Here is a 115343-nt window from a genome sequence, read left to right on the forward strand (position 1 = left end):
AACAGTTAATACGTTAAAAGAGCAATCTGAGAAACATAAACAGTTTATTGAGCGTGAGTATGGAACGATGAAGGGAAAATCGAAAGCAACTTCTATTGAAGAAATAAAACAGGCGATTTCTGTATGGCAACAAGGGCGTGAGAAAATTGTTGCTGAGAAGGAAGCCCTGCAAAATGTATATACTGAAATAGAAGCTCCTTACAATCAAATACAAGAAGAATTAAAGGTAAATAAAGATGAGTCGATGCAGCAAGTGTCCATATATGTAAATGAAGGCTTCCGCAGTATCAAAGAGAAGCGTGACTATATTGAGAAAGAAATTAGCTTGAAAGCTATTGATGAGCAAATTCAGGCTCTTCAGCAACAATTAAACGTTGCAATTGAAGCGGAAGGACAAAAGAAAGCAGAAGAACAGAAGAAAGTAGAAGAACAGAAGAAAGCAGAAGAACAGAAGAAAGCAGAAGAACAGAAGAAAGTAGAAGAACAGAAGAAAGCAGAAGAACAGAAGAAAGTAGAAGAACAGAAGAAAGTAGAAGAACAGAAGAAAGTAGAAGAACAGAAGAAAGTAGAAGAACAGAAGAAAGTAGAAGAGCAAAAGAAAGCGGAAGAACAGAAAAAGCTAGAAGAGCAGAAGAAAGCGGAAGAACAGAAAAAGCTAGAAGAGCAAAAGAAAGCGGAGTAACTGCTTTAGTGAAACAGCCGGAAAACAAGAATGTGGTATAAGAGAGAGTGAACGAATAAGCAAGACTAGTAATATTTATACGAGTGTGAGGGAACGTTAGCCCTCACCTCTTTGTTTTTCTTTTTTCTTATAGTATTAAATGATTTGAGTGTGAAAAAAGTTATAAATTATCATTGTTTTTTTCTGAAAAGTCTAAATGATATTGAGAAATAAAAATAACTGAAAATATTAATAAATATGTGTTGTGTTTATATAGGGTTGTTCGTTATAATGAACATAAGGTTTTTAAAAAAGAACACATATTAGCTAAGCTAATATAGTTTTCTTTACATCTCTTATTGAAAAATAAGTGATAAAAATATAAAAAAAAGCTAGGGGGAATTGATTGTGAGTCTGAAAAAGAAATTAGGTATGGGAGTTGCATCAGCAGCATTGGGGTTAGCTTTAATTGGTGGAGGAACATTTGCATTCTTTAGCGATAAAGAAGTATCAAACAATACATTTGCAGCTGGGACGTTAGACCTTACATTAAACCCTAAGACGCTTGTAGATATTAAAGATTTAAAACCAGGGGATTCTGTTAAGAAAGAGTTCTTATTACAAAACAGCGGTTCGTTAACTATTAAAGACGTTAAATTAGCAACAAAGTATACTGTTAAAGATGCAAAAGGTGATAATGCTGGTGAAGACTTTGGTAAGCACGTTAAAGTAAAATTCCTTTGGAACTGGGATAAACAAAGTGAGCCTGTATACGAAACAACTTTAGCAGACTTACAAAAAGTTGATCCAGATCTTTTAGCTAAAGATATCTTTGCTCCTGAGTGGGGAGAAAAGGGTGGATTAGCAGCTGGTACAGAGGATTATCTATGGGTACAATTTGAATTTGTAGATGATGGAAAAGACCAAAATATCTTCCAAGGTGATACATTGAATTTAGAATGGACATTCAATGCTAACCAAGAAGCTGGGGAAGAAAAATAATAAAAAAAGCGGGTATTCCCGCTTTTTTTTATAAAGAAAAAGAAGTGCTGGTTGTAAGCACTTCTTTCTATTATTATTTTTGATTTTGCTTCCACTTTGTAAATTCAAGAAATTCACGAAATTGTTCTTTGGAGACACCAGAGTTCATTGCATCTTTAACGAGTTGTGTCCATTCGGAGTCTAGGTTAGTTTCCTTTGTTGTTTCATCATGAAGTAAAGTATCAACTGGAATTTGTAGAACTGCTGCGATCTTTTCAAGAAACTGAATGGAAGGGTTTTTTTGTAAATTTCGTTCTATAGAACTAATGTAAGATTTAGCAACGCCAGCTTTTTCGGCAAGTTCAGTTAATGAAATCCCTTTTTGTAAACGAAGGCGTTTTATACGTTCTCCAATCATATTTGCGCACCTTTCTATCAATATGTAGTTGTCTTATGATGTCATTATTATAACATAAACTTCGTTAAAAAGAACAAACCTATTGAGCCTGACTGGATGGCTTCATACGTTGGAAAAATTGCTCGATGTCTTGCATGGCGATACCGGCATCTAGAGCTTCAAGTATTAAATCAATCCATTCTTGATCCAGTGCGTCTGTCTTATCTTTGTACAAATGTAATTCCTCCCTAATTATCGGTCATAATTGCTGCTACAGAATACATGATAATGAAATCCGATTTTGTGTTTTATATAGTGAATTATCAAATATTGTGTAGATGAAACAAAGATAAAATCCCCATTAAACTCCCTCTATGGAAATTATAAATTGTTCGATAAAAACTTTCAATATTTTCAGAAAACATTGTTGAATTGTGATATATTCGTATGCTAACTATGAAATTTTTACAAATATATTAAAAACATTACATAATATGACTAAATATTGAAAAAATATTGAATTTTTAATAAAATTCAATTTGTAATACATATTATTTATTAGGGGAGGAAATAAGGGATGAACAAGAAACCGTTCAAAGTTTTGTCATCAATCGCATTGACAGCTGTATTAGGCCTTTCATTCGGAGCTGGCACTCAAACTGCATATGCTGAAACGCCTGTGAATAAAACAGCTACGAGCCCAGTTGATGATCATTTAATTCCGGAAGAACGTTTAGCAGATGCATTAAAAAAACGTGGGGTAATTGATTCGAAGGCTTCAGAGACAGAAACAAAGAAAGCAGTCGAAAAGTATGTAGAGAACAAAAAGGGTGAAAATCCTGGGAAAGAAGCAGCGAATGGGGACCAACTTACGAAAGATGCATCCGACTTTTTAAAGAAAGTGAAAGATGCGAAAGCAGACACGAAAGAAAAATTAAATCAACCAGCAACAGGCACACCTGCAGCAACAGGCCCAGTTAAAGGCGGTCTAAATGGTAAAGTACCAACTTCTCCAGCGAAACAAAAAGACTATAACGGTGAAGTTCGTAAAGACAAAGTACTCGTTTTACTTGTAGAGTACGCTGACTTTAAACATAATAATATCGACAAAGAGCCTGGATATATGTATTCTAACGATTTTAATAAAGAACACTATGAAAAAATGTTATTCGGCAACGAGCCATTCACATTAGATGATGGAAGTAAAATTGAAACGTTTAAACAATATTACGAAGAGCAATCTGGTGGTAGTTATACTGTAGACGGAACAGTTACAAAATGGTTAACAGTTCCTGGTAAAGCTGCTGATTACGGTGCAGATGCTGCTAGCGGCGGCCATGATAATAAAGGACCAAAAGGGCCACGTGATTTAGTAAAAGATGCATTAAAAGCAGCTGTAGATAGTGGTATTGATTTATCAGAGTTCGACCAATTTGATCAATACGATGTAAATGGTGATGGGAATAAAAATCAACCAGACGGTTTAATCGATCACTTAATGATTATTCATGCGGGTGTTGGACAAGAAGCAGGCGGTGGTAAATTAGGCGATGATGCAATTTGGTCGCACCGTTGGACAGTTGGACCAAAGCCATTCCCAATTGAAGGTACACAAGCGAAAGTACCATATTGGGGTGGAAAGATGGCAGCATTCGACTACACAATTGAACCAGAAGATGGAGCAGTTGGTGTATTCGCACATGAATATGGTCACGATTTAGGTCTTCCAGATGAGTACGATACACAATATAGTGGTCAAGGTGAGCCGATTGAAGCTTGGTCTATTATGAGTGGCGGAAGCTGGGCTGGTAAAATCGCTGGAACGACGCCAACGAGTTTCTCACCACAAAATAAAGAGTTTTTCCAAAAAACAATCGGTGGTAACTGGGCAAATATCGTAGAAGTAGATTACGAGAAATTAAATAAAGGTATCGGTCTAGCGACATATTTGGATCAAAGTGTTACGAAATCAGCAAGACCAGGTATGATCCGTGTTAACTTACCAGATAAAGATGTTAAAACAATTGAGCCAGCATTTGGAAAACAGTATTACTACAGCACAAAAGGTGACGATCTTCATACGAAGATGGAAACACCGTTGTTCGATTTAACGAATGCAACGAATGCAAAATTTGATTTCAAGTCATTATATGAGATTGAAGCAGGTTATGATTTCCTTGAAGTACACGCTGTAACAGAAGATGGTAAACAAACGTTAATTGAAAGACTTGGTGAGAAAGCAAATAGTGGAAATGCAGATTCGACAAATGGAAAATGGATTGACAAATCATATGATTTAAGTCAATTCAAAGGCAAGAAAGTAAAATTAACATTTGATTACATTACTGATGGTGGTTTAGCATTAAATGGATTCGCTCTTGATAATGCTTCATTAACAGTAGATGGTAAAGTAGTATTCTCTGATGACGCAGAAGGTACACCACAATTAAAATTAGATGGTTTCGTTGTATCTAACGGAACAGAGAAGAAAAAACATAACTACTATGTTGAGTGGAGAAACTATGCTGGGGCAGATAACGCGTTGAAATTTGCTCGCGGTCCAGTATTTAACACTGGTATGGTTGTATGGTATGCAGATTCAGCTTATACAGATAACTGGGTTGGTGTACATCCAGGACACGGTTTCCTTGGTGTAGTTGATTCTCATCCAGAAGCAATTGTTGGTACTTTAAATGGTAAACCAACAGTTAAGAGTAGTACACGATTCCAAATCGCTGATGCAGCGTTTTCATTTGACAAAACGCCAGCTTGGAAAGTCGTATCTCCAACGCGTGGAACATTTACGTATGATGGCTTAGCAGGCGTACCGAAGTTTGATGATTCTAAAACGTATATTAATCAACAGATTCCAGATGCAGGACGTATTTTACCGAAGCTTGGTTTGAAATTTGAAGTAGTAGGACAAGCTGATGATAATTCTGCAGGTGCTGTTCGTTTATATCGTTAATACTGTAAAACTACCGAGAGATTTTCTTTCGGTAGTTTTTTTGTGAGCAATGAATTTTATATAGCTGAAAAAGTCATATATAATGTAACCTTAAGAATAGAAATTTGTTATATATGAAGTTTATATAAATAATGAAAGAATTGGATAAAAATAGTGGGAGAAGGTGAGTGAATGAGTATTTCCTCTATTGTAAGTAGGCAAAAGGAATATTTTTTAAAAGGGCATACGAGAAGCATCGAAATGAGAAAGAATAATTTGAAGAAGCTTTATGAAGGCATTCAGCGTTTTGAAGAAGAAATATTTCAGGCATTGAAATTAGATTTAAATAAGTCAGTTCACGAGTCGTTTACAACGGAAGTTGGATATGTATTAAAAGAAATTTCCTTTCAATTGAAACATATGTCATCGTGGAGTAAACCGAAACGAGTTCGAACAGCACTTACTCATTTTGGATCAAAAGGAAAAGTAGTGCCAGAACCGTATGGTGTGACGCTTATTATTGCACCGTGGAACTATCCTTTTCAATTAGCAATTGCACCACTTGTAGGAGCACTGGCAGCTGGAAATACAATCGTTTTAAAGCCGTCAGAGTTAACGCCAAGCGTTTCAAAAGTGCTTAAGAGAATGTTAGATGAATTATTCCCAGAAGAGCTTGTAGCGGTAGTAGAAGGTGGCGTTGAAGAGAGTACATCTTTGCTGAAGGAACCGTTTGATTATATTTTCTTTACTGGTAGTGTTGGCGTTGGAAAAGTTGTAATGGAAGCAGCAGCGAAACAGTTGACGCCGCTCACTTTAGAACTTGGCGGGAAAAGTCCTTGTATTGTACATAAAGATGCAAAGATAGAGATGACAGCAAGAAGAATTGTTTGGGGTAAGTTTTTAAATGCAGGGCAGACGTGTGTAGCGCCTGATTATATGTACGTGCATTCTTCCGTGAAAGAAAAGCTAATTGAGGCACTGCGACATGAAATTACAGAGCAGTATAGTAAAGAACCTTTACAAAATGAAAATTACGTGCGTATTGTAAGTGAGCGTCATTTTGAACGATTATGTGGATTCTTACAAGATGGTCAAGTCGTAATTGGTGGAAACTATGAGAAAGATACTTTACATATTGAACCGACAGTACTAGCGGATATTACATGGCAAGATGCTGTTATGGAAGATGAAATTTTTGGTCCGATTTTACCAATCATAGAGTACGACAATATAGAAAATGTAATTGGCACAATCCAGCAACATCCGAAGCCGTTAGCGTTATATGTATTTTCTGAAGATAAAGAAGTACAAAAGAAAGTGACGAGTAATATTTCATATGGTGGAGGCTGTATTAATGATGTTGTCTATCACCTTGCTACGCCATATTTACCTTTTGGGGGTGTTGGAAGTAGTGGATTAGGGGGTTATCATGGGAAAGAAAGTTTTCGGACTTTTTCACATTATAAAAGCATTTTAGCCCAATCTACAGCATTCGACATGAAAATTCGTTACTCTTCTACAAAAAGTGCTTTAAAATTCATACGAAAGTTGTTAAAATGATGATGGTGTTTATCAGTAGGCGTAGCCGTATGATAATAGCCCCTTCGCAATGGAAGGGGTTTTTCTGTTCGACGTTATGTATCAGGCGAAAATGAATCAAACATACTACATAAAGAATAGAAACGAACGCTTGCTAAATAACCATTTTTGTTTGGATCGAAACAAAAAATAGTCTATAGAACATAAATATTTATTCATGAATATAAAAATTTAAAATTTAAGGTAGATAGGACGGGAAAATGAAAAAGATTATTAAAGTTGAAGCAGTTGAAAAACATTTTGGAAATCAAGTGATTATCCCACCTCTTTCTTTAGATATTAAAGAGGGAGAGTTTTTAACAATTTTAGGGCCGAGTGGCTGCGGGAAAACGACGTTACTTCGTATGATCGCAGGATTTGAAACTCCAACTAAAGGGAATCTTTTATTAGATGATGAAAGAATTAACGATTTGCCGCCATATAAGCGTCATATGAACCTAGTGTTCCAACATTACGCACTATTCCCACATATGACAGTAGAGAAGAATATTTGTTTTGGTATGAAAATGCAGAAAGTATCAGCAGCAGAGCAGAAAGAGCGTGCTGAAGAGGCAATGCGTTTAACGCAGTTACTTGAGTTCCGTAATCGTAAACCTGCGAAGCTTTCTGGTGGACAACAGCAGCGTGTTGCAATTGCAAGAGCGATTGTAAATAATCCGCGTGTATTACTATTAGATGAGCCACTTGGAGCGCTTGACTTTAAGTTACGAAAAGACTTGCAACGTGAATTGAAAAACTTACAACGTAATTTAGGAATTACGTTCATATACGTAACGCACGATCAAGAAGAAGCAATGAGCATGAGCGATCGTATTGTAGTTATGAATAAAGGACATATCGAACAAATCGGAACACCGAAAGAAATTTACAATAAGCCGAAAACATTGTTCGTTGCGACATTCATCGGTGAAAATAATATTGTGAAAAACGGGGAAGGCTATGTAGCAATTCGCCCTGAAAATGTAAAAGTACGTTCGGTTGAAGAGTCAATTTTAAAAGAATACCATCTTGGACATATTGAAGATATCGAGTTTGTCGGAAATATGGAGAAGCTTTATGTACGTGATGAGAAAACATCAGAATTACTAATGGCATATCAAACTGCTGAAGAGGCAGCACAGTGGAGCATTGGAGATAATGTATATGTAGGCTGGGAGCAAGAGGACGAGGTGACCTTAAATTGAAAAAAGGGAAATTACTCGCACTACCTACAGTCGCGTGGCTGTTAATTTTCTTCCTAATCCCGCTCGTATTCGTATTAGGATTCGCCTTCATGCAGCGCGGAGCTTACGGGACAGTAGAAATGCAATTTACGCTGGAGAATATATCCCGTGTGTTTGATCCATTATACTTAGGAACGTTATGGGAAACTGTTAAAATTGCAGTTATTACAACAGTAATATGTTTATTAATTGGTTATCCGTTTGCGTATACAATTACAATTGTTGACCGCAAATACCGCTCTATTCTTTTATTATTGGCAACGATCCCGTTTTGGATTAACTTTCTTGTTCGTTCATACGCATGGATTGTTATTTTACGTTCACAAGGTCTTGTGAATACGTTGTTATTAAAGCTTGGCATTATTAGTGAACCGTTAAATTTATTATATAATACTCCTTCTGTAATACTCGGAATGGTCTATTCTTTATTACCATTTATGATTTTACCAGTGTATGCAGCAATTGAGCAGTTGGATAAGCGTAAGCTAGAAGCGGCTTATGATTTAGGAGCAACACCAATAAAGGCATTTTGGAATATAACAGTGCCGATGACGATGTCAGGAATTGCGACTGGTTCTATTTTAGTATTCGTTTCTTCTATCGGAATGTTTGTTGTATCAGACGTGATGGGCGGATCGAAAGTAGCATTAATTGGAAACGTTATTCAAAATCAATTCTTAGGTGCACGTGACTGGCCGTTTGGATCTGCGTTATCGATTATCGTTGTTCTATTCTCTGTTCTGTTAATTTACTTATATTATCGTGCAACGAAAGTATATAAATATAATGAGAACGGAGGGGAATAGGCAAAGATGAAGAAGTTTTTAGTTTCTTATTCTTGGTTAATTTTGTTATTCTTGTATTTTCCAATGATGGTTTTAATGGTCTATTCTTTCAACGACTCTCGCATTAATGCGGAGTGGGAAGGTTTTACATTCCATTGGTATACAGATTTATTTCAAAAACAAGATGTTATTGATGCATTTGTAAATAGTATTACGATTGCAGTTATAACAACGATTGTGACAACGGTACTTGGTGTATTCTTTGCAATCGCTTTACATCGTTATAAATATCGTTTTGAAGGGGCTATTAATGGCCTTGTATATTTACCAATTTTAATTCCTGATATTTTAATGGGATTATCTTTACTAATTCTTTTCAGCCAGTTAGGAATGGAACTTGGACAAACAACGATTATTATTGCACATATTACATTTAGTATTTCGTTTGTTGTTGTTATTTTAGCTGCGCGTCTTTCAAGTATGGGACGTGACTTAGAAGAAGCTGCAAATGATTTAGGAGCAACGCCTTGGCAAACGTTTCGTTATGTAACGTTCCCAGCAATTGCACCGGGAGTTATTTCGGCAGCATTATTAACATTCACATTATCAATTGATGATTTTGTAATTAGTTTCTTCGTATCAGGACCAGGATCAACAACATTGCCACTATACATTTACAGTATGGTTAAGCGCGGAGTATCACCAGAAATCAATGCTCTTTCTACAATTTTAATTGTTGCTATCGTAGGATTAATGGTTCTATCTGAAATCTTCCGGAATAAAGGTGCAGATGGTGAAGAAAACTCTGGAGGACACCTTCCTTTATAATACGAACGATATAGAAAGTACAAGGGGGTAATAAACCGATGAAATTAATGAAAAGAATAGCTGGCGCAGCAATTAGTTTTAGCCTTGTTGCTGGTGTGCTTGCTGGTTGTGGTGAAAAGAAAGAAGAATTAAATATTTATAGCTGGGCTGACAATTTTGATGAGCAAGTGCTAAAAGATTTTGAAAAGAAATATAATGTGAAAATTAACTATGACAAGTACGCAAGTAATGAAGAAATGCTTGCGAAATTACAAGCTGGTGGCGCAAAGTATGACTTAATCCAGCCGTCTGATTACATGGTTAAAACAATGGCGAAAATGGACTTATTAGCGCCGTTAGATAAAAAGAATATCCCGAATATCGAAAATATGGTTTCTAATTTCAAAACACCTGCGTTTGATCCAGAGAATAAATATTCTTTAGTGTACACTTGGGGTGTAACAGGGATTGCATACAATAAAAAGTATGTGAAAGAAGCACCTACAAGCTGGGCGGACTTATGGAATGAGAAATATAAAGGACATGTAACGTTACTGAACGATTCTCGTGAAGTATTAGGAGTGGGTCTTAAGAAGCACGGGTTCTCAAACAGTACGAAAGACGATGCACAATTAAAGACAGCAGCAGATGATTTAAAGAAGCTGCTTCCAAACTTATTAGCATTTGATACAGATAACATTAAACAAAAATTCATTACAGAAGATGCTTGGATCGGAACAGTTTGGTCTGGAGATGCAGCATTTATCGCAAAAGATAATAAAGATGTAGAATATGTTGTACCGAAAGAAGGCGGCACAATTTGGGCTGATACGTTAGCAATTCCAAAAGGTGCAAAACATAAAGAGCTTGCTGAGAAATTTATGAACTACTTACTAGATGAAAAAGTAAGTGTGAAAAACTACGAGTCAATTGGTTACAGTAATCCAAATGAAAAAGCTCATCCTCTTCATAGTAAAGAATACCGTGATAATCACATGATTTTCTTAACGAAAGAAGAGTTAGATCGTACAGAATGGCTTGTTGATGTAGACGATAAGTTAAAAGACTATGATCGTTACTGGACAGAGCTAAAAACAAAAGGTAAATAAGTAAGGAAATGCGGTTTCTAAAGTAGAAATCGCATTTTTTCATAGTAGGAGGAAATCGTTTGAAGAAGAAGTTACATCAGTATGAGGTAATGTGTATCGGTTTGTTATTTGCTGTATTTGGTATTGTTGCTTGGCGCGTACATGCAGGTGGCGTTACAGTGATGGATACATATGTCCGTGGATTAGTAAGAGGGCTACAAACGGAAAGTTCTCTTATATTTTTCTCGTACTTTACAAAATTGGGATCAGCAATTGGGATAGTCACTACGCTCGTTATAAGTTTGCTTGTTTTTTGGAAGAAGCGTTATTATGCTGCGATGATTGTATATCCAATGGGGATTTTAATAACACATCTTGTGAATAAAGGGATAAAAGAGATTGTAAAGAGAGAACGTCCGTCATTAAATGAAGCGCTAGATGCACTTGGATATAGTTTTCCTAGTGGACATGCAATGCTATCGATTATGACATTTGGATTTCTTACTTATATCATTGCTGCTAATTTGAAAAGCGTAGCTGGGAAATGTGTCACAACGATTTTGATGGGTATAGTAATTTTATCGATTGGATTAAGTAGAGTCATTTTAAATGTACATTACCCAACTGATATTTTAGCTGGTTACTGCGTAGGTGGTATTTTGTTAATTATCGCGATTTACTACCATCGTTTACTTACTGAGAGATTAGGGCTTAATAAAGAGAGATAGAAAAACGTCTGGAAAAACTATTATTATAGTTTTTCCAGACGTTTTTTGTTTATATCAAGATGTGATACAGTATAAGTGACAATTGAATTATTTAAAGTAGGTGAAAATGTGTGAAGACAAACGTACATAAAGTTGATAAGTGGGGGAAGTTAGGAGCCTTTTTGTATCAGTTTCGTTATACAGTAATTGTAGCGTTACTGTTGCTCGCAATCGCACTTGGGATTTTTGCTCCAAGGCTACCGGGAGTATTAGGTGGTGACGGTTTCCAAACGGAAGGCGACTATCAAAAAACAAAAGAAATTTTAGATCAAGATTTTAAGAAGTCTCAAGATACGCTTCTGCTCGTTTTTGAGAAAAATAAAGATGCTTCGCATGAGGAATTTAAAAAGCGAATAGATGAAATTGTAAAGAATGTTCAAGAGAAAGAGAGCTATGAATCTTTCCATCACCCAATCCAAAATAAAGAAATGCTACAAGATGACATCGGTTATGCGACAATTTTATTTTCCGGGAAAACAAATAAAGAAAGAATGGAAAAGACATTACAATTTGCTGATGAGATTGAGAAAGAAAGTAATGTAGCATTAAAAGTAACACCTACAGGATTTCCGAAAATTAATCAAGAGATTAATGAAAGAACGCAAAATGATTTAAAAGTAGCAGAAATGATTGGATTACCAATCGCGTTTCTTGTATTACTATTTTCGTTTGGTAGTCTTTTGGCATCAATTTTACCGATTTTGAATGGGGCGCTTAGTGTTATTAGTACGATGGGGATATTGTATTTCATCGGTGTTGATAAAGAACTATCTATTTTCGTGTTAAACGTTGCACCGATGATTGGACTTGCATTATCTATTGATTTTGCGCTATTATTTGTGAACCGTTTTCGAGAGGAAGTTGCTAAACGAACGGTAAAAGAAGCGATAGCAATTACATATCAAACGGCAGGACGTGCGATTGTATTTTCAGGATTATGCGTATTTGTTGGGTTATCCGGTTTGTTTTTCTTTAAGATAGATTATATTCAATCTGTCGCGATTAGCGGAATGATTGTTGTCATTATGAGCATTTTATTCTCACTCACACTTCTTCCAGCACTATTATCGTTAATAGGTAAAAGAATATTAAAAAAGAATCAAGTAGCACATACGCCGGCAAAAGCATGGCGTAAATTTGCACAATTTGTGATGAAACATCCAATTGCAATGATTATTGTTGTTACAACATTTATTGTTATTTGCTTATTACCGTTACGTACAGCTAATTTGCAGTTCCCTGGTGTTGAAGCTTTACCTGAAAAGAGTGATACAAGGATTGCATATGAAAAGTATGAAGAAGCATTTAATGAAACTGTCAAAACACACGCTGATGTTACGTTAGTTGTAGAGACGAAAAAAGATATGAAAGAAAAAGAAAGTCTACAAAAGATAGAAGAAGTCGTTCGAAAGTTAAAAGATGATAAGAAAGTACATGAAGTAAGAAGTTTATACGACGGGTTAACTGGAATGAAAGCAGATCAAGTTGTTGGAATATTGCAGTCGCCAGAATCAGCGAAACTAACTCCTGTATTTGAAGCATACACGCAAGGGAATAAGACGACGATAGAAATCTTTTTGAAAACAAAACCACGTACAGAGACTGCAAAACAGTGGGTACGTGACTTTAAAAAGAACTATAAAGAAACGGATGTTACGTATTATCTAGGCGGAATGACGACGTTTCAACAAGAATTAGAAGATGAAATTAAAGATAAAGTTGTAATTGGTATGTCTGTTATATTTGGATCGACCTTTGTTATATTATTATTTGCATTCCGATCTATACTCATTCCAATTAAGGCAATTGTTATGAATATACTTAGTTTAAGTGCAACCATTGGAATTGTTGTTTGGTTATTTGAAGGTGGTCATTTCGGTTTAGAAGCAAGTCCGGTTCTGTTTGTCTTACCAATCTTCATTTTTGGCCTCGTATTTGGGCTTAGTATGGATTATGAAGTATTTCTTATTTCACGTATTCATGAGCTCTATGAAGAAACAGGAGATAACGATCAAGCAACGTTAGAAGGGCTCGTTTCAACAAGTAGAATCATTACATCAGCTGCTTTAATAATGATTGTTGTAACTGGTGCATTCGCATTTACTGATATTTTACCAGTAAAGCAGATGGGTCTTGGCGTTGCATTAGCAATATTTCTTGATGCAACAATTATTCGTCTTATGCTCGTACCAAGCTTAATGAAGTTATTTGGAGACTGGAACTGGTGGTTACCATTTCGAAAAAAACGAGAAAAAGCATCGTAAAAAATGCTCATCAATATGATGAGCATTTTTTATGAATAGCAAAGCCTACATTTTGCAAATAGTATGTGATAAGAACATTACATAATAAGTAGGTGAAGGCAATGTTTCGTTATTTTAAGTTTAAGTTAAATGATACAGTACAGTTTGCCGAGAACGATGGGCATATGTATCGCATTGTCGGTTATCGGTTAGAAAAAGGATTTTATCCAAAAGATGAATGGACTCATATCATTTATGAACTACTTAGAGAATTTGACGGGTATACGATGGATGCAGAAGAGGAAGAACTTGTAAAGGTCGTTCAAGTAGAGGATGAGTATTACAAAATACAAGAAGTATCAGGTTATCGCTATCCAGTAAAAATGAAACAAAAACAACAAGTGATGAAAATAGAAAAGATGGACGATTTATTAGATGCTTACAATGATTATAAAAGGTTGGCGGATTTCTTTAAAGATTTATCGTATGAACAAAAAGCTGAAGAAGTATTATTAGAAATGAAAAGACTTAGAGCTTGAGGGGCAGTCTATTATAAGACTGTCCTCTATTTTTGACAGTGCATCAAATTGTGTTTTCCGTTACAATGAGAGAATCAATAGAAATAAGGTGATAAACAGTATGGAAACAAAGAAAAAGGGCGAATGGTGTGAAATTATCGTTCCAGCTAAATGGAATGGTATAAGTATTGAATCGGTATTAAAAGTAGAATGGGAAATACCGAAAAAGCTATTACATCAGCTTCGTATGGAAAAAGGTGTTACGGTTAACGGGGAACAAAGAAGATGGAATGAGCTTTTAAAAGAGAACGATAAGTTACAAGTCCATATGTTTGCGGAGGAAGAGTACGGTGTAGATCCAGAATATGGTGAATTACATGTAGTATACGAAGATGATCACGTACTTATCGTAAATAAACCAGAGCAAATGGACACACACCCTGCTGAAAAAGGTGGAACCGGGACGCTTGCAAATCTTGTTGCTTTTCATTTTCAAATGCAAGGTTTAGAGACGAAGGTGCGTCATATTCATCGTTTAGATAAAGATACGACAGGTGGTGTCGTGTTTGCTAAGCATAGAATTGCTGGTGCAATTATGGATCGTCTATTAATGGAAAGAAAAATTAAAAGAACGTACGCAGCGCTCGTTGAAGGGAAAGTAAAGAAGAAACAAGGAAAGATTGATGCTGCTATCGGAAGGGATCGCCATCATGCTACAAGGCGTCGTATTTCTCCAAAAGGTGACCAAGCTATCACATATTATAAAGTAGAAAAGTATTTTAAGAAGCAAAACACGACTTTCGTAACGTTACAATTAGAAACGGGTAGAACACATCAAATTCGTGTTCATATGAGTCATAATGGTAATCCACTAGTTGGGGATGTATTATATGGTGGACAAACAAAATATATGTCCAGTCAAGCATTGCATGCGATGAAGATAAATTTCTTGCATCCAATTACGAAAGAAGCAATTGAAGTTGATGTGCCGTTTCCTACAAAGTTAAATAAAAAAATAAAAGAATTTCAAAAAGAAAATGCGTAAAGTATAAGTTTTAACTTGAAAAAAGTAGATTTTTGCAGGGATTTCTCTAAAAGAAGCGAAGCCGTTAAGAGAAAAGAGAGGTGAGAATCACTTGATCAAATATAAGTATGTACTTGGAATATTTTTCGCTTGTCTTTTACTTACTCTATTTCTCTATCCCTATTTACCAAATCGTATGGCAGTACATTGGAATGTAAATGGTGAGCCAAACGAGTTTATGAGTAAACAAGTTGTTGTAGCATTTATTCCCTGTTTTATTATTTTTTCATATGGATTTTTGTATATTATTTCACATAATATATTTAAGTTTAATGAAAGAGGGCATGGTATTATAGGCGGCTTTATAAAGAAAATTACGTTATTTATGTTGTTTATTCATATGCTTATCCTCTTTATTAATTTTAGGAAGGTGATATCCTTTCAAACAGGATTAACGATTGGGATTAGTATGTTTCTTTTTATGCTGAGTAAAGAATTTAAGAACATAAAAGGCAAAGAAAAAGAAAAAGAAAAAGACCCAATTAAATTACAAAAAATTCGTTTAGTGAGTAGACGGATTTTTCAAGTGATGGCATGGGGCATATTGTTTTCATTGTTTTTGAACTTAGAGTGGGGATTTTATGTATTGCTTAGTATAATAAGCTGTGGATCTATGTTGTTTATGTTATATATTTTCTATTCATACATAATAGAAAGCTATGAAACTTAAAAAAGAGTCTTCTCATTATGAGAAGACTCTTTTAATCTATTTACTTCGTAATAAATTGTTGTGTCCAGTAGTTGCCGCTTTCTACATAACCAACACCGATGTGAGTGAAGCCGTTATTTAAAATGTTTGCACGGTGTCCAGCGCTGTTCATCCAAGCTTGTACTACTTCTTCAGGTGTACGTTGGCCTTGAGCGATGTTTTCACCTGCAGATGTATAAGAAATACCAAATTTCTTCATCATATCAAACGGAGATCCGTATGTAGGGCTGTTATGATCAAAGTAGTTGTTTTTTTGCATATCTTCAGACTTAATACGTGCTACTTTGCTTAATTCAGTATCGATTTTTAGTGCTGGTAAGCCTTGTTTTGCACGCTCAGCGTTTGTTAATTCAACAACACGTTGTTCGAACTCACTTAAAGATTTTGCTTCTTCAGCAGGCTTTTGCTCAGCAGGTTTTTGTTCAGCAGGTTTTTGAGTATTGTTGTTTTCAGCAGGCTTTTGAGCTTCTGGTTTTTGAACTTCTTCAGCAGGCTTTTGCTCGGCTGGTTTTTGTTCAACTGGCTTTTGAGTTTCTGGCTTAGCTGTTGGTTGCTCAGTTACAACATTTTCAGTAGGTTGTTGACCAGGAATGAAGCAGTTTGGTTGGAAGTTTCCTTGTTGCCATTGTGCTAATGATTCAACTCCCATAGATTGTAAGAATGCTTGTAATTCTTGTTGGCTCATTTGTTTCATCATCACTTTTGAATGCTGAATATTTTGAACCTTTACGTTAGATGGTTGTACTGTTGCAGCTTGTGCATCTAGAGAAGATACTCCTAAAGTAAGAGCTGTTGCAGCAGCTACAGATAATAAAACACGTTTTTTCATGATGTGTGTCCCCCTATATAAAGTTTTAATTTGTTTTCACACGATTTGTTTTTGACAGCCTGTCTGACTGACAAATTCATCGTAGCATACAATTTGCGAGAAAAAAGATGGAAAAAAATTCATAGACTTTAAAATTACCTAATTTATCCTAAGAGAAGAAGGGAGCAAAAATAAGAGAAATATAGAGTATAAAAGGAATTTATAGTGTTTTTATACTTGGTTTTAAGAGGGGGTTTTTGGATAAAGTTACCTAAATAGAAAATGAAGAATCCTATTGTATCAATGGTTTGAACGATTTTTTGAGGAATATAATGGATTGATTTTTACAAAACTGTAATGTTTCTGTTGTTCTTTTTTATAATAAAGTAACATATTTTTAATGTTGTAGCAGACAAAAAAGCGGCTATCTCTTTACATAGACGAAGGAGATAGCCGTTTTCCTATTATTACGTATGTTACGAGTTAGTTTCAATTGCTTCTAATAATAAATCCACAATGTGAATTCCTCTCATTTTATGAGAAAGCCCTTCTCGCTCAATGCCCAATTTCATTTGTAATAAACAACCTGGATTTGCAGTAACAATGGTTGCTGCTTCTGTTTCATGCACACGGTCCATTTTGTAATCTAGAAATTCCATTGATAACTCTGAATGAACAATATTGTAAATACCAGCAGAGCCACAGCAACGATCGGCATCTTTCATTTCTCGATATGTTGCACCTTGGATAGCCTCTAGTAACATACGAGGTTCAGAAGATGTGCGCATAACATTGCGTAAATGACAAGAGTCTTGATACGTAATAACTTGCGGCGTGAGTCGTAAGTCAGTTCGCTTATGGAAGTCTAGTTCTACTAGTATAGCAGTAATATCTTTAATCTTAGAAACAAACTGCTTAGCACGTTCAGCCCAATCCGGATCATCCTTTAAAAGATAATCATAGTCTACAAGATAAGCCCCGCAACCACCTGCATTGGTAATAATATAGTCGATGTTTAAATCTTCGAATGCTTTTATATTTCGCTTTGCTAATTCTTTTGCTCCACTCTTTTCACCAGCATGTCCATGTAATGCACCGCAGCAACTTTGTGTTTTTGGAATAACGATATCACAACCAGCTAGTTGAAGAAGTTTCATCGTTGCGTTATTTGTTTCTAAAAACATCGTATCCATTAAGCAGCCTGTGAAGAATGCAACTTGTTTTTTCTTTGTACTTTCTGCAGGTAAAAATGAAGGACGATCTTTCATCGCTTTCATTTTAGGGACTTTTGGTAAAACGAGATCCATCGTTGCAAGTGTTTCAGGGAATAACTTCATAATCCCTGTTTTATGTGTTAGCGTTTGTAAACCAGAACGTTGATAAAATCCGATTAGTCCAGTTAATGTTCTCATTCGATTTTGATGGGGGAATAATCCTTCAAAAACGACTTTTCGAACAGCTTTCACTGGCACCGAGAATTTTTTATTTTGATTAATAATATCACGAGCTTCTTCTAATAAATGGCCATAATTTACACCAGATGGACAAACAGGCTCACAAGCACGGCAACCAAGACAAACGTTTAATGTATTCTCAACATCTTCATCTGGTTCGATTAAACCATCAACGACAGCTTTCATTAATGCGATACGTCCGCGCGGTGAATGTGACTCTTTATATCCGGATTGAATGTAGGTAGGACAAGTAGGTAAACAAAAACCGCATCGCATACAGTTTAGTAATTCATCTTCACTTAATCGTTCTTTAAATTCTTTTTGAATATTTTCTTTATTCAATGTCGTCATCGCTCAACCACCACTCTTTTTCGAGTGTCTTTCGCAAACATTTTTCCAGGATTCATAATGTTATTTGGATCGAAAGCTTGCTTTATTCCTTGCATAGCTGCAATACCTTCCTTACCTAATTTCATTTCTAAATATGGAGCTTTCATCGCACCAACACCATGTTCACCAGTAATTGTGCCACCAAGTTCAATTGCTTTCGCAAATATTTCAGCAAAAGCTTGTTCAGCTCGGTGCATTTCTTCTGCATTACGAGCGTCTGTCATACAAGTTGGATGTAAGTTACCATCACCAGCGTGTCCAAACGTACAAATAGGAATATTATATTTTTTTGCAATGGTATTAATAGCTTCAACCATTGGAGCTATTTGTGAACGTGGTACAGTTGCATCTTCTAATATTGTAGTAGGTTTTAATCGTGCGAGCGCTGATAAGGCACTACGACGAGCGGTACGAAGCGCATCTGCTTCCGTCTCATCTTTTGCAACGCGAACATCAACTGCATTCATAGAGTGACAAACGTTAGCCATTTTTTCAATATCTCGATTGACTACTTCGGGTGGACCGTCTTGTTCGATTAATAAAATTGCTTTTACATCTGTAGGTAAACCGATTTGTGCAAACTCTTCTACTACTTCAATTGTCGGTTGGTCTAAAAACTCCAGTGTTGCTGGAATGATTTTATTTGCAATAATAGAAGAAACAGCACGTGCAGCTTCATTAATATCTTCATATAATGCAAGCATTGTTTTCTTTGTTTCAGGCATAGGAACAAGTTTTAATATGGCTTCTGTTACCACGCCAAGTGTTCCTTCAGAACCGATAAATAAACGAGTTAAATCGTAACCAGCTACATCTTTTGCTAATTTACCACCAGTGCGAATAATATCACCATTTGGTAAGACAAGTTCAAGCCCCATTACATAATCACGTGTTACGCCATATTTCAAACCGCGTAATCCACCTGAGTTTTCATTAATATTACCGCCGATTGTAGAAATTTTCATCGAGCTTGGATCTGGTGGATAAAATAAACCTTTTTCTTCTACCGCTTTAATAATATCAAGTGTAATGACACCAGCTTGTACAGTAATTGTTAAGTTTTCTTCATCAATTTCTAAAATATTGTTCATATGGCGGAAAATAAGGACGATACCGCCTTCAAGTGGACATGTTCCTGCGCAAAGATTTGTTCCAGACCCGCGCACATACACAGGAATTTTGTAAGTGTTACATACTTTTAACACTTCAGCTACTTCATTTGTATTACGAGGAGCAATGACTGCATCAGGCATTGCTTGGAAGTTTGGAGTGGCATCATAACTATAAGTTAAACGCCCCATATTGGATGTATCTACATTATCTTCGCCAACAATAGATACGAATGAATGAATAATTTGTTTTTCTAACATTGGAAATCCCCCTCAAACTGTTAACGTGTTTAGTTATAATAAACAACGTGGTAACAGTGCTTTCATTATAATGATAAAAAAGTCGAGGGATTCTTTCTATGTATAATCATCTAAAGATTAATCTGTTTTATCGTTCTTTTTTGTATAATTATCTAATAGGAGGAGGGCGAAGTATAAAACGTTTAAGTCTCTGAATTGTTTTGGATCAAGTCCTGTATGTTCTTCAATCTTTTTTAGCCTATAATGTAAGGTGTTAATGTGTATATGTAATTGTTTAGCTGTCTGTTTATAAGATTGGTTATAATCGATAAATAAGCGTAAAGTGTGCATAAGCTCAGGAGATGATAGTAAGCTTTCGATGGTACGCTCTAGAAATTGTTCACGCGTTTCGACAGAAATATCTTGTAAACACATTTCTAAACGTAAATCTTCATTAAATACAATTTTTTTCGTTTCCAATGATACAGAAAGAGCACGTAATGCTTGTTCGTAACATATGTTCATATTGTTTGGGGTAACTGTTTGCCCAATCCCGATATATAAAGGAATAGAAAATAAAGCTTCGCAGTCTTGTTTTAACCGTTTTAAAAACTGATAAGTTTGTTCTTTGGAGCTCATCGCTGTAAATAAAATAAAACGATCATTTCCCCAGCGAACAAATAGATGCTCTTTTGTTAAAATATTTCGTACATGTTGCCATATTTTACGCTGGAGCATTGTGTCATTTTTGCCAATAGAAAACAAAACAAGTTGTTTTTTCTTATATAAATCAATGCCAAGTGTTTTGGCACGATCAAGAAAACTCGGGGACCACTCTGTATTTTGAAGCCAATCAAAGACAAAAGCTTCATAAGAACGGTGCTCAAGTTCTAATTGCTCTAAAAAGTAGTTTTCATGAATTAATAATTCGGTCATCTTACGCAATATTTCTCCGTAGCGTGAAATATTTTCAGGTTCTCCGGTAATCCCAATGACACCGATTACTTCATCATGAAATAATAGAGGAAGATTCATCCCAGCCTTTACACCTTGCAATCGCCTTTCATCTTCTTTTGTAATGATGACGGTTTTCTTTTGTTTAGCGCAGCGGAGTGCACCTTCATGAAATTGGCCAATTCTTTCTGTATCTGTACTTGCGATAATAACGCCTTCTATATTAATGATAATTATATTTTCTGTAATTAGTCTGCGTACTTCTCGTACAATTTTATTCGCTAAATCAGGAAATAGCATAATTGACACACCTCAAATTCTATTTGTTGTACATTATATATGTAAATTGAGTAAGAAAGGGGAATTTCACACTTTCCACACATTTATTTGTTATTTTACAATTATAACGAAATCATCTGAAGATGGAGGGAATCTTTTGAGAAAGTATGTTTTTCTTCTCTGTTTTTTATTTCTATTAGTAGGGTGTCAAGGAAGTTCATATACACCAATTGCTAAAGATAAAAATGTTATTATAACTACGAATATAAAAGAAGGCAGTATTAGTTTTATTGATAAAAAGGATAAAAAGTTAATTACGACATGGGAACTAAATGAGCCAATGGCCGGAATCACACTGCTTCCAAATGGCGATGAAATACTTGTATACGGTAAGCAATTAGAATATATGTATGTATATTCACTAGCGGAAGGAAGGCAAGTGGAAAAATATAAAACTGGAAAGGGCATTGTAAATGTGGTCGTATCAGCAGATAAAAAACAATTATTTGCTGCTGATCAAAATGTTCAAAAGGTAAGGTTCTTTACGATAAATGGGAAAGAGACAGGAAATGTTTCAACAGGAAAAGGGCCTATAACGATGGTAGAGTATCAGAATCGGTTATCTGTACTAAACTTTTATGATACGAAACTAACGACAATTGATACGAAGAAAAAAGAAGTTGTTCAATCCTTTATGATTCCGCCAGCATCAACAGGAGCGACGATTAGTCCTGATGGGAAAGAAATATGGATTGGCGGGCATGGTGATGGAAATCAAGTGAATGAGAAAGTATTAGTGTATTCTTTACAGAGCGGTGAAATGGTACGTTCTTTACACGCTCCATTTATGCCTGTGAACATAACGAAAGATAATAAGTACGTATATGCATTAAGCCACGGTTCGAATATGCTTAGAAAATTTGATATTAGTACGTATAAAGAGGTAGCTTCCGTTGAAATAGGCTCAAATCCATTTGCATTTTTGAAAAGCGGAGCAGAAGGATATGTAGCAAGTTATGATAGTGATGAAGTGTGCGTCATGGATATGAAGAGTATGAAAATAAAACAAACAATTAAAGTCGGAAAAGGACCGTTTCAACTCATAGAGAGGGAAGGGAAGGACAATGAATAAATATAGAGTGCTAGTTGTAGATGATGAAAGTGATATGAGGCAGCTTGTTGGAATGTATTTGGATAACTTTGGATATGAGTGGGGAGAAGCTGAAAACGGAAAAGAGGCTCTTAAAAAACTAGAAACGGATCATTATGATTTCGTTGTATTAGATATAATGATGCCAGAAATGGATGGACTTTCAGTTTGTAAAGAAATTAGAAAAACGTCAGATGTGCCGATTATATTTTTAACCGCAAAAGGTGAAGAGTGGAATAGGGTGAATGGCTTACGTATGGGAGCAGATGATTATATTGTAAAACCGTTTAGTCCTGGTGAATTGGTTGCCCGTATGGAAGCTGTACTAAGAAGATATACAAAGCAAGAACAGCAAGAAGAGATTCAATTTGGACCAATTCTTATCAATGAAAAAAGCAGACGAATTGAGGCGAATGGTGAGTCGATTTCTCTTACTGTAAAAGAGTTTGATTTACTATATTTTCTTTGTCAGCATACAGGACAAGTATTTAGCCGGGAGCAATTACTTGAAAAGGTATGGGGATATGATTATGCCGGAAGTACAAGAACAGTAGATACGCACGTGAAAACGATGCGCTTGAAGCTTGGAGAAAGTGGAAACTACATTCAAACTGTTTGGGGTGTAGGCTATAAATTTGAGGTGTAACATATGTTTACGATGGTACAAAAACTTTGGCTTACAGTAGTATGTGCAGTATGTGTAACAGTGTCCTTTCTTTATTTCGTATCTTTATACTCGTATGAAAAGTTATACGTTGATAATTTAAAAACTTCGTTAGTAATGGAAGGGAAAAGTCTTGCTGCTCAATATGATAAGCGTGAAGGAATATCAACTTTTGAAGAGAAAGTAAGATCGTTTGATCAAATATCTAGTTCAGACGTTATTTTCGTATCTAATCCGCGTGATTTAAGCGCATGTTTGCCTTTTGATGTGCATCATCATTCTCTTATAAGTGAAGGAGATAGGCAAACGCTATTAGATGGGAAAACTGTGACAAAAATAGGATATGAAGAACATTTTGACCGTAATATTATGGGGGTTGTCATTCCTGTATTGGAAAATAAAAAATTAGTCGGAATTGTCTATTTGTATATTCCTTTAAAAAGTATAAAAGATTTAATCTATGATATGGGTCTTATTTTAGCACCGCTAGCAATTGCTATGATTTTAATTACGATATGGGTTGGAAGAAAAATTATAATTGCAATTACGAAGCCACTTTCGCAAATGGAGCGGGTTGCAAATCATTTGGCTACGGGAGATTTTTCGGAGCGGATTACAGTTTCTTCAGAGGATGAAATTGGACGATTAGGAAAAGCATTTAATAAAATGGCAAATTCATTAGAAACAGAAGATGTAAAGCGTAAGGAATTTTTAGCAAATGTTTCGCATGAACTTAGAACACCACTTAGTTATATAAAAGGGTATAGCGAGGCTATTTTAGATGGTGTTGCAAAGGGAGCTCAGCAGGAAAAAGTAACTCAGCTAATTCATAAAGAAGCAGGTCGTATGCAGCGTCTCGTTCATGACTTGTTAGACTTAGCACAATTAGAAGGTGAGCACTTTCCGTTAAAGAAGCAACCTATCGTTTTTTCACAGCTGATTGAAGACGTATTAGATACGTATGAGATTAAGTTTATAGAAAAGGAAATTCATATTTCAACCAATTTAAATCCAGAGGTCATTGTCATGATTGATGAGGATCGTATGCAACAAGTGCTTCATAATGTGTTAGATAATGCGATACGGTATACAAATCAAAAAGGAAATATCGTTATAACTTTAGAGCAAATCGATGATTACTGTGAATTAAAAATAAAAGATACAGGAATTGGCATTGATATAGAGCATTTGGAGAATCTTGGGGAACGCTTTTACCGAGTTGATAAAGCGAGAAGTCGTCAACATGGTGGAACAGGTTTAGGCCTTGCTATTGTGAAACAAATTGTTCATATACATGGTGGACAGTGGAAAATTGAAAGTGAAAAAGATAAGGGAACAACGGTTATTATTAAACTGAATGTACAGGATGAGGGGGGCATGTTCTAATTTTTAGGGCATGTTCTTTATATTGAAGAAAATATTTATCCCGCTATTCTCCGGTCAGTAAGACCCTCACCTCAAAATTCAGCGGAAGCAAAGAAGTTAGGTGGAGGCACTGCTGCCCGTAAAAGCCCGATTGGTGAGGGCTAATAATCAGTGGGGGATGAACAAAACCCTCACTGATTAAAGTTTCACTTTATACGTAAAAATATAAATTAATATGTAATAAATATCGAAAATTTGACTATTTTATGAACAAAACATTTGTACTTCTTATCAATTCGGTCTAAAATAGTTATGATGCAAAGTTCTTATAAATCGTTTCAATTGTTGTTTGGAAGATACTGAGGTGATTTAACTGGAGTACAAATCTATTAAACCGAAAAAAATTTACGAAGAAGTATCTGAAGCTATTTTAACAATGATTAAAAATGGTACGTTAAAACCTGGTGACAAACTACTCCCTGTGCATCAATTAGCTGAGCAGTTTCAAGTTGGCAGATCTGCTGTTCGTGAAGCGCTAAGTGCGCTAAGAGCGATGGGCTTAATTGAGATGAAACAAGGAGAAGGTACATATGTGAAGAACTTCGATTCTTCTTCATTAACGAAATCATTAAACAATAGATTATTAATGAAGAAAGAAGATATTTTGAATTTATTAGAAGTACGAAAGGTGCTTGAAGTGGGGGCAGTTCGAGTAGCGGCGGCAAAACGTACGGAAGATAATTTACAAAATATGAAACATTGGTTAGATGAAATGGCAAAGAGCATTGGAGATGAAAAGGCTGGCGAAAAAGCCGATTTTCAATTTCATATGGGAATTGCAGAGTCTTCGCATAATAGCATTTTGCTTGAACTCATGAATCATGTTTCAGAGATGATTGCTGAAACGATTGGTGAATCAAGACGCATTATTTTATATGGTGAACAAACGACATCAGAACGACTTATAGAAGAGCATCAAGTTATATATGATGCGGTGTTAAAACAAGATGTAGAATTAGCGCAGCAAGCAATGCTAGATCACTTAACAAATGTAGAACATATTGTCACAGGTAAAAACGATATAAATTCGTAATTTAATCTTTTAAAAATTTAATTTTCTGATAAAATAGAGAAAGATTAAGTAAGCGTTTTCTTTAGAAGAGGGAGAGGATAGGCCATGTTGAGCCTATTTCTTCTCTGCTAAGTCATCTGATGACCATATGTTTGTTGGTGAAGTTGTAAAAAGGGGGAGTAATAGTTATGAAAGTTACTTTATTTGTTACTTGTTTAGTCGATATGTTTGAAACAAATGTCGGCAAAGCAACGGTTGAAGTGTTGGAGCGTTTAGGTTGTGAAATTGAATTTCCAGAAGCGCAAGTTTGTTGTGGTCAGCCTGCTTATAATAGCGGCCATGTAGAAGCAGCAAAAGAAGCAATGAAACATATGATTGAAACTTTCGAAGATGCAGAATATATTGTTACGCCATCTGGTTCTTGTGCGACAATGTTTCATGAGTATCCACATGTTTTCAAAGATGATCCAAAGTGGGCTAAACGTGCACAAAAAGTTGCTGATAAAACTTATGAATTTACACAGTTTATTGTGGATGTTTTAAAGGTTACTGATGTTGGTGCAAGTTTACCAGGGGTCGCTACTATTCATAAATCATGTCATATGACACGTATGCTTGGAATAAAAGAAGCACCAGGAATTTTATTATCAAATGTAAAAGGATTAACTGTGAGAGATTTGCCAAACGTGCAAAATTGTTGCGGGTTTGGGGGAACGTTTTCAGTTAAGATGACTCCAATTTCTGAGCAAATGGTAGACGAAAAAGTAGATAGTGTAATGGAAACAGGTGCAGATTATTTAATTGGTGCAGATTGTGGGTGTTTGTTAAACATTGGCGGACGTATTGAGCGTTTAGGAAAAGAAGTAAAAGTAATGCATATTGCTGAGGTACTGAATAGTCGCTCATGAAGGGGGAACATAAGCTATGTCTATGAAAATCAGTGAGAAAAAATTTAATGATCGCGTTGGTGATGGAATTCAAGATTCGTTTATGCGCGGAGCAGTATCTTCTGCACAAACGCGTTTATATACGAATCGCTTAAAAGCCGCAGATGAACTAGGAAACTGGGAAGAGTGGCGTGAACTAGGTGAACAAATTCGTCAACATACGTTAGAAAATCTTGATTATTACTTAATGCAGTTAAGTGAAAATGTATCAAAAAGAGGCGGACACGTGTACTTTGCGAAAACGAAAGAGGAAGCAGCAAAGTATATTCAAGACGTTGCAAAAAAGAAGCAGGCAAAAAAGGTAGTAAAATCAAAGTCGATGGTAACAGAAGAAATTAGTATGAACCATGCGCTTGAAGAGATTGGCTGTGAAGTGTTAGAGAGTGACTTAGGAGAGTATATCTTGCAAGTAGATAACGATCCACCTTCACATATTATTGCACCTGCACTTCATAAAAATAGAACGCAAATTCGCGACGTATTTAAAGAAAAGCTAGGCTATGAAAATTCTGATGACCCGTATGAAATGACAAAGTTTGTTCGTAAACAACTTCGTGAGAAATTTATGGATGCAGAAATTGGTGTAACTGGTTGTAACTTTGCTGTTGCAAATACTGGCTCTCTTTGTTTAGTAACGAATGAAGGTAATGCAGATCTTGTTATGTCAATTCCTAAAACACAAATAGCGGTAATGGGTATGGAACGTATGGTTCCGACAATGGAAGAATTAGATGTTTTAGTTGGTTTACTATGTCGTAGTGCAGTAGGTCAAAAATTAACAAGTTATGTAACAGTAGCGGGGCCAATTCAAGAAGAGGAAGTTGATGGACCTGAAGAATTTCATTTAGTTGTTGTTGATAATGGTCGCTCTCAAATTCTTGGATCTGAATTCCGTTCAGTATTACAATGTATTCGTTGCGCTGCTTGTGTTAATGTATGTCCTGTATATCGTCACGTTGGTGGACATTCATATGGATCGATTTACTCAGGACCAATCGGTGCGGTATTAACACCGCTTCTAGGTGGATATGATGATTACAAAGAGCTTCCTTATGCATCTAGTTTATGCGGAGCATGTACAGAAGCTTGTCCAGTAAAAATTCCATTGCATGATTTATTATTAAAACATCGTCAAGTCATCGTTGAGCAAGAAGGTCGTGCACCACTTGCAGAAAAACTGGCTATGAAAATGTTTAGTATGGGTGCTTCTTCAGCTGCTTTATATAAAATGGGTTCAAAAATGGCACCAGCGGCAATGAGTCCATTTACATCTGGTAATCGTGTATCAAAAGGTGTTGGACCACTTAAAAACTGGACGGATATTCGTGAATTTCCAGCTCCAAGTAAAGAACGATTCCGTGATTGGTATAAAGATCATAAGAAAGGCGGGGATAAATAATGACAGGATTAATTCAAAACCGTGATGCCTTTCTAGATAACATTGCAAAAGAACTTGGGCGCGCGCGTAAAACAGAAGGTGTAGAGCGTCCAGTATGGAAAAGTAATGTGAATATAGAAACGTTAAAAGATTATTCACAAGAAGAATTACTAGAAGTGTTTAAAGAGCAATGTACAAACATTCATACAACTGTAGTAGAAACGACAAACGACCGTTTAGGTGAAGACCTTCAAAAAGTAATCATGGAAAACGGCGGGGGACCTATTTTATTATCAGCAGATGCGCGTTTTGATGCATATGGTTTAACATCTTTATTTAAAGAAGAACTTCCAAAACGAGATGTTGAAGTAAATGTATGGGATCCAGAGAGAAAAGACGAAAATATGCGTTTAGCTGAAAAAGCGAATATTGGTATTGCATTTAGTGATTATACATTAGCTGAATCTGGTACAATTGTTGTACAAAGTCATAAAGGTCAAGGGCGTTCTTTACACTTTTTACCGACTGTATATTTTGCTATTATTCCACGTGAAACACTTGTGCCTCGTATTACACAAGCAGTTCAGGATATGAACTCACGCGTAGAAAATGGGGAGACAGCGGCATCTTGTATTAACTTTATTACAGGGCCAAGTAACTCGGCTGACATCGAGATGAATCTTGTTGTCGGAGTACATGGACCATTAAAAGCAGTTTATTTCATCGTATAAAAGAGGGGAAAGCAGGCCTGGAAATGGCCTGCTTTTTAGTAGAATAAAGGATAATATGAAGTAGAAGTTCTCTCCTTTTTTTGCTATGTTTTTTGGGAAAGGAGAGGAAGGGATGTTCACTTATTTATATGCACTGTTAGCAGGGATGGTGTTTGGTTCTTTTTTTATGCTAGTTGCGATGAGGGTTCCATTAGGTGCTTCTATTATTACCCCGCGTTCACATTGTGATTATTGCAAATATGTGCTAAGGACAAAAGAACTAATCCCCATCATTTCATTTTATATACAAAGAGGCTGTTGTACGAATTGTAAGAGGAAAATTCCAATTATGTATGTAGCATTTGAATGTATAACAGGAGGTATATTTCTTCTTACAGTGTATATGATTGGAATAGAACGAGAGCTTATTATTATTTTATCCCTTTTTTCGCTACTTCTTATTATTTCAGTTACAGATTACTTATATATGTTAATTCCTGATTGTATTTTAATTTCGTTTGCCTTTTTACTCATTCTCGAAAGTGTTTTTGTACAATTAGTTACTTGGACAGATAGTATAGCTGGTAGTGGTGTTATATTTATTTTGTTATATTGCATGCAAAAGATATATCCAGAAGGGCTTGGCGGAGGAGATATAAAACTACTTTCGTTACTTGGATTTATAGTAGGAGTGAAAGGAGTTTTTATCGTTTTATTTTTAGCATCTTGTTTTAGTCTTTGTTTTTTCGGGATTGGTATCGGATTAAAACGTATAGAAGTACGAAAGCCAATTCCATTTGGTCCTTTTATTAGTCTCGGGGCAATATGTTATGTATTGGCCGCATATTCAAATTAGAGAGGGAATCGAAAATGAACGTATATATGGATGATCAAAGAAGTTGCCCGTTCGGGTATGTGCCCGCAACTACAGTAGAATGTGCTTTGCAAATGGTTCGGGATTATGATGTGAATATTCTTTCTCTTGATTTTAATATGGGATGGGGAGCGAAAAATGGACTAGATTTTGTAGAAGCTTTTTGTACAGAGGGGTTATATGTAAATGAAATTCACTTTCATACGAATGATGTCATCGGTATGCACAAGATGAAACAGAGAATGGATAAGGGAAAGGAAGAAGGAGAAATTACTCCTCACCTTGTTATTAAATACGTGGGAAGCTAAAAACTCCAAAGTAAAACTTTGGAGTTTTTAATGTTTCATATGGGCTTGTAAAGGAATAATCTCTTCTTGTTGAGCTGTTGCGATTTCAGTTTCTTCCTGTTGAACTTCAGGCGTTTTCTTTGTTAAGTAGTGGTATACCATACCGACAAATACTGATCCGCCAATAATGTTACCAATTGTAACAGGAATTAAGTTATGAATAGCACCTGAAAAAGAAATTGTCTCAGGATGCGGTGAAACTAAAGATAAAGCAAAGAGTGATAAGTTTGCAATACTATGTTCGTAACCAGATAAGAAGAATGTGAAAACAAGTAGCATCATGACCATTATTTTTGCTGTGTCACCTTTAACCTGAGAAGGTAAGAAGCAAGCAAGACATACGAGCCAGTTACATAAAATGGCTTTAAAGAATAACTGCATCGTAGGTGTATTCATCTTTCCTTCAACGACTTTACTCATTAAGTGACCGTGATCAATTGCTTCAAAAATTCCAGTTGCGTAAAATAGTAAGGCAAAGAATAATGCGCCGGCTAAGTTACCTGCATAACAAGCAACCCAGTTACGAAGTGTATCAGAAATCGTTGTTTCTTTTCTTAAAGTTGCGACAGTAAAGTACATTGTGTTCCCAGTAAACAATTCAGCACCGCCATATATAATAAGTACGAGAGCAATCCCGAAAAACATAGAAGCGGCTAAATAAGTTGCTGGTGAATCTGCAATGTGAAAAAAGTTACCTAATTTAAAACATAGTACAATAATAAAACCGATATAAATACCAGCAAGTGCAGCACGAATGAAATATTGCATTGGGTTTGTATCTAGTATTTTCTTTTTGCTTTTAGCCAGTTTGACAACATAATCTAGTCCTTGTTCTAGCATGAGTAATACGCTCCTTTAGTAAATCTTCTATAAATACTCCTTATATGAATAAAGTACATGGAATTGTTCTTACTTTCAATAAGTTTGTGCAATGTTTCACAAAAAGGACATACATACATTAAGAAAACGTTTACAAAAGGTAGTATAATGGAATTTTTTCTGGACATTGCGAGGAAGAAAGGAAAAAGAAAAAGCGCTGTAATTACAGCGCTTTTTCGTCTAAATTCTTTTCCACTTTTACTTCTACTTCTTTTGAGAAGAACCAACCACCAACTGCGATTCCGACTAATACAATCCAGAATGTAAGCTTCCACGGAGTGGATTCTGGGAATGAATGTGGAATTACATTTAATGCAGGATGTGCTAATGTATAAACTGCTAGCTTCACACCAACCCAACCTACAATTAAGAATGCTGCAGTTTCAAGCCCTGGTTTACGTTTTAAGATTTGTACGAAAGCAGTTGCTGCAAATCGCATAATGATTAATCCGATAAGTCCACCTACAAAGATAACAACGAATTGCCCAGTATCAAGACTACCAATTGTACCTAGTCCTGTTTTTGGTAAAGTCATTGCTAGTGCAACAGCAGCTAAAATTGAATCAACTGCGAAGGCGATATCAGCAACCTCAACTTTAAATACAGTCCACCAAAAGTTCTCTTGTTTTTTCTTTGCTTCTTTTTCTTCTGTTTCTTCATCTGTATTCTTTTTAACATATGTTTTAAATAAGTGATTACCAGCGATAAACATAAGGTAGATGGCACCGATTGCTTGCACTTGCCATACATCGACTAAGAACGAAATCATAAATAACGATCCAAATCGGAAAACGAATGCCCCCGCTAATCCGTAAAATAGTGCTTTCTTTCGTTTTTCTTCTGGTAAATGTTTTACCATAATTGCAAGAACAAGAGCGTTATCAGCCGCTAAAATCCCTTCAAGTGCAATTAGGATGAGTAATACCCAACCATACTCCAATAATAATGATACATCCATGTACATTCTCCTCTCCTCTCTATAACTTCTAAATAAGTGAAGAATTTCCCCACTATTTAGTTTCCCCATACTCCTGCCTATTAACTTTGGAAGAATCTGGAAATGAATGCAAAAAAGACCTCTGCCGTTAATAGGCAAAGGTCTTGCTAGACATATGTAATAAAAATGCCAACAAAGCCGGAAGAACTAAGTTCTACGTAATGACGACTTTGTTTCCAAGATATATTCTTGGACGCTACTCCCCTTTGGAGATATGTTATTGTATTCTCATTATATGGATAATTTATACGGTTGTCAACCTGTTAAAATATCTTCATTCGGATATTTTATTTTTCGGTTCTTTTTACGAGCAAATGAAAATGCCAATGTTAAAGGACCCATTTTCCCAAAAAACATCATAAAAATAATAATCGCTTTTCCAATTATAGTTAAGTAGGGTGTTAAGTTCATACTGAGGCCAACAGTCCCAAATGCTGAAAATACTTCGAAAGCACTCATCAATAGAGGAACTCGTTCAGTAATACTCAAAATTAAAATAGCAAAAAAGATAAATGAAATAGAAATAATAGTAATGGTTAATGATTTGACAATGAGAGTATCTTTAATGGATTTTTTAAATACGACAATATCTTCTTGTTCTTGTAAAAATTTAAATACACCAAAAAATATGATTAAAAATGTTGTTAACTTAATCCCCCCACCCGTTGAAGCACTACCAGCACCAATAAACATAAGTAGCATCATTAATAGCAGGGAAGGTTTTGACAATGTAGAAATATCAACTGTATTAAACCCGGCAGTTCGCGTTGAAATTGCTTGGAAATAAGAGGCCATTCCTTCTTCAAATGGGGTAAAACCTCTCATAGAAAGAGAGTTATGGAACTCGAATATAAAAATAAAAAGGGTAGCAATAATGTTGATGATTAGAGTAGAAGAGAGCATAAGTTTTGAATGTAGTGTAAGGTTTTTAAAGTTTTTCTTTCTTTTTATGTCTACGATCACTGTAAAACCAATTCCACCTAAAATGATGAGAGAGGAAATGACGAAATTGACAATAATGCTATGAGAATGGGACATTAAATTATCGCTCCACACAGAAAAACCAGCATTGTTAAAGGCTGAGATTGAATGGAAAAAACTATAATAGATCCCTTTGGTAACCCCGTATTTTGGTACCCACTCAAAAGAAAGAATTAAAGTAGCGATACATTCGACTGTAAAAGAGAATAAAAATAATGCTTTGGCAAGACGGATGACGCCGCCTATATTCGTTTGATTTAATGCTTGTTGCAGTAAAATCCGATTTTGAAGACCGATTTTTCTTCCGAGCATAATCGCAATTAAGACAGCAAAGCTCATAATACCAAGCCCGCCAACTTGTATAAGCGTTAAAATGATACATTGTCCAAACAAAGTAAATACTTTTCCAGTGTCCACAACACCAAGCCCTGTAACCGTACAGGCAGAAACAGTTGTAAATAAAGCATCGAGCCATGAAATAGACGTTGTTGTAGCGATTGGAAGCTTTAATAAGCATGTACCTATAATTGATAACATGATAAAAGACAAAGTAAGAACGCGGGGAGGACTCATACGAATGTTAATCCGTTTCATGTTATATATCGTTCCTTTCTGTTTGCTCTTACTAGTATGTGAAAAAGTCCGATTATGTATGTGAAAAATAGAAAGAGGCAGAGAATATCTGCCTCTAAGCCATATGTTATATTATTATCCGCGTAATTGTTGTTGAGCTAAAGAAACAAGACGTTTTGTTACTTCACCGCCAACTGATCCGTTAGAACGAGATGCTGTATTAGACCCTAAGCTTACGCCGAATTCTTGTGCAATTTCATATTTAAATTGATCAAGTGCTTGTTCAGCACCTGGAACTAGTAATTTGTTTGTTTTTGCCATGATGATACACATCCTTATGAGTAATCCAGTCCAGATAAGTACTTATCTGAATTGGTACTGTTATTTTATGTGGAACCGGCGTGCTCATACGCGGAAGTAATCGGTGTGATTAGAAGTTATTGGATAGAAAAAAGAGTAGCAAATTTGCTACTCTTTTTTTAGTATTGTCGCTGTACCTTCCACGACAATATCATCCGATTGATTATATATATTTGTTTGCAACGTAATGATTTTTTTATCGTCACGCTTCTTAATAACCTCTGCCACAACGCGAAGTGTATCACCGATTTTGACAGGGGCACGGAATGAAACATTTTGGGATAAATAAATTGTATTTTTGCCTGGGAGTTTCGTTCCAAGGATGGTAGAAATAAAACTCGAAACGAGCATACCATGGGCAATGCGTTCTTTAAACATTGTCGTTTTTGCAAAAGAGTCTAAAATGTGAATAGGATTCACATCCCCAGTCAATTTTGCAAAATTGATAACATCTTCATCTGTAATTGTTTTTGTAAGGGATGCTTGATCACCGACTTGAATCTCATCATAACGAAGCTCCGGGACGGTTTGTGCTTCTTGGAATGGATTCATTTTGTCCTCCTTCTTTTCCATATCGAAAAATGCCAGCCATCTTGATGTAGTAGGAGGAAGAAAGAGTTTTGTTTGTGCTGCAGTTAGCTCCCACATTTTTCTTACTTGATGGAAGTAAATAGATTTTTTGAGTTTTCCTCGAACTTTTTTGCGAGTTCCAACTGTTTTGACTTGAACTCTTCCAAAAAACCCTCTAACTGTTTTTGAGCCTCTTCACGTTGTAATTGTTGTTGCTCAATAAATTGTTTTGTTGTTTCTTCAAATTGACCGCTTGTTTGTGTAAGAATTGACAAAGATGTTTTTGTAGGAGAAACAGTAAGTTGATGCATATGAGCAGAAAGTTCCTTCCATTTGTCCTGCCACTCGTTAATTTGATCATTTAAGGAGTTTCCAGTTAATTGTTTCACGTAATCTGTATATTGGTTGTTGAACTGAGCAGTGAGTTGTTGTAGTTCTTTTTCTAGTTCATCTACTCCTGATGTTAATTTATGCAAAGCGTCTTGTTGTTGTTTTAATGTTTCTAAAGTAAGCTGCTCTAATTGTTTCCCAGCTGAAGAGAAAAGGGAAAGTGATTGAGACCAGTTTTTCCAAAATGCATCGACTAATTCGTATGGTTTAGTTTCCATTATTTGACCCCCAAATGTTTTTTTGCATATTGTGAACGCAGATTACTCTGCTGTACCACCAGGTGAAGATGAAGAATCCTTTTCATCCTTTTCTGGAGAAGTAGAAAATGGAAAGAATGCATTGGTGTATAACGTGAAAAACGTTCGCAACATATTTTGATAATGTTCAAAAGAAGTCGCACATGTTGTTAAATATTGCTCTCCATATTCAGTTAAAGAATAAATTCTTTTTGCCGGCCCTCCATCGCTTGTATCCCAAGTAGAAGAAATAAGGTTTTCTTTTTCTAATTTGCGTAGTGTTCTATAAACATTACCTTGGTCAACAGAAGAAAAGCCGATATCCATTAGCATTTGAATAAGTTTGTAACCATGAAGACTCCAGTCTTTTAGACATAGAAGTAAGAAGGGAACTAAGAAGTTTTTTGGCATGGAGTTTGGTTGTTTCGCTTGGTTGCTCTCCAAACTTTCGCGTTGTTCTGGTTCATTTTGTAGCATGATTGTGCATCACCTCATGAATCAGTTAGATGGAATTTTTTGCTTATAAGTGCAATTTACACCTATCTGTTTTTAAAGTCAACACATTTGTTAGAAAATAGAAAAAAATAAAATATAGACTTGAAGTTTTATTCAGAATATTAGAAAATAGTGAATAGGTTGAATTGTTTCAAAAACGAAAAAGGGAGTGTAGGTAAAGTGATTGATCAAAAATTCGATCCACTACAAGCATGGAAAAATGCTTATGAACAAACCGAAACATTTTGGGGAAAAGCGCTCAATGAAACAATTAAAACAGAAGAATATTCTGCTTGGATGGGCAGCGTTCTAGATTTGAATTTGTTTTATCAAAAAGCATTAAATGATACGACAAAAAACTATTTAGAACAAGTAAATGTGCCGACGAAAGAGGATATCGCAAGAGTAGCTACGCTAGTTATTAACTTAGAAAATAAAGTAGATAACATTGAGGAGTTTCTAGAGGAGAAAGTCGATTCTTTAGGACAAGCTCCTACATTAAAGCGTGATGTGACGAAAGTGAAACAAGATATTCGTACGCTTGAAACAAAAGTAGATCAAATTTTAGAATTGCTAGAAAAGCAAAATGCAGTACTAGCTAAACTACAAGTACCTGTAAAAGAAGAGGTAAAGCCTGCGAATAAGCCAGAAAATAAAAAATGATAAAAGCGCTTGTTTATAACAGATAAAAGAGAGAGGGAGAATCTCTTTTCACGTATAAACAGCGAAACATAATTATATATGGACTCTATAGTATGAGTACCAAAATGATTCATAACAATCGTTCACAAATTCATTTAAGGGGGAAAAGAAATGGTTCAATTAAATGGAAAAGTAGCAATCGTAACAGGTGGAGCAAAAGGAATTGGAAAAGCAATTACAGTAGCATTAGCACAAGAGGGAGCAAAAGTAGTTATTAACTATAATAGCAGTAAAGAAGCAGCTGAAAATTTAGTAAATGAATTAGGAAAAGACGGACATGATGTTTATGCAGTGCAAGCGGATGTTTCTAAAGTAGAAGATGCAAACCGACTTGTAGAAGAAGCTGTGAATCATTTTGGTAAAGTTGATATTCTTGTTAATAATGCTGGTATTACAAGAGATCGTACATTCAAAAAGTTAAATCGTGAAGATTGGGAGCGCGTAATTGACGTGAATTTAAGTAGCGTATTTAATACGACAAGCGCTGTTCTTCCATACATAACAGAAGCGGAAGAAGGAAGAATTATTAGCATTTCTTCTATTATTGGTCAAGCAGGTGGATTTGGCCAAACAAACTACTCAGCAGCAAAAGCGGGTATGTTAGGATTTACAAAATCATTAGCGTTAGAACTTGCAAAAACAAATGTCACTGTAAACGCTATTTGCCCAGGATTTATTGATACTGAAATGGTAGCAGAAGTACCAGAAGAAGTACGTCAAAAAATCGTTGCAAAAATCCCGAAAAAACGTTTTGGTCAAGCTGATGAAATTGCAAAAGGTGTAGTATACCTATGCCGTGACGGTGCGTATATCACAGGTCAACAATTAAACATTAACGGCGGATTATATATGTAATGAAGTAAGAAAAAAGTGCATATCCATAGCAGGAATGCACTTCTTTTTTTTAGAAGGAAATCGACCAAAAAGGAGATAAAAAAATGACTACATTCGCAACAGAATGGGAAAAGCAATTAGAGCTATACCCAGAAGAGTACCGAAAAGCATACCGCCGAGTGAAAAGGGCGAGTGAAATTTTATTACGTGAACCAGAGCCGCAAGTAGGGTTAACGCCGAAAGAGGTTATTTGGACGAAGAATAAGACGAAGCTTTATCGCTACATTCCAAAACAAGAAAAAACACAAAGAGTTCCAATTCTGTTAATATATGCTCTTATTAATAAACCATATATTATGGATTTAACTCCTGGAAATAGTTTAGTGGAATATCTAGTGGATCGTGGTTTTGATGTGTATATGCTTGATTGGGGCACATTTGGTTTAGAAGATAGTCATTTGAAATTTGATGATTTTGTGTTTGATTATATTGCAAAAGCAGTAAAAAAAGTAATGCGAACTGCAAAATCGGACGAGATTTCTTTACTTGGTTATTGCATGGGTGGAACGCTAACTTCTATTTATGCAGCACTTCATCCGCACATGCCAATTCGTAATTTAATTTTCATGACAAGTCCCTTTGATTTCTCTGAAACAGGATTGTATGGCCCTTTATTAGATGAGAAATACTTCAATTTAGATAAAGCGGTTGATACATTTGGAAATATTCCGCCAGAAATGATTGATTTCGGAAACAAAATGTTAAAGCCAATTACGAACTTTGTTGGTCCATATGTTGCTTTAGTAGATCGTTCAGAGAATGAGCGCTTCGTCGAAAGCTGGAGATTGGTTCAAAAGTGGGTTGGTGATGGTATTCCGTTCCCAGGTGAATCATACAGACAGTGGATTCGTGATTTTTATCAAAATAATAAGTTGGTTAAGGGTGAACTCGTTATTCGCGGACAAAAGGTAGACCTTGCAAATATTAAGGCGAATGTCTTAAATATTTCCGGGAAACGTGATCATATCGCTTTGCCATGTCAAGTAGAAGCATTACTAGACCATATTTCTAGCACAGATAAACAATATGTATGTTTACCAACAGGGCATATGTCTATCGTTTACGGTGGAACAGCTGTAAAACAAACATATCCGACGATTGGAAATTGGCTTGAAGAGCGTTCTAATTAAAAATAAAAAAATCCAACTAGCCTATGTTAGTTGGATTTTTTTATGAAAAATAACAAAACATAGAAAGGAGAAATTTATATTTTAGGAGTATAATTATGAAACTTATGATGGGTAAGTTGTTTTGGAATACAGGAGTTTCTGTACCTTGTTATCCACTGTTAGAAAATGATATGATATGTGATGTGCTCGTAGTTGGAAGCGGCGAAGCCGGTGCTCATATAGCGCATTCGTTAGCGAAAATTGGCATGAGTGTTACACTTATTGAAAAAAGAGCAATTGCGTGTGGTAGCACAGCTGCTAATACAGGTTTACTACAATTTCTTCATGATAAATCGTTAACCTCTCTTATCCATACATTTGGTAAAGAAAAAGGGGTACGAGCATATAAGCTTTGTTATGAAGCGCTAAGAACAATGGAAGAGGTTATACCGACTCTTGATATTAATCCCCATTTTATTCCGCGAAATAGTTTATATTATGCAAGTAAAAGTGAGGATGTCTCATTTTTACAAGAGGAATATAATACGTTACAGAATTATGGATTTCCAGTTGAATATTTTACAGAAGCTGATATTAAGAAACGTTATTCTTTTGCAAAACAAGCAGCGTTATATACGCAAGGTGATGCTGAGGTGAATCCGTATTTACTAGCGTATAGTTTTTTGCATAAAGCAAACCAAATGGGAGCTAATATATATGAACATACAGAGGCAATACATATAAAAAAACGCAAAAATGATTTAATTTGTTACACGAAAACAGGAAATCAAATTGTAGCAAAGAATATTATTATGGCGACAGGTTATGAAGCGCTTTTTGGAAAGAAAGAAAAAAATACAACAGTAGACACCTCTTATGCAATTGTAACAAATGAAATAGATCAATTTGAAGGCTGGCATGAGCGATCGTTAATTTGGGAAACGGCACGGCCCTACTTATATTTTCGAACGTATCGAAACCGCATTATTGTAGGCGGATTAGATGAAGCGCTACAAATTCAAACAATTGGTGATACGAAATTATTGCATAAGCGTGATATCCTTATTAATATTGTAAAAGAGATGTTCCCGCAGTATAAAAATATACAGGCAGACTACTATTGGGCAGCCGCATTTGGTGGTACTCATGATGGTCTCCCCATTTTAAAAGAAGACGAAAAGATACATAATTTGTTTTATGCATTGCCGTATGGAGGTAATGGAACTGTATATGGAATGGTCTTTGCCAAATTATTTGAGCAGTTATTTACAAATAAAGAAAGTAAAGATTTTTCTTTATTTAATCGATAGAAAAAAGGTAGCGAAGTGATGGAATGAGAGATATAAAAAAGTTTTTACAAAAATTACGTCCTGTACAACTCATCGTTTTGTTTTATTTATTAGCGGTAGTTGTATCGGTGATATTGCTTAGTTTACCGTTTGTTACGAAGCCTGGTGTGAAATGGACATTTATAGATGCGCTTTTTACATCGGTTAGTGCGGTAAGTGTTACGGGACTGTCTGTTATTACGATTTCAGATACGTTTACTACAGCAGGAATTATTGTTTTAGCTCTTATTTTACAATTAGGCGGCTTAGGAATTATGGCGCTTGGGACATTTGTTTGGATCATTACGGGGAAAAAGATTGGTTTGCAAAGAAGAAGATTAATTATGGCAGACCATAATCAAGGAAATTTATCGGGTCTCGTAGAATTGATGCGTTCTATTTTAATTGTAATTATTTCAATAGAACTTATTGGAGCAATCTTATTGGGGACAAGATTTTTACTTTACTTTCCGACTTGGCAAGAAGCTTATTTTCACGGTTTCTTTGCAGCTGTTAGTGCGACTACGAACGGCGGATTTGATTTAACAGGACAATCATTAATTCCGTATAAAAAAGATTATATTGTTCAAATGATTCATATGTTACTAATTATTTTAGGAGCGATTGGTTTCCCTGTGCTAATGGAAGTGAAACAATTCCTTAGTAAAAGGAGACAACAATTATTCCGTTTTTCATTATTTACAAAATTGACGACAACAACATTTTTTGCACTCGTTGTTGTTGGTACAATTATGATTTTTTTACTGGAGAGAAATCATTTTTTAGTAGGAAAGTCATGGCATGAAACTGTATTTTATACATTATTCCAATCTGTGACGACGCGAAGTGGTGGACTTGCAACAATGGATATACGTGAATTATCACAACCGACGCTTTTATTTATGAGTATATTAATGTTTATAGGGGCATCTCCAAGTTCGGTTGGGGGCGGAATACGTACAACTACATTTGCTGTTAGTATATTGTCACTATACACCTTTGCAAGGGGCGGTAGAACAGTTAGAGTCTTCAAACGTCAGCTACATGAAGAGGATGTACTGAAAGCATCTGTCGTTATGACGATGGGGATTTTGTTATGTGCTACTGCGCTATTCATTTTATCTATTACGGAAAATGTACCGCTTATGAGCTTAATTGTTGAAGTTTGTTCTGCTTTCGGAACGACGGGACTATCAACAGGTGTCACGCCTGATTTAACAACTGTTGGGAAACTTGTACTTATTGTGCTTATGTTTATCGGACGCGTTGGTATTTTAACATTTATTTTAGCTAGTGGTGGAAGGGAACAACCACCTCGCTATAAATACCCGAAAGAGCGGATTATTATTGGATAGTATGAAACCATTCTACCTACGTTAGGTAGAATGGTTTTTTAGTCGTTAATTCCAAATTGTGGATGCATGAAAGCTTCATCTTTATTATCCGCTTCGTTTTTTAGCAACTCTTGATTTTCTTCTGAAATCCACCCAATATCATTTGTAGGATGGATCCACTCATCGCCAGCCATAATGGCAGGATCTACTTCATCACTCCAATTGTTAAGCGGACTGTTCTCGGAATTATATTTACTGTCTCCAATTACAACATTATATTGATTCACAAAAGGTTGTTGCATCGTTTTTCCTGTTCCTTTAAAAGATGGAAAATTCATTTGATGCGGGAGCGTTTCGTCTAAAATGGGTGATTGAATCTTTTCTTTTTTCTTCAAAATTATCGCTCCTTTTTATAATGATTTCTTCATATGTAGTATTTCCATCTAACGCCTCTTATGTACTTGTTAACACTTGCCAGTAATAATTATTTTAAGTTGTTTCAAACTAGAGTAGAAAGTGATTTCTTGAGAGCAGGTGAATGTATTGGCAAAAAGAAAAGTGAAACAAAATGCGGCAATCAATAATAATAAAACTCCGAAAGAAAGCTTACCAGATGCAGAATTTGCATTAGAGTATGAAGGAGAAAATAGCGCAAAGTATGCGAATCGTAATTCAAAAAAAGGGAAACAAAAATGAGGCGTTTTTTACAAACGCCTCATTTTTTTGTGGGATTATAAAGGTTTTTTTAATTATTTGTAAATTTAGTGTTTTCTATGAGCAGAAAAATGCGAAAAAACATAGAAGTAGCAACGTATTACACAAAAACAAACAACAAACAAAAGATTAATGTTGGTTTAATACTGCTTTTACACTAGTTGTTTATATTTGAGTTGTACATAAGATTTGTAAAAGGAGAGAGAAACAGTGAAAAAAACAATCTTTAAAGCTGTAGCGACTGGAATGGTATTTTCGTTATTAATGGGGTGTGGTGCAAAGAAGGAAGAAAGTGCTGGAGCGAAAGTGAAAGATGACAAATTATCTGGATCATTAACTGTTTACACAGCAATTGAAGAAGAGCTTGTACCAATTTATCTTGATTCCTTTAAAAAGAAATATCCTGATGTGAAATTGAACATTGTACGTGATTCAACAGGAGTTATTACTGCGAAATTGCTAGCTGAAGGGAAAAATACACAAGCAGATGTTGTATGGGGAACTGCGGCATCAAGTCTATTAGCTTTAGATAAAAAAGATATGTTAAAAGGATACTCTCCAAAAGGAGCAGATCGTGTTCTTCCACAATTTAAAGATGATAAGCAACCTGAAAAATGGGTAGGAAATACTGCATTTATGACGGGGATTGCTGTAAATAAAGAAGAGTTAAAGAAGAAAAATTTACCGATGCCAGAATCATATGAAGATTTAACGAAACCAGAGTATAAAGGAACACTTGTTATGCCACATCCAGCATCATCTGGAACAGGATTTTTAACAGTTTCTGCATGGCTACAAATCATGGGTGAAGATAAAGGCTGGGATTACATGAAGAAACTTCATGATAATATGGCAAGTTATACGCATTCAGGATCAAAACCAGCGAAATTAGCAGGAGCGGGTGAATATCCAGTTGGCGTATCAATGGTTTATAGTGCTTTGAAAGAGAAACAAAAAGGTGCACCAGTTGAAGTTGTATTGCCGAAAGAAGGATTAGGTTGGGAAGTAGAAGCGAACGCACTTATTAAAAAAGATAATGCAAAAAATGAAAAATTAGCGCAAGCATTTTTAGATTGGGCGATTACTGATGATGTAATGAAGTTATACTTCGAGAAAAATGGATTTGCGACAATTAAAAATGATTATAAACTTCCAGATGGATTCCCTAAAGATGTAACAGAAAAGTTATACAAAAAGAATGACTTTAAGTGGGCAGCAGAAAATCGTGACAAAATTTTAGAAAAATGGGAAAAAGAGTTTGGACAAAAAGCAGAACCGAAAAAGTAAGTGAGTGGGAGAGAGAAAAAATGAGCGAATATTTATCAATTCAACACATTCAAAAACAGTTTGATGCATTTACAGCGTTAAAAGATATTTCTTTTACTGTGAACAAAAATGAGTTTGTATGTTTATTAGGCCCAAGTGGTTGTGGGAAAACGACATTGCTTCGAATTTTAGCAGGTCTAGAAGAGGCAACAACAGGTAGTATAGCTGTGAATGGAAAAGATATTACAGCATTACCTCCTGGAAAGAGAAACTTCGGAATGGTGTTTCAATCGTATGCATTATTTCCGAATTTAACAGCACTTGAAAATATTGAATACGGCTTAAAGACAAAAAAATATGGAAAAGCAGAAGTAAAAGAGAAAGCGCTAGAGGCGTTAAAACTTGTAGATTTACTGAATGTAAAAGATAAATATCCTGCTCAAATGTCTGGTGGACAACAGCAGCGAGTGGCACTTGCACGTGCGCTCGCTCTGTCTCCAGATATTTTGTTACTTGATGAGCCGTTATCTGCTTTAGATGCGAAAGTACGTGAAAAGTTACGTAGAGAAATGCGTGATTTGCAAGAGAAAGTAGGAGTAACAACTATTATGGTCACGCATGATCAAGAAGAGGCATTAACGATGGCTGATAAAATTGTTGTAATGAATCATGCGGAAATTATGCAGATTGGAACACCAGAGGAGATTTATCAAAGACCAGCCAATCCGTTTGTGGCAGATTTTATTGGTTCTATTAATTTCTTTTCGAAAAATAACGAAGAGCATGCAATTCGTCCTGAACATGTAACAATTGTACAAAAGGACGGTATTAAAACAGTTGTGGAAAGTATGGAGTTTCGTGGATCTGTATATCGGACGGAAGTGCGAGTCGTAGAAGAAAACACACACCTTTATAATGAGAAAATTGTAGTGGATATATTAGCATCAGAAGTAGAAGTAGCTGATATTAGAAAAGGAAAGCCGATTCAAATCTCTTTCTCAGAAAATCATATGTTGTCATATGGAAAGAAGGTCATTGTATAGATGGAGATGTTAGAAAACTACAAGGTAGAAAGTGCGAAAAAAAAGATTAAGAGAAGTATAGGGAAAGAGGAATGGATCCAAAGGCTTGTAATTATCGGTATGATTCTTTCCTTCCTTATCATACTTGTATTACCACTATTACAACTATTTACACAAGCTTTTTATAATAAAGATGGAGTTTTCATTGGTTTAGCGAATTTCAGTAAATATTTCACAACACCGACTTTAGTTCAGTCTTTACAAAATACGGTATGGATTTCGGGCGCAACAACAATTATTTCAGTTTCAATTGCATTCGTTTACGCATATGCAATTGCCCGTACGAATGTTTTTGGAAAGCGTGTATTTCAGTATGTAGCGTTATTACCATTGTTTGCACCAACGATGATGCATGGTATAGCACTTACATATTTATTTGGTAATCAAGGGCTAGTAACGAAAGGAATGTTTGGGTTATTTGAAGGTATACAAATCCCTTTATATGGACCAGTAGGAATTGTAATAGCTGAAGTTATGTATACATTTCCGCAAGCCTTTCTCATATTACTAATTGCCTTTCAAGGATCCGATTATCGTTTATATGAAGCTTCTAATATGCTAGGGGCGAGTAAAACAAAACAATTTTTCACGGTTACTTTACCTAGTGTAAAGTACGGATTAATTAGTGCAATGTTTGTTGTGTTTACACTTAGTTTCACTGATTTTGGGGCACCAAAAATTGTTGGTGGACAATATAATGTGCTTGCTACTGACGTATACAAACAAGTAATTGGACAGCAAAATATGTCGATGGGTGCAACAGTTGGAATGATTTTATTAATCCCAGCTATATTCGCATTTGCAGTTGATCGTATTACGCAAAGAAAGCAGGCGAATTTCTTATCTTCAAAAGCAGTACCATACAGAATAATAGCTAATAAGAAAAGAGATGTCATCTCATTCATATACTGTAGTGTGATTACATTTATGATCATTCTGTTATTTGTGGCAGTTGGTATTGCTGCAAGTGTGAAAGTATGGCCATATAATATGAGTTTTACATTTGAGCATTTTAATTTTTCGAGTTTAACAGGAGATGGACTTGAAGCATTTAAAAATAGCGTAATTGTTTCAGCAGTTACAGCAGTTATTGGGGCGATTTTAACATTTGTATTTGCATATGCAATTGAGAAAATAGACCAGCTACAATTCTTCCGAAAAACAGGTTACTTTTTCTCTATCGTTCCTTTAGCCATACCAGGTTTAGTACTCGGATTAGGATATGTCTTTTTCTTTAGTCAACCAACGATTCAAATTTTGGGACTATCAGTAACGAACCCGTTTCATTCTTTATACGGAACAATCGCTGTGTTAGTACTAGTAAATATCATTCATTTTTATTCTGTAACATTTGTCACGGCAACGACTGCTTTAAAGAAATTAGATCGAGAGTTTGAGCTTGTTTCGCAGTCGATGGGTATTCCGTTTTATAAAACATTCTTTAGAGTAACGGTACCAATGTGTTTACCAGCAATTTTAGAAATGGTAATGTACTACTTCGTAAATTCAATGGTAACTGTATCGGCAGTTGTATTCCTATATGCAGCTGATTTTAAACTAGCTGCCGTATCAATCGTAAATATGGATGATGCAGGAAATGTGGCGCCAGCAGCTGCAATGAGTGTGCTTATTGTTGTTACAAATATTGTAGTAAGAGTTGTATATGAATGGGGAACGAAAGCACTTCGTAACCGAACTTCACAATGGCAAAAAAGATAAGTAAGAAAGGTGATGGACAGAATGAAAATTGAAGCAGTTATTTTTGATTGGGCAGGGACAACAGTTGATTACGGATGTTTTGCACCACTAGAAGTATTCATGGAGATTTTTCATAAACGGGGTGTAGCAATTACAGCAGAAGAAGCTCGTAAGCCAATGGGGTTATTAAAAATAGATCATGTAAGGGCACTTACTGAGATGCCTCGTATTGCGAGTGAGTGGAATTGTGTTTTCCGAAAATTACCAACAGAAGCAGACATTCAGGAGATGTATGAAGAATTTGAAGAGATTCTCTTCGCTATTTTACCGCGCTATGCTTCGCCGATTAATGGAGTAAAAGAAGTGATTGCTTCTTTACGTGAAAGAGGAATTAAAATTGGTTCAACGACTGGTTATACGAGAGAAATGATGGATATTGTAGCAAAGGAAGCAGCGTTACAAGGATATAAACCTGATTTTCTTGTTACGCCAGATGATGTTCCAGCAGGCCGTCCATATCCATGGATGTGCTATAAAAATGCAATGGAACTTGGTGTGTATCCGATGAACCATATGATAAAAGTTGGGGACACAGTATCAGATATGAAAGAAGGTAGAAATGCTGGAATGTGGACAGTTGGTGTAATTCTTGGCAGTAGCGAGCTCGGTTTAACGGAAGAGGAAGTGGAGAATATGGATTCGGTAGAACTTCGTGAAAAAATAGAAGTAGTTCGCAATCGTTTCGTTGAAAATGGGGCGCACTTTACGATAGAAACGATGCAGGAACTCGAAAGCGTAATGGAACATATCGAGAAACAAGAACTTATTATTTCATAAAAGGGGAATAGGATCATGACTGAAAATCACTACTTATTATTAACACCAGGACCATTAACGACAACAAAATCAGTAAAAGAAGTTATGCTATACGATTGGTGTACGTGGGATGATGAATATAATACGATGGTGCAAGAAGTAAGAGCTAAACTTGTATCGTTAGCGACGAAGGAAGAAGAGAAATATACAACAGTGTTAATGCAAGGAAGCGGTACGTTTTCAGTTGAAGCAGTAATTGGTTCTGTTATTCCGGCAAATGGGAAGATTCTCGTTTGTACAAATGGTGCGTACGGTAAGCGCATTGTGCAAATGGCAGAGATGTTACAGATTGATGTAGTGGTCAGTCAAACAGAAGAGTGGGAACCTACTAATATTGTAGAAGTAGAGAAGTTATTGCAAGAAGATAAAGAGATTACGCATATTGCAGTTGTTCATTGCGAAACGACGACAGGCATTATAAATCCAATTGTAGATGTATGTAAATTAGGAAAACAGTATGGAAAGGTTACAATTGTTGATGCGATGAGTAGTTTCGGCGGGATTGAAATAGACATTGCTGATTTACAAATTGATTTTTTAATTAGTAGTGCGAATAAGTGTATTCAAGGGGTTCCTGGATTCGGATTTGTAATCGCAAAACGTGATGAATTATTGAAGTGTAAAGGGCAAGGACGCTCTTTATCTCTTGATTTATATGATCAATGGGAAACGATGGAAAAACAAAATGGGAAATGGCGTTTTACTTCACCTACACATGTTGTACATGCTTTTTATCAAGCACTACTTGAACTAGAAAAAGAGGGAGGAGTAAGAGCGCGTTACAATCGATATTACAACAATCAAAAACTACTAGTAAATAGAATGGGAGAAATCGGATTTAAGCCACTAGTAGATGAGGAATACCAATCTCCTATTATTACATCTTTCATTTATCCAAAAGAGGGATTCGAGTTTCAACAGTTATATAACGAATTAAAGCGTTATGGATTTGTTATTTACCCTGGGAAAATTTCGAAAGTAGATACGTTCCGCATTGGAAATATCGGTGATGTACATGAACAAGATATTAATCGCTTAGTTGATAGTATTGCTAAAGGAGCTGTTATTGGGTGAAAGTGTTTTGCTTAGGTGGAGCAGGTAAAATTTGTCGCGAAGCTATTTTGGATTTAGTTCAATTTTCATCTTTTGAGACAATTACAGTAGCTGATTTTAACGAGGTAGAGGGCCGTAAAGTAGTAGAATGGCTCAACGACCCTCGTGTTGATTTTGTAAAAGTAGATGTAACGGATCACGAGGATACGGTTGCAAAAATGATTGGTTATGACATTGTAATGGACGGTACGACGATAAAGTTAAACAGATTGTCGACCCGCTGTATTGCAGAAGCAGGATGTCACGGTGTGAACTTAAATGGATTTGGTGAAGAAAATGAATCGCATGCTATATTTGTTGAAAATGAAAAGATATGTTTACCTGGATTTGGCATGACGCCGGGTGTAACGCAAATGATGGCAATGCATGCAGCAAATCAATTGGATACTGTAGAGTCTGTCCGTGTAAGTCACGGTTCGTATCGTCCGATTGCTTTTTCTGCATCAATTACAGAGACAACGACATATGAATATGATCCATATTTACCATCGCGTACAGTGTATGAAGATGGTGAATTTAAGCAAGTACCTCCGTTTGCGCGTCCGAGAGAAATAGAATTGCCAGAGCCTTATGGTAAGGCAACGCAGTATATCATTCCGCATTCTGAAACGATTACGCTAGCAAAGGCATTAGAAAATAAAGGTGTCAAACTGATAGAGACGAGAGGAACTTGGCCACAGCAAAATATGCAACTTGTACGTGCTTTATATGATTACGGCATATTGCGTAATGATCAGATTGAAATAAACGGGAAAGAAATAGGCATTATGGATTGTATTTCACAGTATTTATTGCAATCGAAAGAAGGGCAAGAAACAGAGCTTTATGGTTATGCACTTCATGTAGAAGTAATAGGTATGAAAAATAATGAGAAGCAAAGACATGTGTTATATCATACACATCCGTTATCTGATGGTTCTATTGTAGGATGGGAAAAATTAAGAGCGTATACGAGAAACGTCGGTATTCCATTTGGGATTGCTGCAGAGTTAATTGCAAATGGAAATGTAAATAGGGTGGGTGTTGTTACGCCTGAAGAAGCCTTTGAAAATCCACAATTGATTTTTGATGAGCTAGCAAAGCGCGGTATTCATATTCATGAAGAAGTTTCTACTTATAAAGAAAATTATAGCTTTGTATAAGTAAGGACGTTTATAAGGGAGATATAAATGAGGTGAAGCTATGTCTGTAGTAGGAGAAGAAAGAAAGCGAACCATTCTTGAAAAGGTAGAATTTAAAGGGAAAGTAAAGGTTTCAGAATTAGCGAGAGAATTTGCTGTATCAACAGAAACGATTCGTCGATATTTAGAAGAATTAGATCGTGAAAAGAAGCTGAAAAAAGTGTATGGTGGAGCTGTTCAACTTCCAGGCGCTGGAGTAGAGGCACCAATGTTAGAAAGAGAAATGCTACATATAGAAGAGAAGAAAAGAATTGGTTATAAAGCAGCGACATTTGTAGAAGACGGTGATGTCATTGCAATTGATGATGGAAGTACACCGCTTCAAATGGTTCCATACCTTGTTCATCGTAAAAATTTAACGATTGTAACAAGTTCATTTCCAGTCGCAACACAATTAATTTCTTCTATTAATAAAAAGATGTTTCACGGTGAAGTTTTGTTTATAGGTGGAAAAGTATCTCCAAAGCATTCGCGTGTATCAGGGTCTATTTCTCAGCAAGTCATACAGCAATTTCATTTTCATAAAGCGTTCGTTTCGATTGATGGGTTATTACCTAGTTTTGGAGTTTCCAGCTTTGAATTAGAGAAAGCGAAATTGTCAGAGGCGATGATGAAATTAGCTGAGAAAACATATATTTTATGTGATCATACGAAGGTAGGCGTGAAAGGGAATTATCGTATAGCAGCAATTTCGCGTATTCAACACGTAATTTGTGATAAAAAAATGCCATATAGCTTTGAAGAAGAACTTAAGAAGCATAATATTCAGTGGACAGTTTGTTAAATACAGTGAAAGCACATAAACTCCCGCCTAATTTTTAGGAGGGAGTTTTATTATCTGTAAATCGTAAAATAAAAGATTTGCAGTTATGCAAAAAGTGGACACATTTTCTCACCTCTTTCATATAATTTACCAATACAAAAAAAGTTGGTCGAAGGAAAGAAGGGAGAACATGTCAGAACGAATATATAATAAACTTGTATTGTACGCGAATATTTTGCAAAAAATCGGTGTCATCAATGAGAAGGAAAAAAGTGAAATTCTTCATACGATAGGTAAAAAAGCCCTTTGAATAAAGGGCTTTTTTATTTTTTTATCTTTAAAAATATAAATTTAATGTAATATTCTCATTGACAATGATAATGATATTCATTATCATTTATTTGTGGATAATTGATAATACTTATCAATTGTAAAGATTATATATGATAGGGGATATTATTTTGAAAAAAAATTACATGAAGGCGCTAGTAGTAGCGACAACATTAGCAATTCCATTTGCTACGTACTCTACTCCAGCATTAGCGGCATTAAAAGTTGAAGCAAATCAATCGGTAGCAGCAGCGAGTGATCGCACGTATGATACTGAGATTAAAATATATAAGGACCAAAAAGATGAGCCATCTATGGTTTCTCAATATATAAAAGATCCTAAAGTAACGATTGCAGCTGGCAAAAAAATTGTCACTGTAACAATGCAAGATAGTGATTATTTTCAATATCTTAGAATAGAAGATAGAAACCAGCCTGGTGTATTTCATGATGTGAAGGTTTTGTCAGAAGATAAGAGGAAGAATGGAACGAAAGTAGTTCAATTTGAAATTGGTGAGTTTGAGAAGAAGCACAATATGCAAATGCATATACTTATTCCAGCTATTGGATATGATCACAAATATCAAGTTCAATTTGAAATTAAAGATCCAACTGTAGGTAACAAAGAAACAGAGAAACCAGATGATAACTCTAATTCAGGCAATACGGAAACGGATAATCCAGTTGATAATCAAAATATGATAACAGATAACAAATTAAGAGAACTTGTGAATAAAAAAGTATTTAATAGAAAAGATTTAAATACACCAATTACGAAAGAAGAGTTATTACAAGTAAAGGATTTGTTTTTAAATACGAATGAGATACTTGATTATAGTGCATTAAAATATATGCCAAATTTAAAATCTTTAACAGTTGCGAATGCGAAGATAAAAGATCCGTCGTTCTTTGCGAACTTAAAGCAATTAAGTCATTTAGCTTTGCGTGGTAATGAATTTTCAGATGTAACGCCACTTGTTAAGATGGATAATTTAGAATCTCTTGATTTAAGTAATAATAAAATTACAAACGTTGCACCACTAACTGAAATGAAAAATGTAAAAAGTTTATTTCTATCAGGCAACCAAATAGAAGATGTAACAGCATTAGCGAAAATGGAACAACTAGATTACTTGAATTTAGCAAATAATAAAATTACGAACGTTGCTCCATTAAGCGCTTTGAAAAATGTAACATACTTAACTTTAGCAGGTAATCAAATTGAAGATATTAAAGCGTTATATTCATTACCTTTAACAGACTTAGTATTAACACGTAATAAAGTTAAAGATTTATCCGGCATTGAGCAAATGAAGCAATTAGAAGAATTGTGGATTGGGAAAAATGAAATAAAAGATGTTACTCCTCTAAGTAAGATGACACAGTTAAAACAATTACACTTACCTAACAATGAGTTAAAGGATATTACGCCATTATCAAGTTTAGTAAACTTACAAAAGCTTGATTTAGAAGCGAATTATATTTCAGACTTATCACCAGTTAGTAATTTGAAAAAATTAGTATTTCTAAGTTTTGTTGCAAATGAAATCCGTGATGTCCGACCAGTTATAGAACTAAGTAAGACGGCTTATATTAATGTCCAAAATCAAAAGGTATTTTTAGAGGAAACAGAAGTAAATAAAGAAGTAAAAGTACCTATATATGAAAAAGATGGTGAGGTTTCTACGAAAATCCGTCTGAAGAGCGATAACGGTACGTATAGTAATGGTGTAGTGAAATGGAGTACACCAGGTGAGAAAATATATGAATTTGGTGTGAAAGATCCATTCGCGGATACAGGAATTTTCTTTACAGGGTCTGTTATTCAAAATGTAGTAGAAAGTAAAGACGGTAATACGTCTAAAGAAGATGAGAAAACAGAAGTGGTAGAATTTAAAGATGTACCAAAGGGACATTGGTCAGAAGAAGCAATTAATTACTTAGCGAAAGAAAAATTATTTATAGGCTATGGAAATGGTGAATTTGGATTTGGTGATAACATTACTCGTGGACAAGTAGCTCTTCTAATACAAAGGTATTTAAAATTAGAAAATAATCTAGTACCAAAAACGGCATTTACAGATACGAAAGGAAATATGTATGAAACGGCTATTGATGCAGTGGTTCAAGCTGGAATTATGACAGGCTATGGAAATGGTATGTTCCGTCCAGATGGAGTATTAACTCGATATGAAATGTCAGTAGTATTACAAAGAGTATTTCAGTTAAAAGAAAATGAAAATAGTGCAGAGAATTTTAAAGATATACCAAATGACCATTGGGCGAAAGGATATGTGAAAGCTTTAGTGGATAATAAAATATCAAAAGGCGATGGGGAAGGGAATTTTTTAGGAGATAATTTCGTAACACGTGAACAATATGCACAGTTTTTATATAATGCAATAAAGAAATAAAGTGAAACTTTAATCAGTGGGGGTTTTGTTCATTCCCCACTGATTATTAGCCCTCACTAATCGGGCTGCCCGTTAATGCGGAATAAAAAATGAGGAAAATACGCTATTCTTTAATTAAAGAGTAGCGTATTTTTATGTACAAAATGAAATAGGAAATAGATAGGAGTATAGACATATGAATAGCCTATTTTAAAGAAGAACCACGAAACTATATTGACAAAAAAGCGTTCTCATGTGATAATTCAATTAATTTTTAGAATAATCAAAAAATATTCCTTTTACATAGAAAGGATTCGAACCTTATATGAATATTATGCCGGGGGTGACGAAATGTTATTTTTTCTGAAGAAATGGAATGAATTAAAAGATGTGAAATCTGAATTGGCACTTCGTGATTGGTTTTATGGTACCAAAATTAGCTTATCGCTATGTACGTCAAAAGAGCCGTTAACATTCTTAGTAAATGTTGAAGGAAGAGATAAAGGGCTATTTTCGGAAGAAGATTTTATTGTCGTAAATTGCATGTGCGAGTCAGTATTTGAAAATGAAGAAAAACCAGCTGCAGAGTCATTTATGCATGCGGATATTTATAAAAAAAGTAGTGCAGGATGTATTTTACAAGTGCAGACTGTAGATAGTCATTTAATATCAGAGTTATATGGGGAAGAAGGAGAAGTAACGTTCGATAAACGCAGTGTGGAGCGTGTTTTCGGAAAAGAAGGTATAACAGAAATGACAATTCCAATTGTAGAAGATGAAAAAAAATTCGCTGATTTATTAGAAAGGAATGTTCCGAATTTCATTGAAGGTGGAGGAGTAGTTCTTGTTCATAATTACGGCATGATTGTGTGGGGAAAAACGCCAGAAGAGGCGAAAAAATGGCTAGAGGGTATAGAATATTTAATGAACTATCATGTAAAGTTATTAATGATTAAGGGGGCAAGGAGCTCTGTTATATAAAAATGGATGTGATATAGCTACAAGTTAATAAATAAATGAAAGCGTTTTAAAAATAATTTCACTCATAAAATATAGGTCTCCTTATTATATATAGATTACATGTTGACATGTAAGGAGGAACATATTTTGCGAGTTAAATATCATTTTCTGCCAAAGCAGCAAGTAACATTTTGCAAAATAAATGATTCTGGTGAAGAGGCACTGCAAATGATGAACGAAACGGGATTTCGAGCCATCCCGGTATTAGCAGAAGATGAGAAGAAATTCACGGGGATTATTTATAAAGTAGATTTATTAGAAAAAAAATGCAATAGCGGATTAGAGCATGTAAGTGCAGGGGATATGCTCGATGATTCCAATGCATTTATTTTTGAAAAGGATTCCTTCTTCAGAGCCTTTTATGTAATTCGTCGGCTTCCGTTTTTAGCCGTGCTAAATGATTATAATGAATTTGTCGGTATGTTAACGCATTCGAATATATTTGATGTTATTGAAGATTCATTTGGTATGCGAACAGGTGGTTATATATTAACAATTGCAACACAAGATTGTAAGGGAACGATTAAAGAGCTTGGGACATTGTTAAAAGCATATAATATCGGTGGCCTATTTACGCTAGATAACGGTGATCAATATATCCGCCGCGTTATTGTAAATATATCAGATGAGTTAGATGAAACAAAATTAAAGCAATTAATCGGAAAAATAGAGAAAAAAGGATTCAGAGTGAGTCACGTAGATTATATTTAAGTTAAAAAGAAAAGTACCTATCTGTTATATATAGATAGGTACTTTTTTGTCCCACTATTTGTGGGTAGTAAAATCCACGCCTCAAAATTTGGTGAAAGCAAAGAAGTTAGGTGGGCGGGTGTTACCTGTAAAAGCCCAATTGGTGAGGGCTGATTATATGTGAGTAATGAACTTTATTTTGAAACAGGAGGCGGGGATAATGCTAGATCAGATAAGAAAATAAAGTCTCCATGCTCACGAATTTTAGGGATAGAAGTTTCAATAACGCGTGATGTAATTTCACCTGGGGGGCCCACATGCCCGATAGCTACCATAATAGGTTTTTCTTGAATTTTTTTGATGAGTAATTGGGCTTGTTTTGAAATATGTCCTGCTGTATACACATCATCAAAAAATAGTTGGTTTTCAATAATAGGAACTCCTAATTCTTTTCCGATTTTTGGGACGACACTATTAGGATTCGTTTTACTATCTAAGTAAAATAAACCGTGTTTTTTACAAGCAGCAAGTATAAGGCGAACAATTCTTTCATCCGCTGTTACTTTTGACCCCATATGATTGTTCATTCCAATTGCATGCGGTACTTCTTGAATGGCTTGTTCAAGTCGGTTGTTTATTTCTTCATCGCTTAAATCAGTTGTAATTGCTTTCGGCCCAAGCCATTCTTTTTTACCTTTTATAGGTTCCATTGGCATATGTATAATAACTTCATGGCCTTTCTTATGGGCAGCTATTGCGTCTTCTTTTGTGGAAGGAAGAAAAGGCATAACAGCAACAGTGAGTGGAATGGGAAGTGATAACATTTGATTAGTCCCCTTCATATTATTACCGAAATCATCAATGACAATAGCAACTTTATTCGTATGAGCATTTGCTTGAATAGGAAATAAGAAAGACGGTAAAAACAAAACAATGATGAATAATGCAATCGTATATTTTCGCATATAAATATTTCCTTTCTATTGTTATCCTGCTATTTGTGGGTAGTAAGACTCCCACCTCAACATTGGGCTGGATAGGTGGGAGATTCACTGCCTACCCGATTGGTGAATGCTAATTATCAGTGGGGGCTGAACAAAAAAACACTGATTAAAGTTTCACTTTATCAATCATCATTATGTTTTGCTTTTTTATATAAATTAAACAAAAAATGTCGAAGAAAAGTAGGTGGAAAATTAAGAATCCCCGGTTTACGTAGAATTTATAAAAAAAGAAGATGAAAAAAATGTCTATTATTGCGAATGTATTTACAAAGATAGAATAATTTGTAATAATTCTCAAAGTGAGGGTAAAGATTTGTAAATTACAGGGAGAAAATGTTAAATTTTCTGATTCTTCAAATTTGCATATGATTAAGTAGTTAAAAAAAGTCAATGGAGAAGTGAAGTTAAGAGCATGGAAGTATAATAAGGGGGATATGGATGTTTACTGTAAAAAGGAAGTACACATTAGAAAAGCTTTCACGTGATATTCATATGAAACGTGAAGAAATGATTCAACTAGGATTAACAAGTGGGCTAAATAGTAGGGAGACAATTCAAGTTAGTCAAGAATTGGACAAGCTTATTTTACAATATCAATGTTATAAAGAAAAACAAACACCGAAATGGTTTTCAATTATAAAAATACCTATTTTCCAAATCGGGTATGAAGGAAAATCAAATAATTTTTGGCGAATGCTTGTGGCTGGTTTTATGAAATAAGTATAATTACCCTTATAGGATAAGGATAATTATACTATGTGTAACGGAATTTCGATATGAACTGTCGTTCCTTCATTTTCTGTACTGTCGATAAAAATATGCCCATTATACATCTCTACAATTCGTTTACATATGACAAGTCCAAGACCTGTTCCAGTATCTTTATTAGTAAAGAACGGATGAAAGAGGTGTTTTTGAATATGTTGCGGAATCCCTTTTCCAGTATCTGTAATATGCAGTTGTGCGTGTGTTTCATTGTTTTTTACTACAATGGTTAGTGTATCATTAGAAGTCATGGCCTCAATTGCATTTTTGGTAATGTTTAAAACCACTTGTTTCATATGGTCTTTCGAACAACGGATATGAACAGGATGGTCTGGCAAATGTAAATGGAATACAATGTTATGTAAATTCGCCTCAGATTGAATAATTAATGCTACCTCATTTAGAATTGTTCTTACATCATATGTTTGTTCGATGATGGCGGTTGGCTTTCCTAGAATAAGAAATTCACTTACAATTTCATTGATTCGCTCTATTTCTTGTTCAATTACGGAAAAGTAGAACTGATCTTGTTCATCTTTATATTTCTCTTTTAATAGAGCGACGAGTCCTTTAATTCCAGTAAGAGGATTACGGATTTCGTGTGCTGTACTCGCTGCAAAAGTTCCAACTAATTCAATTTTCTGTAGTTCATTTTGTTGTCTTTCAAGTTTTGTTTGACGTTTTAACAACATATATTGAGCAAGCAAAAATAAAATAGACATTAAAAATAAAGTAGCTATACACTCTATTGCAACCCACTGGTATAAGGTTTTTTGATGAATGGGTAATGGAGAAACAGAGACCTTCCAATTTAATCTTTGGAGTGGGGTAGTAAGCATATTAGAATGCGTATCACTTGTGTCGTTATTATCATCGGTTAGAAAAACTACATCATGTTTATCAGTTACCTCAAAATGGTATTGTGGTTTAATGGCATTTAAAGAAGAGGAAATGTAATCAAAGCGTAAACTAGCTAATAATAATCCTGAGAGCTCCTTCTGTTTATTAAATATGGGGGCAGCAATCATAATAGCTTTATGTCCAAGAACGCGATCAGTAATGACTGATGATACAGTGGTTTTTTTAGTTTGGAGCGCGTCTTGAATATATTTACGGTCTGAAACATCTATAGGCTTTGATTCATCTTCAGATGCGATTGTAATGACTCCTTCTGGTGTAGCGTAATATAGACCAGAAAAGCGTGCATCGTTTCCATCTGTATCATGTACAATTTGTTTAATGCCATTTATATTACCAGTCTCGGTGCCTACAACTTTTGCAAGCATGTCTAAAGCAGAAATTGCTTCACCAAGATGATGATCCAAATAATCTCTATATAAAAAGAGAACTGTATGAGCAGATAATTTGTTTTCCTGTTTCATTTTATATGTATGATACGAATAAAATGTAGCACCAATCCCTATTGTCGGTAGGATAACAAGCAATATATATATAATTATGCTTTGGAATTTGACTTTCAAATGTGGTACTCCTTCTTTTTTTATTATCATTATATATAAACTATGTTAAAATTGTCATGTTTTTATTCAAGAATGATTTTTAATATATTAGGGGAGAGGAAATGGATGAGTGAATGCTCATTCGGAATTCACATGAAGTATGAAGTGGTATTTTCTTTTTATTGCTGAGAATTTAAGTGAAGGGTTGAAAGTTGTATGACATCAAATAATGAACGAGAAGATATTTCTCAATCTTTAAAAGTATTTATTGCATTATCTCGTGTACATCGTTCTGTTATGGATACTACAAATAAATCTATACAAAGTAACGGGTTAAATCCAACTGAATTTGCTGTATTAGAACTGCTATATCATAAAGGCGGTCAACCACTCCAGCAAATTGGTGAGCGCATTTTAATAGCTAGTGGCAGCATTACATATGTTGTAGATAAGTTGGAGAAAAAGGGATTAGTAAAGAGAATCCCATGTCCGAATGACAGACGTGTTATTTACGCGCAATTAACTGAGTCTGGCGAGAACTTTATTGCTTCTATTTTTCCGGGGCATGAGAAAGTTATACATCAGTCTTTTGAAATGTTAACGAAAGATGAAAAAGATGAATTACTTGATTTATTAAAAAAAATTGGGAAGTATGAAAAATAATATGTTCCAAAGGAGCTTTGGATAAATAAATCCAAGGCTTTTTTATTTGTAATGAACTCATGGCAGTCACTGCCGAAATTTGTTGAAAATTAAGAGGGGATTCGAGAATACGTATTGAATTATAATAAAGGTATGTAATGGAGAGGAGGCTCGTTCATGTCATTTAAAGACTATGAATATAAACGCCCAAATATTGAAGAGTTAAAAGAGAAATTTACTGTTGCTTTAGAGAAGTTTGATAACGCAAAAACTGTAGAAGAACAAAAACAAGTCATTCATTCAATTAATGAGATTCGCAACGATTTTGGTACAATGGGAAACCTTTGTTACATTCGCCATTCTGTTGATACGACGGATACTTTTTATAAGGAGGAGCAGGATTTCTTTGATGAATTCTCTCCAGTTGTACAAGGATATGGTACAAAATATTATAAGGCACTCATTAATTCTCCATTTCGTGAAGAATTAGAGGCGTATTATGGAAAACAATTATTTGCTCTAGCAGAATGTGATTTAAAAACATATTCAGATGAAGTCGTGAAAGATTTACAATTAGAAAATAAATTATCATCGCAATATACACAGTTATTAGCATCTGCAAAAATTGACTTTGCTGGAGAAGAAAGAACGTTATCGCAACTGATTCCGTTTATGCAAGGAAAAGAAAGAAGCGAACGTAAAGCAGCAAGTGAAGCATACTACGGATTTTTAGCTGGAAATGAGGAAGAACTAGATCGTATTTATGATGAGCTTGTTAAAGTGAGAACGAAAATCGCAAAATCTTTAGGTTTCAAAAACTTTGTTGAACTTGGATATGCAAGAATGTACCGTACAGATTATAATGCGGAGATGGTGGCTAATTACCGTCAGCAAGTGCTAGATTATATCGTTCCCGTTACAACGGAATTAAGAAAGCGACAACAAGCACGTATCGGTGTAGAGAAGTTAGCTTATTACGACGAAAACTTTGAGTTTGCTACAGGTAACCCAACTCCAAAAGGAGATGCGGATTGGATTGTTGATCATGGAAAGACAATGTATAAAGAGTTATCGGTTGAAACAGATGAATTTTTCAATTTCATGCTAGATAATGATTTATTAGATTTAGTTGCGAAAAAAGGAAAAGCTGGTGGCGGATATTGTACATATATTGAGAATTATAAAGCGCCATTTATTTTCTCAAACTTCAATGGAACATCTGGTGACATTGATGTATTAACACATGAAGCAGGTCATGCTTTCCAAGTATATGAAAGTCGTAAATTTGAAATTCCAGAATATAATTGGCCAACATATGAGGCATGTGAAATCCACTCTATGAGTATGGAATTCTTTACATGGCCATGGATGAAGCTATTCTTTGAAGAAGATGCAGATAAATATTACTTCTCTCACTTAAGTTCAGCACTTCTGTTTTTACCTTATGGTGTATCTGTTGATGAATATCAACATTATGTATATGAAAATCCTGAAGCATCACCTGAAGAGCGTAAGACAGCATGGCGTAACATAGAGAAGAAATATTTACCACATCGTGATTATGAGGATAATGATTATTTAGAGCGCGGTGGTTTTTGGCAACGTCAAGGGCATATTTATAGCTCACCGTTCTATTATATTGATTACACGCTTGCTCAAATTTGTGCGCTACAATTTTGGAAACGTGCAAGAGATAATAGACAAGAGGCTTGGGAAGATTATGTGAATCTGTGCCAACAAGGTGGAAGTAAATCGTTCTTAGAATTAGTAGAAGTTGCAAATTTAACATCACCATTTGCTGAAGGCTGTGTGAAAAGTGTTATTACAGAAATTGAAGCATGGTTACATGCGATTGACGACACAAAATTGTAAAAAACATGCGCTTTTTTTCACATGTTTAACATCGACATAATGGGAAAATGATGAGATAATAAAAGAAAATTCAGAATACTAAAGAGGTGTTTCTAATAAGGAGCACCTCTTTTCACAAACAAAAGGGGGGAACAAGTATGCTTCAATCTAATATGGATGTAAGTTTAGAAAGTTTAGTAAACTCATTACAGTCTACTCGAAGCACGCTATTATCAGAAATTGAAATGTTAAATGACACAGAAGTGAATGTAAAGCCACGCCGTGATAAATGGAGCATTATTCAAATTTTACACCACTTGCATTTAGTTGAACAATCTGTCACGTCTGCCCTTGTATATGCTTTACAAAAAAAGGAAAGAAACATGACTCCATTTAAAGACCTCCAACTTACGCTTGATCGCACACATAAACGAGAAGCTCCTCAGCAAATGCAACCAACAGAAACTTTAATGAAAAAACAGCAAGGAATTCAATTGCTAGAACATTCACGCCAAGAACTATTACACGCGCTTCATAGTGTTATAGATGAAAAAGATTTATTTGAAAATGGATTAAAGCATCCTGTTTTTAATGATCTGAATTTGTATCAATGGGTTCAATTTCTTGATTTGCATGAACAAAGACATCTTACGCAGTTAAAAGAGGCGAAACATGCAATTTTGCAACGCTAAAGTGGAAGAAGTGGGAAACCACTTCTTTTTTGATATGTGCATAGTTTTCTTTCTTATTTTGGAATACTACATGGAGAAAGAAAAGAAGGAGTTGAAAAAACATGTCTAAGAAGAAGCGAGAAGAAGAGCGCGCCTGGAAAGCACGTAAAGAAAATCAACAACCGCACGGAAAAGTGAAAGCTTTTGCTGAATTAGTTGAAGGAACAGAAAAAACGTGATGAGTATTTCATCACGTTTTTTGTATGAGTGGAAAAGTTAATAAAAAGGTTGTACCGATTCCTTTTTCACTTATAATATCAATTTTTCCATTCATAGCTTGAACAACACTGAATACGACCATCATTCCAAGTCCAGTACCTTTTTCTTTCGTTGAATAAAAAGGAGAGCCAAGACGTTTTACTTGTTCTGAATCCATACCGACTCCTGTATCTTTTATATATAACTGAATATGCTTATGATCAGGAACTAATGTGAAATAAAGATCACCGCCTTTTGGCATAGCCTCAATGCAATTTTTTAAAATATTTAATAAACATTGATTTAGTTTTTGCTTTTCACCAGCGATAAAAAAAGAAGTGCTTTGCTTTATATAATGAGTACGTACATTTGTTAAATTAGTAAGCGGTGTAATTAACGACAATGCATGTAGTAATTCTTCTTCTAACTGTAATGTTTGTTCTTTTTCAATGCTTGGTTTAGCAAAGGTTAAATAATCTGTAAGAACATGATTTGCTTGTTCGATGCCGTTAATGGCAATGTCGATATACAATTTTCGTTCCTGCTCAGTACAGGTATCTGATTGTAACAGTTGTAAAAAACCTTTCGTTGAAGTTAATGGATTGCGAATTTCATGAGAGATAGACGCTGCCATTTCACCAATTAAATGAAACTTTTCAGCATTTATAAGTTCGTTTTGGAGACGAACTTGAGTTTGTAATATGTGCAGTAAATATAAAATTAGAATCGTACCAAGCATTGAACATAACTCATACACAATAATATGCAGTATATAATCAGTCTTATTTGTAACCTTTGAAAGGAAGAAGGGTATCCAACTAAATCCGTATGTGAGACTGTAGATAATAGCAAGTGTTATTTTTATACGATTAGAAGTTTGATTAAAAAATTTATATGTTAATAGTAGAACAATAAATAGAAGAACAGAACCGATAAGAGATGGGAAAACACCTACCCCACCTAATAATAAGCGATATATGTTTAATACAACTAAGATAGAACCACCAGCAATAGGCCCTCCCGTTAATGTACCGACAATTAATACAATATGGCGCATATCAAATTGAAAACCATTATTTGTTTTTGCTGCAAATGTAATACAGAGTACGGTAGCAAGGCAACAGAGTACAATGAATATAGCTGAATTTAATTTAGGAGAGCGTTTCCCTTTTTGATTCCAAAATAAATGATATACGAGCATTGTAATCAGGATGAATAATATATTTAAAAAGAGATAAATAATAAAGGATTTCAGTGGGATGCCTCCTCTCTTCTTAGATTAAATTAATCATACTATAAAATGAAAGAAATGAAATAATAAATAGCGGAAAAATCAGAAATTTTTACGCTAGTATACAATATGTTACAATAAGCTGTGTCAATGAAAGAAGAAATTCCGTGCATCGCGCGGGAGAGGTTCGCGAACTCCCTCTATAAAAAACTATGGAAACAACAATATCCTTAGGTATTGTTTTGTTTTTTTATTGTGACAGTTCAAGAACGTTCTTTCTTCTTATTTATAGTAGAGAAGGAGAATGAGTGAAATGAAAAAAGAAAAAGCAGTTGTTGTTTTTAGTGGAGGACAAGATAGTACGACATGTTTATTTTGGGCAATAGAGCAGTTTGCAGAGGTAGAAGCTGTAACGTTTAATTACAATCAACGTCATAAGCTAGAAATTGATTGTGCAGCGGAAATTGCAAAAGAACTAGGAATAAAGCATACGGTACTAGATATGAGTCTATTAAATCAACTTGCTCCAAATGCGTTAACGAGAACGGATTTGGAGATTACACATGAAGAAGGTGAATTGCCATCGACATTTGTAGATGGACGAAATTTACTCTTCTTATCATTTGCTGCTGTATTAGCAAAACAAGTTGGAGCACGTCATATTGTAACGGGTGTATGTGAAACTGATTTCAGTGGTTATCCAGACTGCCGTGACGTGTTTGTGAAATCGTTAAATGTTACTTTAAATTTATCTATGGATTACCCGTTTGTCATTCACACGCCACTTATGTGGATTGATAAGGCTGAAACATGGAAATTATCAGATGAACTTGGAGCATTTGAGTTTGTTCGAGAAAAAACATTAACATGTTATAACGGAATCATTGGTGATGGTTGCGGTGAATGTCCAGCATGTCAACTTCGTAAAGCAGGATTAGATACGTACCTACAAGAACGCGAAGGAGCGAATAACTAATGGATAACTTTTTTGGATTTCGCATCGTAGAGAATTTGCAAAAAATGGACAAGGATATTCAGCGTAAACAACTCAAATACCATAATAAAAGAGTAATGGTCAGCAAGGAATTTACATTTGATGCAGCACACCATTTACACTGTTATGAAGGGAAATGTAAAAACTTACACGGTCACACATATAAAGTTGTATTTGGAATTAGTGGATATGTAAATGAAATAGGTCTTGCAATTGACTTTGGAGATATAAAAGAAATTTGGAAAAATGAAATCGAAATTTATCTAGATCATCGTTATTTAAACGAAACGTTACCTGCAATGAATACGACTGCTGAAAATATGGTCGTTTGGATTTATGAAAAGATGGCAGAAGCACTAACAAAAGAGAATCGAGTGAACGAATATAAAGGAGCTCGCGTTGAATTTGTTCGTCTATTTGAGACGCCGACTAGTTATGCGGAAGTAAGACGGGAGTGGATGCTTGATGAGTAAAATCCCTGTCTTAGAAATATTCGGTCCGACTATTCAAGGTGAAGGAATGGTTGTAGGGCAAAAAACAATGTTTATCCGTACAGCTGGTTGTGATTATAGCTGTGCTTGGTGTGATTCTGCTTTTACGTGGGATGGATCAGCTAAAGATCAAATTAGACAGATGACACCAGAAGATATTTGGGATGAGCTTGTTGCAATTGGAGGAGAAAATTTTTCTCATGTTACGATTTCAGGTGGAAATCCGGCATTACTGAAAAATATTGAGTTTCTTCTTTCTATATTAAAAGAAAATGGAATGCGAACGGCAATTGAAACGCAAGGGAGTAAATGGCAAGATTGGTTACTTCAAATTGATGAGGTAACAATTTCTCCAAAACCACCAAGTTCAACGATGAAAACAGATTTTCATAAGTTAGATGCTATTATTCAGAAACTAGCAGGAAAAGATATTAGTTTAAAAGTAGTAGTATTCGATGATCATGATTTTGAATATGCAGTTAAGATGCACGAACGTTATCCAAAGGTACCATTTTTCTTACAAGTAGGAAACGATGATACAAAAACAGTGGATGATGCGATGCTTATAAAAAATTTATTAGATAAGTATGAATGGCTGATTGATAAAGCTGTAAATTGTAAAGAGATGAATGATGCAAAAGTATTGCCTCAGCTTCATGCGTTAGTATGGGGAAATAAGCGCGGCGTATAACGAGAAGGGATGTTTAAAATGACAGGAAGATTAGATGAAGATTTAAAAGATGTAACATTACTAGGGAATCAAAATACAAAATATTTATTTGAATATAGCCCAGAAATATTAGAGGTGTTTGATAATAATCATCCAAACCGTGATTATTTTGTAAAATTCAATTGTCCTGAATTTACAAGTTTATGCCCGAAAACAGGACAACCAGATTTTGCAACAATTTATATTAGCTATATTCCAGAGCAAAAAATGGTAGAGAGTAAATCTTTAAAGTTGTATTTATTTAGTTTCCGCAATCATGGTGATTTCCACGAAGATTGCATGAACGTTATTATGAACGATTTAATTAAATTAATGGATCCGCGTTATATTGAGGTATGGGGGAAATTCACACCACGTGGTGGCATTTCAATTGATCCATACTGCAACTACGGGCGCCCAGGTACGAAGTATGAACAAATGGCTGACTACCGCATGATGAACCACGATCTATATCCGGAAACAATTGATAATCGTTAATAGAAAGAAAGGGCCTGTATAGTATACAGGCCCTTTCTTTCTATTATATTATGCATTTTGATTAATGACAGTATAGTTTTTATGACTTACAACTGTAAGAGGTTCCATATCTAGTTCTCTAAAATTCTTCATAATTGTTATATCAACAATAACAGAGTTTTGATTTACTTTTTGAACACGGCCTTGCATTCCACCTTTAAATTCGATGATATCTCCAGTTTCTGCGATCTGCATAAGCAACTCTCCTTGTTACAGTTTTCCCAAAAAAAGAATAAATTTGGGTTTTTTTATTTCCTCCTATTTTGAACCATATTTCCTACTTTGTAAATGTTTCCAAAGTAAAAATTCGAAAAATATTCACTTTTTGTAAGAAAATATGTAGAAAATCCATGTTTTTTAGAAAAAATAGCAAAAATGCGAGAATCTTTATATCGAGGTATAATGAAAAAGTAGAATAACCTGCTGAAGTGGGAGAAATTAGAGGCGGTAAAATGATGTTTGAATTTGTGGGGAGTGTTATAGCTTTAATTTTATTTTTATTTTCTTATATGCATTTAAAAAAGATTCGTCAATATGATACGAGTACATATTTTGATGGGATGGATGGTATCCATGCTTCGATAACACATGATAGTGGTGGAGAGATGTAAAGGGATATAACTTTATTTTCTTGCGTGGTATGATGTTTAGAACTAGTGCATAATAGAGTTCATAAGTGATGAATGGAGAGTGAAAAGAATGAAGATTTCTTTTATTCGTCATGGTTGTTTAAGTCGTATAAGAGAACCGATGACAATTAATTCATTTCACGAATGGATGAAACAGTATGATTCCGAGTCAATGATACAAAAAGCTAAAATGCCGATAGAAACAATAGAGGCAATTGAAGCAGCGAAATTTGTCTTAACAAGTGATCAAAGGCGTGCTGTACAATCAGCAGCTGAATTGACGGATTCTTTATCTTTTATGCAAAATTCTCTTTTTAGAGAAGCTGAAGTTCCTTCATGCTTTTTTGCTCCGAAGTGGTTGAAATGCACAATTAAGGTATGGATGTTCATTGGACGAACATTATGGATACTTGGCTACCATAAAGATGTTGAGTCTTATAAGGAAGTAAGAGAGAGGGTAAGGCAAGCGGCTTACCTGTTACATCGTTATGCTCTCGTACATGGAAGTATAGCTCTTGTAGGTCATAATTATGTGAATGTAATGATTGGTGCCGAACTGAGAGCGATGGGATGGTCTGGTTCTCCTATTTTGCACAGAGAGCCATGGGGATGTACAACATATACGTTTCACGAGGCGATGGATGGAAATATATTAAATACAAATTTAACATAAAAGCACACGATTTATATAAATCGTGTGCTTTCTTTTTAAGATATAGAAATTTTGACGTTTAATGGTTTTACGAGATGAGCATAAGGTTCCCCTACTAGCATAACAATTTCATCTTTTTTATAACCTAACTTTTCGTATAGTGAATAGGCGCGTTTGTTTTCTAAATTAACAAGTAAAGCGATTTTTTTATGCCCTTTTTCAGTTGCATAGATTTCGACAGCTTCAATTAATTTAGAACCTATACCTTTTCCGCCGTGTGCACTTGAAACTGATAATGTATCAATGTAATACTCATCAAGCTCAGCTTCTTTTTCTAACGTAATTGATTCATCTTTATGTAATGCTCTTAAGTGATGTACAATTGGTGCGTCAAGCTGTGTTGCTTCACTACCGTGATAAGCGACAATAATTCCAACTGCACTCTCGTCTTGTTCATAGACAAAACAGTTTTCGTAGCTCAGACGGTTATTTTCTTTTGAGAACCATGTCTCAAGTCCTAGTAATACTTCTGCTTCAACTGTGCTACCTGTGATTTTTTCAGCAATTTCATGCAGAGCATTATACAATAAAGGAGCTATTGCCATCGCATCTGTCTTTTTTGCTTTCCGAATCATAGTATCCCTCCTAGTTCTATTTGTATATTGTAGCATAGTGGTATGGAACTTTGCATAATTGAATGCCGAAATGTTTGATATAGAGAAGTAGCTATGTTAGTATATGATATTTAGTGGACATATAGTAAAACAATATTGTTTGCGAAATAACGAAAATAAAATCATGGTATAACAACGAGATAAAGTGAAACGTTAATCAGTAAGATTTTTTGTTCATTCTACGACTGATTAGTAGTCAACACCAATCGGACTACCTGCAAATAGCGGGATAAATTTACAGTTGTTGACCTATAGAATATAAGATAAAATAAAATATTGCAGAGAGGTGAAATACATGGATAAAGAATTAGCAAATACAATTTTAGATCAGCTAAAAAATGGTGAAATAAAGGAGTATGTTGTTACGAAAGATGTATTTTATACGTTCAGAGAAGTTGTTGTAAATAGAGAAGACTTTAAGCATTTCATTGGTAACGCACAGCGAGGCGGGCAAGTGATTTATACATATTCAGAAACGCCACGTTCATAAAGGAGAATTTTGATCAGCAGGGCATCTCTCACTGATTAGTAGCCTTCACCAAACGGACGTTTCATGCGGGATAAATAAAAGATAAAGGAGAGGGGAATTATGGGCGATTTTAAACAAGGCATTTTACCACATTGGGATTATATGTGGAAAGATAGAGCCGGCAATCGATTTATGGGAATGGTTATGTATCCAGAGAAACGAAAATGTTCAGCAAAAATGCTTCAGAAAATAAAAAGAGCATATGAAGAAGCAATAGAAATTAAAGTAACTGTACAAGTTCAACATACATATCAGTACGTAGAAGGACTGATTGTATACTTTGATGAAGAGGCTCCTGTATGTACAATGCTGGATAAAGATGAAAATCCACATCATATATTTGTAAAAGATATTTTGCGCATTGAGTACTCTGAATAAACTTTTCATAAATAAATTGAAGTTCCATAATAATAATCTTTTTCTATAATAGTTATCTTTTAGTATGTAACGAAAAACGAAAGTATATGTATAATATATTTAATAAGGTAAATTTGATAAATGTAATCGTTTTTTAGAGCAGATTATAGTTTCATATCTGTTCTTTTTTGCGTGATGCTGGAGAAATATATTTCTTCAGCATCTACCGTTTTATGACAAAATATATTGTTAACTTTTTTAAAAATAAGGTTAAATTCGTTGACAACTTTTTTGAAAAGCACTTTATTGACATGAGTTTTAGAATGTTGTTTCATAGTCATTGTATTGAAAAAAAACGGCTATCATGTCGAAAAGTAAAAGTTAAAAAAAGAAAGAAATTATACATATATCTTGTGTCTTATTTTGAAACGTAATACAATATATAGAGAAATCAAGAACAACATATAGAGAATATAGATTTGAGAGGGAGGGTCGGAAATGTTAGTTGCATATGATTCTATGACAGGAAACGTGAAGCGTTTCATTCACAAATTAAATATGCCGGCCGTTCAAATTGATGAAGATCTAGTAATAGATGAAGACTTTATTCTTATTACGTATACAACAGGTTTTGGAAATGTACCAGAACGTGTTTTAGACTTTTTAGAGCGCAATAATGAAAAATTAAAAGGCGTATCTGCAAGCGGCAATCGTAACTGGGGAGACATGTTCGGTGCAAGTGCTGACAAGATTTCTACTAAATATGAAGTGCCTATTGTATCAAAATTTGAGTTATCTGGAACAAATAACGATGTAGAATATTTTAAGGAAAGGGTGCGGGAGATTGCGACACATTGAACTGAATAATGAAATCACGCAAATGCAGGACGGTTTTTATCAGCTTCATAAAGATAAAGAGGCATTAGAAGTCTTTATGGAAGAAGCTAGAGAGAATACCGTTCCTTTTAATAGCGTGGCAGAGCGAATGGAGTATATGAAAGAACATGATTACTATTACAACGTTCTGGACGAGTATAGCTTGGAGGAAGTAGAGGAAGTATATAACATCGCTTATGGTGAAAACTTCGAGTTCCAATCTTATATGGCAGCATCTAAGTTCTACAAAGATTATGCGTTAAAAACGAATGATCAAAAACAATACTTAGAAAGCTATGAAGATCGTGTAGCAATTGTTTCATTATACTTAGGACGCGGTGATGTTTCGAAAGCAAGACAATTCGCAAGCATGATTGTAAAACAAAACTACCAACCAGCGACACCAACCTTTTTAAATGCGGGAAGAAGCAGAAGAGGAGAAATGGTGTCTTGTTTCTTGTTAGAGATGGATGATAGCTTAAATTCAATTGGCTTTAACATTAATACTGCGATGCAATTATCAAAAATCGGCGGGGGAGTAGCTTTAAACTTATCTAAGCTACGCGCACGTGGTGAGCAAATTAAAGGTATCGACAACGCTGCAAGTGGCGTAGTACCTGTTATGAAATTGCTTGAAGATTCGTTTTCATATGCGAATCAGCTTGGCCAACGAAAAGGTGCCGGTGCAGTATATTTAAACATTTTCCATTGGGATATTATTGAATTCCTTGATACAAAAAAAATAAATGCCGATGAGAAGAGCCGTATTCAGTCTCTATCAATCGGAATTATCGTTCCAAGTAAGTTCTTTGAGCTTGCTGAGAAAAACGAACCTTTCCATGTTTTCGCGCCTTATACGGTTTATAAAGAATATGGCAAGCATTTAGATGATATTGACATTGATGAAATGTACGATGAATTAATGAGCAATCCGAAAGTGAAGAAGAAGCCACTAGATATTAGTGCACGTGATATGCTTATTAAAATCGCTATGATTCAGCTTGAGTCTGGTTACCCATACTTAATGTTTAAATCAAATGCAAATAATCAACATCCATTGAAGGATATTGGAACTGTGAAGATGTCGAACTTATGTACAGAAATCTTCCAGCTTCAAGAAACTTCAGAAATAAATGATTACGGTACAGATGACATTATCCGTCGTGATATTAACTGTAACTTAGGATCGTTAAATATTGTAAACGTAATGGAAAATAAAGAAATTCGTGAAGCAGTTCATGCGGGAATGGAAGCTTTAACAGCTGTTTCTGATATGACGATTATTCCGAATGCACCAACTGTGAAAAAAGCAAATGACGAGCTTCATTCAGTTGGACTTGGAGCAATGAACTTACACGGATATTTAGCAAAAAATAAAATCGCTTATGAAAGTGCAGAAGCGAAAGAATTCGCTCGTACATTCTTTATGATGTTAAATTACTATTCTATTGAGAAAAGTATGGAAATCGCTACAGAAAAAGGCGAGACATTTAAAGACTTCGATAAATCTGATTATGCGAATGGCACATACTTCGAAAAGTATGAAACGACAGATTACAGTCCTGTAACTGAAAAAGTTCAGCAACTATTTGAAGGAATTCATATTCCGACAAAAGAAGATTGGACAAGTTTAAAAGAGCAAGTGCAGAAGAATGGTTTATACAACTCATATCGTCTTGCCATTGCTCCAACACAATCAATCAGTTACGTTCAAAATGCAACTTCAAGCGTAATGCCGATCGTAAGTCAAATCGAATCAAGAACATATGCGAATGCGACAACATATTATCCAATGCCGTATTTATCAAAAGATACGTTCTGGTACTATAAATCTTCTTACGATATGAATCAGTTTAAATTAATTGATTTAATCGCAGAAATTCAAGAACATATTGACCAAGGAATTAGTACAATTCTTTACGTTAATAGTGATATTTCAACACGTGAATTAGCACGTTACTACATCTATGCACATAAAAAAGGCTTAAAGAGTCTGTATTATACGAGAACACGTAAATTAAGCGTGGAAGAGTGTGTGGCTTGTACCGTTTAATATAAAAAGTGAGGCATGATGAGCAGGGTTTTCTGAACCCTGCTCATGCTTAGTTATCATATTTAGAGAAGGGGCGATTTAATGCGTGCGGTAAACTGGAACAAAAAAGAAGATGATTTTAGTTTAATGTTTTGGAAGCAAAACATCGCTCAGTTTTGGACAGAAGAAGAAATTGCGGTTTCGTCTGACAAAAATACTTGGGTGCAATTATCGAAAGAAGAGCAAATTGCTTATAAGCGTGTATTAGGTGGTTTAACACTTTTAGATACGAAACAAGGTGGCGAAGGAATGCCACTTGTACTTGTTCATCTTGAAAATTTACAAGCGAAAAGTGTATTAGCTTTCATGGGAGCTATGGAAGAAGTACATGCGAAAAGTTATAGTCACATTTTCACAACACTAGCTACAGAAGAAGAGATTGATGATATTTTTGACTGGGTAGACAATCATCCGTTACTTGAGAAAAAAGCTGGTATTATTACTAGTTACTATCGTCGTTTATTAAAGCCTGAAGTAACAAAAAAAGAGTTATACATGGCAATGGTAGCAAGTGTGTTCTTAGAAAGTTACTTATTCTATAGCGGATTCTTCTATCCACTTTACTTAGCTGGTCAAGGAAAACTAACAGCAAGTGGTGAGATTATCAACTTGATAATTCGTGATGAGTCAATTCACGGCGTATTCGTCGGTATTTTAGCACAACAAATCTTCGCAGAACTTTCTGTAGAAGAGCAACAAGAAGTGCAAAAAGAAACACAAGAGTTATTAATGGAACTATATGAAATTGAAATGGCCTATACAGAAGAAATTTACACTTCTATCGGTCTTGTAGAAGATGTAAATCGTTTCGTTCGTTACAATGCAAATAAAGGGCTTATGAACTTAGGACTTGAGCCGAAGTTTGAAGAAGAAGAAATTAACCCAATCGTTTTAAATGGTTTACGTACAGATACGAAAAACCATGATTTCTTCTCTGTAAAAGGAAATGGTTACGTAAAAGCAACGAACGTTGAAAAGTTAGCTGACGATGACTTCGTGTTTAACTTTTAATATAGGATTATAAGGAAAAGCTGTCTTATTGATTGATAAGACAGCTTTTCTTTATAATTTTGTTTACATAACACTATTATTTTTGTATAGCGATTTATATTTGGGAAGTTCTATTCGGTTAACGGATAGAACTTTTTTGTAATTAAATGGGTATTTACAAACCTTTTGTATCAGTGTATTATTTAACTAGTACACCGATACAAAAGGAGGGAAGAAATGAAAATAGAGTTTTCTCCAAATACACCAATTTACATTCAGGTAATGGAATACATAAAAAAAGAGATCGTAACAGGACATTTATTGCCTGGTGATAAAATTCCCTCTGTCCGTGAATTAGCGAGTGAATTACAAGTGAATCCAAATACGATTCAGCGTACATTTCAAGAGCTAGAACGGGATGGAGTTGTTGTCACACGTAGAGGAATGGGACGGTATGTAACGAATGAAGGGGAGAAAATTATGGAGCTGCGAAAAGAGATGGCGAAAGAATTACTTCATTCTTTTATAGATGGAATGGACAATTTAGGTTTTTCAGAAGAAGAAATTCTTACAATTCTTCGTTCTTCATTACATGATAAGAGGGAGGAGAGCCAATGACAGAGCTATTGAAAATAGAAAACTTATGGAAGAGATACGGATTAAAAGCAGTGATCCGTGAATTAAACATAGAGATTACGGAAGGGAAAATCGTTGGGCTTGTTGGAGATAACGGGAGCGGGAAAACGACGTTATTGAAAATGATTGCAGGCTTGCAACACCCTTCTGAAGGTAGTATTACAATAGACGGTAAAAAGGTAGGATTACAGACGAAAGAAATCGTTTCATTTATGTCCGATAAGCCAGTCTTTGATGATTGGATGACTGTAAAAGATGCTTTATTTTTTTACCGAGATTTTTATAAAGACTTCGATATTCAAAAAGCGGTAGATACGATTGCAGAATTTAAAATACCGTTAGAAGAAAAAATTACAGCATTGTCAAAAGGTATGGTTGAGAAGCTGCAGATTATTTTAACATTTTCTCGAAAAGCGAAGCTATACGTACTGGATGAGCCATTGGGCGGGATAGATCTTGTTTCTAGAGAACATGTACTTGAGCTAATACTTAAATTTTATCGTGAAGATTGTACGCTACTTATATCGACTCATTTAATAAGAGAAATCGAAAATATATTCGATGAAGTAATCTTTTTGAAAGATGGAGAAATAATATTGCATGAAAATGTGGAAGAACTACGATTTCAAAAGGGTAAAGCAGTACATGAGCTGTTTAAGGAGGCCTATGAGAAATGAGTCAGCTTTTTCATTATCTGTATAATTGTAATAAGAGAAAGATAGCCATTATTTACTTTGGTTTTATTACAGTTTCATTAATTCTTTTATTTAATATGAAAGGAGTTTCAGGAGTTAGAATTTCAGGTAGGCAAGATATAATTATTATTATATTCTTTATCGTACTAGGTATAAATGGATTTGCAATTCTTTTAACAGGTATATCGTCTTTTCGGAAAATGTTAAAAAACTCTATGCTACGTTATACTTCTATTTCAGCAAAAAAGTATATATGTGCAAATATTTTATTCTGTGTACTACTCTTTATGATTTTGCTAGGAATAGGAATCATTTTTCTATACTATTTTTCTTTAAATATTTACAATGGAAAAACTAATTTAGGTATTCAGCAAGCAATACACAGTTTATATAATTATGGAATATTACATCATATATTATCTATTTTCTTATGGGGACTAGATTTTCTTAATATGCTAGTTTCTATTTATTTTATTATAGTAATTGTAAAACTATTCAATGTGAAATCATCGATGAATAAAGTTGCTTGTTTAGTTTTATTCGTCATTTTTACCGCATTTAATGGAGGAATAACGTATATTTTTCAGCAAATAGAAAAGTATGTGTTTGCTATAAATAATATTGGATTTATAGATCAAAATGGTTTTTTAAATACATCATTTTATTCTGGTACAGAGGTTACAATTTTAAATCTATTTTTTAATTGTTTATTAACAATTATATTACTAGTAGTTACAGGTCACATTATCGATAAAAAACTAGAAGTCTAAAGGAGGAATCAGCATTGGGAAACGTAGTAGTAAAGTTAGAGAATGTTCGAAAAAGGATTGGTGGAACGGAAATTATTCGTGGTTTATCATTTGAGGTTCGTGAAGGAGAAGTATACGGATTCCTTGGGCCGAACGGTAGCGGTAAGACGACGACGATCCGTATGATGACAGGTCTTATTTCAATGACAGAGGGCGATATTACAATTTGTGGACATAGTATTCGCTCGGAGCGTGAAAAGGCACTAGAGCAAATTGGAGCGATTGTAGAAAATCCTGAACTATATGATTATATGACAGGAATGCAAAACTTAAAGCATTTTGCGAATATGGCCATTACACCAATTAGTAAAGAGCGCATTGCTGAGATTGTAAAGCTTGTTGAATTAGAGCATGCGATTCATAAAAAGGTGAAAACATATTCACTTGGTATGAAACAACGTTTAGGAATTGCACAGGCATTACTTCATCAGCCGAAAATCTTAATTTTAGATGAGCCGACAAATGGATTAGATCCAGCTGGTATTCGCCAAATTCGTGATTATTTACAACGTTTAGCGAAAGAAGAGAATATTGCTGTAATCGTATCAAGTCACTTATTGAGTGAAATTGAATTAATGTGTGATCGCGTTGTTATTATTAAACAAGGTGAGTTTGTACAAGAGTACAACTTACATGAAAAAGTGAAACATGATGAGGCAGTCGTTGTAGCGTTTGAAGTAGATGAAGTTCAGAAAGCAAATGAAATCATTAAAGGTAAAGCAAAAGGGAATGTAATTGTAGCATCTGTAACAAAAGACAACATTCCGCAACTTGTAAAAAAACTTGTTCATGCTGATGTGCTTGTATATGGCGTTACTGTTCAAAATAAAACGTTAGAGGATGAGTTCTTAGCGATTACTGGGGGAGTGAAAGCGTAATGTTTAAATTAATTCAAAATGAATTTTTAAAGTTGCATGCGAAAAAAGGTATGTATATTTTAATTGGTGTCATTGCTTTATTAGAGATTTTAGGAACAGTAGTATTGGCGAAATGGGGCGACGCTGGTAGCTTAAGTGGATCTTACTTAGATTTTGCAAGTTCAAATATCGGCTTAATTATGATATTCACAACGATCTTTGGAATTACAATAGCTTCTCGTACAATTACAGATGAATTCCAAAAAGGAACGATTAAGCAATTATTAATTCGTCCAAGAAAACGAATGACAATTTTATTTTCTAAATATATTACAGTATTATTAACGATGTTATTTATCGTATTTGCTAGTACGTTAATTGCTATGATTATTGGTATAATTGTAATGGACGGTAGTAAAACTGAATTAACGTTAGGAATTGCTTTAAAAACAATTGTATATCAGCTGTTATCACCATTTTTCTTTGCAACACTTGCATTTTTCTTAGCAAACGTGTTTAGAAAGTCTGTATTACCAATAATTATTACGATGTTTCTATTATTCTTACAAGGTACAATTAACATGGTATTAATGATGTTTGCAAAAGGTGTAGCGAAGTTTGTAGTATTTAGCCATTTGGATTTAAGAGCTTACGATAGCAATAAATTAATTAGTGGCGGAGTAGAACCAACATTTACAGAATTTACATTTACAACTTCATTATTACTTGTAGCTGCATACTTTGTTGTGTTACTTGTAGCATCAAGTGCATTATTCCAAAAACGTGACGTATTATAATAAAAGAAATCCCCGCTTGTAAAAACGGGGATTTTTATTACATAAAATTCACTTAGATTGCAACTTGAAGAACAGCGATATGGTATTTTAAGAGATATGCTGTTTGAAATAATTTGAGAAAAATAGGAAAAATTTCAACTATATTCATATTATAATTTAATTATCCTGCTATTTATAGGGAAAGGATTGCCTATAAAGTACTGATTAAAGTTTTATTGTATTTTTACTATCTTTGGGGGTGTTCTATATGCACTATGCATTTTCACGTATAAGGCTACGTAGCTTTTTTGGATGGATGATTATAGGGGTGCTCCTTATAATGATCCCATTAGGTCTAGCAAATGTTTCTGAGAATACGATGGAGGTTATTTCACAAATAACTGTATTTTTTGTATTTCCGTTACTTTGGCTATACGTAAAAACAAATAAAAATAATATTGTATTTAACAGTTTTTTTAATAAGCCAGGACGTTTACCTTGGGGATTAATTATATTAGCAACGATAATGGGGATGATTTTTTCAGTTGGCATATCTCAGATTCAATTTTACATATTAGCACATACGTTACCGAATTTCTTAGTTACTATGCTAGAAGACGGAAATGTTATTAATACGAGTAACGTATATATGACGATATTTACTTTCATTTCAGCATGTGTGTTAGCACCTATTATGGAAGAGGTTATTTTTAGGGGATTTTTCTTACAGCGAATGGCTTATAAATGGGGAATTAAAAAAGCTGTAATTATATCTTCAATTATTTTTGGCTTAGGACATTTTGATGTTATTGGTGCGTTCATGTTTGGTGTCGTTATGTGTCTTTTATACATAAAGACAAAAAATATATGGACGAATATAGCTGTGCACGCTCTAAATAATTTGATTGCAACAAGTATGCAATTTTTCGGTGGAGAAGAAAGTGGTACAATCTCAATTACTGAATTACAAGCGCAAAGTAATTTATGGATTGGTATTGGTCTTACAGTTGTTGGATTACTTTGGTTAATTCCTTATGTTTGGAAACAATGGCGTACAGTAAAAGAAGTTGGCGTGCCACGAGTACGTTTTATAAATGAGCAAAAAGTAGTGAGTTCATCACAAGAAAATGAAGTGTATAGTCAAGTGATCGTAACCGATAGATTGATGGCCATAGAGTTACCAGATGAGGCTGTAAATAAGCTTCGGTTAGAAGAAAATGATTATGTAACAGTATCTGTAGAAGAAGATAAAGTCGTTATAAAGAAAGCACATAATAGATAATTAAAAAGTAGCTCCTTAGGAGCTACTTTTTAATTTGTAATAATTTCTACACGAAAATTATTACCGTTCTTTACATATTTAATATCTGTAACAGTGCGGACCGTCTTTAAAATCTCCACTTTTTCACCAATTCGTGGGATGGTCGGAACATTGTCCCAAATACCAAGCAAGTCATCTAATTGTGCCGTTTTTTCATAAAACCAGATTTTCAATGTAAAGCCCCTTTCTCGAACTTTATGTATTTTAATACATAATATATTATTTTTATTCTTATTGTAAGGGGTTTTTTTATATTTTATGAATAAAAATAAATTAATCTTCTGGGAAGATATGTTCAATATCAGGAGTAAGAGATACTTCTGATAATACGATATGAGAAACGGTCGTTGCATATGAAGAAACATCATTGATAAATTCTTCCAGTTCAACGAGTGAAGGAACAGAAATTTTTACAATGTAGCATAAGCTTCCTGTTACTCGGTAACAAAAACTTGCAGATGGATAAGATTGAATAAACTGTTGCATACGTGTTGTATCACCATTTTTTAAAGTGATTTCTAAAATACAATCTAAAACGAGTCCTGCTTTTTTATAATCAATATCGATTGTGTATTTTTGAATAACACCTTCGCTTTCGAGCTTACGAACACGTTCTGAAGTAGATGGAGCAGATAAGTTTACTCGTTTCGCCAATTCACGCATCGAAAGGCGACTATCATTATATAATTCATTTAAAATTTTTCGATCAACACGGTCTAATTGCATTTGTAAATATACCTCCAGTAAAATAATGATTTTTGTAAAGGGAAAATATAAATTAAGATTCATATGAAATGTAAAGTGAACGTTATTTATTTTACAATAAAACAGAAGGAAATAGGAGGGGAAATGATGGAGAGAATTTCATTATCAAATGTAGGAGATACAAAGTTTCAAAAGTTATTAGGGCATAATTCGGATATATTACATTCGTGGAGTACGTTAGAAGATACACTGTACAATAAAGGAACTCTTTCAGCAGAGTTGAAGGAGCAAGTGAGAAGAACATTAGCGTATGGGAATGAATGTCCGTACTGTATGGCAAAAGGAAGACCTGATGATATGCAAAAGGCAGAGGAGATTGGTGTAGCCGTTACTTTTGCGCATACATTTGTTCATGACCGAAAAGCAATAGATGATACTATGTTTCACGTATTAAAACAATATTGGACAGAAAAAGAAATTGTAGAGCTTTGCGCCTATGTTTGCTTTATTACTGCGTCACAACAACTTGGTTTTCTATTTCAATTACAGCCAAATTAAGGGGGAAATGATGACAAATCAAATAGCACTTATCATAATCGATGTACAAAAGGCATTTCAATTACCAGATTGGGGCGAGAGAAATAATATCTTTGCTGAAGAAAACATGAGAATTTTATTAGAAGAATGGAGAAAAAGGGAACGACCAGTTTTTCATATTCAGCATGTAAATAAAGAAAATGCTCAGTCAATGTTTTATGAGAGAGCGGAAACGGTAAACTTTAAAGAAGAAGTGCAACCACTACTTGGTGAAGTGGTTATTCAGAAATTCGTTAACAGCGCGTTCATTGGGACAAATTTAGAAGAGCAATTAAGAAAGAACAAATGTAATGCAGTAGTGGTTGTAGGATTAACGACAAATCATTGCGTGGAAACTACAACACGAATGGCAGGGAATTTAGGATTTACAACATATTTAGTGAGTGATGCAACGGCTACTTTTAACCGTAAAGGTTTAGATGGTAAGGAGTATAGTGCAGAAGATATTCACAATATGACACTTGTAAATTTACATGAAGAGTTTGCTACGATTGTGACGACAAAAGAAGTATTAAAATTATTTTAAGAAAATAATTGCAAATTATGTAGAAAAAAATAAGAATATTTCGTATAATCTAAGTACAATCATTTTGAAAATAGGGGTGGCATCATATGGAGCAAATTTCAGTAAAGAAATTAGAAGAGGTACTTGTTGTAGCAGGGGATGATAAACAGAAGCAAAAGGAATTTTATGAATTGCTCTTATCTACTGAGTTTTATGTTGCTGGTTCACTAGAAGCAGAGGACGGGGCAACAGAGGGAATACTTCGTTTGCGTCATTTCCAAGGAGAAGGTAGATGGATCGTTCCGTTCTTTACACAAATGGAATTTGTAAAAGATGTGTTGCCAGAAGGAACGCCCCTTATTACGATACGTGGGAAAGAGTTATTTGGTAGCATTGAGAAAGATGCTACAGCTGTATTAAATGTTGGTACTGATATAAGTAAAACATTTATTCCAGAAGAAATTGCAGATATCTCATCTGGACGAATTTTTAATTATTATAAGTAAAAGGAAAAGCGTAATCGCTTTTCCTTTTTAATTTGAATATGGAGTGGCTATACCGGAAGAAATAGAGACTGTTTTATTATTCGTGTTTATTGTCGCTGTAGCTCCAAGTGGAATACCGATGTTTGGACTTATATGTCCAATTGGTAAACCGAATAGGACCGGTATATGATATGGTGCGAAATATTCATATAATATTGCTTGCAATGATTGAGATGGCTTTGAAGGAGTGCAGTCGTGACAACTTGTGAAAATAACGCCCCTACATTCATTAAACTTTCCAGATAAAAGTAGCTGATTTAACATACGGTCAATGCGGTACGGTTCTTCACCAATGTCTTCAAGTAATAAAAGTGTATTGTCCGTATTTATCTCGTAGGGCGAGCCAATTATACTTGTTAACACAGCTAAATTTCCTCCAACTAACGTACCTGTAACTGTACTGTGAGAGCTAGATACGATACATTCTGATGCAGATAAAATGGTTGAATACGGATGGAATAGCTGATTGAAAGAGGATAAAGATAGGGAATCAATACCTTTTCCTAGTTCTTCAATCATCGGACCATGAAATGTTATAAGCTTTGCATAACGTGAAACAGCAGTATGTAAAGCTGTAATATCGCTATATCCCCAAAAGATTTTAGGGTTTTGCCGAATGATTTCATATTGAATGTGAGGGAGGAGACGAGCACTTCCGTAACCACCTCGTGCACAGAAAACGGCCTTCACTTCATTATTTGTAAATGCTTCATGTATATCGTCAAGCCGAACTTGATCACTTCCGGCTAAAAATCCATATTTCTCGTAAACGCTCTTCCCGATTATTACGGATAACCCCATCTCTTGTAATACATTCACACCTTGTAATACATTTTCGATTGTAGGTGGACCAGATGGTGCAATGATCATTACTGTATCACCTTGTTTTAATGCATTTGGATAAATCATTAAGCTCAGCCTCCTTCTCTTTCAATATATTCGCTTCATATGAAGTTCAACCCTTGCAAAAGCAGGGGAAAGCTTATCAAATAAAGAAGATATAAAGGAAATAGGAGGGGAAATGATGTTTACAAGTCGAGTAACAGACATATTAAAAATTGAGTATCCCGTTGTTCAAGCCGGTATGGCAGGCGCGATTACGACGCCAGAACTTGTTGCAGCAGTAAGTAATAGCGGAGGATTAGGGACGCTTGGAGCGGGCTATATGAGCCCAGAACAAATTCGTGAAGCGATTTATAGAATAAGAGAACTAACAGATAAGCCGTTCGGTGTTAATTTACTTGTAACGAAAGAGATAGAAATAGAAGAAGAGAAGGTAAATGAGGCGAAAGTATTACTAAGCGGAGTAAATAGAGAATTAGGTATAGAAGTAGAAGGAACGTTAAAGCTTCCAAAAAGCTATAAGGAACAATTACAAGTGCTATTAGATGAAAAAGTACCGGTCGTTAGTTTTGCATTTCAAACGTTAGAAAAAGAAGAAATAAATGATTTAAAAAGAAGTGGAATAAAAGTTATCGGAACAGCTACCCATGTGAAGGAAGCGAAAGTACTTGCCGAGTTAGGAGTAGATATTATTGTCGGGCAAGGAAGCGAAGCCGGAGGGCATAGAGGAACGTTTATTGGGAAAGAACGAGATGCTATGATCGGTACTTTTGCGTTAATACCTCAGTTAGTAGGGGCTATTCCGCATATCCCAATTGTCGCAGCAGGTGGTGTAATGAACGGACAAGGGCTTGTTGCGGCATTGGCACTAGGAGCAGAAGGTGTTCAAATGGGATCGGCCTTTTTAACAAGTGAAGAGAGTATTACGCACGATGTGTATAAAGAAGCGGTTTTACATAGTACAGATACGAGCACAACTGTAACTCGTGCGTTTTCCGGGAAATATGCACGGGGTATTCGGAATGAATTTATAGAGAGACATGAAGGAAAAGAAGAAGGGCTTCCGATGTATCCAGTGCAAAACGTATTAACTTCTAAAATACGCCAAGAGGCAGCGAAGCAAAATAAGGAAGAATATATGTCACTTTGGGCAGGACAGGCAGCATCATTAGCTCGAATCGAATCAGCTCAGCATGTAGTGGAGCGAGTTATGAAAGAAGCAGAGAATGCAATCGAACAATTACAAAATATATACAAAAAGACCACTTGAGTAATTCAAGCGGTCTTTTCATTAGTTTGCTTTATAAAATTGTTGGATGGCTTCGTCGATGTAAACCCAGCCTTTCCAACCTAAGTGCATATGATCTTTTAAGAAGTATTTATCGTATTCATGATTTGAGAAGTCGGCAATTGGATAACCAGCTTTTTCAATTTGCTCATGAACTTTCTTATAGTATGCTTCGCGGCGTTCTTTCGGGAAGCCAGCGTAGTCGTACCAAGGACCTTTTACAGGAACAGAAATGAAGAGTGGTTTTGCACCAGATTGTTTTAATAAATCAAGTACAATTTGTAAATCTTCATATTCTGGCGATTGGTCATAAGCATCATTTTTTAAGTAACCTTCACGTTGCTTTAATTTTTTCTTAATTTTGCTATTGAAGTAACCATCTTCGATACCATATTGATTAGATACAGATTCTGCTGCACCTGTTTGATCCGCATGTTTACGAGCTTCTTCCCAGTTCATTTGTTTTAATGAAGGGTCAAGCTTCTCTTTGTGCGGTTTAATATTAAACATAGCTGTAAATAAATCTTTACGATCTAAAATGTTACGGTAAATATAAGCGAAAGGTTTAGCAGCAAGTGCTTTTACTTTATACTTCGTATCATCATAAGCGATGCCTTCAAGCGAGATTTTTAATAAAGTTTCTTTTTTTACAATCTCAAAGTTTAATAAACGCTTTGCAATTTGTTTTTTCATTTCAGGTTTTAAATCATTGTTGAAAATGAAGTGGTAACCTTGTTGTTTTGAAAAGTTAGGTGCAAAGTGCGTCTCGTCAATACCTTGTGGTACAAACCATTGCGGAGAAAGAACGAATACCATTTTCTTATCTTTCAATTGATCCATTGTAGATGCGAAGTTTAACACATGTACAAGGTCTTGTGTTCCGCCGCGTCCAAGAAGGAATGGCGTAAATCCTTCAGGCTTTACTTTAAAATAATTAGATGGATGGAAAGCATCCATACGTGCGAATTCCGATGAACCGTACATCGGAAGATATTTTGGATCTGCTAACATCTTTTGCTGTAAAATCATACTTTGAATTTTTTCTTCTTTTAAAGAAGTGGCAGCTTGTTCTACTTTTTCATCACTTAAAAGTGGAAGTAGGAAGCGCGTTGGAATAAGTAAGAATACAGCAAAAAGGGCCAATGCTAAAAGCATCGGACCAAATTTTGCTTTGTTCATCGGATTTCTTCCAACTTTTTAATAACCATGTTTGGTGTAGCCCACTCGTCACGGTCAAAATCAGAAATAGAAACTTCAATATCTAAACGCTCTTGGAATTCAACTAATAAAGATACTACAGCAAAAGAATCAAGAATACCTTCTTCAAATAATTGAACATCTAAGTTTTCTTTCACAATATCGTTTTCACATACTTCTTCTAAAATATCTAATACTTGCTCTTTGAATTCTGCCATTTTTAAAATCTCCTTTATATCCGAAATATATTATATGTGCAACTTCTTAATGGAATAAGAAGGGTGCATTAAAAGTATCTGTTAAGGTGTCCAGAGAAGATTAGGAAACCGAAACATACAATGTGGAACGTAATTACAATCGCAAGGATGCGTGTGAATTTATTGTTTGGCCAAAATTTATGCTTCTTGTTTTTTCGTTCGAAAATATCGAATAAAATAAACAGTGCGGCATGATATAGACCATAAATAATATACTGCGCAACAGCGCTTCCTTGGATATGCCAAATTCCCATAATGAAGAAGTTTAAAAATGCACCGATATACGAAATTGTGTAACGGTTCTTAATTAACTTTTTCTTCGTTGCAAAAAATACGAAACGCATGTAGATGAAGTCACGGAACCAGAATGATAAACTCATGTGCCAGCGGTTCCAGAAGTCTTTAATATTACGACTAAGGAATGGCTTATTAAAGTTTTCTGGCGTTTTAATTCCCATCATATAACTTACACCAATTACAAAAGAGCTATAACCAGCAAAATCAAAGAATAGATATAAGCTATAGCTATACATGTAAATCATATTTGAAAAGATTGTATCGTGTTGAGCGAATGCTGGATCCATACAATATTGCTTTATTAAGTAAGCAATAATAAATTTATACAAGAAACCTTGGAAAATACGATTTAGTCCTGTATATAGTAAATTTTGATATTCTTCACCACTAGGTGGCTTTTGAATATCTTTTTGGAATCTACGGTAACGATCGATAGGTCCTGTTGAAATCGCAGGGAAAAATAAAACGAATTCCCAGAAGTTAAAGAAAGAAAGCTCTTTAATTAAACCATCACGAACTTCAAATACCATTTGAACTGCTCTGAATGTTACGTAAGATATACCTAGAAAAACAACAAGTTTTAACTCAGGTAGTAACGATGCAAATGGTGCGATTTTTGCCAAAATAAGAGGCAAAATCGATAAAATAACAGCTATGCAAAATGTGAATGTACTATTATTTTGTTTTCTTAAAATTAAATAGCCTTTAATTAGGGCATATTGCCAAATAATAAATGCGGCTAACATCATTGCTTGCTTTGGTTTATCTGAGAAGATAATAGCAAGCATGACTAATGTTAAAACGGCATTATATTTACGCAACATTTTACCTTTTAATCCAGCTATGATAGTAGGTATTAATAAAATGCCCACTATAGCGAAAAAATAAAATGATCCATATGCGGTCATGCTGTAACCTCACTCAATAATTTTTTGCGATCTACCTTTCCATTTGGTGTCATTGGAATAGAAGATTGATACATGAATTTACGTGGAATCATGTAGTTTGGTAATCGCTCATTGAGTTCTTTTTTGATTGCAGATGTTAATTTGAATTCTTTTTCAAACGAATGCTCCCCAGGAACAACAACCGCTAATAAATAATCGTATTTCTCACCTTTTTTAATTGGAACGATAACTGCTCCTTCTACGTAAGAACACGCACGAAGGTGATGCTCAATTTCTTCTAATTCCATTCGATAACCATGCAACTTAATTTGGAAATCAAGACGACCATTATAGAATAGAAGACCATTTTCAACATAGCCAGCATCGCCTGTTTTATAGGCGCGCTCACCGTCAATCATAGTAAATGCTTTTTCTGTTAATTCAGGGCTTCCTAAATATCCAACGCTTACGCTTGGACCGACAATTACGATTTCACCTTTTTCACCATCAGGTGCAATCGTGCCATCTTCTTTCATAATAAGAAGGCGACAGTCTGATTTACAATAGCCAACTGGAAGTGATTTGTATTGATTAAGCACTTCTTCTGTAACGTGAATACCTGTTACAGCGACAGTAGCTTCTGTTGGACCGTAAGTATTCATAATTGTTGCTTTTGGGAAACGCTCAATTAATTTTCTAGCCACTTCATTTGGTAACACTTCACCGCAGAATAAGAATGTTTTCATGTTCGGTAGCATACTTTCAGAGAAGGATGCTTCCATTAAACACATTTCAGCGAAAGAAGGTGTCGAAGTCCATACTTGAATATCCGATTGCTCTAAAGAAGCAAACAAGTCTTTTGGACGCGCAATCATATCTTTATCGATTGCCCAAAGTGTACCACCTGTTACTAATGATGGGTAAATATCCATTACAGATAAATCGAATGAGAAAGGTGCTTGATTTAAGAATACTTGCCCTGTTTGTAAGTTGAAATCTTCTACAGCCCATTTTGTAAAGCTAACAAGGCAGTTATAAGTAATCTGAACCCCTTTCGGATTACCTGTGCTTCCTGATGTGTAAATAATGTAGAAGTTCTCATCACCTTTTACCGCATGTTCAGGATTTGGAGTGTTCCCTTTATGAGTAAAGAAAATATCTTTTAAGTTGTCTTCACTTACGATGCGAACTGGTAAATCAGTTACAGTTACTGCTGTTGCCGATAAAAGTAATTTCGCACCAGAATTTTCAGCAATACGTTGTACACGATCAGCTGGGATAGATAAATCTACAGGAATGTAAGCATGTCCAGCTTTTACACATCCTAAAAAGTTAACAATCATTTCAGGTTGCATATGGCCATACACCATAATTGGTGAACGATCGTCTGGATACTCAGAAGAAATCCAATGTGCCAACGCATCAGAATCTTCCTTTAATTGTTTGTACGTAATTTTCGCATCTCGCCAAACAAAAGCGGTTTGATCAGGCGTTTCTGCAGCCCACTTTTCAATTTGTTCTAATAACTTCATAACGTTCCCACCCTAGAATTCATTGTAAATAAATGTACTTGTGTTTGTATCATGGAATCCATACAACCAAAGTAATGCAAATAAAATTGCAAGATAATAAACCGTCTTTGCAACCCATTGTGTGAGTGGTCGAGACCATATCTCTTTTAATCTTTCCATGTCTTTCCCTCTCTTAATGAAATAATAGCTCTTTGTAGGTATCATGTCCTACATTATTGTGAAAAAAACAAAATCCCACATTTTAGGTAAAAATAAGTCAAAAGGCTCTTTTTTGATATTAGCACTAAATACTAAAAAAGAAAATCCCTAACTTAGCAATTATATTACATTCAGCATGAATTTGTAATGGGTTTGACATGTAAATAGAAAGTGGATTGTGTGAATACATAAAAGTGGACTATAAGAATACGTAAAAATACAGTATTTGTTTTTATTAATCATTCAAGACGGAGTAAACTTTTAAATTTCTAGTTCTTTTGAAAAGGAGGAAATTATCATGAATAGAGTGTGGAAGAATCTAATTTCGGAAGAAAATATCGTGAAATGGAGAAGGCACTTCCATAAGTATCCGGAATTATCATTTCATGAAAAAGAAACTTCGCAATTTATATATGATACATTATGCTCATTTTCTTCTTTTGAAGTAACGAGACCGACGAAGTATAGTGTACTAGCAATTAAAAGAGGTGTGAAGCAAGGGAAAGTAATTGCGATTCGAGCTGATATAGATGCTTTGCCAATTCAAGAGGAGACAAGTAAATCTTATACATCTGTGAATAAAGGAATGATGCATGCATGTGGGCACGATGCTCACACAGCTATTTTATTAAGCACAGCAGAGGTGCTATCAAATATAAAGGAAGATTTTGCAGGTGAGATTCGTCTATTCTTTCAGCACGCAGAAGAGGTGTATCCCGGTGGGGGACAAGAAATGGTTGAGGCAGGTGTAATGGACGGTGTTGATTATGTAATAGGTTTACATGTTATGTCTGGATTAGAAAGCGGAAAGATAGGAATTGTGTATGGGCCGATGATGGCGGCACCAGACGTATTTACAGTTGAAATTCAAGGCAAAGGAGGACATGCGGCGCGGCCAGAAGAAACGATAGACCCTATTGCTATCGGAGCACAGATTATTACAAATTTACAACATATCGTATCAAGAAATACGAGTGCTTTTATGCAAAGGGTTATTTCAGTTACACAATTTCATGGGGGAACGGCTGACAATATTATTCCTAGTACAGCAACTTTAATGGGAACCGTTCGTTCATTTAATCAAGCATTGAGGGTGGAAGCAGAAGGGAAAATCGAGAAAATTGTGAAAGGAATTACAGAAGCACATGGAGGATCGTATACATATACGTATCGATATGGATATGATCCGGTTATTAATGATGAATATATTACGAAAATAGTAGAAGAAAGTGCACTACATTTGTTTGGGAATGAGCGTGTTGTGAAGCTTGAACCTTCTATGGGTGGGGAAGATTTTTCAGCATATTTAAGAAAAGCACCCGGTTGTTTCATTAAATTAGGAACAGGTAATGAAAATATATATACTTGTTATCCACATCATCATCCGAAATTTGACGTGGATGAATCAGCATTAATTTGTGGAGTGGAGCTATTTTTAGAGACGACTATAAGATTACTAAAATCATAGAAAAACAAAAAAAGGCAACTGCACTCTATTGCAGTTGCTTTTATTTCTTTCCGTCAGAGAGGGCTGAGAAAGAACTATGCTCATTCATAGTATATGAATAGCTAACGGACAAGCTTGTACATTTTAATCATTTTTTTAAAAAAAGTTATTGACATTGATAATCAATGTCAATTAATCTAAAAGTAGTTGAAATTGATAATTATTATCAATAGGATGGATGCGACATGTTAATGAGAAAAAATTTTCACCTTCTGCGGAGGGGATTAAAAGATAAAAATAAAGATAAAGATAAAGATGTTGATCAGCATATGGAATGGCAAAGAAATGTAATTCGGTCTGAATATGTAGATGAGAAGAAGAGCATTCAAACAGAAAAAGAGATACAAAGTAAAGGGAGAGGTTCAGTTGAGTAAGTTAGTAATGATTTTTGCAAGTATGAGTGGAAATACCGAGGAAATGGCTGACCACATTGCCGGCGTAATTCGTGAAACAGAAAATGAAATTGAAGTTATTGATATTATGGATTCACCAGAAGCTTCTATATTAGAACAGTATGATGGAATTATTTTAGGTGCATATACTTGGGGAGATGGTGATCTTCCTGATGATTTCTTAGATTTTTATGATGCAATGGATTCTATTGATTTAACTGGGAAAAAAGCGGCAGTATTCGGATCGTGTGATTCGGCTTATCCGAAATACGGAGTGGCAGTTGACATTTTAATAGAAAAGCTACAAGAGCGCGGGGCAGCAGTTGTGTTAGAAGGACTAAAAGTAGAATTAACGCCAGAAGATGAAGATGTAGAAAAATGTTTACAGTTTGGAGCTGAATTTGTAAAACACCTTTCTTAATGGCAGAAGGGAGATGAAGAGCAAGTGCATGAGAAAATCTCAATCAAAACGATGACAGATTATCATTTGTATGATTTTATGCGTTGTCCGCATAAATTTTATTTTCGTCATATAAAAAGAAGAGAACCTTCTTCATTTGAATGGCAACAAATAGCACAAATGATTGTCAATCAAATTATTAACGAGTATTACACGCTACCTGCGGGTCAACAAACGAAAATTGTACTTTTAATATTAATAGAAAAGTATTGGAAAAAAGTAAGGATTAATATGTTTGCTTCGAAGACGGAGTACTATATTGTATTAGCTAAGCTAACGGATCACTTATTACAGTTTGTTGAAAAGGATGATAGTCAGACACCACCATTGTTTTTATACGAGAAGTTTCAAACATATATGGAAGAGTTAGGTGTCCACATGTCATTGACATTTGAAGTTGGTGAGTGGAGTGCTGGGTCGTTTGTAATTAAAAAGTATGTCGTTGATGCGGATGAGGAAATGCTTGCTCTTTGTCAGAAGCTAATGACAGTATTCAGTTATAAAGCTTTCGGCGTTCTTCCAGGAAAGATTGAAGTTATTAATTTAATAGAAGGAACTAAGTATGAGTACATTCCAAAACAGGAAGATATTATAACTGGAATGGCTGATTTATCTAGAATGAAAGAAATGTTGCAACAACCTGAGCATTATACAGAGCGTCATTTTCGTTCTGAGTGTATAAGTTGTGCATTTCGTAGTGAATGCCAAGGGGAAGAAGTAAAGAAAGAAGCGGAGCAGAAGAAAAATATCGTACATTAAAGGATGCAACTTTGCATCCTTTTTTGTTGTTGACATGAAAAGCTTTTCATCATTTACCGTATATTTATAGCAGATTTTAATAAAGTGAATCTTTAATCAGTGGGGGTTTTGTCAATCCCCCACTGATTATCAGCCCTCATTAATCGGGCTACCCGCAAATAGCAGGATAAAGGGAGGAATAATCAATGAAAGATGAAACGAAAGTATTTCAATGGTTAAAAGAACAAAATGCTCCTTTTGGAATTCAACTGCAAATTTTACAAGCATTTCAACTGTATAAAGTCATTGTTGAAATGGATAAAAAGTTAATGTTGTATGAGGAGAGAGAGCAGAGGGAGAGAATGTAATCTCATCCCTGCAGTATTATTTTCAGTTGTTCTATACCCGATATGAATTCAAGTTCCTCGTTTCTAAGTTAAGTTATTCCACTTTATGATATCAGAATTTTCTTTCTATATGTTAAAATATAGCTATCATTATGAAGAAGGGCGGGAGCATTACGAAAAAAAGACTGTTAATCAGTTCTCTATGTATCGCTTTTATATTGTTTTGGTCATATAAAGAGGAGGTTTTTGCTACCTTTAAACCGATTGATCAGTACGAGTTAAATAAGGAGTTAAAGAACAAAAGTATAGAAAATTTAACTCATAATGAAATGAAAAAGGTAGGAGAGCATTTTGTGACCGAGCAACTATCAGTGTTTGGGTCTACTAATAAAGAAGATGTGAAACGAAAAGGTGAAGAACTATTTTTAAATAGAGGGTATGAACAATTAATGGGAAATTATTATCCAAATCGTTTTCGAGATTTAGAGTATAAATTTACAAACGAGGAGGTACGTGAAGAGACCGATGAGAGTTTTCTTTATCAAGCTGTAGCGTACGTTGCGGGTACTGAAAATGGTAAGAGAAGTGAAATGAAATTGAATTATGAAGTGAAAATTGTAAAGGTTAATAATATATTTATGGTGCTAGAACAAAAGCAGCGCGTACAATAAAGGAAATTCATTGCTCAATAGAACATTTTGGGGTGTGTACTACTTAATGCGGAATAAAAAGGCCCTCAAGGAATAAAGGGCCTTTAAAGATTTTCATTTTGTTGACCAAGTTCTTTTTGAGCAATATATAAATTTCCTTGCTCGACTTGTTTAAGGGTATGAACAGAATCTCCTGCATATCCTTTTTGTGTTTTAACAGTTCTTTTTGAACGATTGGAATCTTGTTTCTTCATAATAATAGGCCACCTTTCATCAAAAATAAACGAAAATGATAAGTATGAGTAATACAGCAGCGAAAATGGTAATGCCCATTAAAAACGAAGTGTTTTTATATTTAGGTGGCTTATGTACATCTTGCCGATATCCAGGTGAAATTTCAGGGGCAAATTCTTCATCGAATGATTGCTTTTTTTCTTTGTCGTCCATATGTACCCACCTTTCTTTTTCATTATATTATACGTTACAAGAAAAAATATGCATAAAGAAAACAGCCGCTTTATTATTAGCGGCTGTTTTGTGTTGTATATTTTCGTTGTACTTGAAAGAGACGGATAAGTAGGAAGGCAGCGCCAAATGCTAGACCGATAATAAGACCGATCCAATAGCCTTTTGCGGCCCATTCTGTATACGTTGCTAATATATAACCTAGTGGTAGACCTATTATCCAATAAGCAATTAAAGTCATAATTAGAGCGACATTTACATCTTTATAACCACGCAGAGCTCCTTGTACAGGGGTTGCAATTGCATCTGAAATTTGAAATAAAATCGCAAAGATAAGAAATTCTTTTGCTAAATGATGAACTTTTGCATCTGTCGTATAAATAGAAGCAATTTGATCATCAAAGAAGTAGAGAAGAATCGAATATAATAAAGCAAAGGCAAGGGCTAATCCAATTCCAATCAGTCCGTATTGTTTTGCATTATCGAAACGTTTTGCACCAACTTCGAATCCGACCGCAATAGTCATTGCCATTGCTAAACTTAGCGGAGTCATATATAACAAGGAAGCAAAGTTCATAGCTGCTTGGTGAGCTGCAATAGTTGTCGTACTAAAATTACTCATCATAAGCGTTACCGCAGCGAAAATACTCGTTTCAAAAAAGATAGCAAATCCGATAGGGACGCCAAGCTTTAAGAATGCTGTCCAACTCGAAAGAGAAGGGCGGTATAATTGTTTGAAAATGTTGAAAGAGGCAAAAGGCTCTTTCGTCTGAATAATAATGACTGTAATAATTAAAATGCACCAATATGTTGCAGTGGAAGCAATTGCCGCTCCAACACCACCAAGTTTTGGGAAACCGAAGTTACCAAAGATTAATAAGTAATTTAATATTACGTTAATTGGTAATGATAGTAATGTAATAATCATCGTTGTTCGAGTTTTTCCTAATGCATCAATAAATCCACGTAAAACCGTGTAAGTGAATAAAGGTATAATTCCTATTGCGATAATACTTAAAAATTGAGCTGCAATACGTTCCACAGGTTCTTCTAAGCGCATGCCGTTTAAAATAGGTGAAACGACGAAGAAACCGATGAGGATAACAACGAAACTAGCACAAATTGCTAAATAAACTGCTTGTATGACAACGTGGGGAACGTCCTCTTTTTTCTTGGATCCAACGAGCTGTGCAACAATGGGAGTCGTGGCCATTAAAATTCCTGTTAACCCAGTACTAACTGGAATCCATATACTTGTTCCAATTGCGACACCTGCTAAATCAGTTGGGCTTGCATGTCCTGACATTGTTGTATCGAAAAAGCTCATCGCAAATAATGACATTTGAGTTACGAAAATCGGAAAAAATAGTAATACAAATTGCTTTAACTTTTGTGAGAATGAAGTAGTTTCTTTCATAAAATCCCCTTTCCGTATAAAAAAACAAACTCTTACTATCATACAATTTAATCAAAGATTAGAAAAGAAATACGCGCCTACAACATATGAAACCAATAAAAAAAGGATGCACTTTGAAAAGGGATAAGGTATTATGATAAGGTGTGAAAAAATTACATATTATTTGTTATTAAGGAGGCACTACTTGTGGCTGATTGGTTAATTGGTTTAATCATGGGTGCTGTTGAAGGGTTAACAGAGTTTCTACCAGTATCATCAACAGGACATATGATTTTAACAGGACATTTAATTGGATTTGACGATGAGAGAGCGAAAGTTTTTGAAGTTGTAATCCAATTGGGATCGATTTTAGCGGTTGTAGTTGTATTTTGGAAACGATTATGGTCGTTAGTTGGAATTGGGAAAGTAAAAGAAGGGCCATCGTTAAATTTATTACATATTATTATTGGGATGATTCCTGCCGGGGTACTCGGTGTATTATTCCATAGTGCAATTAAAAAGGTTTTATTTGGTCCAGGACCAGTTGTCATTAGTTTAGTAGCTGGTGGTATTTTAATGATTGTTGCTGAGAAGTTTTCAAAACCAAGTACAGCAAGAACGTTAGATGAAATCACATATAAGCAAGCATTTACAATTGGAATGTTCCAATGTTTAGCACTTTGGCCAGGATTTTCTCGTTCTGGTTCTACAATAAGTGGTGGTTTATTAGCTCGCGTGTCGCATACAGCGGCAGCTGAATATACGTTCATTTTAGCAGTACCGATGATGGTAGCTGCAACTGGATTAGATTTAATTAAAAGCTGGGATGTATTAAGCTCGGCAGATGTAACGCTATTTGCAACAGGATTTGTAACTGCATTCGTTGTTGCGATGCTTGCAATTGTCTCATTCTTAAAATTATTAGCTCGTGTAAAACTAACACCGTTCGCTTATTATCGTTTCATTTTAGCTGCGGTATTCTATTTCTTCATTATGTAAAATAAAAACCTGCCGAGCTCGGCAGGTTTTTATTTTACTAATTTTTCTATCATGTTTTCCATTACATGTTCCCAAAGAGAAGTATCATCAGCTAATGTAGCACGGAAATTAGCATACATTTCTTTTTGTTTTTCTTCGAATGTTGGATCTTCTTTTTCAGGTAATGTAGCGCGCATTGAAGTTACTAATTCTTGTACTTTTGGAGCGCGTGGTCCAAAGACGGCTTGTTCATTTCCATCTTTATCAATGAAAATAAAGATTGGAATCGCACGTGCTGTTCCATTTGTTAAATATTGATCCATTAATTCTAAGTTTTCATCGCGAATTAATAAACGCATATCAATATTTGCAACTTCAGAAATTCGTTTCATAACAGGTACGCATAAAAGAGCATCGCCACACCAATCAGCAGTTAATACGATAACACGCCAGCCATCATTTTGACGTTCTTCTAATACAGGAAGTAATTCATTTGGAATTAAAAAATTATTGTAAATGTGTAGTAGCTCGTATTGGTTTACTTGCATTTCATTCACATATGTATCAAAGGACATACCTTTATCAGCCCATTGTTGTAAGTTCATAATTAACACCTCTTTAGTAAGATTTGCTTTCATTGTACCAATTTTTATATAGAAAAGCTTGTATTCTTACTCTTTCTTGTCACTTAATAATTTATTTAATAGAAAAAAGAATAGTACGACACATAATTCAGTTAAGTTGGACATTTGTACGCTTTCTATCCAATCATCAGCAGTATGAATGACGAACCAATCTAGTGTAATTTCAATGAATGAGAAAAGAGTGAGAGAAATCCAATTTGGCATGTTTTGAGTCAATGGATATAGCAGCGCTTTGAAGAAACTGAAAATAAATAATGTAATACCATCTAAGAAAGTGATTAATAAAAAAAAGAGAAGTAAAGCAGTACGTGAACTATACGCTATACCTGTAATTTGAAAGATTCCTACATATACAAAAAATATAAATGTAAAAACTATAATGAGAAAAAGAGCAATAATACTAATGATAATTGTTTTATCTTTTAGGCTGAGATTTGAGAACCTATCCTCCTCATGCATTAAAATACCCCTTTTTCTGGAAGTTGACTTCATTTTATCATGAAATACATATTAAAAAACTACGAATTATGGGAAAATAAGGTGACAAAAAGTAAGATTTCATGTAAAATTATTAATAAGGTTTTTATTTAACTAAATGAAATAAAAGGAGCTGTCAATGTTGTCTCAAAATCGAGAGCAATTAATGGAAGAACTATCGACAAATGTGTTTGCTATGTTTCGCACGTTGCGTAATGATATCGGAAAAATATTCGGTGGTTACATACCGTGGAATGAATTCATCGTCCTAAGAATATTAAATCGTACGAATAAAGAAATGGTATCGCGTGTAGCAAATGAATTAAATGTGTCGAATAGTCATATTACAGCTGTTACAGAAAAATTAATTAATAAAGGTTTTGTAACTCGTTCACGTTCTACATCAGATCGCCGAGTTGTGTATTTAGAGATTACAGAACAAGGGAAAGATTTAGTTGCGAAAATGGAAGATGCGAAAAAACAATATTTACAAGAAAGATTCTCTGCACTTTCAGAAGATGAAATGAATGTAATGATTTCAATTTCCAAAAAACTTATTTAAGTGATTATAAACAAGAAAACGCTTACGTGATAAAATAGAAGGTCTTCCTTATAGATGGGAGATCTTCTTTCGTGTGTAATAGATGTTAATAAATAAAATGTGTATGAAAAAAGATAGAGCGCCATACTACTAATACAAGGAAGGAGGGAGAAATATGACGAATCGTAACGGTAGTAAAGGGAGCGGTAATCAAGGATCACCAAAGTCCGGCCAGTTTAATCAGGAATTTAGCACTGAATTTGAAACTGGTAATGATAATAAAGGGAAAGAATATCGTTCTAAAAAAGGGAGTAAATCAAAAAAGGAGTGAATTAATTCACTCCTTTTTTGATTTAAGATGCTGCCGATTGATCCGTATTATATTTTTCTTCTGATTTTGCGACAATCATTGCGCAAATTGCATCGCCAGAAATGTTTACAGCTGTTCTAGACATATCTAGAATACGGTCAATACCGATAATTAAAGCGATACCTTCTACTGGTAGATTTACTTGATTTAAAACCATTGTAAGCATTACAAGTCCAACACCAGGTACACCAGCAGTACCGATACTAGCTAGTACAGCAGTTAATACGACCATAGCTAATTGCGGTAATGTAAGTTCAACTCCGTATACTTGAGCGATAAATACAGTGGCTACTCCTTGCATAATGGCAGTACCATCCATATTAATAGTTGCCCCTAGTGGTTGTACAAATGAGCTTATCGCTTTTGGAACGCCAAGCTTATCTTGTGCTGTTTTCATTGCAAATGGAAGCGATGCATTAGAGCTAGATGTACTAAATCCAATTGCCATTACTGGTCCGAAATGTTTAAAGAAACGAACAATACTTTCTTTTGCTAATACCTTTAATAAGCCGCCATATACAAAGACCCCATGAATAATGAGTACTAACATAACGACAATCATATACTTGAACATCGCAGCGACGCCTGCAAGACCCATTTTACCAACGGATGAAGCGAGCAAACCGAATGTTCCAATTGGGGCTAATTTCATAACGAGATTAACAAGATACATCATTAATTCGTTGCCCTGTTCAAGTAATGAATGGATACCTTGAACTCGTTTTCCTAAAATAGCTATACCGAGTCCAATCAATACGGCAAAGGCAATGATTTGTAACATGTTTCCGTCAGCCATCGCTTTTGCTGGGTTATCTGGTACGATATTTAGCAATGTGTCAACGAAAGATGTTTCAGTTTTTGCACCTTCATACTTAAGACCTTCTGTTTTAAAATTACCGCCAGCTCCTGGTTTTATAATAAGTGCAAATGTAACCGCTATAGAGATGGCAACCGCAGTTGTTACGAGAAAGAATGAAATTGATTTTAAACCGATTCTTCCAAGTTGTTTCGGATCTCCAAGGCCGGCAGCACCAAGTACGATAGAAATGAACACAACAGGAACAACTAGCATTTTAATAAGTCGAATAAATAATTGACCAATTGGGTTGAACACATATTGATTTAGTGGCTCAAAGATAGATGGAGCAGCTAAATTTAGAGTGAGTCCAACAACTAGACCTAGAAATAATGCGATTAAGATTGCTTTTGTTTGTTTCAATAAAATCCCCCTTTTGTTTTTGCGAAATTTCTTTCTAAAGCAATTATACCGAAAAAATACCTAATTTGACAATATTTTCTGAATTTTTTGTTTTTATTTAAGTGTAGATAGACTGATTTGGTGTTTGGAAAATAAAATAGACCATCACATAGGATGGTCAAGGGAAGGGGACAATTTATGTCAATTTAATTAGGGATGGAAGTTGCTTTAAGACACTGGGGAATGTCTTATAAATTAGGGAGGAACAACTTCAATACATATACTATAAAAGGTAGGTGTGACTCTCATGTGAACATAGGGTGAAAGAGAGAGGGAGTTTTAAATAAAAGATAGAAAGACAAAAAAATAAGACCATCATTTATAAGATGGTCAAGGAAGGGGACAATTTATGTCAATTTAATTAGGGATGGAAGCTGTTCAAAGACACTGGGGAATGTCTTATAAATTAGGGAGGAACAACTTCAATACATATACTATAAAAGATAGATGTGACCTCTGTGTGAATATAGAGTGAAAGAGAGAGGGAGTTTTAAATAAAATGAAAATTTAATGAGTGTTTTTTGTTCATCCCCTGTTGATTATTAGCCTTAACCAATCGGGCGTTTATTGCCCACAAATAGCGGAATAAAAGATAAAGCAAACAAAAAATAAGACCATCATTTATAAGATGGTCAAGGGAAGGGGACAATTTATGTCAATTTAATTAGGGATGGAAGCTATTCAAAGACACTGGGGAATGTCTTATAAATTAGGGAGGAACAGCTTCGATACATATACTATAAAAGGTGGATGTGACCTCTATGTGAACATAGAGTGAAAGATATGGGGATTTGAACAATAGTACATATGAAATTGTTATTGCTAGCAATATAGAATTAGGATATAGAGTTTTCCAACATAAAACGAAAAGGAATCTGAATATAAATAAAAGTTGTAATCTATGAAAAAAAAGATTATGCTCAACTATATTATGAGAATATAAGGTTTGTCCCAATTATTTAAGGGCTTTTAAAAAGCTTTTTATTGTATGAGGGGAAGCTTCACTTTAATAAGGGAGTTAATGATATGGACGTAACAAAAAAACAAGGGCTGTATAATCGTCTTATACGATTAAACCCACCACAAATATTAGCATTAGGCTTTTTCTGCTTAATTGTGGTTGGCGGTTTGTTATTAAAATTACCATTCGCAACGAAAGTACATATTAGTTGGGTAGATGCTTTCTTTACAGCAACGTCAGCAGCGACCGTAACTGGTTTGGGAGTAGTGGATACAGCAAGTACATTTACGATGTTTGGCGAAATTGTTATTATGTTTTTAATTCAAACAGGTGGTCTAGGCCTTATGACAATTGCCATTTTAATTGTTTGGGTACTAGGTAAAAAAATCGGATTACGCCATCGTTTATTAATTGGAGAAGCATTTAATCAAACAAATATAGGTGGTCTTGTAAAATTAGTAAAGCGTGTCTTTATATTTTCGATTTGTATTGAACTTATTGGGGTCATCTTTTTATCGTTTCGCTTTATTCCAGAGTTTGGTTTTGGAAAAGGTTTATACTATAGTATTTTTCATGTAATTGCATCTTATAATAATGCAGGGTTTGCTTTATGGCCAGATAATTTAACAAGATATGTAGGGGATCCCATTATTAATATTGGGATTTGCTCTTTAATTGTAATTGGTGGACTCGGTTTTACCGTATTAATTGATATATGGTATAGTCGCAGTTTTCGAAAATTATCACTTCACTCAAAAATAATGATTATTGGAACAGTAGTACTAAATGTTATAGCAATGATTGTGATTTTTGTATTGGAATATAATAATGTGAAGACGTTAGGGAATTTATCTTTAAATGAAAAACTATGGGCTTCCTTCTTTCAAGGTATTACTCCGCGGACAGCTGGATTTAATACGGTTGACTATGGAGGTATGGAAGAATCATCTATATTATTTACGATGATTTTAATGTTTATTGGTGCAGGAAGTGTATCGACAGGTGGAGGAATTAAATTAACGACGTTTGTTATCTTAATTACATCTGTCCTTTCTTTCTTTAGAAAAAAGGAGGAAATTGTTTTATTTCAGCGTACAATTAAAATGTCGACAGTAACGAGGGCATTAGCAATTGCTGTTGCCAGTCAAATACTTATTTTAGCAGCGGTATTCATATTAATGCTTACAGAAAACTTCAGCTTTATTCAATTATTATTTGAGACAATATCAGCGTTTGGCACAGTCGGATTAACGATGGGAATTACTGCAAAGCTATCGGCATTCGGAAAATGTATTATTATGTTTGTTATGTTCTGCGGATTAATTGGACCATTAACACTTGTGTTCTCTTTAGCGCGACCAGCAAAACAAAAAATAAAATATCCATCTGAAGATGTGTTTACAGGATAAGGTATCCCGCGTTAAGCGAGATACCTTTTTCTTTTTTAGAACAGGGAGAACAATAGACCAATAAGTGCTACTCGGAATAAAATTGCGATAAGTGCAGCAATTCCACCGACAACTGCAGCGATACCGCCAGTTACAGTAGCTCCGCGATTATAAGCGTAAATACCGAGTAAAACAGAAACAAGACCAAATAGTGTTGGAAATGTAAATAGCGATAAGATAGATAGCGCAAGAGCGATAAAACCAGCAGTTGATCCAGCAGCGGACGATTTTACAACATCTTTATCGTCTTTATCAGCGTAATCATAATCAATGCGTTGTGGTGCAACCTCAGCGGCGTACTCTTCTTTATAGTCACTATAATCACTATCTATTCTATCTCTTCTTTTATAATCATCAAATTTCTCAGTCAAAGTCATGACTCCTTTCATAACAAGGTTCAATAGTAGTATGTATCTCTTTTTCTTTTTTATCCCGCTATTTGTGGGAGTCGAGCTACGTACACATCCCACTGATTAAAGTTTCACTATACCGGAGCATGTACAGGGAGTAGTATCTTTTAAAAGAAGGAAAATGTTTTTTTGAAATAGGAAAAGTTAGTATGACTTCCTCTATTTTGGAAAATATAAAAAGGAATAATGAGGAAAGGGTGCAATACATAATGGAACATCCAATTGAAAATTTAATGAAAACGGCAATGACAAATTTAAAAGAAATGGTAGATGTAAATACAATTGTTGGGAGCCCGGTTTCAACAGCTGACGGAAATGTAGTATTAACAGTATCTCAAGTGGCTTTTGGTTTTGGAGCTGGTGGAAGTGATTTTAAAGGGGATTTCATCACTGAAAAACATAACGGTGGGCAAAATCAGCATAAAGAGAACAAACAAGGGCATCCATTTGGAGGAGGAAGCGGGGCTGGGGTTTCCATTAGTCCAGTAGCTTTTTTAGTAGTTGGTTCTAATGGGGTGCAAGTATTACATCTCAACAGCAGTACACATTTAATTGAAAAGGCTTTAAATACTGTACCAAGCACTGTAGATAAATTTGTGAATGGTCGTCAAAAGTGAACTTGCATTTTTTAGGAATTATGATATATTAGAAAAAGTGCGCTTTAGGATGATCGGAATAATTGAAATGTAAATATATATGATGTGTGGAATAAGGGAGAGGAATTTATGATTAATATCAAAAACTTAGTAGTTGGCTTATTTATGTTAGTTAGCGGCTTTGTTGTATATGTAATAAAAGAAAAAGCTCCATTCTAAAACAGACAAACCGTTAATGTCTGTTTTTAATTTACGGAAAAAAGTTGACAAGTTATTGTATTGGTGTTAGAATTTCAATTCGTGTCTCGGTTACAGCTAGTGTAAAGTAAATATCTCTTATGAATGCAATACGAAAAGTTTGCGAAAGATCGGGTAATTTTATCAACAACTTTTGTGAACAAACCCTATAAATTGTATTTATAAGCTATATATGTATACTAGTGAATCAAGGAGCGGTCAGTGGAACCGTAATGATGAGAGAGAGGTAGGGCTTTCATCCAGTATATGTTACTTTCCCGTTAGGTGAATATAAAAAAGAGGACTCCTTTTAAAAGGGGTCCTCTTTCATTTTTTAAGTGCGACTTTCAACTTGTTGACAAATTTCATCCGTTGTTAAACCGTGAGCTGTAATGACTGATCCTTTAATTGATGTATCTGCAATGCCCATCACATTAGAATCTTGCCCAGTTACAACGCAACAATCACACCCTTGTGCATCCTGTTCTGAGTTAAGTGTAACAACTTCATGACCTTGTTGTTGAAGAGCTTGTTGAACGTCTGTTAATGAGTTTTCAACGCCAATTCTAGCCATAATTATCACCTCCTACCATCTAATTGCTAGTATGCTCAAGTTCACTGCATATATTTATGAAAAGACGGTAGGAAGTAAATCTTTGTTTAGTCGTTATATACGCCAGTAAGCATTTGACTAACGAATTGATCGTTTAATGTATCTTGTGCTGAAGAAGTATTTGAATGGATGTCGATTGAAGCAATAAAATGATTATGTTCTTTCGTATTTGGTTCTACCTCTACGTAATTATCGAATTTACAAAAACCTTTCGTATCCATTAGATCAAATAATTGCAGCATTTCTACTACCTCTTGTCTCGTTCCTTTAATTTGTACACACGCCATATTTATTTCCTCCTTTATTTTGACAAATTGTTTTTTAAAAATAGGATTATGATTACGAAATGAAAAATATGAATGTTATTTTTAGACAGCGCTATTTTTGTTATTTTCCCCCTTTTTCAGCAAAAGTCGTTATATATCCCCGGATTTATAAAATCGGACGTCCGTTTATTGAATACAATAGATTCGTATCAATTGATGAAAATCCTTCTTTTAAACAAATATTTTTTTAGTGGAAATTGGCGAAAAAATTTTTTGACTTTTTGTAAACGTTAACAATGTTGTTAAATCAGTATAAGCAAAGAAGTACGTACGATTAAAAATTATAAATTTTCTAAAAATTCACTTGATTTATTTAGAAAGGAGAGTAAACTAGGAAACAATAAAAAATTCATAGAACATAGGAGGCGCTTCTAGTGAATGAGCAATGGATTTTCTTAAATGGAGAATTTGTTCCAAAAGATGAGGCAAAAGTTTCAGTATATGATCATGGCTATTTATATGGCGATGGAGTGTTTGAAGGAATTAGAGTTTATAGCGGTAATGTTTTCCGTTTGAGAGAGCATCTTGTCCGGCTGTATGAATCAGCAAAATCAATCCTTTTAGAAATTCCATATTCATTAGATGAAGTAACAAATATTGTTGTTGAGACGATTCGACAAAATAAATTATCTAATGGATACATTCGCCTTGTTGTATCAAGAGGAGCAGGAAATCTTGGATTGGATCCCGATTCATGTAAGAAGCCGAATGTAGTAGTAATTGCAGAACAATTATCTTTATTCCCACAAGAATATTATGAGAAAGGGATTCCAGTTGTAACAGTTGCAACGCGCCGAAATCGTCCCGATGTTTTATCCCCTCAAGTAAAATCTTTAAATTACTTAAACAATATTTTAGTTCGTATTGAAGCGAAATTAGCTGGAGTACAAGAAGCACTTATGTTAAATGATCAAGGATATGTAGCTGAAGGATCAGGAGATAACGTGTTTATTGTTAAAGGAAATAAATTAATTACACCACCAAGTTCTGCTGGAGCGTTAGAAGGTATTACACGAAACGCCATTTTAGAAATCGGCGAAAAACTTGGGTATGACGTAAGAGAAGAGTTATTTACAAGACATGATGTATATGTAGCTGATGAAGTGTTTTTAACAGGAACAGCTGCTGAAGTGATTGCTGTTACGACAGTAGATGGTAGAACGATTGGCTTAGGGCAAACAGGTCCACATACGAACCGTTTATTAAAAGAGTTTCGTAAGTTAGTTGTAGAAGATGGAGAGAAAATTTATGAAGAAAATAAAGTTGGATAACAACTTTTTTAACATAAGAAAGCGTTGATAGGGAGGAGTAGTTGATTGTGAAGCCTCACAGAGAGTCGGTGGTTGCTGAAAACCGATGGTTCACGTCGACGAACATCGCCCTTGAGTGCTAAGCTAAAGCATTTGTCTAGGCTTAGACGGTAGCTCCGTTATTAGCTAGATCCATTTATGGATCACTGAGGCAAGAGTATTCTTGCGAAGAAGGGTGGTACCGCGAAATCTTTCGTCCCTTCAGCACATAGCTGGAGTGTGGACGTAGGATTTTTTTATTGTATAAAAGTTTGAAAAAGGGGGCTTATAAGAACAATGTCTTCAAAAACGGAAGAGAAACTGGCAACTGGTGCACAGCTATTGTTAGAAGCGCTAGAAAAGGAAGGCGTAGAAGTGATTTTCGGTTATCCGGGTGGTGCCGTTTTACCTCTCTATGATGCATTGTATGATTGTGAAATTCCGCATATTTTAACAAGGCATGAGCAAGGGGCAATTCACGCTGCTGAAGGGTATGCCAGAATTACAGGGCATCCAGGGGTTGTAATTGCAACGAGTGGGCCAGGTGCTACAAATGTAATTACGGGTCTAGCTGATGCGATGATTGATTCATTGCCACTTGTAGTATTTACAGGCCAAGTAGCAACAACGTTAATTGGGAGCGATGCTTTTCAAGAGGCAGATATTATGGGACTTACGATGCCAGTGACAAAACATAACTATCAAGTGCGAAAGGCCTCAGATTTACCTCGAATTATTAAAGAAGCATTTCATATTGCTAAAACTGGAAGACCAGGACCAGTCGTTATTGACCTTCCGAAAGATATGGTAGTCGAGAAAGGTGAGCAATGTAGCAATGTACAAATGGATTTACCGGGATATAACCCTAATTATGAACCGAATCTACTTCAAATAAACAAATTACTCAAAGTAATTGAAACCGCAAAAAAACCGTTAATTTTAGCTGGAGCGGGTATATTGCATGCGAAAGCTTCGAAAGAATTGACAAATTTTGCTCGTAAATATGAAATCCCTGTTGTGCATACATTACTTGGTCTTGGTGGTTTTCCACCAGATGATGAACTATTTCTAGGGATGGGAGGAATGCATGGTTCTTATACAGCCAATATGGCGTTATATGAATGTGACTTACTCATTAATATAGGCGCGAGATTTGATGATCGGCTTACAGGGAATTTAGCTTATTTTGCTAAAGGGGCTACTGTTGCGCATATCGATATCGATCCAGCAGAAATTGGGAAAAATGTGCCAACTGAAATTCCTATTGTTGCAAGTGCTAAGCGGGCATTGGAAGTATTACTTGAACCAGAAGGGGGAAAAGAAAATCATCATGAATGGATCACTTTATTAAAGGGGAGAAAAGAACAATATCCATTCTCTTATAAAAGAAATTCTGAAAGTATTAAGCCCCAATACGCAATTGATATGTTATATGAAATTACGAAGGGAGAAGCGATTGTAACAACAGACGTTGGGCAACACCAAATGTGGGCAGCCCAATATTATCCGCTGAAAAATCCAGATAAATGGGTAACTTCTGGTGGATTAGGAACGATGGGGTTTGGATTTCCAGCAGCAATCGGTGCGCAAATTGCAAAGCCTGAAGAATTAGTTATTGCAATTGTTGGTGATGCTGGGTTTCAAATGACTCTACAAGAATTAAGTGTATTAAAAGAACACGCTTTACCCGTTAAAGTATTTATTTTAAATAATGAAGCTTTAGGAATGGTAAGACAATGGCAAGATGAATTTTACAATCAAAGATATTCACATTCTTTATTACCATGCCAACCAGATTTCGTCGCTCTTGCGAATGCATATGACATAAAAGGTGTTCGTATTGACGATCCACTTCTTGCAAAGAAGCAAATCCAGCATGCGATCGAATTACAAGAGCCAGTCGTAATTGATTGTCGTGTACTTCAATCAGAGAAGGTTATGCCGATGGTTGCGCCAGGAAAAGGTGTTCACCAAATGGAGGGAGTGGAAAAAGGGTGAAGAGAATTGTTACAGCGACAGTTCGAAATCAAAGTGGTGTGTTAAACCGAATCACAGGGGTTATGACACGAAGACATTTTAATATTGAAAGTATTTCAGTAGGTCATACAGAATCATCAGATATATCGCGAATGACGATTGTTGTACACGTTGAAAGTGAACAGCAAGTGGAGCAGTTAATTAAACAACTGCATAAGCAAATTGACGTACTGAAAGTATCAGATATTACAGAAGAAGCAATGATTGCTAGAGAGCTTGCTCTTATTAAAGTAGCAACTTCTGTAGCGAGGGCAGAATTATATAGTTTAATTGAACCGTTTCGAGCCGCTGTAATAGATGTTGGGAAGGATTCCATAGTTGTGCAAGTAACAGGTACGCAAGATAAAGTAGAAGCGTTAATTGAATTACTTCGTCCATACGGTTTGAAAGAAATTGCTAGAACAGGTGTAACAGCATTTACACGTAGTATGAAAAAACAAGATAAGCAAGTTATGTTAATTCAATAATCATTTAAATATAGGGGGAAATGAAAATGGCAAAAGTTTATTATGAGAAAGATGTAACAGTAAATGTATTAAAGGAAAAGAAAGTAGCAATCATCGGATATGGCTCGCAAGGTCATGCACATGCGCAAAATTTACGTGATAACGGATTTGATGTAGTAGTAGGTTTAAGAAAAGGTAAGTCTTGGAATAAAGCGAATGAAGATGGATTTTCTGTATATACAGTAGCAGAAGCAGCGGAAAAAGCTGATGTAGTAATGATTCTACTGCCTGATGAATTACAACCAGAAGTATATGAAGCTGAAATTGCACCAAATTTACAGGCTGGAAACTCCCTCGTGTTCGCACATGGATTTAATGTTCACTTTGATCAAGTAAAACCACCAGCTAATGTAGATGTATTTCTAGTAGCGCCAAAAGGACCGGGGCATCTCGTACGCCGTACGTTCGCCGAGGGCGGGGCTGTTCCTGCATTATTTGCAGTATATCAAGATGCAACAGGAGTTGCGACTGAAAAAGCACTTTCTTATGCTGACGGAATTGGAGCAACGAGAGCTGGTGTACTAGAAACGACGTTTAAAGAAGAAACAGAAACAGATTTATTTGGAGAGCAAGCTGTACTCTGCGGCGGAGTGACTGCACTTGTAAAAGCTGGGTTTGAAACGTTAGTTGATGCAGGATATCAGCCTGAACTTGCATATTTTGAATGTTTACATGAACTGAAGCTAATCGTTGACCTTATGTACGAAGGTGGACTTGAAAATATGAGATATTCAGTTTCAGATACAGCGCAGTGGGGAGACTTCGTATCAGGACCACGCGTTGTTACTGAAGATACGAAGAAAGCGATGGGGGCAGTATTAGCAGAAATTCAAGATGGTACATTTGCAAGAGGCTGGATTGCAGAGCATAAAGCAGGAAGACCAAATTTCCATGCGACAAATGAGAAAGAGAATAAACATGAAATCGAAGTAGTTGGACGTAAATTACGTGAAATGATGCCTTTCGTACAGCCGCGAGTAAAGGTAGGGGTTAAATAATATGAAGCAGGTTTTGTTCATGGATACAACGCTTCGTGATGGCGAACAATCACCAGGAGTAAATTTAAATGAACAAGAGAAATTACAAATTGCTAGGCAATTAGAGAGGCTTGGTATTCATGTAATGGAAGCTGGATTCGCGGCAGCTTCCGAAGGTGACTTTCAATCGGTAAAACGTATTGCGAATACAATTCAAAATGCTACGGTTATGAGTTTAGCTAGAGCGAAAGAAAGTGACATTCGAAGAGCATATGAAGCTGTGAAAGGTGCTGTATCTCCTCGTCTACACGTATTTTTAGCTACGAGTGATATTCATATGAAATATAAACTTTGTATGTCAAAAGAAGATGTGTTAAATAGTATTCATCGCTCGGTTACGCTTGGAAAATCATTATTTCCGACAGTACAATTTTCTGCAGAAGATGCGACAAGAACAACAAGAGATTTTTTAGCTGAAGCAGTAGAAGTTGCGATTCGTGCAGGAGCGAATGTAATTAATATTCCAGATACAGTTGGATATACGAATCCGGAAGAGTATTATTCTCTTTTTAAATACTTACAAGAATCCGTTCCATCATATGAAAAAGCGATTTTTTCTTGTCATTGTCACGATGATCTTGGTATGGCAGTAGCAAATTCGTTAGCTGCGGTTGAAGGAGGAGCATTGCAAGTAGAAGGAACGATTAATGGCATTGGAGAAAGAGCAGGGAATGCAGCGTTAGAAGAAGTTGCGGTAGCTCTTCATATTAGAAAAGATTTTTATAAAGCAGAGCCTTCAATGACTTTAAAAGAAATTAAGGCGACGAGTATATTAGTAAGCAGGTTAACGGGTATGGTTGTACCGAAAAATAAAGCAATCGTTGGAGCGAATGCATTTGCTCATGAATCGGGCATCCACCAAGACGGGGTTTTAAAAGAAGTAACAACTTATGAAATTATCGAACCAGCGCTTATAGGAGAATCTCAAAATCTCTTTGTACTTGGGAAACATTCTGGCCGTCATGCGTTTACGGAAAAAATGAAAGAGCTTGGTTATGAATTTACAAATGAAGAGCGAGATGCGGCATTCGAAGCATTTAAAAAATTGGCTGATCGTAAAAAGGAAATTACTGAAGAAGATTTACGCGCACTTATGCTTGGTGAAGCAGCATTTGCAGCTCAGCAATATAACATTACGCAATTACAAGTGCATTTCGTATCAAATAGTACACAATGCGCAACAGTTGTGCTGAAGGATGAGGAAGGAAATGTATATGAAGATGCAGCCACTGGTTCTGGTAGTATTGAAGCGATATACAATGCGATTCAAAGAATTTTAGGATTAGAATGTGAATTGGCAGATTATCGCATACAATCTATTACACAAGGTCAAGATGCACTTGCTCACGTTCATGTTGAATTAAAAGAAGGTAGTCACCAAATATCAGGTTTCGGAGTTGCGCAAGACGTATTGGAAGCGTCGGCGAGAGCTTATGTCCATGCAGCAGGGAAATTAAAATCTCTTATAGCGCTTGTGAAATAAATATTTGATAGGTGAGAGAAGCTTTCCTCACCTATCAAATTAAAGTTCTGAAAATTCAGTTAAAAGGAGTGTTAAAAATGGAAAAACGTATCGTTTGTTTAGCTGGTGATGGTGTTGGTCCAGAAGTAATGGAAAGTGCGAAGGAAGTATTGCATATGGTAGAAAGGCTATATGGACATCATTTTCATTTGCAAGATGAGTACTTTGGTGGTGTTGCTATCGATTTAACTGGGCAACCATTACCACAGCGAACACTTGCCGCCTGTTTAGCGAGTGATGCGGTTTTACTTGGAGCAGTAGGTGGACCAAGGTGGGATAGTGCGAAAGAAAGGCCTGAGAAAGGATTATTAGCATTAAGAAAAGGACTCGGTGTATTTGCGAATGTTCGCCCTGTAACGGTAGAAAGTGCAACTGCACATTTATCACCATTAAAAAACGCTGATGAAATTGATTTCGTTGTCGTTCGTGAATTAACAGGCGGAATTTATTTTTCTTATCCGAAAGAGCGAACGGAAGAAGTGGCGACAGATACACTTACGTATCATCGCCATGAAATTGAACGTATCGTTTCGTATGCTTTTCAATTAGCGAATAAGCGGAAGAAAAAAGTAACATCTATTGATAAAGCGAATGTTTTAGAGTCTAGTAAATTATGGAGAACTGTGACAGAAGAAGTAGCACTTCGCTACCCAAATGTGGAAGTAGAACACATTTTAGTAGATGCAGCAGCTATGGAATTAATTCGGAATCCAGGAAGATTTGACGTTATTGTAACGGAAAATTTATTTGGTGATATTTTAAGTGATGAGGCTTCAGTATTAGCTGGATCATTAGGAATGCTTCCATCAGCAAGTCACGCTGAAAAGGGGCCTTCATTATACGAGCCTATTCACGGATCAGCACCGGATATTGCGGGGAAAAATAAGGCGAATCCAATTGCGATGATGCGTTCTGTTGCAATGATGCTTGGGCAATCGTTCGGATTAACGAGAGAAGGATATGCAATTGAAGAAGCAGTTTCTGCAGTCCTTAAATCAGGAAAATGTACAGCAGATATCGGGGGGACTGAAACGACAACTTCATTTACAAAGGCAGTTATTCAAGAAATGGAAGAGCAAGCGTTAGTAGGGAGAGGAAGATAATGGGGAAAAGGTTACTAGATAAGCTTTGGGAAAGACATGTAGTTGCGACTAATGAAAATGGATTGGATTTATTATATATCGATCTACATCTTGTTCATGAAGTAACGTCACCGCAAGCCTTTGAAGGCTTGCGGCTTACAAATCGAACAGTCCGCAGACCAGATTTAACATTTGCAACGATGGATCATAATATTCCAACGAAAGATGTTTGGAATATTACCGACCGCATTGCGAAGCAGCAACTAGATACACTTCGGGAAAACTGTAAACAATTTCAGGTGCCATTAGCGGATATCGGAGATGAAGAGCAAGGGATCGTTCATGTAATAGGACCAGAACTTGGACTCACACAGCCAGGAAAAACGATTGTTTGTGGTGATAGTCATACAGCGACACACGGTGCTTTTGGCGCACTAGCGTTTGGTATTGGTACGAGTGAAGTGGAACATGTATTGGCAACGCAAACGTTATGGCAACGAAAGCCGAAAGCGATGGGCATTGAGTTAAAAGGAAAGTTACCGCAAGGTGTTTATGCGAAAGATATTATTTTACATCTTCTTTCAAAGTACGGAGTAGCAGTTGGAACAGGTTACGTAATGGAATTTTACGGAGAGGCCATTCATGCTATGGATATGGAAGAGAGGATGACGCTTTGCAATATGGCAATTGAAGGGGGAGCAAAGGCTGGCATTATTGCACCAGATGAAAAAACGGTTGCTTACGTAAAAGGGCGTAAATATGCACCGAAAGACTATGAATCTATTAAGAAAAAATGGTCAGAACTTTATACAGATTTAGATGCAGTTTATGATTTACATATTCTAGTAGATGTTACGGATTTAGCACCGTACGTTACGTGGGGAACAAATCCTAGTATGGGTGTTCGGATCGATGAGAAATTGCCAGAAAAGCATGATGCAAATGACGAAAGAGCGTTTTCTTATATGGGATTGAGTCCCGGACAAAGTACGTATGACATTCCAGTTCAACATGTTTTCATTGGATCTTGTACAAATTCCAGGCTTTCTGACTTAGAAATTGCTGCATCTGTCGTGAAAGGTAAAAAAGTAAAAGAAGGTGTGCGAGCACTTGTTGTACCTGGATCTCAAAGGGTAAGAGAAGCAGCGATGCATAAAGGATTACATCGCATATTTGAAGAAGCTGGATTTGAATGGAGAGAGCCCGGATGCTCAATGTGTCTAGGTATGAATCCAGATCAAGTGCCTGAAGGGGAACATTGTGCCTCTACGTCAAATCGCAATTTTGAAGGAAGACAAGGAAAGGGAGCACGAACGCATTTAGTTAGCCCGGCAATGGCGGCAGCGGCTGCGTTATATGGTCATTTTGTTGATATTAGAAAGGAGAGTTATGATGGAGCCATTTCGTATTCATAAAGGTACTGCCGCAGTACTGATGAATGATAACATTGATACAGATCAAATTATTCCGAAGCAATATTTAAAGAGAATTGAAAGAACTGGGTTTGGGAAGTTTTTATTTGATGAGTGGCGATATGATAATAATCGCCAAGAAAACCCTAATTTCCCGCTTAATGCACAAGAAAGAAAAGGAGCCAGTATATTAATCACAGGCGATAATTTTGGATGTGGCTCGTCAAGAGAACATGCTCCATGGGCACTTGCTGATTATGGTTTCCGCGTTATTATCGCTGGAGGATTTGCCGATATCTTTTATATGAATTGTATGAAAAATGGCATGTTACCGATTGTAATGGATAAAGATATGCGTGAACAACTTGCTAAAACAGATGCGAGAGAACAAATCACAGTTGATTTAGAAAATGAAATAATGACAACGAATACGCATAGATTCCATTTTACAATCGAGAGAATGTGGAAAGAGAAGTTATTAAATGGTTTAGATGAAATTAGTATTACAATGCAATATGAACAAGAAATAAAAGAGTATGAAAGAAAAGTGGCTTTACATTAAAAAAATGACGGAATATTAAAAATGTATTTACATTCAAAATTAACTGTTATATACTATGTGAAAATCAGAGGAGAAAGGGAGTAAGTATTATGAATATCGTGCAATCTATTACAATGCTTACACAACTACATCATCATACATGAAACCCTTGAACCTAGCGTGAAAACGTGTAGGTACAAGGGTTATTCCCGTTGTACCTACACTCTACTGAAGAGCCTTGTAGGTATTTTGTCTACAAGGCTCTTTTTATTTTCGGCTTAGGGGAATGAAATAGGCATACATTAGAAGGGGAAAGGTGTGAAAATTTAGATGACAAAATGGAAACGGGCAAATCCAAATGGAACGAGAGATTATTTATTCGAAGAATGTACGTTAATTGAAGAAGTAGAACAAAAATTAAGGCTTACTTTTTTAGAGAGAGGTTATGAAGAAATAAGAACACCTACAATTGAATTTTATGACGTTTTTGCATTTCAAAATAGACCGATAGATGAAGAGAAGATGTATAAATTTTTTGATGAAAAGGGAAGGATTATCGTTTTACGTCCAGATATGACAATTCCTTTAGCGAGAGTTATTGGAACACAGAGATGGGATACGCCACTTAAAGTGACGTATAGCGGGAATGTATTTCGAGCGAATGAATCCCATTCTGGAAAATATAATGAAATCGTACAAAGTGGTATTGAAGTTATCGGGATTGATAATGTAAGAGCTGAAATTGAATGTGTAATAAGTGTCATTCAAGCACTTCAAAAGTTGAAGGTGCAATCTTTTACAATTGAGATTGGGCAAGTACAGTTATATAAATGTATTGTAAAAAAACTCTCCATCCATGATGAAGAAGAAAGGGTACTTAGAACGTATATAGAAAGTAAAAATTATGCAGCCCTCTCAAATTTTATCGGAGAAAAGAAATTAAATCGATGCGATGAGACAGTAAGGTTACTTGAGAAATTGCCAAGGCTATTTGGAAATTTAGAAGTTATTGAGGAAGCAGAAAAGCTTGCTTCAAGTAATGAAATGAAAATGGCAATTGCAAGAATAAAAGAAATGTATGAAACAATTGAAACGTTAGGATATGGTTCTTACATATCAATTGATTTGGGCATGATTCAACACTTAGATTACTATACGGGTGTTATTTTCAAAGGATATATATATGAAATTGGAGAAGAAATCGTTAGTGGCGGAAGATACGATGAGCTAATTGGCAATTTTGGAGAAATGCTGCCAGCTGTTGGACTCGCGGTACAAGTAAATCAAATTGTGAAGGCGCTGCAAGAGCAGCAAGAACCATATGAACGAAATCAAATTGATATTGTGATTCATTATGAGTTAAATAGATTAGCGGAAGCAGAAAGGCTACGAAATTTACTTCGAAAGGATGGGAAAAATGCTTGGTTATCTCTATTCTCTAATTTAAGCGATACCTTTCAATTCGCAAGAAAAAATAAAATAGGAACGGTCGTTGAGGCAAAGAATGAATACTTAGTGGAATATGTATGGAATGAGAAATGGGTAGTCCAGAAAGAAGGAGAGGCTTCATGCGTAACATTCAAATTGCGTTAACGAAAGGAAGATTAGAAAAACATGTCATTCCACTTTTTGAGCAGATTGGAATTGATTGTTCCGAGCTCAAAAATAAAGGTCGGAAGCTTGTATTTCAAAGTAAAAATACAAATGTTTCATTTATTTTAGTAAAAGCGGTTGATGTTGCTACTTATGTAGAACATGGGGTAGCTGATATTGGCATCGTTGGAAAAGATATTTTAATGGAAAACGAGAAAGATATTTATGAAATGCTGGATTTAGGAGTGGGGATTTGTAAGTTTTGTGTTGCTTCTATTCCTACGTATAATCCGAAGAGTTACCGGAAGAAAAGAATCGCTACGAAATACCCACATATTACTTCTACTTATTTTCATGATAAGGGAGAGGATGTAGAAATTATTAAAATAGAAGGTTCTGTAGAAATCGCTCCTCTTCTTGGATTGGCAGATGCGATTGTAGATATTGTTGAAACAGGAAAAACATTACAAGAGAATGGACTCATTGTATTTGAGGAAATGTACTTTATATCGGCTCGGATGATTGTAAATAAGGCAGCCTTAAAAACTAAAAAAGACGAAATATTCAGCATTATAAATATGATGGAGCAAGAAATCTTATCAGGGAAATAGGAGGATTTAAAATGGAAATCATTTATGAAGACTTTAAGGAGGCATTATCTAAAATAAAAGTGCTAAGAGAAAACGCTAATATAATAGAAGAAACTGTTCAAAGAAGTGTAAGAGAAATCATTAGACATGTAAGGGAAGGGAATGATGAGGCTTTATCTTTCTATACAAAAAAGTTTGATGGTGTAGAGATGAAAGATTTTCGTGTAAGTGAAGAAGAAATACAGCAAGCGAGTATGTTTGTAGAGAATTCATTTTTAGAAGCTTTAAAAGAGGCGAAGAAAAACATTGTTTCGTATCACGAAAAGCAAAAGAAGTATTCAATATTCGATTGTGAAAGTAAAGGCATAATTAGAGGGCAGCTTATTCGGCCATTAGAAAATGTAGGTGTATATGTACCGGGTGGGACAGCCTCATATCCTTCTTCAGTATTAATGAATGTATTGCCGGCGAAACTTGCAGGTGTGAAAAAGATTGTAATGGTAACACCGCCGAGGAAAGGGGGAATTGATCCTCATATATTAGCTGCGGCAAATCTTGCGGGAGTAGATGAAATTTATACGATAGGTGGCGCACAAGCAATTGCTGCTTTAGCATACGGGACGGAATCGATTCCGAAAGTGGATAAAATAGTTGGACCGGGAAATTTGTACGTCGCTCTAGCGAAACGAGAAGTATACGGGATAGTAAATATCGATATGATTGCTGGTCCATCAGAAATTGTAGTTGTCGCGGATGAAACAGGTAATGCAAAATATATCGCAGCGGATTTATTATCGCAAGCAGAGCATGATGAGAGAGCAACGGCGATTTGTATTACAACGAATATGGAACTAGCTAAAGAAGTAGAAAAAGAGGTAGAAAGACAGTTAGAAACGTTACCAAGAAGTGAAATTGCACGTGAATCAATAAATAGAAATGGAGCCATCTTTATCGTTGCTTCTTTAGAGGAGGCACTAAAGTTATCAAATAAAATTGCTCCAGAACATTTAGAGTTACATATAAAAGAACCGATGAATGCTCTAGATTATGTGAAACATGCAGGCTCTATTTTCCTTGGGCCATATGCACCTGAACCGCTCGGGGATTATTTGGCGGGACCGAATCATGTATTACCAACGAGCGGAACGGCAAGATTTTTTTCTCCGTTATCAGTCGATGATTTTGTGAAAAAATCAAGTTTTATTTCTTATACAGAGGAAGCATTAAAAAATGTACAGCATCATATTGTAGAGCTTGCAAATAAAGAAGGGTTACATGCACATGCGAGAGCAATCCAAATAAGGTTTGAGGAGGAAAAATAATGCGTCAGTCCAGTCAAGCACGTGAGACGACAGAAACAAAAATTAAATTAAGTTTGCAGCTTGATGAAAGTACGAGTGTATCTATTCAAACGGGGGTTGGTTTTTTCGATCATATGCTGACTTTATTTGCTAGACATGGAAGATTTGGATTGCAAGTTGAGGCAGAAGGTGATGTATTTGTCGATGCACATCACACCGTTGAAGATGTTGGAATTGTACTCGGAAATTGCTTGAAAGAAGCATTGCAAAATAAAGAAGGAATTAATCGTTACGGTTCCGCGTATGTACCGATGGATGAATCTTTAGGATTTGTTGCAATTGATATAAGTGGACGCTCATATTGTGTATTTCAAGGGGAATTAACAAATCCGAAGCTCGGGGATTTTGATACAGAATTGACGGAAGAATTTTTTAGAGCAGTTGCACATGCTGCCAATATTACATTACATGCGCGCGTTCTATACGGAAGTAATACACATCACAAAATTGAAGCATTATTTAAAGCTTTTGGTAGAGCGCTTAGAGAAGCGGTCGAAAAAAATGCCAACATTACTGGTGTAAATTCAACGAAAGGGATGTTGTAATTGATTGCCATTATAGATTATGGAATGGGGAATATTCGCAGTGTAGAGCAAGCATTAAAATATATTGAGGCAGAGTACATTGTAACGAGTGATAAAGAAGAGATATTGAGAAGCGATGGCGTGATTCTACCGGGAGTAGGTGCATTTCCGAAAGCGATGGAAGTATTAAAAGAAAGAGATTTAGTGTGTGTACTAAAAGAAGTTTGTGACATAGGAAAACCACTCCTCGGTATATGTTTGGGCATGCAACTTTTATTTGAACGAAGTGAGGAACTAAAAGATTGTAGCGGGTTAGGTTTACTACCAGGTGAAATTCGGAAGTTAAAAGTTTCGTATAAAATTCCTCATATGGGATGGAATGAATTAAGGAAGGAAAGAGAATTTCCGCTTTGGAATGGATTAGTGGATGGTTCTTTCGTGTATTATGTTCACTCATATTACGCGGATTGTCCAGATGAAATTGTATGCGGAGTAAGTGATTATGGAATGCAAATACCAGGGTTTGTCGCGAAAGGAAATGTATTTGGTGCACAGTTTCATCCAGAAAAAAGTGGCGAAATTGGCATGCAAATATTAAAAAATTTTCAAGGAGTGGTAGAAGCATGGAAATCTTCCCAGCTATCGATTTAAAAGAAGGGCGATGCGTTAGACTTTATCAAGGAGAGTTTAGTAAAGAAACGGTGATGAATGAAGATCCGGTAGCGCAGGCGATCATATTTGAAAAGCTTGGAGCGGAAATACTACACATTGTTGATTTAGACGGTGCAATTGCTGGCGAGTCGTTAAATTTGCCCGTCATTGAAAAAATCTGCAAGGCGGTACGTATTCCTGTGCAAGTGGGAGGAGGAATTCGTTCACTTGTAACGGTGGAGAAGTTATTGTCAGCAGGTGTAGAAAAAGTGATTTTAGGAACAGCAGCTCTTTATGATAATTCATTTTTAGAGGAAGCAGTTCGTCTATATAAAGAGAAAATCATTGTTGGAATTGATGCGAAAAATGGTTTCGTAGCAACGAGAGGTTGGCTTGATCTGTCTGAAATTTCTTACGTTAGTTTAGCGAAACAAATGGAAAGTTTAGGTGTTCAAACGATTGTGTTTACAGACATTTCGAAAGACGGGACGCTTACAGGTCCAAATTTTGAACAATTAGCGATACTTCAAAAAAGTGTGGGCATTCGTCTCATCGCCTCTGGAGGAGTGGCATCTATTCAAGATGTGAAAAAGTTAAATGATATGAATATATATGGTGTCATAATTGGAAAGGCGCTTTACGAGAAAACGATTGATTTAGAAGAAGTGTTACAGGTAACGAAGTTATGTTAGCGAAACGAATCATTCCATGTCTAGATGTGAAAGAAGGGCGAGTCGTAAAGGGTGTAAATTTTATAGGATTACAAGATGTCGGTAATCCGGTTGAAATAGCTGAAGCATATAACGAGGCAGGGGCAGATGAAATCGTATTTTTAGATATTACAGCGACTCATGAAGGAAGAAAAACGATTATAGATGTTGTAGAAAAAACAGCAGCTAAAGTATTTATTCCTCTTACGGTTGGCGGGGGGATTTCAAGTGTGAAAGATATGTACAATTTACTAAGAGCTGGAGCAGACAAAGTTTCAATAAACTCAGCGGCAGTGCGAAACCCGAAGCTTATAGAAGAAGGGGCAGAACACTTTGGATCACAATGTATTGTCGTGGCAATTGATGCTAGAAAAGTAGCAGAAGGTAAATGGAACGTATACGTCAACGGCGGAAGAGTTGACACAGGAATGGACGCCATAGAATGGGCGAAGCGTGTTGTTAAACTTGGGGCAGGTGAAATTTTGTTAACGAGTATGGATGCAGATGGAACGAAAAGCGGATATGACCTTCGTTTAACAGAAGAAATTTCAAAAAGTGTTTCCATTCCAGTCATCGCATCAGGGGGCTGTGGTCATACGGATCACATTATAGAAGTTTTTCAAAAGACAACAGTTGATGCAGCGTTAGCGGCATCCATCTTTCATTATGGTGAGGCGACAGTGCAGAGTGTAAAGCGAAAATTAAGAGATGCAAATGTTGAGGTGCGGTTATGAAACCTAATTTTTCAAAAGGATTAATACCAGCAATTGTCATCGAAGAAGGTACGAAAGAA

At 35.4% G+C, this 115343-nt stretch carries 128 protein-coding genes, 2 riboswitches and 1 other annotated feature (2 of these 131 running past the window's edge); of the genes, 92 read left to right on the top strand and 36 right to left on the bottom strand.

Annotated elements, in window-relative coordinates; genetic code table 11:
* Together N2V80_RS06485 and calY are read left to right on the top strand one after the other, a co-directional pair.
* Window positions 1-682 carry the 3' portion of a DUF4047 domain-containing protein gene (locus tag N2V80_RS06485; protein ID WP_340979565.1) on the top strand. 161 nt of this gene lie to the left of the window's left edge, so the window shows 682 of its 843 coding nt (coding positions 162-843); its start codon lies beyond the left edge, outside the window; it ends in the stop codon at window positions 680-682.
* Window positions 683-1069: 387 nt separating this feature from the next.
* Window positions 1070-1663, top strand: coding sequence for a biofilm matrix protein CalY (gene calY / locus N2V80_RS06490; RefSeq protein ID WP_000053713.1), 594 nt, complete (start codon window positions 1070-1072; stop codon window positions 1661-1663).
* A gap of 73 nt (window positions 1664-1736) precedes the next feature.
* Here calY and N2V80_RS06495 read toward each other — a convergent pair whose 3' ends face one another.
* Window positions 1737-2060: a helix-turn-helix domain-containing protein gene (locus tag N2V80_RS06495; protein WP_000578885.1), complete on the bottom strand. Its 324-nt coding sequence runs from the start codon at window positions 2058-2060 to the stop codon at window positions 1737-1739.
* 79 nt (window positions 2061-2139) lie between these two features.
* Window positions 2140-2274: an anti-repressor SinI family protein gene (locus N2V80_RS06500; protein WP_000276219.1), complete on the bottom strand. Its 135-nt coding sequence runs from the start codon at window positions 2272-2274 to the stop codon at window positions 2140-2142.
* A gap of 342 nt (window positions 2275-2616) precedes the next feature.
* Between N2V80_RS06500 and inhA1 the strand changes: the two genes are divergently transcribed.
* The 11 genes from inhA1 (at window position 2617) to N2V80_RS06555 (ending at window position 15770) form a co-directional block, all read left to right on the top strand.
* A complete protein-coding gene (gene inhA1 / locus N2V80_RS06505; RefSeq protein ID WP_061654697.1) occupies window positions 2617-5007 on the top strand; it encodes a M6 family metalloprotease immune inhibitor InhA1 in 2391 nt (796 codons plus the stop codon).
* A gap of 171 nt (window positions 5008-5178) precedes the next feature.
* Window positions 5179-6546: an aldehyde dehydrogenase gene (locus N2V80_RS06510; RefSeq protein WP_000028382.1), complete on the top strand. Its 1368-nt coding sequence runs from the start codon at window positions 5179-5181 to the stop codon at window positions 6544-6546.
* A gap of 239 nt (window positions 6547-6785) precedes the next feature.
* A complete protein-coding gene (gene potA / locus N2V80_RS06515) occupies window positions 6786-7769 on the top strand; it encodes a spermidine/putrescine ABC transporter ATP-binding protein PotA (RefSeq protein WP_000720336.1) in 984 nt (327 codons plus the stop codon).
* Window positions 7766-8614, top strand: a complete 849-nt coding sequence (potB, locus tag N2V80_RS06520) for a spermidine/putrescine ABC transporter permease PotB (protein WP_000715500.1) — start codon at window positions 7766-7768, stop codon at window positions 8612-8614. The genes potA and potB overlap by 4 nt, the downstream gene beginning before the upstream one ends.
* Before the next feature lie 6 nt (window positions 8615-8620).
* Window positions 8621-9421 (top strand): spermidine/putrescine ABC transporter permease PotC, encoded by an 801-nt coding sequence (gene potC / locus N2V80_RS06525; protein ID WP_000714192.1) that lies wholly within the window; start codon window positions 8621-8623, stop codon window positions 9419-9421.
* A gap of 38 nt (window positions 9422-9459) precedes the next feature.
* A complete protein-coding gene (gene potD / locus N2V80_RS06530; RefSeq protein ID WP_000772485.1) occupies window positions 9460-10509 on the top strand; it encodes a spermidine/putrescine ABC transporter substrate-binding protein PotD in 1050 nt (349 codons plus the stop codon).
* Between the two features lie 59 nt (window positions 10510-10568).
* Window positions 10569-11216: a phosphatase PAP2 family protein gene (locus N2V80_RS06535; RefSeq protein ID WP_000727790.1), complete on the top strand. Its 648-nt coding sequence runs from the start codon at window positions 10569-10571 to the stop codon at window positions 11214-11216.
* Between the two features lie 110 nt (window positions 11217-11326).
* A complete protein-coding gene (locus N2V80_RS06540) occupies window positions 11327-13519 on the top strand; it encodes an MMPL family transporter (RefSeq protein WP_048568808.1) in 2193 nt (730 codons plus the stop codon).
* 101 nt (window positions 13520-13620) lie between these two features.
* Window positions 13621-14037, top strand: a complete 417-nt coding sequence (locus N2V80_RS06545; protein WP_000490301.1) for a hypothetical protein — start codon at window positions 13621-13623, stop codon at window positions 14035-14037.
* A 100-nt stretch (window positions 14038-14137) separates the two neighbouring features.
* Window positions 14138-15061 carry an RluA family pseudouridine synthase gene (locus N2V80_RS06550; protein ID WP_000448320.1) on the top strand — a complete coding sequence of 308 codons (924 nt, stop codon included), beginning with the start codon at window positions 14138-14140 and terminating at the stop codon, window positions 15059-15061.
* A 91-nt stretch (window positions 15062-15152) separates the two neighbouring features.
* A complete protein-coding gene (locus N2V80_RS06555; RefSeq protein WP_000598998.1) occupies window positions 15153-15770 on the top strand; it encodes a DUF1648 domain-containing protein in 618 nt (205 codons plus the stop codon).
* A 40-nt stretch (window positions 15771-15810) separates the two neighbouring features.
* Here the strand turns inward: N2V80_RS06555 and N2V80_RS06560 are convergent, their stop codons facing one another.
* From N2V80_RS06560 to N2V80_RS06575, 4 genes are all read right to left on the bottom strand, one after another.
* Complete coding sequence (locus N2V80_RS06560; protein WP_000747596.1) at window positions 15811-16638, bottom strand: CAP domain-containing protein; 828 nt, start codon at window positions 16636-16638, stop codon at window positions 15811-15813.
* A gap of 455 nt (window positions 16639-17093) precedes the next feature.
* Window positions 17094-18422, bottom strand: coding sequence for a (Fe-S)-binding protein (locus tag N2V80_RS06565; RefSeq protein ID WP_000209649.1), 1329 nt, complete (start codon window positions 18420-18422; stop codon window positions 17094-17096).
* A complete protein-coding gene (glcD, locus tag N2V80_RS06570; RefSeq protein ID WP_053513372.1) occupies window positions 18419-19831 on the bottom strand; it encodes a glycolate oxidase subunit GlcD in 1413 nt (470 codons plus the stop codon). Before glcD ends, N2V80_RS06565 begins: the two co-directional genes overlap by 4 nt.
* Before the next feature lie 117 nt (window positions 19832-19948).
* A complete protein-coding gene (locus tag N2V80_RS06575) occupies window positions 19949-21073 on the bottom strand; it encodes a CdaR family transcriptional regulator (protein ID WP_140159926.1) in 1125 nt (374 codons plus the stop codon).
* Between the two features lie 127 nt (window positions 21074-21200).
* Here N2V80_RS06575 and N2V80_RS06580 point away from each other — a divergent pair, with 127 nt between their 5' ends.
* The 9 genes from N2V80_RS06580 (at window position 21201) to N2V80_RS06620 (ending at window position 29511) form a co-directional block, all read left to right on the top strand.
* Window positions 21201-22175 carry a YncE family protein gene (locus N2V80_RS06580; protein ID WP_001234146.1) on the top strand — a complete coding sequence of 325 codons (975 nt, stop codon included), beginning with the start codon at window positions 21201-21203 and terminating at the stop codon, window positions 22173-22175.
* On the top strand, window positions 22168-22839 hold the full coding sequence (locus tag N2V80_RS06585) for a response regulator transcription factor (protein ID WP_001046400.1): 672 nt from the start codon (window positions 22168-22170) through the stop codon (window positions 22837-22839). Before N2V80_RS06580 ends, N2V80_RS06585 begins: the two co-directional genes overlap by 8 nt.
* A 3-nt stretch (window positions 22840-22842) precedes the next feature.
* Window positions 22843-24243: a sensor histidine kinase gene (locus N2V80_RS06590; protein WP_061654696.1), complete on the top strand. Its 1401-nt coding sequence runs from the start codon at window positions 22843-22845 to the stop codon at window positions 24241-24243.
* Between the two features lie 382 nt (window positions 24244-24625).
* Complete coding sequence (locus N2V80_RS06595; RefSeq protein WP_254904472.1) at window positions 24626-25315, top strand: FadR/GntR family transcriptional regulator; 690 nt, start codon at window positions 24626-24628, stop codon at window positions 25313-25315.
* Window positions 25316-25482: 167 nt separating this feature from the next.
* Window positions 25483-26202 (top strand): (Fe-S)-binding protein, encoded by a 720-nt coding sequence (locus N2V80_RS06600; protein WP_000869150.1) that lies wholly within the window; start codon window positions 25483-25485, stop codon window positions 26200-26202.
* A 16-nt stretch (window positions 26203-26218) separates the two neighbouring features.
* Window positions 26219-27640 carry a LutB/LldF family L-lactate oxidation iron-sulfur protein gene (locus N2V80_RS06605; protein WP_000061930.1) on the top strand — a complete coding sequence of 474 codons (1422 nt, stop codon included), beginning with the start codon at window positions 26219-26221 and terminating at the stop codon, window positions 27638-27640.
* Complete coding sequence (locus N2V80_RS06610) at window positions 27640-28350, top strand: LutC/YkgG family protein (RefSeq protein WP_000147183.1); 711 nt, start codon at window positions 27640-27642, stop codon at window positions 28348-28350. The genes N2V80_RS06605 and N2V80_RS06610 overlap by 1 nt, the downstream gene beginning before the upstream one ends.
* A gap of 112 nt (window positions 28351-28462) precedes the next feature.
* Window positions 28463-29185, top strand: a complete 723-nt coding sequence (locus tag N2V80_RS06615; RefSeq protein WP_000495716.1) for a prepilin peptidase — start codon at window positions 28463-28465, stop codon at window positions 29183-29185.
* A 14-nt stretch (window positions 29186-29199) separates the two neighbouring features.
* On the top strand, window positions 29200-29511 hold the full coding sequence (locus N2V80_RS06620) for a cyclic-phosphate processing receiver domain-containing protein (RefSeq protein WP_001103760.1): 312 nt from the start codon (window positions 29200-29202) through the stop codon (window positions 29509-29511).
* A 27-nt stretch (window positions 29512-29538) separates the two neighbouring features.
* Here N2V80_RS06620 and N2V80_RS06625 read toward each other — a convergent pair whose 3' ends face one another.
* From N2V80_RS06625 to phaQ, 7 genes are all read right to left on the bottom strand, one after another.
* Window positions 29539-30390, bottom strand: a complete 852-nt coding sequence (locus N2V80_RS06625) for a formate/nitrite transporter family protein (RefSeq protein ID WP_000893027.1) — start codon at window positions 30388-30390, stop codon at window positions 29539-29541.
* Window positions 30391-30592: 202 nt separating this feature from the next.
* Window positions 30593-31387, bottom strand: a complete 795-nt coding sequence (locus N2V80_RS06630; RefSeq protein ID WP_000383326.1) for a TerC family protein — start codon at window positions 31385-31387, stop codon at window positions 30593-30595.
* Between the two features lie 82 nt (window positions 31388-31469).
* A riboswitch (yybP-ykoY riboswitch) is annotated at window positions 31470-31643 on the bottom strand.
* 38 nt (window positions 31644-31681) lie between these two features.
* Window positions 31682-33001, bottom strand: a complete 1320-nt coding sequence (locus N2V80_RS06635) for a TrkH family potassium uptake protein (RefSeq protein ID WP_061654695.1) — start codon at window positions 32999-33001, stop codon at window positions 31682-31684.
* 114 nt (window positions 33002-33115) lie between these two features.
* Complete coding sequence (locus N2V80_RS06640) at window positions 33116-33301, bottom strand: alpha/beta-type small acid-soluble spore protein (RefSeq protein WP_001140707.1); 186 nt, start codon at window positions 33299-33301, stop codon at window positions 33116-33118.
* Window positions 33302-33448: 147 nt separating this feature from the next.
* On the bottom strand, window positions 33449-33892 hold the full coding sequence (locus N2V80_RS06645; protein ID WP_001067916.1) for a MaoC family dehydratase: 444 nt from the start codon (window positions 33890-33892) through the stop codon (window positions 33449-33451).
* 101 nt (window positions 33893-33993) lie between these two features.
* Window positions 33994-34518 (bottom strand): polyhydroxyalkanoic acid inclusion protein PhaP, encoded by a 525-nt coding sequence (phaP, locus tag N2V80_RS06650; protein WP_000448594.1) that lies wholly within the window; start codon window positions 34516-34518, stop codon window positions 33994-33996.
* Window positions 34519-34560: 42 nt separating this feature from the next.
* Window positions 34561-35013 carry a poly-beta-hydroxybutyrate-responsive repressor gene (gene phaQ, locus N2V80_RS06655; protein WP_000939955.1) on the bottom strand — a complete coding sequence of 151 codons (453 nt, stop codon included), beginning with the start codon at window positions 35011-35013 and terminating at the stop codon, window positions 34561-34563.
* Between the two features lie 198 nt (window positions 35014-35211).
* Between phaQ and phaR the strand changes: the two genes are divergently transcribed.
* The 5 genes from phaR to N2V80_RS06680 all read left to right on the top strand — a co-directional run bounded on the left by phaR (window position 35212) and on the right by N2V80_RS06680 (window position 40419).
* Complete coding sequence (gene phaR, locus N2V80_RS06660) at window positions 35212-35694, top strand: polyhydroxyalkanoic acid synthase subunit PhaR (protein WP_000566942.1); 483 nt, start codon at window positions 35212-35214, stop codon at window positions 35692-35694.
* Between the two features lie 150 nt (window positions 35695-35844).
* On the top strand, window positions 35845-36588 hold the full coding sequence (locus tag N2V80_RS06665; RefSeq protein ID WP_000250407.1) for an acetoacetyl-CoA reductase: 744 nt from the start codon (window positions 35845-35847) through the stop codon (window positions 36586-36588).
* Window positions 36589-36671: 83 nt separating this feature from the next.
* Window positions 36672-37757: a class III poly(R)-hydroxyalkanoic acid synthase subunit PhaC gene (gene phaC, locus N2V80_RS06670; protein WP_000206336.1), complete on the top strand. Its 1086-nt coding sequence runs from the start codon at window positions 36672-36674 to the stop codon at window positions 37755-37757.
* A 95-nt stretch (window positions 37758-37852) separates the two neighbouring features.
* Window positions 37853-39046, top strand: coding sequence for an NAD(P)/FAD-dependent oxidoreductase (locus tag N2V80_RS06675; protein WP_000772518.1), 1194 nt, complete (start codon window positions 37853-37855; stop codon window positions 39044-39046).
* A 23-nt stretch (window positions 39047-39069) separates the two neighbouring features.
* A complete protein-coding gene (locus tag N2V80_RS06680) occupies window positions 39070-40419 on the top strand; it encodes a TrkH family potassium uptake protein (protein ID WP_001204707.1) in 1350 nt (449 codons plus the stop codon).
* Window positions 40420-40457: 38 nt separating this feature from the next.
* Here N2V80_RS06680 and N2V80_RS06685 read toward each other — a convergent pair whose 3' ends face one another.
* The gene (locus N2V80_RS06685) at window positions 40458-40793 is read right to left on the bottom strand and encodes a DUF3905 domain-containing protein (protein WP_000726027.1); all 336 of its coding nucleotides are present in this window, start codon (window positions 40791-40793) and stop codon (window positions 40458-40460) included.
* A 148-nt stretch (window positions 40794-40941) separates the two neighbouring features.
* Between N2V80_RS06685 and N2V80_RS06690 the strand changes: the two genes are divergently transcribed.
* The 11 genes from N2V80_RS06690 to cbpA all read left to right on the top strand — a co-directional run bounded on the left by N2V80_RS06690 (window position 40942) and on the right by cbpA (window position 53545).
* Entirely contained in the window at window positions 40942-41094 is a 153-nt protein-coding gene (locus N2V80_RS06690) for a hypothetical protein (RefSeq protein ID WP_061654694.1), read from the top strand.
* A gap of 228 nt (window positions 41095-41322) precedes the next feature.
* Window positions 41323-42399 (top strand): putative 2-aminoethylphosphonate ABC transporter substrate-binding protein, encoded by a 1077-nt coding sequence (locus tag N2V80_RS06695; RefSeq protein WP_000750895.1) that lies wholly within the window; start codon window positions 41323-41325, stop codon window positions 42397-42399.
* 20 nt (window positions 42400-42419) lie between these two features.
* Window positions 42420-43421, top strand: coding sequence for a putative 2-aminoethylphosphonate ABC transporter ATP-binding protein (locus tag N2V80_RS06700; protein ID WP_000006190.1), 1002 nt, complete (start codon window positions 42420-42422; stop codon window positions 43419-43421).
* Window positions 43422-45179: a putative 2-aminoethylphosphonate ABC transporter permease subunit gene (locus N2V80_RS06705; RefSeq protein ID WP_000425514.1), complete on the top strand. Its 1758-nt coding sequence runs from the start codon at window positions 43422-43424 to the stop codon at window positions 45177-45179. It abuts the gene before it with no gap.
* A 21-nt stretch (window positions 45180-45200) separates the two neighbouring features.
* Complete coding sequence (gene phnX / locus N2V80_RS06710) at window positions 45201-45995, top strand: phosphonoacetaldehyde hydrolase (RefSeq protein ID WP_061654693.1); 795 nt, start codon at window positions 45201-45203, stop codon at window positions 45993-45995.
* A gap of 15 nt (window positions 45996-46010) precedes the next feature.
* Entirely contained in the window at window positions 46011-47108 is a 1098-nt protein-coding gene (gene phnW / locus N2V80_RS06715; RefSeq protein ID WP_000138230.1) for a 2-aminoethylphosphonate--pyruvate transaminase, read from the top strand.
* Complete coding sequence (locus N2V80_RS06720) at window positions 47105-48289, top strand: saccharopine dehydrogenase family protein (RefSeq protein ID WP_061654692.1); 1185 nt, start codon at window positions 47105-47107, stop codon at window positions 48287-48289. Before phnW ends, N2V80_RS06720 begins: the two co-directional genes overlap by 4 nt.
* 40 nt (window positions 48290-48329) lie before the next feature.
* On the top strand, window positions 48330-49112 hold the full coding sequence (locus tag N2V80_RS06725) for a DeoR/GlpR family DNA-binding transcription regulator (RefSeq protein ID WP_000117667.1): 783 nt from the start codon (window positions 48330-48332) through the stop codon (window positions 49110-49112).
* A 422-nt stretch (window positions 49113-49534) separates the two neighbouring features.
* Complete coding sequence (locus N2V80_RS06730) at window positions 49535-51835, top strand: NEAT domain-containing leucine-rich repeat protein (RefSeq protein ID WP_002060989.1); 2301 nt, start codon at window positions 49535-49537, stop codon at window positions 51833-51835.
* Window positions 51836-52165: 330 nt separating this feature from the next.
* A complete protein-coding gene (locus tag N2V80_RS06735) occupies window positions 52166-52795 on the top strand; it encodes a class II aldolase/adducin family protein (protein ID WP_000896005.1) in 630 nt (209 codons plus the stop codon).
* Between the two features lie 126 nt (window positions 52796-52921).
* The gene (gene cbpA / locus N2V80_RS06740) at window positions 52922-53545 is read left to right on the top strand and encodes a cyclic di-AMP binding protein CbpA (protein ID WP_001264207.1); all 624 of its coding nucleotides are present in this window, start codon (window positions 52922-52924) and stop codon (window positions 53543-53545) included.
* Window positions 53546-53718: 173 nt separating this feature from the next.
* On the opposite strand, the gene N2V80_RS06745 is transcribed toward cbpA, so the two are convergent.
* Window positions 53719-54489 carry a divergent polysaccharide deacetylase family protein gene (locus N2V80_RS06745; RefSeq protein ID WP_061654691.1) on the bottom strand — a complete coding sequence of 257 codons (771 nt, stop codon included), beginning with the start codon at window positions 54487-54489 and terminating at the stop codon, window positions 53719-53721.
* A gap of 477 nt (window positions 54490-54966) precedes the next feature.
* On the opposite strand from N2V80_RS06745, the gene N2V80_RS06750 reads away from it, so the two are divergent.
* Window positions 54967-55248, top strand: a complete 282-nt coding sequence (locus N2V80_RS06750) for an aspartyl-phosphate phosphatase Spo0E family protein (RefSeq protein ID WP_000495536.1) — start codon at window positions 54967-54969, stop codon at window positions 55246-55248.
* A gap of 29 nt (window positions 55249-55277) precedes the next feature.
* Here the strand turns inward: N2V80_RS06750 and N2V80_RS06755 are convergent, their stop codons facing one another.
* Complete coding sequence (locus N2V80_RS06755) at window positions 55278-56774, bottom strand: DUF3149 domain-containing protein (RefSeq protein WP_000865053.1); 1497 nt, start codon at window positions 56772-56774, stop codon at window positions 55278-55280.
* A 195-nt stretch (window positions 56775-56969) separates the two neighbouring features.
* On the opposite strand from N2V80_RS06755, the gene N2V80_RS06760 reads away from it, so the two are divergent.
* From N2V80_RS06760 to N2V80_RS06775, 4 genes are all read left to right on the top strand, one after another.
* Complete coding sequence (locus N2V80_RS06760; protein WP_000203336.1) at window positions 56970-57416, top strand: MarR family winged helix-turn-helix transcriptional regulator; 447 nt, start codon at window positions 56970-56972, stop codon at window positions 57414-57416.
* A 156-nt stretch (window positions 57417-57572) separates the two neighbouring features.
* On the top strand, window positions 57573-59267 hold the full coding sequence (locus N2V80_RS06765; protein ID WP_000008578.1) for a M3 family oligoendopeptidase: 1695 nt from the start codon (window positions 57573-57575) through the stop codon (window positions 59265-59267).
* 137 nt (window positions 59268-59404) lie between these two features.
* Entirely contained in the window at window positions 59405-59938 is a 534-nt protein-coding gene (locus N2V80_RS06770) for a DinB family protein (RefSeq protein WP_000941970.1), read from the top strand.
* Between the two features lie 101 nt (window positions 59939-60039).
* Window positions 60040-60156, top strand: coding sequence for a DUF6254 family protein (locus N2V80_RS06775; RefSeq protein ID WP_000038355.1), 117 nt, complete (start codon window positions 60040-60042; stop codon window positions 60154-60156).
* An 11-nt stretch (window positions 60157-60167) separates the two neighbouring features.
* On the opposite strand, the gene kinB is transcribed toward N2V80_RS06775, so the two are convergent.
* Window positions 60168-61376: a sporulation sensor histidine kinase KinB gene (gene kinB / locus N2V80_RS06780; RefSeq protein WP_000964152.1), complete on the bottom strand. Its 1209-nt coding sequence runs from the start codon at window positions 61374-61376 to the stop codon at window positions 60168-60170.
* A 206-nt stretch (window positions 61377-61582) separates the two neighbouring features.
* A riboswitch (PreQ1 riboswitch) is annotated at window positions 61583-61626 on the top strand.
* A 93-nt stretch (window positions 61627-61719) separates the two neighbouring features.
* Between kinB and queC the strand changes: the two genes are divergently transcribed.
* The 4 genes from queC to queF are packed head-to-tail and all read left to right on the top strand — an operon-like array spanning window position 61720 to window position 64098.
* Window positions 61720-62382 (top strand): 7-cyano-7-deazaguanine synthase QueC, encoded by a 663-nt coding sequence (queC, locus tag N2V80_RS06785; RefSeq protein ID WP_061654690.1) that lies wholly within the window; start codon window positions 61720-61722, stop codon window positions 62380-62382.
* Window positions 62382-62873 (top strand): 6-carboxytetrahydropterin synthase QueD, encoded by a 492-nt coding sequence (gene queD / locus N2V80_RS06790; protein ID WP_000368414.1) that lies wholly within the window; start codon window positions 62382-62384, stop codon window positions 62871-62873. Before queC ends, queD begins: the two co-directional genes overlap by 1 nt.
* Window positions 62866-63582, top strand: coding sequence for a 7-carboxy-7-deazaguanine synthase QueE (gene queE, locus N2V80_RS06795; RefSeq protein WP_000036298.1), 717 nt, complete (start codon window positions 62866-62868; stop codon window positions 63580-63582). Before queD ends, queE begins: the two co-directional genes overlap by 8 nt.
* Window positions 63583-63600: 18 nt before the next feature.
* Window positions 63601-64098, top strand: a complete 498-nt coding sequence (gene queF / locus N2V80_RS06800; protein WP_001986050.1) for a preQ(1) synthase — start codon at window positions 63601-63603, stop codon at window positions 64096-64098.
* A gap of 48 nt (window positions 64099-64146) precedes the next feature.
* Here the strand turns inward: queF and N2V80_RS06805 are convergent, their stop codons facing one another.
* Window positions 64147-64332, bottom strand: coding sequence for a YkvS family protein (locus tag N2V80_RS06805; RefSeq protein WP_001165082.1), 186 nt, complete (start codon window positions 64330-64332; stop codon window positions 64147-64149).
* A 233-nt stretch (window positions 64333-64565) separates the two neighbouring features.
* Here N2V80_RS06805 and N2V80_RS06810 point away from each other — a divergent pair, with 233 nt between their 5' ends.
* Window positions 64566-64748 carry a hypothetical protein gene (locus N2V80_RS06810; RefSeq protein ID WP_002004691.1) on the top strand — a complete coding sequence of 61 codons (183 nt, stop codon included), beginning with the start codon at window positions 64566-64568 and terminating at the stop codon, window positions 64746-64748.
* A gap of 88 nt (window positions 64749-64836) precedes the next feature.
* A complete protein-coding gene (locus N2V80_RS06815) occupies window positions 64837-65439 on the top strand; it encodes a phosphoglycerate mutase (protein WP_000703098.1) in 603 nt (200 codons plus the stop codon).
* Window positions 65440-65474: 35 nt separating this feature from the next.
* On the opposite strand, the gene N2V80_RS06820 is transcribed toward N2V80_RS06815, so the two are convergent.
* Window positions 65475-66053, bottom strand: coding sequence for a GNAT family N-acetyltransferase (locus tag N2V80_RS06820; protein ID WP_061654689.1), 579 nt, complete (start codon window positions 66051-66053; stop codon window positions 65475-65477).
* Between the two features lie 334 nt (window positions 66054-66387).
* Here N2V80_RS06820 and N2V80_RS06825 point away from each other — a divergent pair, with 334 nt between their 5' ends.
* The 11 genes from N2V80_RS06825 (at window position 66388) to N2V80_RS06875 (ending at window position 75991) form a co-directional block, all read left to right on the top strand.
* Entirely contained in the window at window positions 66388-66582 is a 195-nt protein-coding gene (locus tag N2V80_RS06825) for a hypothetical protein (protein ID WP_000356684.1), read from the top strand.
* Between the two features lie 99 nt (window positions 66583-66681).
* Window positions 66682-66999 carry a hypothetical protein gene (locus N2V80_RS06830; protein WP_000502197.1) on the top strand — a complete coding sequence of 106 codons (318 nt, stop codon included), beginning with the start codon at window positions 66682-66684 and terminating at the stop codon, window positions 66997-66999.
* Window positions 67000-67476: 477 nt separating this feature from the next.
* On the top strand, window positions 67477-67836 hold the full coding sequence (gene nrdI / locus N2V80_RS06835; protein ID WP_000959447.1) for a class Ib ribonucleoside-diphosphate reductase assembly flavoprotein NrdI: 360 nt from the start codon (window positions 67477-67479) through the stop codon (window positions 67834-67836).
* On the top strand, window positions 67823-69907 hold the full coding sequence (gene nrdE, locus N2V80_RS06840) for a class 1b ribonucleoside-diphosphate reductase subunit alpha (protein WP_001215839.1): 2085 nt from the start codon (window positions 67823-67825) through the stop codon (window positions 69905-69907). Before nrdI ends, nrdE begins: the two co-directional genes overlap by 14 nt.
* A gap of 81 nt (window positions 69908-69988) precedes the next feature.
* A complete protein-coding gene (gene nrdF, locus N2V80_RS06845; protein ID WP_001203031.1) occupies window positions 69989-70957 on the top strand; it encodes a class 1b ribonucleoside-diphosphate reductase subunit beta in 969 nt (322 codons plus the stop codon).
* A 216-nt stretch (window positions 70958-71173) separates the two neighbouring features.
* Window positions 71174-71554, top strand: a complete 381-nt coding sequence (locus tag N2V80_RS06850) for a GntR family transcriptional regulator (protein ID WP_000687512.1) — start codon at window positions 71174-71176, stop codon at window positions 71552-71554.
* Complete coding sequence (locus N2V80_RS06855) at window positions 71551-72249, top strand: ABC transporter ATP-binding protein (RefSeq protein ID WP_030024219.1); 699 nt, start codon at window positions 71551-71553, stop codon at window positions 72247-72249. Before N2V80_RS06850 ends, N2V80_RS06855 begins: the two co-directional genes overlap by 4 nt.
* On the top strand, window positions 72246-73037 hold the full coding sequence (locus N2V80_RS06860) for a hypothetical protein (protein WP_061654688.1): 792 nt from the start codon (window positions 72246-72248) through the stop codon (window positions 73035-73037). Before N2V80_RS06855 ends, N2V80_RS06860 begins: the two co-directional genes overlap by 4 nt.
* Window positions 73038-73051: 14 nt before the next feature.
* Complete coding sequence (locus tag N2V80_RS06865) at window positions 73052-73954, top strand: ABC transporter ATP-binding protein (RefSeq protein ID WP_000528820.1); 903 nt, start codon at window positions 73052-73054, stop codon at window positions 73952-73954.
* Entirely contained in the window at window positions 73954-74730 is a 777-nt protein-coding gene (locus N2V80_RS06870; protein WP_000475438.1) for an ABC transporter permease, read from the top strand. The genes N2V80_RS06865 and N2V80_RS06870 overlap by 1 nt, the downstream gene beginning before the upstream one ends.
* 247 nt (window positions 74731-74977) lie before the next feature.
* Complete coding sequence (locus tag N2V80_RS06875; protein WP_061654687.1) at window positions 74978-75991, top strand: CPBP family intramembrane glutamic endopeptidase; 1014 nt, start codon at window positions 74978-74980, stop codon at window positions 75989-75991.
* Between the two features lie 29 nt (window positions 75992-76020).
* Here the strand turns inward: N2V80_RS06875 and N2V80_RS06880 are convergent, their stop codons facing one another.
* Entirely contained in the window at window positions 76021-76203 is a 183-nt protein-coding gene (locus tag N2V80_RS06880) for a DUF3913 family protein (protein ID WP_000707107.1), read from the bottom strand.
* A 100-nt stretch (window positions 76204-76303) separates the two neighbouring features.
* A complete protein-coding gene (locus tag N2V80_RS06885; RefSeq protein WP_001175505.1) occupies window positions 76304-76756 on the bottom strand; it encodes an Lrp/AsnC family transcriptional regulator in 453 nt (150 codons plus the stop codon).
* A 126-nt stretch (window positions 76757-76882) separates the two neighbouring features.
* On the opposite strand from N2V80_RS06885, the gene N2V80_RS06890 reads away from it, so the two are divergent.
* The 3 genes from N2V80_RS06890 to N2V80_RS06900 all read left to right on the top strand — a co-directional run bounded on the left by N2V80_RS06890 (window position 76883) and on the right by N2V80_RS06900 (window position 78343).
* Window positions 76883-77293, top strand: coding sequence for a carboxymuconolactone decarboxylase family protein (locus N2V80_RS06890; protein WP_000439753.1), 411 nt, complete (start codon window positions 76883-76885; stop codon window positions 77291-77293).
* A 10-nt stretch (window positions 77294-77303) separates the two neighbouring features.
* Complete coding sequence (locus tag N2V80_RS06895) at window positions 77304-77858, top strand: cysteine hydrolase family protein (RefSeq protein ID WP_000184430.1); 555 nt, start codon at window positions 77304-77306, stop codon at window positions 77856-77858.
* A gap of 86 nt (window positions 77859-77944) precedes the next feature.
* A complete protein-coding gene (locus N2V80_RS06900; RefSeq protein ID WP_000435266.1) occupies window positions 77945-78343 on the top strand; it encodes an SseB family protein in 399 nt (132 codons plus the stop codon).
* Window positions 78344-78370: 27 nt separating this feature from the next.
* Here the strand turns inward: N2V80_RS06900 and N2V80_RS06905 are convergent, their stop codons facing one another.
* The gene (locus N2V80_RS06905; RefSeq protein ID WP_000640075.1) at window positions 78371-79291 is read right to left on the bottom strand and encodes a S66 peptidase family protein; all 921 of its coding nucleotides are present in this window, start codon (window positions 79289-79291) and stop codon (window positions 78371-78373) included.
* 115 nt (window positions 79292-79406) lie between these two features.
* Here N2V80_RS06905 and N2V80_RS06910 point away from each other — a divergent pair, with 115 nt between their 5' ends.
* Window positions 79407-80495 carry an NAD(P)H-dependent flavin oxidoreductase gene (locus N2V80_RS06910; RefSeq protein WP_016109594.1) on the top strand — a complete coding sequence of 363 codons (1089 nt, stop codon included), beginning with the start codon at window positions 79407-79409 and terminating at the stop codon, window positions 80493-80495.
* Between the two features lie 21 nt (window positions 80496-80516).
* On the opposite strand, the gene dltD is transcribed toward N2V80_RS06910, so the two are convergent.
* The 5 genes from dltD to N2V80_RS06935 all read right to left on the bottom strand — a co-directional run bounded on the left by dltD (window position 80517) and on the right by N2V80_RS06935 (window position 84842).
* Complete coding sequence (gene dltD / locus N2V80_RS06915) at window positions 80517-81692, bottom strand: D-alanyl-lipoteichoic acid biosynthesis protein DltD (RefSeq protein ID WP_061654686.1); 1176 nt, start codon at window positions 81690-81692, stop codon at window positions 80517-80519.
* Window positions 81689-81928 (bottom strand): D-alanine--poly(phosphoribitol) ligase subunit DltC, encoded by a 240-nt coding sequence (gene dltC / locus N2V80_RS06920; RefSeq protein WP_000807310.1) that lies wholly within the window; start codon window positions 81926-81928, stop codon window positions 81689-81691. Before dltC ends, dltD begins: the two co-directional genes overlap by 4 nt.
* A gap of 68 nt (window positions 81929-81996) precedes the next feature.
* Window positions 81997-83172 (bottom strand): D-alanyl-lipoteichoic acid biosynthesis protein DltB, encoded by a 1176-nt coding sequence (dltB, locus tag N2V80_RS06925; RefSeq protein WP_061654685.1) that lies wholly within the window; start codon window positions 83170-83172, stop codon window positions 81997-81999.
* Window positions 83169-84683 (bottom strand): D-alanine--poly(phosphoribitol) ligase subunit DltA, encoded by a 1515-nt coding sequence (gene dltA, locus N2V80_RS06930; protein WP_000770512.1) that lies wholly within the window; start codon window positions 84681-84683, stop codon window positions 83169-83171. The genes dltB and dltA overlap by 4 nt, the downstream gene beginning before the upstream one ends.
* 12 nt (window positions 84684-84695) lie before the next feature.
* Window positions 84696-84842, bottom strand: coding sequence for a teichoic acid D-Ala incorporation-associated protein DltX (locus tag N2V80_RS06935; RefSeq protein ID WP_000440293.1), 147 nt, complete (start codon window positions 84840-84842; stop codon window positions 84696-84698).
* Between the two features lie 337 nt (window positions 84843-85179).
* Here N2V80_RS06935 and amaA point away from each other — a divergent pair, with 337 nt between their 5' ends.
* The 6 genes from amaA (at window position 85180) to N2V80_RS06965 (ending at window position 88996) form a co-directional block, all read left to right on the top strand.
* On the top strand, window positions 85180-86349 hold the full coding sequence (amaA, locus tag N2V80_RS06940; protein WP_001082787.1) for an N-acyl-aliphatic-L-amino acid amidohydrolase: 1170 nt from the start codon (window positions 85180-85182) through the stop codon (window positions 86347-86349).
* Window positions 86350-86573: 224 nt separating this feature from the next.
* On the top strand, window positions 86574-86762 hold the full coding sequence (locus tag N2V80_RS06945) for a hypothetical protein (RefSeq protein ID WP_000929019.1): 189 nt from the start codon (window positions 86574-86576) through the stop codon (window positions 86760-86762).
* A complete protein-coding gene (locus N2V80_RS06950; RefSeq protein ID WP_000041153.1) occupies window positions 86755-87201 on the top strand; it encodes a flavodoxin in 447 nt (148 codons plus the stop codon). Before N2V80_RS06945 ends, N2V80_RS06950 begins: the two co-directional genes overlap by 8 nt.
* Window positions 87202-87225: 24 nt before the next feature.
* The gene (locus tag N2V80_RS06955) at window positions 87226-87999 is read left to right on the top strand and encodes a hypothetical protein (RefSeq protein ID WP_000544577.1); all 774 of its coding nucleotides are present in this window, start codon (window positions 87226-87228) and stop codon (window positions 87997-87999) included.
* Window positions 88000-88184: 185 nt separating this feature from the next.
* Entirely contained in the window at window positions 88185-88346 is a 162-nt protein-coding gene (locus N2V80_RS06960) for a hypothetical protein (RefSeq protein ID WP_000651088.1), read from the top strand.
* Window positions 88347-88477: 131 nt separating this feature from the next.
* The gene (locus N2V80_RS06965) at window positions 88478-88996 is read left to right on the top strand and encodes a hypothetical protein (RefSeq protein WP_033690118.1); all 519 of its coding nucleotides are present in this window, start codon (window positions 88478-88480) and stop codon (window positions 88994-88996) included.
* Between the two features lie 83 nt (window positions 88997-89079).
* Here the strand turns inward: N2V80_RS06965 and N2V80_RS06970 are convergent, their stop codons facing one another.
* From N2V80_RS06970 to N2V80_RS06980, 3 genes are all read right to left on the bottom strand, one after another.
* A complete protein-coding gene (locus N2V80_RS06970) occupies window positions 89080-89229 on the bottom strand; it encodes a hypothetical protein (RefSeq protein WP_000743742.1) in 150 nt (49 codons plus the stop codon).
* A 19-nt stretch (window positions 89230-89248) separates the two neighbouring features.
* Window positions 89249-89422 carry a hypothetical protein gene (locus tag N2V80_RS06975; protein WP_000341062.1) on the bottom strand — a complete coding sequence of 58 codons (174 nt, stop codon included), beginning with the start codon at window positions 89420-89422 and terminating at the stop codon, window positions 89249-89251.
* 76 nt (window positions 89423-89498) lie between these two features.
* Complete coding sequence (locus tag N2V80_RS06980; RefSeq protein WP_000665550.1) at window positions 89499-90857, bottom strand: MATE family efflux transporter; 1359 nt, start codon at window positions 90855-90857, stop codon at window positions 89499-89501.
* A 186-nt stretch (window positions 90858-91043) separates the two neighbouring features.
* On the opposite strand from N2V80_RS06980, the gene uppP reads away from it, so the two are divergent.
* Window positions 91044-91835, top strand: a complete 792-nt coding sequence (gene uppP / locus N2V80_RS06985) for a bacitracin resistance undecaprenyl-diphosphatase (RefSeq protein ID WP_016109649.1) — start codon at window positions 91044-91046, stop codon at window positions 91833-91835.
* Between the two features lie 29 nt (window positions 91836-91864).
* Here uppP and N2V80_RS06990 read toward each other — a convergent pair whose 3' ends face one another.
* Together N2V80_RS06990 and N2V80_RS06995 are read right to left on the bottom strand one after the other, a co-directional pair.
* Window positions 91865-92452 carry a thioredoxin family protein gene (locus tag N2V80_RS06990; RefSeq protein WP_001999429.1) on the bottom strand — a complete coding sequence of 196 codons (588 nt, stop codon included), beginning with the start codon at window positions 92450-92452 and terminating at the stop codon, window positions 91865-91867.
* A gap of 33 nt (window positions 92453-92485) precedes the next feature.
* Window positions 92486-92917: a regulatory YrvL family protein gene (locus N2V80_RS06995; RefSeq protein ID WP_000544068.1), complete on the bottom strand. Its 432-nt coding sequence runs from the start codon at window positions 92915-92917 to the stop codon at window positions 92486-92488.
* A 160-nt stretch (window positions 92918-93077) separates the two neighbouring features.
* On the opposite strand from N2V80_RS06995, the gene N2V80_RS07000 reads away from it, so the two are divergent.
* The gene (locus N2V80_RS07000) at window positions 93078-93497 is read left to right on the top strand and encodes a MarR family winged helix-turn-helix transcriptional regulator (RefSeq protein ID WP_000081432.1); all 420 of its coding nucleotides are present in this window, start codon (window positions 93078-93080) and stop codon (window positions 93495-93497) included.
* 154 nt (window positions 93498-93651) lie between these two features.
* Window positions 93652-93807: a hypothetical protein gene (locus N2V80_RS07005; protein WP_000184928.1), complete on the top strand. Its 156-nt coding sequence runs from the start codon at window positions 93652-93654 to the stop codon at window positions 93805-93807.
* 22 nt (window positions 93808-93829) lie between these two features.
* On the opposite strand, the gene N2V80_RS07010 is transcribed toward N2V80_RS07005, so the two are convergent.
* Window positions 93830-95065, bottom strand: a complete 1236-nt coding sequence (locus N2V80_RS07010) for a dicarboxylate/amino acid:cation symporter (protein ID WP_000814809.1) — start codon at window positions 95063-95065, stop codon at window positions 93830-93832.
* A gap of 1065 nt (window positions 95066-96130) precedes the next feature.
* Here N2V80_RS07010 and N2V80_RS07015 point away from each other — a divergent pair.
* A complete protein-coding gene (locus N2V80_RS07015) occupies window positions 96131-97474 on the top strand; it encodes a TrkH family potassium uptake protein (RefSeq protein WP_000383526.1) in 1344 nt (447 codons plus the stop codon).
* 35 nt (window positions 97475-97509) lie between these two features.
* On the opposite strand, the gene N2V80_RS07020 is transcribed toward N2V80_RS07015, so the two are convergent.
* Window positions 97510-97884, bottom strand: coding sequence for a hypothetical protein (locus tag N2V80_RS07020; RefSeq protein WP_000136545.1), 375 nt, complete (start codon window positions 97882-97884; stop codon window positions 97510-97512).
* 188 nt (window positions 97885-98072) lie between these two features.
* Here N2V80_RS07020 and ytfJ point away from each other — a divergent pair, with 188 nt between their 5' ends.
* Together ytfJ and N2V80_RS07030 are read left to right on the top strand one after the other, a co-directional pair.
* A complete protein-coding gene (ytfJ, locus tag N2V80_RS07025) occupies window positions 98073-98540 on the top strand; it encodes a GerW family sporulation protein (protein ID WP_000204234.1) in 468 nt (155 codons plus the stop codon).
* 108 nt (window positions 98541-98648) lie between these two features.
* Window positions 98649-98738, top strand: a complete 90-nt coding sequence (locus tag N2V80_RS07030; protein WP_000608227.1) for a hypothetical protein — start codon at window positions 98649-98651, stop codon at window positions 98736-98738.
* A 352-nt stretch (window positions 98739-99090) separates the two neighbouring features.
* Here the strand turns inward: N2V80_RS07030 and N2V80_RS07035 are convergent, their stop codons facing one another.
* Window positions 99091-99330, bottom strand: a complete 240-nt coding sequence (locus tag N2V80_RS07035) for a YkuS family protein (protein ID WP_000101022.1) — start codon at window positions 99328-99330, stop codon at window positions 99091-99093.
* 86 nt (window positions 99331-99416) lie between these two features.
* Window positions 99417-99656: a DUF3911 family protein gene (locus N2V80_RS07040; RefSeq protein WP_000752512.1), complete on the bottom strand. Its 240-nt coding sequence runs from the start codon at window positions 99654-99656 to the stop codon at window positions 99417-99419.
* Between the two features lie 413 nt (window positions 99657-100069).
* On the opposite strand from N2V80_RS07040, the gene ilvE reads away from it, so the two are divergent.
* The 16 genes from ilvE to hisI all read left to right on the top strand — a co-directional run.
* Window positions 100070-100966: a branched-chain-amino-acid transaminase gene (ilvE, locus tag N2V80_RS07045; protein WP_001005487.1), complete on the top strand. Its 897-nt coding sequence runs from the start codon at window positions 100070-100072 to the stop codon at window positions 100964-100966.
* Between the two features lie 15 nt (window positions 100967-100981).
* Window positions 100982-101209, top strand: a binding site (T-box leader).
* A 72-nt stretch (window positions 101210-101281) separates the two neighbouring features.
* Window positions 101282-102982, top strand: a complete 1701-nt coding sequence (gene ilvB, locus N2V80_RS07050) for an acetolactate synthase large subunit (protein WP_061655654.1) — start codon at window positions 101282-101284, stop codon at window positions 102980-102982.
* Window positions 102979-103488: an acetolactate synthase small subunit gene (gene ilvN, locus N2V80_RS07055; RefSeq protein WP_000822952.1), complete on the top strand. Its 510-nt coding sequence runs from the start codon at window positions 102979-102981 to the stop codon at window positions 103486-103488. The genes ilvB and ilvN overlap by 4 nt, the downstream gene beginning before the upstream one ends.
* A gap of 26 nt (window positions 103489-103514) precedes the next feature.
* Window positions 103515-104525 (top strand): ketol-acid reductoisomerase, encoded by a 1011-nt coding sequence (ilvC, locus tag N2V80_RS07060; RefSeq protein ID WP_001151747.1) that lies wholly within the window; start codon window positions 103515-103517, stop codon window positions 104523-104525.
* A 1-nt stretch (window position 104526) separates the two neighbouring features.
* The gene (gene leuA, locus N2V80_RS07065) at window positions 104527-106047 is read left to right on the top strand and encodes a 2-isopropylmalate synthase (RefSeq protein WP_000815755.1); all 1521 of its coding nucleotides are present in this window, start codon (window positions 104527-104529) and stop codon (window positions 106045-106047) included.
* Between the two features lie 77 nt (window positions 106048-106124).
* Entirely contained in the window at window positions 106125-107189 is a 1065-nt protein-coding gene (gene leuB / locus N2V80_RS07070) for a 3-isopropylmalate dehydrogenase (RefSeq protein ID WP_000415384.1), read from the top strand.
* Window positions 107189-108583 (top strand): 3-isopropylmalate dehydratase large subunit, encoded by a 1395-nt coding sequence (gene leuC, locus N2V80_RS07075; RefSeq protein ID WP_000518102.1) that lies wholly within the window; start codon window positions 107189-107191, stop codon window positions 108581-108583. The genes leuB and leuC overlap by 1 nt, the downstream gene beginning before the upstream one ends.
* Window positions 108561-109142 carry a 3-isopropylmalate dehydratase small subunit gene (leuD, locus tag N2V80_RS07080; protein ID WP_000433190.1) on the top strand — a complete coding sequence of 194 codons (582 nt, stop codon included), beginning with the start codon at window positions 108561-108563 and terminating at the stop codon, window positions 109140-109142. Before leuC ends, leuD begins: the two co-directional genes overlap by 23 nt.
* A 309-nt stretch (window positions 109143-109451) precedes the next feature.
* Complete coding sequence (locus N2V80_RS07085; protein WP_000170293.1) at window positions 109452-110714, top strand: ATP phosphoribosyltransferase regulatory subunit; 1263 nt, start codon at window positions 109452-109454, stop codon at window positions 110712-110714.
* Window positions 110690-111325: an ATP phosphoribosyltransferase gene (gene hisG, locus N2V80_RS07090; protein WP_001244493.1), complete on the top strand. Its 636-nt coding sequence runs from the start codon at window positions 110690-110692 to the stop codon at window positions 111323-111325. Before N2V80_RS07085 ends, hisG begins: the two co-directional genes overlap by 25 nt.
* A gap of 11 nt (window positions 111326-111336) precedes the next feature.
* The gene (gene hisD, locus N2V80_RS07095; RefSeq protein WP_000402913.1) at window positions 111337-112626 is read left to right on the top strand and encodes a histidinol dehydrogenase; all 1290 of its coding nucleotides are present in this window, start codon (window positions 111337-111339) and stop codon (window positions 112624-112626) included.
* Window positions 112626-113210: an imidazoleglycerol-phosphate dehydratase HisB gene (hisB, locus tag N2V80_RS07100; protein WP_001249951.1), complete on the top strand. Its 585-nt coding sequence runs from the start codon at window positions 112626-112628 to the stop codon at window positions 113208-113210. Before hisD ends, hisB begins: the two co-directional genes overlap by 1 nt.
* Window positions 113211-113840, top strand: a complete 630-nt coding sequence (hisH, locus tag N2V80_RS07105) for an imidazole glycerol phosphate synthase subunit HisH (RefSeq protein ID WP_000560336.1) — start codon at window positions 113211-113213, stop codon at window positions 113838-113840. It abuts the gene before it with no gap.
* Entirely contained in the window at window positions 113813-114532 is a 720-nt protein-coding gene (gene hisA, locus N2V80_RS07110; protein WP_000402299.1) for a 1-(5-phosphoribosyl)-5-[(5-phosphoribosylamino)methylideneamino]imidazole-4-carboxamide isomerase, read from the top strand. The genes hisH and hisA overlap by 28 nt, the downstream gene beginning before the upstream one ends.
* Window positions 114526-115284 (top strand): imidazoleglycerol phosphate synthase cyclase subunit, encoded by a 759-nt coding sequence (gene hisF / locus N2V80_RS07115; RefSeq protein ID WP_000880117.1) that lies wholly within the window; start codon window positions 114526-114528, stop codon window positions 115282-115284. The genes hisA and hisF overlap by 7 nt, the downstream gene beginning before the upstream one ends.
* Window positions 115281-115343: the 5' portion of a phosphoribosyl-AMP cyclohydrolase gene (gene hisI, locus N2V80_RS07120; protein WP_000803961.1), read on the top strand. The gene runs 243 nt beyond the window's last position; only the first 63 of its 306 coding nucleotides appear in the window; the start codon lies at window positions 115281-115283; the stop codon falls past the right edge of the window. Before hisF ends, hisI begins: the two co-directional genes overlap by 4 nt.

Origin of the sequence: Bacillus sp. FSL W8-0640, from assembly GCF_038007725.1 — a bacterium.
Classification (GTDB): domain Bacteria; phylum Bacillota; class Bacilli; order Bacillales; family Bacillaceae_G; genus Bacillus_A; species Bacillus_A cereus.

Bases quoted from the DNA above. Each gene is read 5' to 3' on its own strand.
- N2V80_RS07005 (WP_000184928.1), top strand. From the start codon at position 93,652: ATGACGAATCGTAACGGTAGTAAAGGGAGCGGTAATCAAGGATCACCA.
- hisF (WP_000880117.1), top strand. From the start codon at position 114,526: ATGTTAGCGAAACGAATCATTCCATGTCTAGATGTGAAAGAAGGGCGA.
- N2V80_RS06545 (WP_000490301.1), top strand. From the start codon at position 13,621: ATGTTTCGTTATTTTAAGTTTAAGTTAAATGATACAGTACAGTTTGCC.
- queE (WP_000036298.1), top strand. From the start codon at position 62,866: ATGAGTAAAATCCCTGTCTTAGAAATATTCGGTCCGACTATTCAAGGT.
- queD (WP_000368414.1), top strand. From the start codon at position 62,382: ATGGATAACTTTTTTGGATTTCGCATCGTAGAGAATTTGCAAAAAATG.
- N2V80_RS06640 (WP_001140707.1), bottom strand. From the start codon at position 33,301: ATGGCAAAAACAAACAAATTACTAGTTCCAGGTGCTGAACAAGCACTT.
- N2V80_RS06830 (WP_000502197.1), top strand. From the start codon at position 66,682: ATGGGCGATTTTAAACAAGGCATTTTACCACATTGGGATTATATGTGG.
- N2V80_RS06725 (WP_000117667.1), top strand. From the start codon at position 48,330: ATGTCTGTAGTAGGAGAAGAAAGAAAGCGAACCATTCTTGAAAAGGTA.
- N2V80_RS06935 (WP_000440293.1), bottom strand. From the start codon at position 84,842: ATGGAAAGATTAAAAGAGATATGGTCTCGACCACTCACACAATGGGTT.
- leuB (WP_000415384.1), top strand. From the start codon at position 106,125: ATGGAAAAACGTATCGTTTGTTTAGCTGGTGATGGTGTTGGTCCAGAA.
- N2V80_RS06495 (WP_000578885.1), bottom strand. From the start codon at position 2,060: ATGATTGGAGAACGTATAAAACGCCTTCGTTTACAAAAAGGGATTTCA.
- N2V80_RS06970 (WP_000743742.1), bottom strand. From the start codon at position 89,229: ATGAAGAAACAAGATTCCAATCGTTCAAAAAGAACTGTTAAAACACAA.
- N2V80_RS06750 (WP_000495536.1), top strand. From the start codon at position 54,967: ATGTTTACTGTAAAAAGGAAGTACACATTAGAAAAGCTTTCACGTGAT.
- N2V80_RS06680 (WP_001204707.1), top strand. From the start codon at position 39,070: ATGAGAGATATAAAAAAGTTTTTACAAAAATTACGTCCTGTACAACTC.
- potD (WP_000772485.1), top strand. From the start codon at position 9,460: ATGAAATTAATGAAAAGAATAGCTGGCGCAGCAATTAGTTTTAGCCTT.
- phnX (WP_061654693.1), top strand. From the start codon at position 45,201: ATGAAAATTGAAGCAGTTATTTTTGATTGGGCAGGGACAACAGTTGAT.
- phaC (WP_000206336.1), top strand. From the start codon at position 36,672: ATGACTACATTCGCAACAGAATGGGAAAAGCAATTAGAGCTATACCCA.
- N2V80_RS06735 (WP_000896005.1), top strand. From the start codon at position 52,166: ATGTTATTTTTTCTGAAGAAATGGAATGAATTAAAAGATGTGAAATCT.
- N2V80_RS06745 (WP_061654691.1), bottom strand. From the start codon at position 54,489: ATGCGAAAATATACGATTGCATTATTCATCATTGTTTTGTTTTTACCG.
- N2V80_RS06620 (WP_001103760.1), top strand. From the start codon at position 29,200: ATGAACGTATATATGGATGATCAAAGAAGTTGCCCGTTCGGGTATGTG.
- N2V80_RS06610 (WP_000147183.1), top strand. From the start codon at position 27,640: ATGACAGGATTAATTCAAAACCGTGATGCCTTTCTAGATAACATTGCA.
- N2V80_RS06645 (WP_001067916.1), bottom strand. From the start codon at position 33,892: ATGAATCCATTCCAAGAAGCACAAACCGTCCCGGAGCTTCGTTATGAT.
- N2V80_RS06855 (WP_030024219.1), top strand. From the start codon at position 71,551: ATGACAGAGCTATTGAAAATAGAAAACTTATGGAAGAGATACGGATTA.
- N2V80_RS06665 (WP_000250407.1), top strand. From the start codon at position 35,845: ATGGTTCAATTAAATGGAAAAGTAGCAATCGTAACAGGTGGAGCAAAA.
- N2V80_RS06615 (WP_000495716.1), top strand. From the start codon at position 28,463: ATGTTCACTTATTTATATGCACTGTTAGCAGGGATGGTGTTTGGTTCT.
- N2V80_RS06885 (WP_001175505.1), bottom strand. From the start codon at position 76,756: ATGCAATTAGACCGTGTTGATCGAAAAATTTTAAATGAATTATATAAT.
- potA (WP_000720336.1), top strand. From the start codon at position 6,786: ATGAAAAAGATTATTAAAGTTGAAGCAGTTGAAAAACATTTTGGAAAT.
- N2V80_RS06760 (WP_000203336.1), top strand. From the start codon at position 56,970: ATGACATCAAATAATGAACGAGAAGATATTTCTCAATCTTTAAAAGTA.
- N2V80_RS06850 (WP_000687512.1), top strand. From the start codon at position 71,174: ATGAAAATAGAGTTTTCTCCAAATACACCAATTTACATTCAGGTAATG.
- N2V80_RS06770 (WP_000941970.1), top strand. From the start codon at position 59,405: ATGCTTCAATCTAATATGGATGTAAGTTTAGAAAGTTTAGTAAACTCA.
- dltB (WP_061654685.1), bottom strand. From the start codon at position 83,172: ATGACCGCATATGGATCATTTTATTTTTTCGCTATAGTGGGCATTTTA.
- N2V80_RS06890 (WP_000439753.1), top strand. From the start codon at position 76,883: ATGGAGAGAATTTCATTATCAAATGTAGGAGATACAAAGTTTCAAAAG.
- N2V80_RS06700 (WP_000006190.1), top strand. From the start codon at position 42,420: ATGAGCGAATATTTATCAATTCAACACATTCAAAAACAGTTTGATGCA.
- N2V80_RS06825 (WP_000356684.1), top strand. From the start codon at position 66,388: ATGGATAAAGAATTAGCAAATACAATTTTAGATCAGCTAAAAAATGGT.
- glcD (WP_053513372.1), bottom strand. From the start codon at position 19,831: ATGTTAGAAAAACAAATTATTCATTCATTCGTATCTATTGTTGGCGAA.
- nrdF (WP_001203031.1), top strand. From the start codon at position 69,989: ATGCGTGCGGTAAACTGGAACAAAAAAGAAGATGATTTTAGTTTAATG.
- N2V80_RS06895 (WP_000184430.1), top strand. From the start codon at position 77,304: ATGACAAATCAAATAGCACTTATCATAATCGATGTACAAAAGGCATTT.
- N2V80_RS06585 (WP_001046400.1), top strand. From the start codon at position 22,168: ATGAATAAATATAGAGTGCTAGTTGTAGATGATGAAAGTGATATGAGG.
- phaP (WP_000448594.1), bottom strand. From the start codon at position 34,518: ATGGAAACTAAACCATACGAATTAGTCGATGCATTTTGGAAAAACTGG.
- leuD (WP_000433190.1), top strand. From the start codon at position 108,561: ATGGAGCCATTTCGTATTCATAAAGGTACTGCCGCAGTACTGATGAAT.
- hisA (WP_000402299.1), top strand. From the start codon at position 113,813: ATGGAAATCTTCCCAGCTATCGATTTAAAAGAAGGGCGATGCGTTAGA.
- N2V80_RS06605 (WP_000061930.1), top strand. From the start codon at position 26,219: ATGTCTATGAAAATCAGTGAGAAAAAATTTAATGATCGCGTTGGTGAT.
- N2V80_RS06600 (WP_000869150.1), top strand. From the start codon at position 25,483: ATGAAAGTTACTTTATTTGTTACTTGTTTAGTCGATATGTTTGAAACA.
- N2V80_RS06550 (WP_000448320.1), top strand. From the start codon at position 14,138: ATGGAAACAAAGAAAAAGGGCGAATGGTGTGAAATTATCGTTCCAGCT.
- N2V80_RS06565 (WP_000209649.1), bottom strand. From the start codon at position 18,422: ATGACGACATTGAATAAAGAAAATATTCAAAAAGAATTTAAAGAACGA.
- kinB (WP_000964152.1), bottom strand. From the start codon at position 61,376: ATGCTCGTATATCATTTATTTTGGAATCAAAAAGGGAAACGCTCTCCT.
- N2V80_RS07015 (WP_000383526.1), top strand. From the start codon at position 96,131: ATGGACGTAACAAAAAAACAAGGGCTGTATAATCGTCTTATACGATTA.
- N2V80_RS06805 (WP_001165082.1), bottom strand. From the start codon at position 64,332: ATGCAGATCGCAGAAACTGGAGATATCATCGAATTTAAAGGTGGAATG.
- amaA (WP_001082787.1), top strand. From the start codon at position 85,180: ATGAATAGAGTGTGGAAGAATCTAATTTCGGAAGAAAATATCGTGAAA.
- dltC (WP_000807310.1), bottom strand. From the start codon at position 81,928: ATGGCAGAATTCAAAGAGCAAGTATTAGATATTTTAGAAGAAGTATGT.
- N2V80_RS06945 (WP_000929019.1), top strand. From the start codon at position 86,574: ATGTTAATGAGAAAAAATTTTCACCTTCTGCGGAGGGGATTAAAAGAT.
- N2V80_RS07040 (WP_000752512.1), bottom strand. From the start codon at position 99,656: ATGGCGTGTGTACAAATTAAAGGAACGAGACAAGAGGTAGTAGAAATG.
- N2V80_RS06590 (WP_061654696.1), top strand. From the start codon at position 22,843: ATGTTTACGATGGTACAAAAACTTTGGCTTACAGTAGTATGTGCAGTA.
- leuC (WP_000518102.1), top strand. From the start codon at position 107,189: ATGGGGAAAAGGTTACTAGATAAGCTTTGGGAAAGACATGTAGTTGCG.
- N2V80_RS06900 (WP_000435266.1), top strand. From the start codon at position 77,945: ATGGAGCAAATTTCAGTAAAGAAATTAGAAGAGGTACTTGTTGTAGCA.
- N2V80_RS07085 (WP_000170293.1), top strand. From the start codon at position 109,452: ATGACAAAATGGAAACGGGCAAATCCAAATGGAACGAGAGATTATTTA.
- hisB (WP_001249951.1), top strand. From the start codon at position 112,626: ATGCGTCAGTCCAGTCAAGCACGTGAGACGACAGAAACAAAAATTAAA.
- N2V80_RS06765 (WP_000008578.1), top strand. From the start codon at position 57,573: ATGTCATTTAAAGACTATGAATATAAACGCCCAAATATTGAAGAGTTA.
- ilvC (WP_001151747.1), top strand. From the start codon at position 103,515: ATGGCAAAAGTTTATTATGAGAAAGATGTAACAGTAAATGTATTAAAG.
- queF (WP_001986050.1), top strand. From the start codon at position 63,601: ATGACAGGAAGATTAGATGAAGATTTAAAAGATGTAACATTACTAGGG.
- N2V80_RS07035 (WP_000101022.1), bottom strand. From the start codon at position 99,330: ATGGCTAGAATTGGCGTTGAAAACTCATTAACAGACGTTCAACAAGCT.
- N2V80_RS06815 (WP_000703098.1), top strand. From the start codon at position 64,837: ATGAAGATTTCTTTTATTCGTCATGGTTGTTTAAGTCGTATAAGAGAA.
- ilvB (WP_061655654.1), top strand. From the start codon at position 101,282: ATGTCTTCAAAAACGGAAGAGAAACTGGCAACTGGTGCACAGCTATTG.
- hisD (WP_000402913.1), top strand. From the start codon at position 111,337: ATGGAAATCATTTATGAAGACTTTAAGGAGGCATTATCTAAAATAAAA.
- N2V80_RS06775 (WP_000038355.1), top strand. From the start codon at position 60,040: ATGTCTAAGAAGAAGCGAGAAGAAGAGCGCGCCTGGAAAGCACGTAAA.
- N2V80_RS06960 (WP_000651088.1), top strand. From the start codon at position 88,185: ATGAAAGATGAAACGAAAGTATTTCAATGGTTAAAAGAACAAAATGCT.
- N2V80_RS06635 (WP_061654695.1), bottom strand. From the start codon at position 33,001: ATGAAACGGATTAACATTCGTATGAGTCCTCCCCGCGTTCTTACTTTG.
- N2V80_RS06980 (WP_000665550.1), bottom strand. From the start codon at position 90,857: ATGAAAGAAACTACTTCATTCTCACAAAAGTTAAAGCAATTTGTATTA.
- N2V80_RS06560 (WP_000747596.1), bottom strand. From the start codon at position 16,638: ATGAAAAAACGTGTTTTATTATCTGTAGCTGCTGCAACAGCTCTTACT.
- hisG (WP_001244493.1), top strand. From the start codon at position 110,690: ATGCGTAACATTCAAATTGCGTTAACGAAAGGAAGATTAGAAAAACAT.
- N2V80_RS06910 (WP_016109594.1), top strand. From the start codon at position 79,407: ATGTTTACAAGTCGAGTAACAGACATATTAAAAATTGAGTATCCCGTT.
- dltA (WP_000770512.1), bottom strand. From the start codon at position 84,683: ATGAAGTTATTAGAACAAATTGAAAAGTGGGCTGCAGAAACGCCTGAT.
- N2V80_RS06625 (WP_000893027.1), bottom strand. From the start codon at position 30,390: ATGCTAGAACAAGGACTAGATTATGTTGTCAAACTGGCTAAAAGCAAA.
- inhA1 (WP_061654697.1), top strand. From the start codon at position 2,617: ATGAACAAGAAACCGTTCAAAGTTTTGTCATCAATCGCATTGACAGCT.
- nrdI (WP_000959447.1), top strand. From the start codon at position 67,477: ATGTTAGTTGCATATGATTCTATGACAGGAAACGTGAAGCGTTTCATT.
- N2V80_RS06730 (WP_002060989.1), top strand. From the start codon at position 49,535: ATGATAGGGGATATTATTTTGAAAAAAAATTACATGAAGGCGCTAGTA.
- N2V80_RS06705 (WP_000425514.1), top strand. From the start codon at position 43,422: ATGGAGATGTTAGAAAACTACAAGGTAGAAAGTGCGAAAAAAAAGATT.
- N2V80_RS06975 (WP_000341062.1), bottom strand. From the start codon at position 89,422: ATGGACGACAAAGAAAAAAAGCAATCATTCGATGAAGAATTTGCCCCT.
- ytfJ (WP_000204234.1), top strand. From the start codon at position 98,073: ATGACTTCCTCTATTTTGGAAAATATAAAAAGGAATAATGAGGAAAGG.
- N2V80_RS06630 (WP_000383326.1), bottom strand. From the start codon at position 31,387: ATGGATGTATCATTATTATTGGAGTATGGTTGGGTATTACTCATCCTA.
- N2V80_RS07030 (WP_000608227.1), top strand. From the start codon at position 98,649: ATGATTAATATCAAAAACTTAGTAGTTGGCTTATTTATGTTAGTTAGC.
- N2V80_RS06875 (WP_061654687.1), top strand. From the start codon at position 74,978: ATGCACTATGCATTTTCACGTATAAGGCTACGTAGCTTTTTTGGATGG.
- N2V80_RS06990 (WP_001999429.1), bottom strand. From the start codon at position 92,452: ATGAAAGCAAATCTTACTAAAGAGGTGTTAATTATGAACTTACAACAA.
- N2V80_RS06675 (WP_000772518.1), top strand. From the start codon at position 37,853: ATGAAACTTATGATGGGTAAGTTGTTTTGGAATACAGGAGTTTCTGTA.
- phnW (WP_000138230.1), top strand. From the start codon at position 46,011: ATGACTGAAAATCACTACTTATTATTAACACCAGGACCATTAACGACA.
- N2V80_RS06965 (WP_033690118.1), top strand. From the start codon at position 88,478: ATGAAGAAGGGCGGGAGCATTACGAAAAAAAGACTGTTAATCAGTTCT.
- N2V80_RS06870 (WP_000475438.1), top strand. From the start codon at position 73,954: ATGTTTAAATTAATTCAAAATGAATTTTTAAAGTTGCATGCGAAAAAA.
- leuA (WP_000815755.1), top strand. From the start codon at position 104,527: ATGAAGCAGGTTTTGTTCATGGATACAACGCTTCGTGATGGCGAACAA.
- phaQ (WP_000939955.1), bottom strand. From the start codon at position 35,013: ATGCTACAAAATGAACCAGAACAACGCGAAAGTTTGGAGAGCAACCAA.
- N2V80_RS06860 (WP_061654688.1), top strand. From the start codon at position 72,246: ATGAGTCAGCTTTTTCATTATCTGTATAATTGTAATAAGAGAAAGATA.
- N2V80_RS06510 (WP_000028382.1), top strand. From the start codon at position 5,179: ATGAGTATTTCCTCTATTGTAAGTAGGCAAAAGGAATATTTTTTAAAA.
- potC (WP_000714192.1), top strand. From the start codon at position 8,621: ATGAAGAAGTTTTTAGTTTCTTATTCTTGGTTAATTTTGTTATTCTTG.
- N2V80_RS06820 (WP_061654689.1), bottom strand. From the start codon at position 66,053: ATGATTCGGAAAGCAAAAAAGACAGATGCGATGGCAATAGCTCCTTTA.
- dltD (WP_061654686.1), bottom strand. From the start codon at position 81,692: ATGAACAAAGCAAAATTTGGTCCGATGCTTTTAGCATTGGCCCTTTTT.
- queC (WP_061654690.1), top strand. From the start codon at position 61,720: ATGAAAAAAGAAAAAGCAGTTGTTGTTTTTAGTGGAGGACAAGATAGT.
- N2V80_RS06905 (WP_000640075.1), bottom strand. From the start codon at position 79,291: ATGATTTATCCAAATGCATTAAAACAAGGTGATACAGTAATGATCATT.
- N2V80_RS06995 (WP_000544068.1), bottom strand. From the start codon at position 92,917: ATGCATGAGGAGGATAGGTTCTCAAATCTCAGCCTAAAAGATAAAACA.